The organism is uncultured Dokdonia sp. (assembly GCF_947492535.1).
Taxonomy (GTDB): Bacteria; Bacteroidota; Bacteroidia; order Flavobacteriales; family Flavobacteriaceae; genus Dokdonia.
On record NZ_CANLNH010000012.1, the window covers coordinates 57,672 to 162,617 of the forward strand.

A 104,946-nucleotide genomic window follows, 5' to 3' on the forward strand; every position below is an offset into this window, starting at 1 on the left:
AGGTACACCTAGAAGAATGGTCCTTGGTAAAAAACATAAAATAGTCCAAACTACAATCGCAGGAATCAAAATAGTGTTACACTCAGACTTTAATTCTGGACTTGCCTATACTGCTTTCGACAACCTTAAGCATATTCGTTTAAAATTACTGCTCTTTTATTCAGGAGGATTCATAGTAAATTTTATTATAGCTGGTTGTCTCTATTTCTTATTTGGTTTTCATATTGATCTATCAAACGCTATCTATCCTATATCTGCATTTGGAATTGCTAATCTTTTTGTAGGAGTTATAGCACTTATCCCATACAGATCTACATACAATGGATTAAAAATAACTTCAGATGGTCTTTCAATACTAAAAATTCCATCTTATAAAAAAGAAGACTTACTCAATCTTATTTATATTAATGAACTTTTAGATGCATATGACTGCATGGAAGAAAAAAAATATAAAAAAGCGATCACTCTTTATGAAAATTATAAACATAAAGTAGATGATATAGATCTCATAAATATTAATCTAAGTATCGCATATCTCAAGTTAGGTGATTTTGAAAAGTCAACATCTATTATGGAAACATTTCTTCCTATAGATGAGAATGCATCTAGTCATTATAAAAGCTATATTTATAATGGTCTTGCTTGGAATTACCTGCTTCTTAATAAAATAGAAGAAGCTGACACATATTCAGATATCGCACATAAATCTAATTACCAAGAAAAAAATATAAAAGCAACTAGAGGATCTGTACTTATAGAAAAAGGTAATTTTAAAAAAGGAAAAGAGTTTCTTATAGAAGAAGTAGATTTTAAATACCCTAATAATCATACACTTTCTGCAGCCATGTATTTAGAAGTTGCATTTTTAAAACTAGGGGAATATAAGAAATCAAAAAAATACAGTGCGTTTGTAAAAAAGAATATACACCTATTAGATATTGATGAAAAAATGCTTTATGATCGATTACAAGAAAAGATTACATCTTAAGTATTTTCTTGTGCGTTGTTACTTCTCCAGAACGCATTTGCAGCATATACATTCCTTTAGTAAGTGAAGTAATATCTAACGTCATACTTACATCAATAATTTGGATTGTTTGTATCACTCTACCTGACATATCTATAATCTCTAAAGCGCCACTTACATAATTATTCATCCCTGAAATCTGTAGTGTTTCCGTACTTGGGTTAGGATATACAGAGATTTTTTCTTGGTGTATCTCTTCAAGTCCAAGTTGAGGGTCTCCTTCTATGACAGTAAGCGTGGCATTAATTTGCGGATTTGTAACTACATCTTCAATCCCACTAGGCCAATATATCGTTATAAAATCTATTTGGGTATCTTCCCCTATTCCAAAAAATTCATATGATGAGTTTTGTCCTAAGTACCCTTCGCCACAAAGCGTATAATTATATTGTTTTTCATCATTATAAGACAATTCAATAAGCGCTCCTATCCCCTGTCTATTACTTTCGGTGCCTTCCAATTTAACCTTGATCCAATTATTATTATTTTCAGATTCATTTTTCCATAAAAAAACATCTTCAGGCAAGCAATTCAATACAGCAATGTCATACTTTCCGTCATTATCTACATCACCAATAGCATTTCCATAACTGATAGAAATATCATCTTCAAAACCTGCAGATTGTGGTATAGTATATAATCCATTGCCATTATTTTGATAATATGCGGCACTAAGTTGTCCTGATTCAACATTTGTCACACTCGCACTCACATATAAATCCAAATCTTTATCATGATCGGCATCTAAAAAAACAGAACTCCATGCTACAGATTCAAATAAAGTCCCATTATTGGGAGCAACATCCGTAAAAGTGCCATCCCCATTATTCTTCAGAAATGCATTTCCTAATTGTGTATTGGCTATATAAATATCAAGCCACCCATCATTATTATAATCTCCTACGGTTGTAGACATAGCATCTATAGCGACATCGGCGCCAGCAGCTTCTGCTACATTGGTAAACGTACCATCCTGATTATTATGATAGAGTATGTTTTTATTCTGGATTTTGTCATTTGAGATATAAATATCTTGCCAACCGTCCTTGTCATAATCAATCCATGCACTACAAAATGACAAACTGTTTTCTTGGATAAGATTGGCTTCTATAGACACATCTGTAAAGGTATTGTCGCCATTATTTTTATACAGCGTATTAAACGCTGTATCACTATCAAAAAATCGCGAAACCAGAAACAAATCTAAAAAACCATCTTTGTTATAATCACCCCATGAAGCTCCAAAAGATTGATGCCCTGGATTTGATAAACCCGCAGTATTAGTAATATTTACAAACGTAAGATCGCCCTGATTTTCATAAAGTCTATTATCCCCATCCGTTTGATTACTACTCGAAAAAAAGTCATAATCCCCATCATTATCAATATCTACCCATAGTACCGATTTGGTTTGAAAAAGATCATCATTGATCCCTGGCATATTTAAAAGTTCAAAAGTGCCCTCATTATTTTTATAAAAACGTATGGGTAATCCCTCATTAGAAGATACCGTCAAGTCATCCCAACCATCATTATCAAAATCGAAGAAAGAAATCCCTCCTCCAAAATTTTCATTTCCATCTTCTCCCCAAGAACTTCCTGTAAGTCCTAGCTCTTGACTCTGTTCACTAAAAAAAACTTGTGCATTAGAAACAGAAAATACGAATAGAAAGAGTAGACAAAAAGTACAAGGTACATGTTTCACGAGATAAACAATTGATTACTCTATAAATATAGTAATTGTAGGCTTAACTAAAACAATAAGGGTTGACTATACGCTTTCGCGAAAGCGTATACACTATCATTCCATTTCTTCTATAGGCACACTCGCTTCTGAATCAGAAATCAGAATGGCATAATCTAAAAAAGCCGTTGTTGATTTTCCTGCGACTAATTTTCCATTAGACGGTTCTGATTTCATAATGACTTCAATTAAATCAGGTTCGTTATTACTGTACGGAGTATTGGCTCCATTCAGTTGAAACAAGGTCATATCAGAAATTTTTGTGTCCTTCAAATGTTGAATTCCTCTAAAATACTCATCTTCATAATCCCCTATTCCAAACCCTGCTTCTTTGGTGTATCCTGTATAATTTCCTTCCTCATCATACACCTGATCCCATAATACTTCGCTTTGGGTTAGATACCCTATCACCGAAATCACTTCTTCTCTTTTATAGACACCTTTCTCTATCAATTGTGTGAAAAACGAAGCACTCTTACCTTCTCTTTCTTTTTCTAAATGTGCAAAACCAATACGCATAAACTGAGGGTTTTCTTCAAAGTCATACACCTCATTTAATGCTAAATAATTATTAAAAATAGTCGCTTCTCTTTTCCCAGAAAATACCCCTAATGTGGTTCGTATATTTTTAAGAATATGGTCAAAAATCTTATGATCATTAATAACCTTACGATACGTTTCTGGTCTTGTATCTACATCAGTAACAAATGTTTTTACGGCTAATTTTCCAGAACTATCATAATAAGAAACAAAATCAGTATCAGGGTTTTTGAGTGTTTTTTTTAATTCCTTCACTGCAGGAAATGTATGCCCTTCTTCCTTCAATAAGGATAAGATATGTTGTATAGAATATTTATAGGTCATAATAATATCAACACCTACAACGGTAAGTTGCTTTTCTTTGGGTAAGGCATCATTCAATGCTTTTAATTGCTTCCATTTTTCATAGACTTCTATGGTACGTTCTTGCGGAACGGTTACCCCAGAATGATAAACAAGGTCTTTCAATAAGGCTTCATTACCTGTTTTAAGATAAGTATTGTAATAATGTGCGGTACTATAATCGGTTTCTGGGAAATAGTACTTTATTTTTCCTTCTTTGGTTAGTGCTTTCAGTAAGTTCAAAGAGGCTTCTTCTGTTTTGACACTTCCATGGTAGGCACCAAAGCCTATAATTTTAAAATCGGTTTCTGGGAATGAAAACGAAGCATCTCGCACATCATAACGATGTATTTTTAAATAGTCTGGTTTAGACTGTGCTTGTATCTGAAATGTAATAATTGTAAAAAAGAAAATAAGTAATAGACGCATGGTAATTTGTTTTCACTAAAGAGTCTCTTTGTGGAAAAGTGTTACAGTTTATGAAAACCTACATGTGTTTTATGAACCTCATTCCAGTTTCTTCCAGAGGGAGAAAGGCTATAATTTTAAAAAATAGAGTAACACTCTATTTGAAAATGATAGAGCCGGTCATTTCGATACAATTCGCTTTCGGCGAATCACTCAATGACCTAAGAATAGAAATACTACAGTCAGGTGACTGAGTGATTTCGTAGTATGAGAAATTGTATCGAAGTCACCGAGTTCAAATTACCATCCCCCTTAAAAACCGAGTTACTTTCTCCGCAGGCATTTCGCAAGGTTTTAGAAGTTCAGAAGTGCTAGTGAGATAATAATTCAAACTTATAAAGTCAGTCCCTTGTAATTCTTCGGCATAGATTTTATAGGATTTCCCATTGGTAAATGTAGTTTTAGTGAGGCCGTATTTTTTGTTTTCAAAAAGTACGGTACTATATCCTTCAGGAATTGTCTGTATGATATGGAGTAAAGAATCATTCATTACCCTAGCCTTTTAAAACGGAAATCACATGCTCCTTATACTTCCCTCCTATGGGGATTTCTAGTCGTCCAATTTCAATATCTTGTTGTGTAAACGCTGTGACATGATCTTTATTTACAATATACGATCGGTGTACGCGTAAAAACTGGTCCTCCGGAAGTTGCTCTATAAAATGACTAATTCGTTCTTTAATCACCAGCGTTTCTGTCGTAGTATGAATTTTCAAGTAATCTTTAATACTTTCTATGTATTTGACATATTGTAATATCACTTTTACATGCTTTTTATTCACTTGAACAAAGATATGTGCAGGCGATATATGTGCTACTTGAGGTGTGGTTTCTATTGTGGTTGAAGGTGAGACCTTCAACCGACTTACGGCCGTGAAAAAACGTTCAAATGTGATCGGTTTTAATAAATAATCGTGTGCTTGTAATTCATAACTCTCAACAGCATATTCTCGATACGCAGTCGTAAAAATAACTGTAGGCGGATGAGATACTGATTTTAAAAAATCAATACCTGTCAATTTCGGCATTTGGATATCTAAAAATAAGACATCCACTTGGTTTGTTGCCAAAAATTGAGACGCCAGCAAGGCGTTTTTAAATGACCCTTTATGTTCTAAAAAAGGAACATCAGCAATATGCTGCTCTAATAAAGAGCGCGCTAAAGGTTCGTCATCTACTACTATACACCTAATCATCGTATGTGTTCTGTATTTATTTGTAAAGCTACACAATACCATCCATTTTCATCAGTCACTTCATAGGAATACTCTTCATAGACTAATCCTAATTGCTTCTTGACATTAGAGACACCAATACCTTTTGTATACGCTGTTTCATCCGTTTGTTGCGTGATCTCTTTTGTGTTTTTAACGATGAAGTGTATGTACGGTCCTTTTTGTTTTAAATCAATATGAATTCCTGGAATGCCTGTACTTCCACTCGCTCCATGTTTAAACGCATTTTCTACAATCGATAATAAAATAAGGGGTACTATTTTTACTTCAGGAGCTATAGAATTCACGCCCGCCTGTCCGGCCGGCAAGAAAACAATTTTAATATCATCCCCATACCGCAAGCGTTCTAATGCTATATAATTTTCTAATAAGGTAACTTCCTTCTCAAGAGGCACTAATTTATCATTACATTGATACAACATATAATCGAGCATCGCCGAAAGGGTTGCTACTGTTTCTGGTGCTTTATCCGATTTCTGAAGCGTAAGTGCATATAAATTATTAAGTGTATTGAATAAAAAATGCGGATGAATCTGTGCTTTTAAAGCACCAAGTTCTGCTTTATTCTTATCTCGTTCTAATTGCAGTAATGCTTTTTCATTTTTATTCTTCTGGACAATAATACGATCGATGGTCATGGCAAATGTGGCCATTAATAAAGGAAGTAAATATCCGTCTATTAAAAATTCCCAGTCACTAAAAATCTGTACAATGGATTCTCTTACAAAAGGAGGCTCTCTAAAAAGTGTCTCATATACATAGACGGTAAACACCCGATCTAAAGCACTTGCTATATAAAAAAGCAGCACAGAAAGCACGAAAAAAATTATATATTTCTTATTTTTATAGTAATATTGCAATAATACATAATTAAATATATACGCTGTGAGTAAATAGCCAGGTAAATGCTTTAAGTTTTGAAGGAAAATAATGTGTAACCCTTGCTTATTTCCGTCTTGAAAAAACTGAATAAACGCAAAACTGAAGAGTAATACTCCCCAGAATATAATGTGGTCTATAAATGGTTTTTTAGTTTTCAAAATAAATGTATTCTTTTCGTCATTCTGAATTTATTTCAGAATCACAGCATACTTACGTAGTATATTTTTTATACTGTATCTTAAATCTTTTCTTTTTTTCATTACCAAAAAAAAGAAACAAAAAAGGCTAGGCTTATGAAACCTTATCTAAATGTATCGCTCTATCCCTGAATTTCCGAAACTCGCTACGCTCAGACAGTCTGAAATTCTGCGGGTTATTCACTTCACATTTTACGACAAATTTTCGAGAGCCATAGAATCATCGCACTATAACTATTTTTGTCTTTTTCAGCTTTCTTTTTCTCCAGTATAGTAAAAAGTTCTCGTTAAAAATTTTTGAAGCCTTGGAAAAAATTTAGAGAACTTTTTACGCTTTTCGCTAAAAGCGAAAAATACCTAAGAAAAAGTGTCTTTTCTTTTGGTTCGTTTTCTTTGGACAAGCAAAGAAAATGAACAATCACTATATACTTAATTATTTATACTAAATATTACTCTACTTATTTTTACATCCAATTCAAACTATCAATCCAATACCGTAGGTTGTATACCAGAAACCGTAATTCCATGACGTGTGAGGGTTTCTGTTTTCTTTTGATTTCCTGTAATCATGGTAATGGATTTTACTTCCAAATGTTTTAAAATTTTTGCTGCCGCTGAAAAATCACGATTGTCTTTTTGAAAACCGACTGCCTCATAAGCTTCGGCTTGTGGCATTCCTTCTTTCTTAAACGGTAAGGTATTAAGTAACGCATAATGTCCGTTGCCTTTTCCTTCTTGTTCTAGCCAAATCACAATCCCTTTTCCTGCGCGTTCTATCAGTTGTTGTGAGATTTCCATTTGCTCCCTACAATCACATTCTATACTGTTAAAATGGTGTGCAAAAATGCAAGAAGAATGTACGCGACACAATACCTCTTCTCCATCTTTTACATCTCCCATTACTAATGCATGCGACTCTTTAATACCATCATAAAAAAGGATTTCTCTATACGTTCCATACTTAGTTTTTATGGTTCCTTCGGCTAATTGTACAATCATTGCTTCAAAAGTATTTTTTATTCGGTATAAAATTACAGCTATTCGACCAGATCAGATCTATCGTCGACTAAAAAGCGATTGCCGAAGACTAATTTATTTATCTACGCTTAAAGGGTTTCTATTTCTTCCAACGCCCGATTGGTCTATTTTCTAAAATACGCCTGCTTTCGTAGCGCATCTTTGACCTATCAATTTAAATAACAAACAGCAATGAAAAAATTTAAACTCAATAAACTAGGGCGTCGTTTTTGGAGAACCGTATGCGTTTTATTTGCGTTAGTAGTTTTCTGGAATATCTATTATTTTTCTACGTTTACACGCTTTCGCGAAAGCGCACCCATCACCACCACCATTAATAATCCTCTATACAAACTTCAAATCGAAGAAGCTACGAAGCATCTCGATACCATAGGAAAACGTAAAGAACTCCCTTCTTTTTCTGTCGCCGTAGGTCATAAAGGCGAAGTGGTTTGGTCTGCTGCGGTAGGGTATCAAGATATAGATGCCGGAATTGCCGCCACTCCTAAAACACAATATCGAATTGGTAGTACTTCAAAAGCCGTCACTACCACAGGTGTTGCTCGTGCGGTAGATGCTCATAAAATCCAACTAGATGCCATACTTGGAGATACAATTACAAATTGGACAAAAAAGAAATGGGATTTTAGCATGCAACAACTTCTCAGTCATACCGCTGGCGTTGGACATTATACAGATTTTGGTATTGCTTCTGGCAAATATACCGTCTGTAATTGCCATGAATTTAAAACTGCTTCTGAAGGCCTTAAAGTATTTGACCCATATGATCTCATTTTTGAACCAGGTACTGCCTTTGCGTATTCAACCTTTGATATTAACCTAGCAAGTGTTGTCTTAGAACAAGCGGTGAGCACGCCATTTTTAGACTATATGGATACAAACGTTTTTCAACCTTTAGGAATGAAAGATACCTACGGGGATCATAATAGACCGAAAACCGAGCATTTTGCTACGTTTTATGAAACAGGAGATGGGTACTATCGAGAGTATCGAAATTTTGAGCAGGTATATGATATTAATTTAAGTTATAAATGGGCCGGTGGTGGTTTTATCTCAACGCCTACAGATCTTGTCAAAATGGGGAATGCCTATCTCACCGATGATACATTCTTAAGCCATGAAACAAAGCGTACATTTTGGACGCCTATGAAGTTAGACAACGGTGAGGTTAATGAACAATTATATGCATTAGGATGGCGATCGTATTTAGAGTTTGAAAACCCTGATTTTTTAGACGGCGAAACTCCGGTATGGATGGTACATCACGGTGGCGTGAGCAAAGGGTCTCAGAATTTTTTAGTGCTATTCCCTAATTATGATCTTGTCATTGATGCGTCTATCAATACCAATGTAGATGACTTTTGGACATTCTCTAATGAGGTGTATAAAATTGCAGACGCTTTCTTGAAGACCATTGAGAAAGATGAAAAGTTGCTCTATAGAGAAATAAAAGAACGTATATAACACGCTATACTATGAAAACTCATACTTTCTTACACTTGCTATATATCTCATGTTTCTTATTAATTAATGAAAGACTTTGTAGTCAAACTTCTCATGTACAACAATTACAGACCACTATAGATGCTATAATATCTAAAAAAATGAAGCAATATGACATTCCTGGGCTTGCTATTGGAATTGTTTCTCAAGATACGATCGCGTATACAAAAGGCTATGGTGTACGAAGTATCTATACTAGAAATCCAATTACAGAAAACTCAGTATTCCATACAGCTTCAATCAGTAAGCTATTTACGGCCATGGCTATTATAGATCTTGAACAAAAAGGATGCTTATCTCTAGATGATAGACTTATAAGCATTGTTCCTGAATTGAGATCTCAGAATAAAAATGTGAATACAATTACTATACGACAGTTATTAAATCACACCTCTGGTTTAGGTGATATTTCTAATTACAATTGGGGTAATGATAACCAATCGGATGATAGTCTTAAGAAGTATCTACTATCATTAGATTTAGAGGGTGAACAGAGTCCTTCTACCACATACGCATACAGCAATTTGGGATATAACATTCTAGGGTATGTCATTGAAAAGGTAACAAATCAATCTTTTGAAGACTATATGCAAAACGAGATCTTGAATATGATTGGAATGTCTCATAGTGATTTTAGATATTTTAATATTCCTGATCATGTACGTACTTCTCCTCATTCTAGAAGTTGGTTTAACAAAACATATATTAGAAAAAACTACCCGTATACGAGAGAACATGCACCTAGTAGCACATTAAATTCTTCTGTAACTGATTTAAGTCTATGGATGATTTCTTTTTTGAGAGACTTAAAAGATTCTTCAAATACAAAATATCAAAATATGATCTTACCATCATTTGAACCGTATCCATACATAGGTCTTGGTTTTCAATTATATGATGTTCATTCAAAAAAAGCAATAGGTCACTATGGAGGCGATAAGGGGTTTAGAAGTTTTTTAATGATGATTCCAGAACAAAGGATTGGGATTGTTCTTCTTGCAAATTGCGATTATAATGAAGACTTCAGACAAGAAATTGTATATGAAATCGCATCATTAATGATTCATTAAGTATCAATATATAATGATTAAAATCCCGTAGAAGTACGCTACTTTTTTCACTATCAGAAGTATATTTTTAACCAATTCAAAAATCTACTTTTATGAAAATCACAATTACAAACAAATCTGCAGTTGCAAATCCTGCCGATATCTTCCTTATGCTAACTGGAGATAATTTTACAGGATCTGGAATCACTATTGGAACACCAACACCTTTATCTTCATTAACAAATAATTCTTTTGATGTTACACGTATTGATAGTGGCCGTTTATATATCTCATATTATACTAAATTACCTAAAAACCCAGCGCCTACTTCAAACAATTATTATGGGTATATAGAACTTACTTTAGGAACAAATAATGTACTATGGACAGATTTATCATCTGTAGATGTATTTGGAGTACCTATCGCAATGACAATAGGATCTCATAAATTAGGGTATTCAAAATCACACAATACGATTGTTAAGAATATAGCGACTGCTTTAGGAGGAACAAATGGGGCTGCGGTACAACGTAAAAATGGAAAAGGGAATACAAAAGTAGTAGGCGCTAACGTACTTTTTGCAAATCAACCGCCGTATGATGCCTATTTAAAAACATTGCAAGGAAAACCACTCACTATAAAAAACGTCCCAAGTAGCCCTATAACTTATGATTTTACAGGATCATTCACCAATAAAGGAGGTATATCTTTAACATCTACTTCTCCAAAACTTACTTTTGAAATTCCCGCTACTGATTTGAATAATAAAACCATCTATTTAAGTAATGGAAATTGTGTGTATAATGGGAAACCAAGAAATGCCATGTTTCCTAATGATGTCTGCGCTGCTGTATATAGAGATATTATGGTCGGAATAAATGAAGGATATTTCTCAGCTAAAGGTCCAAATGACAGTTCATTATTTCCTAAGATGACTCCCTTTAAAAACGGACATGGAAATGTATATGCAAAACTCATTCATGAGGGCTCTGACTCGTATGGGTATCCCTTCTCAGATAAGAACTTAAAAACACTTATTCAAGTACCTGTTACTAACACGTCCAATTTGGAACTTACCATTCTGGAAGATGATAAAATAAGTTAACATATTACTCACAACCTTCAGCATCCAGAGGAATAAACTTTGTATTATTCAGGACAGGGTATTCTTTTGGATCTAAGGTGAGTTTATATTCTAGTTCTTTGCCGTTATCAAACTGTAAGGTGAGATAAGAATCATTATGTACAGAATAGATTGTATAACGACCACGACTATCTTCATTACTATTGGCATAGCCAAATCCTTCGGCGACATCAAAAGAAGCATGTGCATTAAAGTAGAACGTAAAGGTACCATTAGTACATAAGTTAATAACACGCTTTACGCTTCCCCCGTCTGGCCCATCACCCGTTTTTTGATACGTAAGTTTTTGCCCTACCAATCGTTGTTCCCATTCTTTAGTAACTTTAGATGCTTTCGGTTTAAAAAAGTTTACAGAAGTGGCTAATTGATTGGCAGCACTCACATGATCTTGAGAAAAAGCGTTGGTCTCCGTAAGAATCAAGATACTCATTCCTTTTCCTTGACCATCTATAAGGCCAATCGCATAGGCTTTTACTTTTGTACTATAATCATAGGTGCCTTTATAATACCCTTCGGCTCTTTTAGTATTTACTTTTTTAAAAGCCCCATCTGCCGTAAGATTAAATCCATCTTCTTGGATTCCTTGTTGTGCATTGGAGACAACAGTTTCAATCGTTCGAATAGGATTATCTGATAAAATCATCATCCCAGGAATGGTGGTATGACCTAATACTACATACTCTCCTTGAATATCTCCCGTCCAACCCGCGGGTACAGTAAATGAGACGCCAAAATCATCTAAAGAAACTTGTTCTTGTGCATTTGCGTGTAATTGAAAAATTAAAATAATGATGAACAATGTACTACGTAAAAACATACCCCTATATTTTGATGGTTAGTTACATAAATGTACTTAAAAAAGAACAAAACTTTCTAATATGCTTTGTATCATAAAATTACCTAGCAAAAAAAGAGGTGTTTCGTATACTTATAGACTTCAAAAAACTACTTATTTAAAAGCATCAAAATTATATTTAAAAATTATTCCTCATATTTGCACCTGAAAATTTAAAATATAAAGTAACCTATGAGTTTATTTCACGTACATATCACGGACGCCATTTTTGGGGTTAGGAAACCAATTTTTAGGTAGAAAACTTTAAGAGATATCACAACAAAGCGTCCATCACAATGGACGCTTTTTTTGGTTTAAATGGTAAATGCATTGTTTTTTAAACAACATTCTAAAAAAATAATAACCTATCTCAAAAAAGTTTCTGCTTCCGCTGTTTTTCTAAGAAGTCATTTGTGCTTTTTTGATTGAAGCGAAAAATCATTGATTTTTATTCATTTTGAAAGCTTTTTTGAACTGCATAGCATCGCCTACGGAGTAATAAAAAGATAAAAAAGGGATGAAAAGAAATATTTTTTTAGCCAATTGAAAAAAGTTCAAATAACTTCTCTAAAGAGTTAAAACAAAGGAAATCAAAAAGTTGTAGTCCTGTATGTATTTTCGCGAAAGCGGACAGGGAATTCTTTGCTTAAAAATTATCATAAGTCATTGATATTCAGAAAAATAAATTGAAATTTTATTTGCACAATTCAAAAAAGCATTTCATCTTTGCATCGCAATTGTAACAAAAACGAATTGTTTAATCAATTACTATTTATGAGTTGAGATTGATGTAAAATTAAAATGATGATTCTTTTCCTTTATGTGAATTAGAAAAATCAAGCATAGCCATAGCTACGGTTTCTTTTTATAATGAAACAGAAAGTAAAGAAGGGCATTTTAATACAACCATTTCAATTTATAAATAGTATCATAATCGAAGTATATATGTTTAAAAACAAAAACACATACGATATCCTAAAAAACGTAGACGCTACAGGATATCCCCTTCGAGACTTCTACACCGTATAGCTTTATCACAAAGCAATACTCTGAGGTCCGAAGTACAAAAAACGTTTCGGGCTTTTTTTATGCCTTTTTAGTGAAACTCAATAGTGAGAAGTCTGTAAGACGAGCAATATTGTAAGTTGAACCTGCCTTTGCCGGCAGGCAGGCTAATCCCGCTGAAGAGCGGGATCTAAATTCAAAGATCACTTTAAGCATAACAGAGTAACATTTCCCAGAAACTATTACTAATTTAAAATTAACTCTTATGAAACTTAAAAACCTTATTCCATAAGATTCTAGGATTGCCAGGCATATTCCGGAATCGAAAATCAAAAAAGTATCAACGAAATACACTGATTTATGAAACCGGCACATATCAAATGCCAGCGATTAAAAGAAGTACGCCGTATTTATAAAAGACAACGAGAGGTTTGGAAAGCACAACAAGCATTAGGATACACAAAATTAGATATTCCTATACGTGATGGCTGGTACAAAGAACTTGTTATTACTAAACGAATAGCACGCTATAAAAATCAAGACGCTATGCTAGAAATCATAGCAAAACTTGACAAGCATGTTTGGGGAAAAACAAAAGAAGAGGCAAATGCAGCATGGTCTAAAAGAGTAACAGACCACCTCATCGTAAAAGAAGTCCCTACCATTAGTAAAAAACAATTCAGAAAACTAAGTGATAAAGCTAAATGTCTTTGTGTTCCTTTTCGGTATTATATCCGAAAACATACACTTAGAACTCGCTTTTATGTTCGGCTTCCAAAAGGAACCTATCGTGTCAAATACACTAGAGCGTACATCACACACAGACGTAACATAGATCCATTATTAGAGCAAGAAGATGCCTTCTTGGATGGACTCCTCATGCGCAATGGATACTATGAGGCTGTCGAAAAATTAAGCAGATGGAGATCAAAATGGGACTGCTATGATAGAAGAGGCAGGAATTATATCAACTCAAAATTAAAAGGGTTGACTCATCGCGAAATCCAAGACATTATTAATGAAGAATTATCATGGGAAAAAAACTAAGTGGAAAAGACCTAATCAAATTAGGCTTTCCAAAAAATAATAGCATCAATATCACTTTAGGTCAGATTAACAGATATCACAAACGGCTTAAAAAAGAACAAGTATTACAACAAGCAGCTTTGGTACTAGCAAATCCAAAGGAATATATAGGTGATGGTGTATGGGGTAAAATAGCAGAGAGTCTTACAGATCCTGTAGTAGTCAAAAAACAAACACTACGATCTACACGAGTTCCTCATATGGTTTATGGAGAAAACGAGATAGATGATCAAGCAAAATACCAATTATACGATGCCTTAAAATTACCTGTAGCCGTCGCTGGCGCTTTAATGCCAGACGCACATAGCGGATATGGTTTGCCTATAGGCGGTGTGCTTGCCACAGATAATGCAGTGATTCCTTATGGAGTAGGTGTAGACATAGGATGTCGTATGAGCTTAACACTCTATCCTATTAAAATATCATATCTCAAAGGGAAGAAACATCAATTGGTCAATATGCTCTCAGAACATACCAAATTTGGCATGTATGAGACTCATAAAAACAAGCATGACCATGAGATATTTAGTCATCATGCATTTAAAGATATTCCTTTAGCAAAAAGGCTTAAAGACAAAGCTTTTAAACAACTAGGAACGTCTGGAGGCGGAAATCACTTTGTAGAATTTGGAAGTGTACAAATTACAGATCCAAATAATGAGTGGGATTTAGCACCAGGTGAGTACTTAAGTTTATTATCACATAGCGGTTCACGAGGGTTAGGAGCTAATATTGCAAAGCATTACACCTACCTCGCCACAAAGCAATGTCCGTTACCAAAACACGTACAACATCTAGCTTGGCTGGATTTAAATACACATGATGGACAAGAATATTGGATCGCAATGAATCTTGCTGGTGATTATGCACAAGCATGTCATGATAATATTCATGCTCGAATAAGCAAACTGTTAGGTGCGCGTCCGTTAGCCAATATTGCCAACCATCACAATTTTGCTTGGAAAGAGCAGATAGATGGAAAGGAATGTATTGTGCATCGTAAAGGAGCCACGCCTGCTGCCAAAGGAGAACTGGGCATCATCCCAGGATCAATGACGGCGCCAGGATACATTGTAAGAGGTCTTGGAAATCCAAACAGTTTACAATCGGCTTCACACGGAGCAGGTCGTTTGCACTCACGTCGTAAATGCAAAGAAAAATTTACCCAAAGTGCTATTAAAAAAGAGCTAGCCGCACATGATGTCACCCTTATAGGCGGAGGTGTAGATGAAGCACCTATGGCGTATAAAGACATCAAAAAAGTGATGGCAAATCAACAAGAACTCGTAGAAGTGGTAGGCACTTTTACACCAAAAATTGTTCGTATGGACAAGTAGATTTTTAGAAAGATATATCAAGAAAAAAGTAGTACTCATTTTCGTTTCCCCATCCCTAAAGGGTGCGAAAATTAGATTAATCAGATGATAAGAAAAAGACCTCCCTCTAGGGATGGGGTAAAAGTCTTTTTCGTAGTCGGTTTTAGTACTATGAATTTTAAACATATATCATTTAGGGCGTTACACTATGTTGCCCAAAAAGCAACATAGTGTCGGGCTTTCTGTTTCAATTCCTCGCCACACATAAAGTGTGTCTGTGGGATTTACACGGCAATCCCTAACGCATTCTTAAGAATCGTTAGAAAAAATTAGAAACAATGGACACACTTATACAAATCACAGCAGGAAGAGGCCCTGCCGAATGTAATTGGGTGGTTGCAAAAGTATTAAAAGCCTTTATCGCAGCACTCAAAGAACATAATGGCAATCATGTTGTATTACAAAAACAACAAGCAGGCATCACCGCTGTACAATCAGTGATACTACGTATCTCAGGAAAGAATTTAGACACCTTTCTTTCCGAATGGATAGGCACGATACAATGGATTGGAAAATCCCCGTATCGAAAAAATCACAAGCGTAAAAATTGGTTTATAAAATTACAAGAAGTACCACAGCTAGAAACCACATCATTTCATGAGAAAGATGTCAAGTATCAAGCGATGCGTAGTACAGGTCCTGGAGGACAAAACGTAAATAAAGTAAACTCGGCAGTGCGTGCTACACATATTCCTACAGGAATACAATGTGTTGCTATGGACAGCAGATCACAACACCAGAACAAAAAACTGGCGTTACAACGTCTTAAAGATCAGTTTCAGATACACCATTTGGAACAATTGAAAGAGCAAGCCGCTACTACTTGGGAACAACACCTCAATATAGAACGAGGAAACCCAATACAAGTCTTTAAAGGAAGTGATTTTAAACACCAAAAAAAGAACAAAAGTTACGCCTCAAAAAGGCAGTCACTTAAAAACGAATTAAAAAAGAAATCATGGGAGTAACAATAGACAAATATATATTTCAAGCTTTGGATGCATACCCATACAACCTTGAAGAAACAATAGAATCTTTAAACTATGCACTGTCATATGATGAGAAGAATGCTGTCGCTTTGTGTCTAATGGGTAGACTATATGCAGAACAATTGGGTAATTATGAAATGGCAAAAACATACTACGAACGTGCTTTAGCCGAAGATATGCATGCAGTAAATATCTATCCAAAATACATTAATGTATTGCTTTGGAATGAAGACTATGCCATTGCAGAAAAAGTAATCGATTTTGCACTTACCGTAAAAGGAACTGATAAAGCCGTATTGTACTTTAAAAAAGCCGTTTTATTTGAGAAAAAGAAAGCATATAAAGATGCATTGTCTTGTCTCAAAACAGCAAAGGTTCATACCTATAACACGCATTTTATGAACGATCTAGATTCCGAAAAGAATCGAATCAAAGAAAAAATGCCAAAAAAGAAGAAATCCAAAAAGAAAAAGAAAGATTCTTCTAAAAAGAAGAAAAAGAAATAATCATATCTGTAATTATTTATACGCATTATCATTTCATATCATTCCGAGTTTATTTCGGAATCTCATCAAGTGAAAACGATTTTTCAGAGTGAGAACCTGAAACGAGTTCAGGTTGACGAAACGAATTACAGTACGTATATAAATAGTTATTTCACTTGAAATACGTGGAATGAAAAACAGATGTAAAAATAAAAGATATGGGAGCACCACATAACAAAAAACGATATGGCGAATTATGGCCTGACTATAAAATAACCTATGCACTTACAGAACTTCACTTTTTAAGAGAGCTTGTGGTTTTGTCTGGAGGATGGGCTTGGCATTTTTTGTCTCCAGAAGGACACAAAGAGTTTAAACATGCACACGATCATAAGGATATAGATTTGTTTATAGCGCCACAAAACATTGCCGAAGTCATGTATATTTTACAAGAACGTGGCTTTAAAAAAGTATGGACACGCTATGATCATTTACCTAGTGACGAACAATTTAGACGGTATGAAAAAACAGAAGAACATGCAGGAAAACTCTTTCGAATTACGATTGACTTTTTTGTCAATAAAAATGTACCTCAACGTACCGTAAAAGGGTGGAACATTGTAGAGCCTTCTTTTTTATTAAGTCTATACAGTAACATACACTCAAGTGATAAATGTTGGGCCGTACAAGCTGCATTACATTTACTCAAATACGATATCGACCCGTTGGATCGTGAAGAGTTAATCCAAATGCCTAGATAATAGTAAATAATACAACAAAATCTATAGGTGATTTCGATACAGTTTTCTCCGAAAATCACTCAATCACCTATAGATTAATTAAAAAAATAGATCCCGCTGAAAAAGCGGGATTAGTTCAACCAACTATTTTGAATTCACCCTTCGGGCTTTTCAAAATAGTGTTTCACTAATAAAACAATGAATACAACAGATAATATATTAGTAATAGACCTAGAGGCTACCTGCTGGAATGGTCCCATACCACAAGGGCAAGTAAATGAGATCATAGAGATCGGTATTTGCGTTTTAAATGCCCAAACGGGTGAAATCTCAGACCCTAGAGGTATTCTCATTAAGCCAGAACGCTCAAAGGTGAGTCCGTTTTGTACCGAGCTTACCACCATCACACAAGACATGTTAGATCAGGAGGGTATCTCTTTTGAAGATGCCTGTGATATCATACGTGATGAATACGAAGGACATTATAATACGTGGGTGAGTTATGGTGATTATGATCGCAACATGATGCAACGACAATGCAAGATTCGAAATATCGATTACCCATTGTCTCATGATCATATCAATGTAAAGCAACTTTTTTATGAGATTAAAGATCTCCGAAAGAAAGTAGGTATGAAAGGCGCTTTAAACATCCTTAATATTCCTTTGGAAGGCACCCATCACAGAGGTGTGGATGATGCCAAGAATATTGCCAAAATCATGGATTGGTGTTTGGGATAGTCCCCTTTCTATTTTCTTAAAGTCACTTAGTACGTCATTCTGAATCTCATCATAAAAATTATTAACCTAATGAGAAACTGAAACGGATTCAGTTTGACGAAACAATTTAGAAACTATTTTTTATAATTAAGAAACCGTCGTTTACAACTTGTAAATGACGGTTTTGTTTTTATGAACTTTCAATAAGTTTATCTACTCTTCTTCTAAAGCTTGATCATATTTTTCAAGTAAATCTTGAAAACGTTTTTCATTTTTATACTTTTCTTTAATATCATCATCTAACCAACTTGCTTTTGCTTTTAAGTGGAAAGATTTTTCTAATAATTCATAAAATTTTTCGGTATTCCCTAGAGATTCATAAATAGTAGATTTTGTACCATACAGAAAGCCATCTGTATCATTTAATTTTAGAGCTATATCTATAACCTTGAATGCCTCATCAATCTTATTTAATCTTCTTAGAGCATTAGCTTTGTTTGAGTATATATCTATTCGTTCATTATCTATGCCTAGTGCTCTATCACAATCTCCTACCACTCCTTCATAATCTTCTAACCCACTCTTAGTCATAGCTCGATTTAGATAATAACTAATATTATTATTATCTAAATCTATAGCTTTATCATTGTCTAAGAGCGCTTCAGAATATTTTTTTGAATCAAATTTAATTTCTGCCCTTCGATCAAAAAACATTGCTTCTTTATCATCTAACTCTATAGCTTTATTATTATCTAAAAGTGCTTCAGAATATTTTTTTAATCTATGTTTTGAAATAGATCTGTTATAATAATACCCTGCAATATCATTTTCTAATTGTATTGCTATATCAAAATCTTTTATAGATTCTACATAATATTTCAAATCACCTTTTACTACTCCTCTTTGGTGAAAATATCTTCCTATTTGGTTGTTCAGTTTTATTGATTTATCTAAATATTTTATAGATGTTTTGTATTTCTTTTTTTTATGGTATAATATTCCTATTTTAAATAAATTATTATGGTCTTCTGGGTTTAAACTTTCTATACTTAAGCGTTTTTTTAAACTTTTATCAATATTCTTATCATTTTTTTCATAACATAAAACCAAATCTAAAAGAGCAGAAATATCATTTTCTTCGATTGTTAGTAATTGTTCATAATGGGTAATTGCCCTGCCCCAAAGTTCTTCCATCATGAATTGTCTTGCCAATGCACGGTGATGTTCTATTGCGTTTAGTAAATAATTTTTTAAATTTTTAACCTCCACTATTGCTCCTTTTTCATTGATTGATTGATTAATGTCAGGATGATTCTCATAAAAATTTAAAAATTCACTAGCATAATTTAAATAAGGTTCAAAAGCGATATGCATGGTAAATACAGATAAAGAGTCTTGAAGTTTCCCTTCATTTATCTGATTATGCGATTTTTTTTCTACTATAATATTTTCCTCATTGCAAACTAAATATTTAAAAGAGTCAGGCAAAGGTATATCATACAAAAATTCAATAAAACCTTCAATATCTTCTATGTTTTCATTATCGTATAGTTTATCTACAGAAGGGTTTTCTTTAAAGAATGGAAGAAAGTAATTAAAAGGATTATCAATAAAATAATCATTTTCAAAAATATATTTTCCTAAAACACTTTTTCTTTGCAATCCTATTTGCATGAAATAGATTATTTTTTTTAATGATTCTTGTATTTCAGGGTTTAATTTTAAACGTTCTATTTTTGATTCTAATTTTTTCTTATGTCGAATCCATCTATTACCTAAAAAATTTAAGACTATAAACAAGTAGGTAATAGCTTTCTGCCATACTTTTGGTTCACTTTCATTTACAAAATCAATTAGCAAATCAATTTTTGTAATATCTATTTTCCTGTGATTTACAAGACTACATGCTAATGCACTTACAATAACACTACGATGATACCATTGGTATGCCTTTTCGTTGACATCTTTTATTTTACTAATTTTCTGTTTAGTTAGATCACTTATTATCTCTGAATTATAAATGGTATCAAACAAATGTTCAAGTTCGTTTTGGTCATGATCTGGTATTTTAAAGTCAAGATTAAACTGCTGGGTGCGCAATTCTATCATTCGATCTTTGATTACACGTAGCTCTTTATCGACTTTCTTTTTAAGATGATCTTCTTCTTCATCAAATTCTTCTTTTTTTTCATCAAACATTTTCTCTAAGAGAACAATGTCTTCTATTTTAGAAATATCTACATCTTCTTTTTCATTTGTAGTTTTTACTAGATTTCCTTTTGAATGTTCTTTTTTGGCTTCTATTAATTCATCTAATAAAGTATCAAAAGATTCTTCCCAATCTTCAACGGGAACATCTTTCACACCATCTAAATTTGTAGTACGATTAGTAACAATATAATGAGTATTATTATGACCTTTATATATTTTATTTAAGAAATCTAATTGATCTTTTATAAAAGGGTCTTCCATACTAAAACCAAGAAAAAGGATCGTTTTAGTTTGTAGAAAACTTCTTAAACTCTGTGTAGCTGCATTTTCTTCAACATATGATTTTCTGTAATCACTTTCGAATAAAATACATTTTGTAGGATCAGAAATGTCACCATGCATTTTATACAAAAATGGATTTCCTTTGATTCCTAGTTTCTGTTGAAATTGATTATCGTGTGTATATGGCTTAATACCTTTAGGAAGTACTGCTTCTAAAGCTGTATCGTAATTTGTAGTTATTATTTTATCACTTATCTGCCATAGCTTCTTATGTCTTTCAAGTTTGTCTTCGGGGTATTCTACTTTATTTATAACTGAATACAATATTTTTTCTGCTTCTGGTCTATGTCCCCTATCTTCAATTTGTTGTAAGACATCAAATACACTTATTGAGTTAGATTCCAATAAATCTATATTGTGTTTAAAATTCACTAAAGACTTGTCCCCATATTCCTTATAAAGCTCCTCTAGTATTTTTATAATTAAGTTATTCCAATTAGGTATCCCTAATGGAATAGACATCCCCGCCCCAACAAAAAGAATTAAACTATCATCTGCAATTGCTTCCTTTATTTTTTCTATCATAAAAACAAATCATTATATATTGGCTTTAGGGGGTTCTTAAAAATAAAGATAAAAATGGACATAACTAACTATCAACGAAATAACTATAATAAATAATTAACACGTGTTTTACTTAAATAACAATTTAATTCTTTTGAGTGATTTATTAAAAAAATGCCTAATTAACTCATAATCATACATTTTGTTCATTTTCTTTGCTTGTCCAAAGAAAACAGAACCAAAAGAAAAGACACTTTTTCTTAGGTATTTTTTCGCTTGAAGCGAAAAACCACAAAGAGTTTCCTAAATTTTTTCCAAGGCTTCAAAAATTTTTAACGGAAACTCCTTGTTATACTGGAGAAAAAGAAGATATAATCTATTAACTTATACCTAAATCAATTTAATTTTTAATAAAAATATAACCTATTTCAAATGACTCATTATAAATTTTCGCGAAAGCATACTATTCCTTATCCTCATATTGAGATAAAGCGATTCTAAGTTTATGATAAATACGCTTTCGAAGATGGTTTGGTTTAAGGACTTCAATACTATCTCCAAATCCTAAAATGAGGCGTTCCAATTCAAAATTGTGTTGTACCTGAATTTCAAAAATAGTCCCGTCTTCAGTTTTTTTGATTTCTCTTTGAGAAGCATGAAAAGGTTTTGTAGAAACATACGGTGCATTTTTACGATCTACTCTAAAGGTTACTTTTTGTGCTCGTACATTTTCAGATACCGTCACCCCAACTACATCTTTATAATAGCTATCGCCTTGCACTTCATTGTCTTCATACGTAATGTCATCTTTGATGGTGATACCTAGCATACGGTCTAAGGCCAGTGTGGTATACTTGCTTTTTGAAAGCGCTAAGACAAACCAGCGATTATTGAATTCTTTCAATAATTGAGGATGCACAATCATGGTACTTTCACTACGTGCTTTAAAGGATTTATATGAGACCTCAATTACTTTTTTATGTTGAATGGCTTCATAAATCACATCAATATATTCCAATCCTTTGAGCTGTTCGTTTTTATCTAAATGAATAATAGATCGCCTATTTTCTTGAGAAGAATAGACAGAGTCTTCCAGTCGCTGTAACACACCATCCATTTCTTTAAAAAGGGAAAAGTCTTTAAACTCACGCAAAATCTGGATCGCTTCATTCATGACTTTGACATCCTTGTCGGTGACGGGAATATTCATGATGCTATAATCTTCTTCGGTATAGCGATAGTATTTACGTTTATAGACTTCGATAGGTGCATTATAACCCAACTTATCACTTCGCATGGTTTGGATATCCAGTTGTACAGTACGTTTACTCACGTACACATCTTTGCCTTCATATTCATATAATGCATCAGAACAGGCATCAATCAAATCATCAAGGGTCCATTGTCTGTATTTATTACGTAAACATTGATCAATGGTTTTATATCTAATAAGAGCATTTTTATTGGCAGCCATGATGTATTTTTTTGAAAAAATAAGAAATAATTTTAACTACGCAAAAAGATTGCGCAATACATTGAAATATTTGCCCTGTAATTAACAACAAAATACAAGAAACAATGAAATTTAATGTATTTACAAAGACAAAGAAACAAGTAAAAAACTACGAAGGAGCAAAAGCATATAGACTTACTCCTAAAATGGAACTGTACACAGCTGTTGTTAATTCTACCTTAGAAAAGACAAGCTATGAAAAAGGACAGGACAGATTACAAAGAATCATTGATTTAGTTCAGAAGAATGATCCTTACTTTGTAGCACAACTGGCTGTTTATGCACGTCAAAAAATGTATTTACGATCTATTCCTATTGTATTAGCAGTAGAATTATCTAAAATACATAGTGGAGATAATCTAGTGAGTAGAACAGTAAATGGAGTGATCCAACGTGCTGACGAAATCACTGAGTTACTAGCCTACTACCAAGTAGCTAATCAAAGAACAGGCACTAAAAAGTTGAATAAACTTTCTAAGCAAGTTCAAAAAGGGATTGTGATGGCATTAAATAAGTTTGATGCCTACCAGTTTGCAAAGTATAATAGACAAACGGAAGTGACATTTAAAGATGCTATCTTCTTAACACACCCAAAGGCAAAAGACGATGCACAACAAGCAATTTTTAATCATGTTATTCAAGGTACACTAGAAGCACCGTATACATGGGAAGTAGAACTATCAAAACTAGGGCAACAATCCTTTAAAAATGCAAAAGAAAAGCAAAAAGCATTTACAACGCAATGGGAAGCTTTAATTGATAGTAAGAAGTTAGGGTATATGGCATTAATGCGTAACCTAAGAAATATTTTACAAGCAGATGTAAGTGCAGTGCATATTAGTAAAATAGCAGATACACTTACAGATCCATATCATGTAAAAAGGTCAAAACAATTTCCTTTTCGTTTTATGGCGGCATATCAAGAATTAATGAGTATTAAATCCTCATATACACCTTACGTATTAGATGCGCTAGAAACAGCCATTAAATTAAGTGTAGAAAATATAAAAGGATTTGAACTAGATACTAAAGTTGTGATTGCTTGTGATGTATCAGGATCGATGATGCAATCTATTTCTAAAAATAGCAAGATTCAAGCCTATGATATTGGTCTTGTATTGGGAATGCTATTACAACACAAAAGTGATAATATCATTACAGGTCTTTTTGGAGATCGATGGAAGCGATACATTTTACCAAAAGGGGATGTATTATCCAATGTGATGAAGCTTAAAAAGATTGAAGGTGAAGTTGGCTACTCTACAAATGGTTATAAAGTAATTCAAGATTTGAATTCAAGAAAACGAATTGTAGATAAGGTGATGATTTTTACCGATTGTCAATTATGGAATAGCGGTCATTACAATTCAGATGCACATATTGCCACTGAATGGAAGCAATACAAACGTATCGCTCCTAATGCCAAACTATACATTTTTGATCTAATGGGATACAAAAACGCACCACTTAACATCACACATGATGATGTACACTTAATTGGTGGTTGGAGTGATAAAACTTTTGAAGTACTAGATGCTATCGAAAATGGAGCTTCAGCAATCCAGCATATACAGGAGCAATCCTTATAATAATGATAAGCTCACATCTAAAATGGGTGTGAGCTTTCACAAAAGTTCTTTGACAAAAATATTAAAAACAAGTGCCGTAAAAAAGGTTACTTCGTAACTATAACGATCCTAAGGTAGAGTAACACAGGTGACTGTGCTAGCGAAGTCGGATTAAAAACCGACAGGGTGAAAAGTATGTTTTATACATACGTAAGTCTCTCTGAGATGTCAAATCACCGGTTCACTGTCCTATGGGATAAGAACGACGCTCATGTATGAGCATCGCCTTTTTTGCTTTTCGCCTTGTTTATTTTAAAATCTATAAAGTAAGTGTCGTAGATAAGTATTACTTCGTTTCATCTAATATCAGGGTCGTAGGTTCGATTCCTACCTTCCTCACTAAAAAACATACTATTTTTGGGGAAGTAGCTCAGTTGGTTAGAGCATGATACCTAACACACTTCTCGCCAGTAACCTTACTTTATTAAAAACATATATTTACTATTAGGAAACTAAAGTGACGTAAATTACGTGATACTTCGCAGGTTCGACTCCTAATCTCTCCACTAGTTTCAACACAACAATACCATGGGGATATTATGCTCAATTTGGTGAGCAAGATTCACTAGTTGCCTTTTTCCTTTAGGTTCTAAATAGTAAAACAAATAATAGTACAAATAAGTGCCGTAAATTAAAGATACTTCGCACTTCTAATACCGTGGTTGTGGGCCTGCCTGCCGGCAAAGGCAGGTTCGAGTCCCATCACTCTCACTATAAAGATTAATATACAAATGAGAGTGTAGCTCAAGATGGATAGAGCACGTAAAACTACTTTGATTGCCTTTTGCCTTGTTTATTACTATAAAATTAAAAAAAGAGTGTCGTAAAAGAATGATACTTCGTATGAATACTGGAAACACAGGTGTGACTCCTGTCCTTAGAAATGAGGTCGTCTAGGATAACATAGGACGCCAGAGAAAAGCCATTCTTTGTATTATTACCTCTTTTAATTCTAAAATAATAAAAAAGTAAGCGCCGTAGATAAAAGTTACTTCGCACTCAGGATGCCGTGGTTGTAGGTTCGAGTCCTACCACTCCTTCTAAAAAACAGATAACAAGAAAAGGAGTGTAGCTCAAAGAGGTAGAGCACGATTATAATTTCTTTTATTGCTCATTGCCTTACTTATATTTAAAATATACTCAAAAAAGAGTGTCGTAGAAAAGTGTTACTTCGTATTCAAAACAAAAATTCACTTTTCAATTTGTTACCTCTTTTCTAAAAGAATGTGTCGTTAGTATAATCATACTTCGTTCATAGGCTGATTTTGTTCGGGTTCGAATCCCGCATAAGGATTATATGATCGTTACCATTCTTAATATTATAAAAAAACAGTAATGCCGTAGTTATAAAATACTTCGTCACCAAAAACGATGGGAGGATTAGTTCTTAGAAACTAAACTGGGTTCGATTCCCAGCAGGACAAGCCCAATTTACTTTTATTACAATTTTTGCTTACTGTTTTTTCTATATATGCTTTAACGCTTCATTCTCCCTACGGTAGTGAACCTGCCTCCCAGCAGTCAGATCTCATAAGTTCGCTTTCGCGAAAGCGTATAAAACCTCATTTAAATTCATTTATTATTACCTTTATTTTAAATTCATGTAATTAAATGGGCATTAACATCACGGCTATTTTTCCTATATCTCAATTTGGCAAACGATTTGATAAAATCATTGATAAAATTGAAAATCAAGAATATCCATCTATACAGGCATATTATCAAACAACACTTGAAGAAGGTTTTCCTGATTTAGGAAATCATAAACCTCAATGGTATCTAAATGACGAAAAAGTAACTCAAAGACCTCAGCTACCTAATCTTCATGCTGAGCTTAGTTTACCAGAAGGGCTTGTAATAAGGTTTAGAGATAATGGCTTTGAAATATGGAGTGTCATCAGAGCATTTATAGCTATAAAACATCATCCGAAAGTGGCACAAAAATTAGTAGCCATTTACAAAGAAATTGGACGTGATGTTCAAATAAATGAATGTTTGGTCATGGGGGATTGGAATCCTATATATCTCTCTTTTAGGAAAGGAAATCCATACAAATTAATAGCGTTAAAAGATCCACGTAAAAATTCTTTAGAAGATATTTATATTGAAGACACTGACTCTTATGATATCATAGGACATTATTTAGTAAAGATATCTGAGATATAACTTATATTTGTTGCTATAATTGTTCTTTGAAAAACCATACTCCATAGTTTTTGAATTATACCTAAATAGGTATTCAAGTTTAATTTAAATACTATAAAAAATGAATTGGAAAATTCAAGAGCTATTGAATGGGGAGACCATTGTCTCCAAAGAACCCGGTAATTCTATGTTACCTATCTTAAAATCAAAACAACCCGTTGTTCTTCAACCCGTCACATGGGAAGATTGCGAACCAGGAGATATTGTGTTTTGTAAAGTAAGAGGCAACTGTTTTACACACCTTGTCAAAGGAAAGAATGTAAAACGAGGATTACAGATCGGTAACAACCGAGGTCATATTAACGGATGGACCAAAAATGTATATGGCAAAGTAATAGAGATATTACCTGTGTCATAAGTGTAGCGCTCAATAGCGCTTTTTTTCTGTCTTTATTTATAGTACGCAAAACCATTGCGTACTACTATTTCATATTTGTACTATAAATAACAAACCCTCTTTAGCATAAAGGGAAGTGCTGTGGTAAAAGATTTTGATTCGTAACCACGGAGTGATTGGATGATGTCGTTAGTGATACGCTCGCTAATGAATAGATTTTGCAGAAGCACCGAAATGAACAGGATTCAAAGTAGGGAAGCGCATTTAGAGCCAATCTGTTCGCAAATCGCGAAAGTCCCAGTTCGAATCTGGGAAGAGGGACTAAAAAGAAATAACAATGAAAACAAGACTTACACATATAGAAAAAGATCGCAATGTCAAGATACTATTCGCATGCGAATCAGGCAGTAGAGCCTGGGGATTTGCTTCTCCAGACAGTGACTATGACGTACGATTCTTATACACAAAACCACTCCCTTGGTATCTCTCTATCTCAGACAAACGAGATACGATAGACATCATGGATGGTGACTTTGATGCCGTAGGATGGGAACTTCGCAAGAGTTTACTCCTACTTAAAAAATCCAATGTTCCTGCAGTAGAACACCTCTTCTCTCCTATTATTTATAAAGGCAATGAAGAACTATTGACAGAACTACGTGGCATCGCAACAGACTGTTTCTCTCCTATTGCTTCCATGTTTCATTACCTCAGTATGAGTAAGAAATATGAAGAAAAAATAACAGCAGACACAGTGAAGTTGAAGAATCTTTTTTATGCCTTGCGCACTGCCATGGCAGGAAAATGGATTTTGGAATACGGGACTATGCCTCCTGTACGCTTTCGCGAAATGCTACCCTTAGTCACTACCAATATCGCAGATGAGATAGAACATCTCATGGACATAAAATCTAAAAATGCCGAAAGTTATGTGCATAAACGACCTGAAATTGTATGCAACTTCGTTTCAGAAGTCATCGCAACCAATGATCGATATGCAAAAACACTTGCTAACGGAAAACCAGATACAGAACGTATCAACCGCTTTCTATACAAGTGCATCACTGAAAGCTAAAATCTTAGACGAGGCTTGTTGGAAGACATAAAGAAATTACCATTGTTTAAATAACAATTTAAGTATGTCATTCTGAATTTATTTCAGAATCTCATTACGCTTATTGCTATTACAGTGAGAAAATTACACCTCCTTCCACAAGCTTAGTCTAAATCACTCTTTTCTTCCCTCCTAATAAGGCTTGTGCTGAGCTTGTCGAAGTAAGGGATTGAGGGAGGTGTAATTACAAGAAAAATGAAAACACAAACAGGGTATAAATATCATATAGAACAAGCCCTTATAAAAAACAATTGGAAAATTATTGAAGCAACTATTTGTAATGCTAATATCTGGGAGTCAGAATACTGGATCGTAACAACAGTTCATAACCCAGAAATCAGTTTATATTTTAGTTTTAATAAAACATGGCAATACCAATTTTCAGAAGTAACGATCTCAGATATGAATGCTTCTGAATATACACGTATTACCTCTTTATATTTATCTAGAGGAAGATTCAGTAAAGGGTTACAGAAATGTATAACCGATCTTACTACCTTTAGAAATACAGTAACACATCAAAAAGTAATAGCATGAAAACAATAGCAGACCTTAAAGCATCCGATTGCATCCTATTTGAATGCATTAGTGGCAGTAAAGCCTACGGACTGGATACAGCTACCTCGGATACCGATATCCGAGGGGTTTTCATACTTCCTAAGGAACTATTTTATAGTATGGAGTATCTGGAGCAAATCAATGATGCAACCAATGATGTGGTATATTATGAATTGCGAAAGTTCATCTCTTTACTCTCAAAAAATAATCCAAATATTTTGGAGTTACTCAACGTGCCTGAAGATTGTGTTTTGCTAAAAGATCCCTTGTTTGATCGTATCAAAATGGACTATTTCTTGTCAAAATTGTGTAAAAACTCTTTTGCAAACTATGCCTATACACAAATCAAAAAAGCACGCGGACTCCATAAAAAAATAGTCAATCCCATGGCTAAAGAGCGTAAAACTGTATTGGATTTTTGTTATGTAAGAGATACCAAAACTTCCATTCCTCTAAATGAATATTTGGAGGAAAATAAATTACTAGAGACGTATTGTGGTTTGGTGAAGATTCCACATATGAAAGATTGTTACAATCTCTTTTATGGAGCAAACAAAGGCTATCAAGGTGTTGCAAGAGCAAATGCCAATGACGTATGTCTGAGTTCTGTAGAAAAAGAAGAAGTCCCTATCGCCTTACTCTATTGTAATATAGATGGATATGCTGCGTATTGTAAGAAGTATAAAGAATACTGGGATTGGGTCGCCAAAAGAAATGAAGCACGTTATGAAAATAATATAGCACATGGAAAGAATTATGATACCAAAAACATGATGCATACCTTTCGGTTATTACATATGGCCAAAGAGATTGCACAAGATGGAATGATCCATGTACGAAGACCCGATCGTGATTTTTTGTTAGGGATTAAACAAGGGGTCTTTGAATATGATGACTTGGTTGCGAAAGCGGAAGTTTTAAAAGTGGAATTAGATATATTATATGATACTTCTGAGCTGATAGAAAAACCAGATATAGCACAAGTGGATGAATTATTGGTGAATATTAGAAGTGAGTTTTATACAAAAAATTTAAATTAATTTAATTACGCAAAATCATTGCGCAATATGATGTAATATTTGCTCCAGTAAACACAAAGCATAAAAAAATGATTACAGGAAAAACATTAATCGACTTAGGATTTAGATCTGGAAAATGGTTTCCAGAAGCGATTACACATATCAATGAAAATGGATTAGAAGGAGAAGCCATGCTTGCGTATTTAGAACAATATAAACTCCCTCCTATCCAAGAATTACATAAAACTGCCATCGATTATAAAGTCAATATCAAAGCAGAAAATGAACTGGAAGAAGATAATGTCGCTTCTGTGATCAATACGATGAATACGCTTATGAAAACCCCAACGGTCGTAGATGGTGCCGTGATGCCAGATGCATGTCCGTCGGGACCTACAGGAACCATTCCGGTAGGTGCTGTGGTGGTGACCAAAAATGCCATCCATCCAGGAATGCATAGTGCAGATATCTGTTGTTCCGTCATGCTTACTGATTTTGGGAAAGCAGATCCGAAAGAAGTATTAGATGCTGCGCATGCGAGTACACATTTTGGTCCAGGAGGAAGAGATCGTAACGATCAATATAGAATTCCTAAGGAGTTACTAGACGCTTTTGAAGGCAACTTTATATTGAATGATAAAAATATCATCAAAGCCGCTCGTGCGCATTTAGGAACACAAGGTGATGGAAATCACTTCTTATTTGTTGGAATTTCTGAACAAACAGGAAACACCATGATGATTACCCATCACGGATCTAGAGCGCCTGGTGCCAAATTGTATAAAAAAGGAATGCAACTTGCAGAGCGTTTCAGAAAGATCATATCACCAGATACCTTACGTCAAAATGCATGGATTCCGTTTGATACCGAAGAAGGTCAAACGTATTGGGAAGCCTTACAAGTAATGCGTGCGTGGACCAAGCAAAACCACGAATGTATTCATGATGCAACCCTAGAAAAATTAGGTTTAAAAGCCGAAAACCGATTTTGGAACGAACATAACTTTGTTTTTAAAGATGGGGATTTGTTTTACCATGCAAAAGGTGCGACACCGCTTGACGCGAAATTTATGCCTGATATTACAGGACCTCGTTTAATTCCGTTAAACATGGCTGAACCTGTATTGATTGTATCTGGGAAAACGACGACAAACAACCTTGGTTTTGCGCCACATGGTGCGGGAAGAAATGTGAGTCGTACCTATCATAAAAAGACAAAAGCCGGTATGACTAATGAAGCGGTTTTTGCCCAAGAAACAGCAGGTCTAGATGTACGTTTCTTCTCTAAAGAGATTGACGTTTCAGAACTACCAAGTGCCTATAAAAACGCCAAAGCTGTGAGAGCACAAATGGATGAATTTGGTCTAGGTACTGTCATTGACGAAGTGATGCCATACGGATGTATCATGGCTGGTGATCATGATAAAAATGCGCCTTGGAAAGTAAAAAGAAGAATGAAACAAGAAGCAATGAATAATTCTAATATTGTTAAATAGCAATATATCAATGAATATAATTAAAATCATACAAAAAAGCATTCCGTTCCTTTCTGAAACATGGAAGGAACAGTATGCTCCTTTTTTGGAGGAGGATGCTTTATACGCTTTCGCGAAAGCGTTACAAACCTATTCACAACAGGGAATTTCACAAGATTATGGATTGCCGTATTTTAAAGAGGAAGTAACACCAACTCCTGAAAAGGTGCTAGCACATTTTATGCCTCTTTTTAAAGCGTCAGATACAACCCCTGAAGAATGGGCAAAAGCTATCGAAGCTACACCTTTTGAGTATTTGTTAGTGATCCTGGGACAACGATGGACCTCAGCAAGTATCAAAGACATACGCGCCCTTCCTCCTACAGAACAGACGTTATTAGAAAGTTGTTTTGCACCGTATAATGATCAGATTACTACGGTGACTAGAGCTTGGGAAAAACATATGGGACGCTCTTCAGATGCGTTTTGGGGAATTGCAAAGGGAAATCCTACCCAAAAAGAAGAAACGATAAAAAAACAAATTACCAAAATGATCCAAACCCAAACCTGGTGGAATATCTTTTATCATTACAAACATGAGCTTGTCTACGAAATCAGAGTGCCCAGTGGTCACGGCATCCGATGGACTAAAGATGGCACACAACTCATTGGGTTTTTAGAACCTTTTTTGTGAATCAAAAACGAAATCAATATTGATAAAGCAAGAAAGAGATCAATTATTATGATACATTAAGACTGAGCATGAAAAATTATTCAGATCAAATAGAAAAGATAAAATCCAAACTTTTATTAGCAAAAAAAGTAGATAAAAGTCTTAAGGTTTTTGGGGCTAGTAGCCATCAATATAGTATTAATAAACCTGCAACTATTGATGATGTATTAGTTATTGAAAAGAAATATGCAATACACCTTCCTGATTGTTATAAAGCATTTGTTTTACAATTCGGAAACGGAGGAACAGCATATGCTAATTCTGGAGCTGGACCTTTTTATGGAATTTATCCTCTAGGTGAATATGTAGATGAATTAATTGATGAAAACACTGAAAAATACCTGAAGAACAATTGTATCCTTTATCCAAAAATGACAGACCAAGATTGGAAAAATATTACACTGAAAATAGAAGATGATGCTATTTCAGATGATGATTACACAAAAGAACTTGGAAGAATTTATGGAGGTATTTTACCTATTGGTTCTCAAGGCTGTACCTACTTACATGGATTGGTATTAAATGGAGAACATAAAGGTAAGGTTGTAAACTTAAGTTTAGATCATTATAAACCAATTTTCACATTTGAAAATAATTTTCTTGATTGGTATGAAAGATGGCTAGATGAAGTTATTTCTGGAGATTTATTAATTGATTCGCCTACTTGGTTTGGATATTCAATGGGAGGAACGGAAAAGCAATTATTAGAATCTTTTCATTCTAATTCAAATAATACGACAGGGAAAGATGCACTCATCGGTTTATTAAAAAAAAGGAAAATAACACCCATAACTCTACATTTAATTAATCAAGCATATACTGATTCTAATAATGGGAATTCTCAATTATTACTTCAAATATTAGCAAAGCATCAACATGATACGTGGAAAGAATATGTTATCGAATTAGGAAAGAATGATCTTCTAACGGTATTTAAATACATCTTTTGGTATGATAAGCCGAATTACTCTGACTGGAAGGAATTTATTAACGCGAATATATCTCATATAACTGATTATGAAATCTTTAGATTCTGTACTTATATACTACAAGAATGTCAGTTTGATTATGGTTCTCTTATTAAAAACTTTATTAAACATCAAAATGAGGAAATTAGATCAACAACAATATATTCTTTAGGAAAATTAAGTAATAAAGAAGATTACCTAGATATATTCATCATTGGATTAAATGATACTTCACAAAAAGTGATTCATTCATCATTACAGGCATTATCTGGTATCAAAAATAAAAGTCTTTTAGTTCATTATAAAAATATAGCTGATCTTTTCCCTGTAGAAAAAAACTATATTCTGTCAAATTTAAAAAACAGACTTAAAGAATTTAATATTAGTTTAAAATGGCTTAGAGAAAATGATCTAAGTATTTTTTCAAAAAAATAATTAGACATAAGTCAAAGAAGTCACTTGAGTATTTTAGTGGTTTATGAGCACCAGCAACTAAATAAAAATGTTACTTGATACGCTTTCGCGAAAGCGTATATAAAACAACAATCACGTATTAAAAATGAACCAAATTGGAACGTATCATAATAGAACCGTCTTTTGGGCAAGTTATGATGACATACTATGTAATAAAATGCCAAAAAATGATTGGATCTGTTTCATAACCTGTTCCAAAAAGAAACCTAGTCTTGATGCATTTGAGACTTTCACTAGAAATGCTATTCAGAATGGCATTCTCGAATTTAAAGGACATGGAGTTTATGGAGAACTTTTACATGATTGGTTTGATGAAACTATCAACATTATGGAAGTCATGGAAAATAATTCTGAAGTAGATGTAATGACTACCTGGCATGATAATGAGTCGTACGCTAGTGCATTTTGGCAATGCTTTTTTGCTACTTGTTTGCCCGATGCTACAGATTATACTCATCTAAAAATAGTATGTCTGGATCTAGATGGAATGAACAGAACACACGAATTAAAAAAATATATTCATCGTTTTGAAAATGAATGGATTCCAGAAAATTAATAAAAACAAGCATCCTTTATGACAAAAGAAAGAACAACTTAAAAACATAGGTGTCAAAATAGTTTAAAATTTAATTAACATCAGAAAACCTGTTCTAACATAAAAAATGACCACTAGAAACCGAGGAAAAGAAGGACGTGATGATCTCTTATTTGGAGATCCCAAAATGCAGCACAAAATAAAAGAAGCTGTGACTGATATTTCTTATTTACTATCAAGAGGGTTTTCTGAAAAATCATCAGTACAACTGGTAGGGCATCGATATAGACTTAATACGCGTCAACAAAAAGCAGTACAAGGGATGAGTGCGACAGCTGAGCAAGTAGCACATCGTAAAACCACCAAAGTTTCCATAAATCAATTGAAAGATCAAACCCTCATCATAGATGCATTTAATATCCTAATTATTCTTGAGAGTTTCTTTTCTGGTGCCTATATTTTTAAAGGGCTAGATGATTGTTACCGTGATGTCTCTAGTGTACACGGCACCTATAAACGGGTACAGCAAACACAAAATGTCCTGATTGCAATAGGCGATTTTTTAAAGGAGGCACAGGTCAAAGAAGTGATTTGGGTGTTTGATCAGCCTGTGAGTAATAGCGGCCGAATGAAAATGTTGCTGGGGGAGCTTTCGCGAAAGCGTACGTATAAATGGCAATGTATTCTTGATTACAATCCTGATAAAGTCTTAGCGCAAAGTGATTATATCGTAGCCAGTTCTGATGCTTGGATTCTAGATCGAGCACAACGGTGGTTTAATCTTTCTGGAGCGATTATAGAAAATTTCAAAACACAAGAAACCAACACAATTCTCTTCGCTCGTTAGTCTTCTTGAAAATCGACTGAAACTACTGAACACCAAGTCTTTTGTCTTCTTTATTAGTGATAAAATAACCTAGATTTGACACATAAATAGTATAAAAACCTACGTTATGAAAACACCTAAAATATTGGTGATGATAGGAATCATCGCCCTTGTTGTAAGTAGTTGTGCAAGTCTCTATGATCACTACACTTACACCGAAACAATTGCTACAAAAGTACAAGCAATAAGCCTGATAGAACAAAGTGACGAATCGTATGCGTTACATGCATCAGAAGTGACTGCACTCAAAAATCAGTTGCAAATAATGCTTGCCTATGAAGAAGGTAAAGCCAAAAATGATATTACGGTTCGTATGTGGAGGGTTCTTAATAATGATGAGAAACTTATAAAAAGTTATTTGTCCTTATGGGAAGAAAAAGGAACACTAAGTCCTGTATTTATAGGGGAAGCAAAGCCTCAAATAGAAGAAGCTTTTGATATTCTGATTGCTTATGAAGAGAAAAAGGATAAAAAAACAAAAGAAACAATCACTGATTTTATTGACACCTTAAAAGAGTAATACCATGGATTTTGATTTATTATTTAAAGAGCTAAAAGAAGAAATTACCGAGCTTGCTAAAGACAAGTTTAATGAACAAGGCATTGCTATTGCTCAAGATATGCAGGAATACTTAGCACATTCTAAAGAGAAATTACAGCGATGGGCAACGTTGTTTAAAGCACAAAGTATCGATAAAGACGAACTCGTATGGTTACTTAAAAGTCAGAAAGAATTGCTTTTATTAAAGTCTTTACAGAATATAGGCGTGAGTAGTATCAGTATTGGTCATTTTAAAAATAAGATTGTCGATACCGTACTTTCAAAAATTGTAGCACAGGTATAAAAAAGAATATATACTCGTTTATAAAAGGGAGCAAATCTATAGTAGATTTGCTCCCTTTTTTTATGTGTAATTAACAACCTGTATCTTGATAATCTGTTGCTCCATTTTGCGGACAAGGATCATCACATGATTGTGTAATAAGGACCATATAAGGACTCCCAGCTGGAAAGAAGGTACATACACAGCAACCTCCACCAGGGAAAGGCGGAAAATTAAATCCTCCTTTAATCGTTTTTTGTTCTTTGTTACTTAACGTTTCAGCTCCGTTAATGTTTGAAATCTTTTTTAACATAATACATTGGTTTTTAAAATTAGATACTCATAGTTATAAAGTATATTTTCTAACCGCAACATATAGAACACTATTTTAAAGAATCTAGGGGTATGCTTTTTAACATTTTCAAATGTTATCGTTCTTAAACGTGTGCTGTTATATTTTTTAATAAATACGCTTTCGCGAAAGCGAATAAAGAAAAATTAATATCTTCACAGTAAGCATCTTATACAAACCACTAATCATAAAAAGTATATAATGACAAAAGATCTAGTATCAAGTATTAGAGTATTGCGAAGATCTATGAAAGATTTTACAAAATCTTCATTTCTGAGCATTCTTGTTTTAGGACTAATTTTATTGATCTTATTCAAAATGGATCAAGCCTATACAATGATGGTATTTATGCTTGAAGAAGATAAATTCTCTTTATTCTTGTGCTTCTTTTTTGTAAATGCATTAGCGCTTACCTTATCACACTATCCTATCTACACCTATTACTCACAAGGATTTAACAAAAGTAAAAATGCTATTACCTGGGAAGATAAAAAAATAGAATTTACACTCTTTAAAAAATTCAAATTTTCATATCCTTACTTTATCTATCGTCTAGATGCCAAGAACTATGAAATGAGTGTCACAGCAAATGTCTTACGTTATTGTATAGGTATTGTGATTTATGCTGTTTGGGTGATTTTTATTTATAAAAGTGTACGCCCTAATTTACTTTTTAATGATCAGCTTGGTTTACCACTACAAGCAATTGCATGGATCATTGGTATTTTCTTTACATTTCCCATTATCACATATGCTATTATCAAATTTAGAATAGTAAAAAATAAGATCGTTAATAAAACAGCATTATATACTAGAATAACACGGTATTATTTTTTAGCATCATTACTTTCTGCATTACTTCTCATATATATTTTAGTAAGTGATACAATATTTAGTAGATACGGTTTTATCTTGGTAATGCTGTGTACTTATTGCATGATGTTTTGTTATGTGTTTTTTAGGTTAGTAAGATCTAAAACATCTGATGTATATAATAGTTTACATCCTAAAAATAAACTTCGCATTTTTATTAAAGCTCTTATTTTATTTGAAAATCCATTGCGATATTTACAAACATTTGTCACCTTATTTATAATCGCTGTCCTATTAATAAGTTATTGGAGTATTAGAGCTTTAATGGGAGATGGACTAGGAAATAATGTGATTCCTATCTTACTCGTGTATTTATTTGCCTATTATTGGATTATAGCTAATGTGGGGAAATATCTATTTGTAGCAAATAGTCCTTTGACCAAGACATCCCGTAGTGGTAAACAAATAAAATACTGTGATACAAAAACCTATAAATTAACCTTTTTAGGTATTACTATTCTTACTGTACTTGCTGTTATATCATTCATGTTTGCTGAGCAAAAAACGCATGAAATAGAAACCGTTGCTAATGTAACTGATCCTTCAAAAGTAATTGATGAAGCTACATTTATAAAGGCTGTGAAAAACATAAAAGAAGATCGGGTGTTTTTTATTTCTTCTTATGGAGGAGGCCTTAAAGCAAATGCATGGACGATCAATGTTCTTCAAAAAATTCAAGAAGAAACAGATCATAACTTTTTAAATCAAACCATATCATTATCTGGGGCTTCAGGAGGGTCACTAGGACTTGCCGTTTATACAGGATTATATGCACAATACGGCACCAATGATGTGCGATTAAGACAAAAAATAGATACGATTTCCAGAGAAGATTATGCTTCTGCAGATCTTACATTTACCTTAGGTCTTGATTTATATAGAAAACTTTGGCCACTCACCAATGGCTTGGGATTACAAGATAGATCGTATTATTCTATGATTAAATATCAAAATTTTATAGAAGACACACCAGATAAAAATATATTAAGTGAGGTTGCGTATAGACAATATTGGGCTAATGCTTTTAAAAACAAAAATGATGGCGCCAAAGGATACTTCCCTTCTTTGATTATGAACACAGCTGGTGCAAGAGCAAACAGAGGAATTTTATGGTCTGTCAAAGATAATGAGTCATTCAATAGAATATTCTCAAATGCAGATAATTTAGCCGACTTGTATTTAGAGAAAAACAAAACCCTTCCGTATTACCAAGCTGTATCTATGACCAATAGATTTCCCGGTTTAAGTCCTGCAGCAAAGATCAAAGGATATGGACATTATATGGATGCTGGTGTAATAGACAATAGTGGCTTATTAGGCAATCTTGATGTTTTCAATTACCTAAGAAATCAAACGAAAGACTCTTTATTCAGTAACAAAAAAGTAGTTTTTGTAGATATTATAAATAGTAAAACATTGTATTTAGATCATTTGATGGAAGAATTCATAGAAGATGGATTTGATGTGCGATCTATAGATGAGTCAGAAAAAGATAATATCGTTGTAAATCTATCGACAGCTTTAAACTATAATAAAATTCCTAAATACTTAAGTGACTTCTTTACAAATTGGGGAAACTCTCCAAATACAACATCAAATGCTTTACAAGGTAAAGTAACCTACTATCCTATTTATTTACCTCATAAAATTACGGTAAAGGATATTGAAAAGCATATGTCTGGTAAATACGATAAAAGTAAAAAACAACAATTAAAGAATCTCTTATTAAATCACAATGAGAAAATTCTTACTATGACAGGCACTGATACAATAGGCTTCTTTGATAAATGGGAGTATTACGAACCTACTTTATCTAGACATATGGGAGAAAGTAGTTATAAATATATGAAGCGTATGCTTGATAGCAATGAGTATATCAATAGAGTAATTAATGAAGTAAATAACTCTAAATCCAATACATTAAACTAAATGTATTACTAACATTAGTAACTATCAATGTAATGAACTATGATAGAAGTAAACTACCTCTAGGTATTAAACCCTTTGGAGGTACTAATAAATAACATGACTAACACAACATCTGTAGCACTTATATTTAACTTTCTTAAAGCCTAATTTCCTATAGTCTCTCTCTTGAATTAATTGTCAGAAAACTTCTCATTTTTATATTAAATCTATACAATAACATCTATACTTGGTGAGTATATAAAACAAGGAAAAACAGTAAGTATTTAAAAGTTTTGACAGTCTTTTCAATAAAAAACTAGGTCTATATTTTTCAAAAACCAAAAAATTATAACATATTTGCCCCGTAAATGATACAAAGAATACAACATACAGCACCGAAATCACTGTTAAGCCAGTGGTGCGATTACCGTGGGATAAATGAATTTATTGTTATGGATAAGGACGCTTGTATGTATTCTAAAGATTTTACACAATGATAGTATAACTAAGAAAAATCAAACATATATAAAGCAAGCGTCCAAGGAATTGGGCGCTTTTTTTATGTCCAAAATGTTTAAAAACCTTATGAACAAAACAAAAACAGAAAAAAATTAAAAAAATAGTTCATCTATTGAAAAGAGTATAATCACATAATAAAAAATCCATTTGGAAGCTAAGCAACAGAGAGACAGTCTACTGCATAAAAATCCAATATCTGTCATAAGACGGACAAGGATATCTATGTCTAAAAACAAACATAACTAATTGATTATCAGTAAAATAAATTTAATTTTTATTTGGAAAATTAAAAATTAATTCGATCTTTGCATCGCAATCAGAAACAATCTAATGTTGTTTCTACATAGAAATAAAAACGTAATACATGAAAGCAAATACTATGATACCGAGTTTTAGTCTACATCGAGGATGTAGCGTCGAGCAAAGAGTGCTCGGCTTATATATAGACTCGGACACATACGTCTTTTTTATAGAACAAAAACGGAAACGCATATAGGCATATATCGATTTCTTACACTATAAAAAAGACGCCCAGACAAGGCGTCTTTTTTTATGCACTACGATCATTGACATATTGAACCCGAATTATGCATTAGAAAATCTATTGCGTATTTAAATCTCTGCAAAATCAAACACTTCGTTGCACTTTTTAATGTAACCATAGCTATGCTATGCTAAAATTAAGAAAGCACTTGATTTTATTGAGCTTTCAGCCCTCATGACAAATCTCTAATGCATAATTCGGATTGAAAAACTAACATATATAAGTTACTTAGTAAAGTGCTACTACATGATTATAGAACGTTGATCTTAAAAAATTACGCTTTCGCGAAATCGAACGCAGAAGAATCTCTATAAATCATATATCTAGAATACACTTTTATGAACTAACAAATATATACATTGACATGTAACTCAACTGGCAGAGTACCCAGCTTTTAACTGGGAGGTTATGAGCCTGCCTGCCGGCATAGGCAGGTTCAAATCTCATCGTGTCAACTTTATCTCAAATTTTGTAGTAGAAAATTTTAGTATATGGAAGGGCAAGCCAATGGGCGGTGGTCGCTGTTTTGAAAACAGTTAGGAGCTAACGACTCGTGTGGGTTCGACTCCCACTCCTTCCGCTTTGGAGAATAGGCAAATATTGGCTTTGTTGCACTTGTCTGCTAAACAAGTTCACGTTAGCGTGATGAAGGTTCGATCCCTTTGTTCTCCGCATTTTGATACTGTAGCTTAACTGGTAGAGCCGGGAGCTGTTAACTCTCAAAGTATAGGTTCAAATCCTATCAGTATCGCAAAAGACAAGGTGGCTGAATGGTTTAGGCAACGGATTGCAAACCCGTTTCATATGAGTTCGAATCTCATCCTTGTCTCAATGATTGAAACAGCATCAAACTTGTTTGAATACTGTGGAAATCCATTTTGTGACTTTATGAGAAAGCGTAACAATCTCATCCTTGTCTCAAACACCTGGAAGTATTGAGCAATTGGTTGGCTCGCCTGACTGTAAATCAGGTCTCGCGAGAGCATGTAGGTTCGAGTCCTACTACTTCCACAATAAGCAGTTATGGTGTTAATGGTAGCATAATAGACTTCCACTCTTTAGGTCTGAGCCTGCCTGCCGGCATAGGCAGGTTCGAATCTCAGTAACTGCTCTTAAAAAAATAATAATATAGTATCGTAGCACAACGGCTAGTGCACCCGACTGTCTCTCGGAAGGTTGTGGGTTCAAATCCCATCGGTACTGCATCATATAAAGTCTAGAAAGGACTTCTATCTGGGGTTTGTAATCGCAATATACAAGCTCTAGATACCAAACACAGTATTTATACAAGTACTGTATTTCTGGGAGGATAACGACGGTTAGTTTACCCGCCTTGGACGCGGGAGGTTGCAGGTTCGAATCCTGCCTCTCAGACGAAAGAATCATATCAAGTTTACTTGAATATGATTTCCAATGAGACGTGGCAGGAAAGACAAGGTCAACCCTGCCTCTCAGACGAAAGAATCAAATAAAGTATTCTTGAATGATTTTCAATGAGGTATGGCGCACGGTTAGCGCACCGTGCTGATGCCAAGGTGGTTTTGGAGCCAGTGCTGAACTTTTTTCAGTATTCGAGTCCCAATACCTCAACAATTATATAACAACAAGAGCACACTTACGTCTGAGCGCTACCCCTATATGGTAGAAGGTTCAGACGAGTGCTTTATGTTACATATTATAATAATGCATTTACTATAAAATTGGGGTATGACGCAATTGGCTAGTGTGCTGGTCTCATTAACCAGAGGTTTTAGAGCCTGTGCTGAACGTGTTTCAGTATTCGAGTCCTGATGCTCCAACAAATAGTTCCGTTGGTCAAATGGTGAAGACGCCACACGTTAACTCATTGATCGCAGATTTGATATATCGGATTCGTTGAATTCGTAAACTCATTTCTATGTGGAATTAGAGGTTCGATTCCCCTACGGAATACAACAAATTGCAGGAATGGCGGAACCGGCATACGCACTTGATTTAGAATCAAGCTTTTGAGAGTTCGAATCTCTCTTCCTGTACTACTTATATCTGTTTTTAATAGCAATGCTATAATAAATTAAACAGAGAGATGAGAAGTTTATCCTGAGCGAAGTCGAAGGGAATCTCTCTTCCTGTACTATTTTACATAGTTATATTCATAATAATCGTGTATAACTATAATGCTCCGCTGGCCAAATGGAAAAGGCATCAGGTTTAAGCCCTGCGATTTCTTGGTTCGAATCCAAGGTGGAGTACAAAATCCTAATCACTTTGTGAAAAGGTGGGCTGCTTATAGTCCTTAGATAAACTTGGTAACAAGTATAAATCTGTATGCTGACACAGTATATAGAGGCTTTTTTCTGAAAAGAAAGGAGTACACGTAAGCAAGCAACTAACATATTTTCACGAGAATTCAGGGGCGACCGCTGAGAAGACTTAGGGAAATATAGCCGACTTCAAAATAGGTTTGAGATGGAGACGTCAATAAAAACAAAGTTCGTTTTTTTGAATTTTACTGTTTAAGAATAAATTACTTATAGTTTTAAGAATTTCAAATTTTCATTATAAGTTTTACTTACAGGAATAGTTGTATTAAATACAGTAACTTCTTTCTGGCCATTCTTTTGATTTACCTTATCTATACGAACATAATAAGAACGATGTACTTTTATATATTCTATGGTATCAGGTAATTCATCATAAAAATCGTCTATTTTTTTTCGAATGAGATATTTTTTTGACTTGGTATAGACTTCTATGTAATTTCTAGAAGATTTAAAATAGCCTATATCAGAAGATTTTACTTTGATAGATTTCCCATCATGTTTAATCGTTACGACAGTAGTCTTATTATCTTTTTTCTTAATACTATAAAGTGCTATTTTAATTACCTTTTTTAAATACTTTGCGTCAAAAATTAAAACACGGTAAAAAAATGCTAAGTATACTAAAATGAATAAAAAAATTATGCTACTTATTAAAAACCATATAGATTTCCAAAAAGGAGGGGTTATAGTAAAAATAGTTTGTATAGTATCTCCCCATGTACCATCGTCATTTTTGACTTGAATTGAAATATCATATTTCCCAGTAGCTATATTTAAGATGTCTAATGCTTGTCTTTTGCTATACTTCCATACCGTATCTGACTTTTTTATTTTATATCTATAAAATGTTTCTTTCCCTTCTTTAAAAGAAATCGATTTATATTCTAGTCTTATCGATTTTGTAGTGTATGGAAAAGTCAATTTTTCTGAAATATCTACTGCTTTTTCGTCTACAATGATATTATTTAATTGAAACCATTTCTTATAATTAACTGTAAGTTGATTAACTACTTTTTTAGGAATACTAAACAATCCTTCTTTAGAAGAAATCCAAATGGTATCCTTTATAACTTCTATATCATTAATTTCAGATGAAATGAGCCCTTCATTAGTAGCTAATGTTTCAACTTCATAGGAATCATTAGCAAATAATGTAATCCGATTAAGTCCTTGGTTAGTTCCTGCCCAAATGGTGTATTTGTCTTCTACAAATAACTCAGTACATAAATCACTTGATAATCCATTTTTTTTAGAAATAGAGATAATGGTATCTTTTTTATTAATGAGTATACCAGCACCCATTGTAGAAATATATAAATTTTGATCTTTATAATCTACGTCAGAAATACGATAACTGAAATTGGGGTGTTGATTTTGTAAAGAATAAATACTACCATTTTCAAATTTAAATAACCCATCTAAAGTGCCAATAATAATAGTAGAATCTTTTTGTGTAACATCAAAAATACGACGAGCCATATTTACTCTTCTATATGACTCATTTTTAAAGATAAATAAATTAGATCTTTCATAGGGTATCGTAAAAAATTTGTCATCATTAATCCCTAAAACTGTTAAAATTCCTTTTTCATTTAAATATTTACTATCTATTATTTTATCCTTTTGTTTATCATACTTGACATAAGCTGGGTAACTATTTATAAGCGTTGAAAATGTTGAAAAGATATCTTTTTCTTTTCTTAAAATTTTTCCATCATGTAATGAAATATATAATTGATCATTATCATCTTTAGCTAAATCAATAGGATAACTATCAAATTTGTAATAACTTATATCAGGTTGTTTTGAATAAAAAACCCCCGCATTTAAAGTGGAAATCCATAATCCATTTTCATGATCTCTAAAAATTTTAGTTACTGATTTATTTTTTAAGAAATGATGTTGAACAACGCCTTCTAAATTGATAATTTTAACACCTCCATACTGATATCCTACCCAAAAATGATTGTTATCATATTTACCTGCCATAATAGGAGTGTCATTATTATTTTCTATAATCTCTATTTCATTAATCTGATCAAGAATGCTATCAATAATAAAAGAATTTCTTCCAAAGAAACAAACTCTTTTATTATGATTAGGAAACTCAATAACTCTAGAAAAAACAGATTTTCCAGATTGTCTTTCTATAGTTTTACTCCAATATAACTCTTTAGATATATCTTTTTTAGTTTTAGTAACAAAACTAAAACTAGGATGTTCTTTACTAATATTAAGTTGAAGATTCTCTTTCTGGGGCTTAATCCTAAGATGACTTAATTCATTAGTAATTATTTTTGAAGGGTTTAATTTTATATATCCATTTACCTGCAAAAAATCAACTAATAATTCGTTATTTTTTAGGGTAATATTGTTTATGATAAGATTTTCTTCCCAAGAATTTTCAATAATATCTTTGTGAGAATATAAATGAAAACCATCTGTAGCATTTTTGAAATAAAAAATGCTATTACTTAATGTTGAACACCATATGGCACCATCTTCTTGTTCAAAGAAATTATATATAACATTATCTGGAAGTCCTTCAGAAGTTGTAAAACGTTCAAAAGTAATTCCATCATACCTAGTCAATCCTCTGTCGGTAGCAAACCAAATATATCCTTTAGTATCCTGAGTAATATCATATATCTCATTACTAGAAATTCCATCTATAGCCGTAAAATTTTCAAAGTATGGATGATCTTGAGCTAAACTAGTATAGCTACAAAAAAATACAATAAATAATACGTAATAATTGAATTTTTCAAAAAGCATCAAGGGGTCTTTTTCTTTTTATAGCATGCTAAATATAGAAATAACTATAAACAGTTTAATGAAATAGCATGAAATAAATTTCATTTACAAAATTTAGATCCAACATTTTAGCAGGCATATTATCATTTATTCTGTACTAATAATTTATTGCCAGATTCATTTGTCCCAAGAATGATATGATTCGTCCCAAAAACTCGTTACCAATTGTATGGATTAACAAGCCTGTACTTCTCTTATATCAATTTATGACATTATTCTGGGATTAATCAAAATAGTCGATACTCAAAGATAATTTTGAATAAATAATTATTAAAATTCAAAACAAGAATGAACAAAATACTACTTATCCTTTTATTCCTATTTATTAATTACACATGTATACATTCTCAGAGTATTATATTAAGTCATAGTGTTGATAATGATACAGGCACCGTTTTAGCTACAGCTTGTTTTCAAGATTTAGATGGAGATAATGAAAATGACACAATTCTTGAAAACTCTTGGTGGAGGTCTTACACACCATCTGCTCCTGAGTTTGGAATTTCAGGACAATTTATGATTACCGGCGTTCAATTTGTTAGTATATCTTCATCAACTAGTGAAGTAAATAGTACAGCCACTATAAGGCTTCATATTAGTGATGGCCCATTTCCAAATGGTAGTCTTACTGAAATTGCCTCTGAAAGTATAGTCTTAGATCCATCTAATGTTTTTGACCTTATAAATGTAAATTTAGCTACTACTACTCCAATTATAGTTTCTGCAGATCAGGAAATAGTCATACAATTTGAAATAGCATCGCAAGATCTTGTAGATTTTGCAGAAAACGGAATTGGAGCAAATAGTTTTGGACAAACAGCTCCTTCATATCTTACTACAGCAGCAGAGCCATGCGGAATTACAGACCTTGCAGATTTAGGATTTCCAGATGTGCATTATGTATTAAACTTAGTTGGTGAGGAAGTATTAAGTATAGATGAGAATACGATTGAAGGTACTATTTCCATATATCCAAATCCAGTACAAGATATATTAACTATTACTGCGCAAAGAGGTATTCAAAATATATCATTAATAAACTTAGAAGGTCAAGTTGTATTAAGGAAAGAGATAAATAATGAGAAAAACTCACAAATAGATTTTTCTGAAATATCCAGAGGGGTACATATAATAGAAATTGTTTCTAATGGGCAAAAAGGAATTTATAAAATTATTAAAGAATAAATAACAATGAAAAAAATAATATTAATTCTTGCATTTTTTAATTTTATAAATTTTAATGCCCAAACATTAGTATTAAGTCATAGCATAGATGATACAACCCTTACTGATTTTGCAGTTGTGTGTAGAACTGATGAAGACGGAGATGGTACTTTAGACACCGTAGCAGAAAACTCATGGTGGAGGTCATATACTCCCTCAGCTCCAGAATTTGGAATATCAAATCAATTTTTGATATCAGGTATTCAATTTATTAGTCTTAGTGCTACGAATACTACAGAGAATACCGATGCTACAGTTAGATTACATACAACTGATAATCCATTCCCTACCGGTAATTTAACAGAGATTGCATCAGAATCTATAACATTAACCCCAGATACTTCTACATTTTTATTACAAGTTAATTTTTCTACACCAATTTTAGTAGATGCAGATCAAGAAATAGCTATACAATTTGAAATCACTAATACTGATGTTGTAGATTTTGTACAGAATGGAATAGGGGCTAATAATCTAGGACAAACAGCACCTTCCTACCTTTCTAGTGCACCATGTGGTATTTTTGATATTACAGACTTTAATGATATTGGAGATGGTTTTCCAGATAATAATATTGTATTAAACTTAGTTGGTGAGGAAGTATTAAGTGTAGATGAGAATACGATTGAAGATATTATTTCTCTATATCCAAATCCAGTACAAGATATATTAACTATTGAAACACAAGTAGAAATTCAAAAAATATCTTTATTTAACTTGAATGGACAAGTTGTTTATAATCAAAAGGAAGGAAATATAAATCGACAAATTGATATTTCTGAATTGTCAAAAGGTGTTTATTTATTACAAATCATTTCTAATCGACAAAAAAGAATTTACAAGGTTATTAAAAAGTAAATTAGAATTATAAAGTTACAAGGTGAATATGCCAAAAATGATAGTTAAAACTTTAAAAAAAACAGGTAAAACCCTTGATTGCCTGACTTAAATGTTCAAGGGGTTATTCATATTAAACTATAAAATATTATGTTAAAAAAAATTTTAAATGTAAAAGGGGTTGAAAGATTAAGTACTAAAGAGCAACAGCTCATAAGTGGTGGTGGATTTCTAACATTTTGTTCGTCAGATGATGATTGTAGAGTACCAGGTTTTCCAAACTGCCGCTCGGCTTGTCTTACTAATATTAACGGACAAAACCTATGTGTTTTTGAAGTGAGTACTTGCTCTGATAATGGAGGAGGTGTTGGTATAGGGTAGTCTATTTATATAGATTATTCTTTATTCTATTAATAAGTTATTAAAAGAAAATTTATTTTAAACGGAATTGACTTTACAGTTACTTCCGTTTTTTGTCATAATACTAAATCTATATCTTCTTTAAAAAAGTTCGATATATCTCACTTTATATATATTATTTTACATCTATATTTCTATGGTAAACATTCTCGCAGGCCGCTCGTAAAGGAGACGCCTGTTAATGGTGGGGGAGCCAACCCCTGTAGTTGCAAAGTGCGGATATTACAAAGCCGCTATGCAAGCCTAGTCTAAGTTGCCGAACAGTTACAATGTAATCAGGCATCGGGTATGTACGTGCTTCCTCAATGCGAAGAGGAAAAACGTGGAAAACAAGAGAAAGCATTGCTATAATCCTTGGAAAGCATATTCAAAACGACAGTATTCTCAAATCGTTTTTATTAGTAAAACACTATTTTGAAAAATTGCAAAGCAAGGTATTCAAGATAGATAGTTGAACTAATCCCGCTTTTTCAGCGGGATCTTTAGTTTAATAAGCGTAATACCACATACGTTCGTTAGCCTAACAAAACTTTAGTTGGGGCGTACGCTACGAATCTCGCATAGAATATTTGGGTATAGGTTCCCTTTTAATTTCTTGATCTCTATGTAACGTGGCGTACCATTTAGATCTATGGTGTAATGGATAGCACACAAGGCTACGAACCTTGAGGTAAGGGTTCAACTCCTTTTAGATCTGCAAAATCATACCTTCTTAGGTATTGTATTAACCTGTGATGTAACGGCAGCATACTAGACTTTGACTCTGGCAGTATAGGTTCGAATCCTATCAGGTTATCTAAAAAGCTTATTTATATGAGCAAAAATGGTGTTTTTAACTTATGTGGTAAAGTGCTAGACTGTGAATCTAGATAACAGGGTTCGAATCCCGAAAACACCCCTAAAGATATCTTTTGAGTAATTAAACAATACAAAGATCATCACTGACGTGCAGTCATTAATTGCATTATTTCTATTGTTTAACATTTAAAAAAATACTCATGTTCAAAAAATACAACGCTATAGAAAATACATATCGAGAGAAGGTAATAGAACAAATACACCTTCACGGATATGGAAACGACACCTTTGTAGTACAAGAAAAAGTACATGGTGCAAACTTCTCATTTATTTGTGATGGAAAAAACATACAAGTGGCCAAGAGAACAACGCTTATTGAAGAAGGCGAACAATTTAACAACTATCAATTTGTTCTAGATACATATCGAAATTGTATTGTTGAGTTATTCTCTCTCATTACAAAAGACATTCCAGACGTAACTACTATTCATGTATATGGAGAGCTGTTTGGAGGTTCTTATGGACATCCCGATGTAGAAAAGATTCCTACTATGGTCAAAGTACAAAAAGGAATTAGTTACTCTCCAAAAAATGATTTTTATGCTTTTGATATCTGTATAAATCAAGAATACTATCTTGATGTACATCAAACAAATTCTTATTTTAAAAAAACAGGTTTCTTTTATGCAAAAACACTTTTTGAAGGAGATTTACAAAGTTGTTTAGAATATCCTAATCTATTTAGCACTTATATTCCACTATGGTTAGGTTTTCCTGAAATGGAATCTAATTTTTGTGAAGGAGTGGTAATACGTCCTTCTAAAAACAGTATTTTTCGTAATGGATCTCGTGTTATTTTAAAAAATAAAAATGAGAAATGGTCTGAAAAATCTAAAGTCAAAAAAGTAGTAAAACCTATTGAATTTACAGAGGAAGAAACTACACTATGGGATATTCTACATAGTTATCTTACAGAAAACAGACTCATAAATGTACAAAGTAAACTAGGTGAATTTCAAGTGAAAACTATTGGAAAAACCATTGGATTCTTTGCTAAAGATGCCCTAGAGGATTTTATAAAAGAACATCCTACACTGTGGGATACTATAGAAAAAGAGAGACGTAAAGTAATTACAAAGCGTCTAAATATAGCATCAGCTACATTAGTGAAAACTATGTATCTATAGCTCAAATGAAAAAGGCTTCCAAATATGGAAGCCTTTTTTGTTATGCTAATTTAAATAGATTTACTTCTTAATAAATCGTCTTGTGATGGTAGTATCACCCGACGTAATTCTAATAAAGTATGTACCTGATTTATAATCAGACACATTAATACTTCGAATATCTCCATCATTCATTTCACTTACGAGCATTCCTAGCATGGAGAATACCTTGATATTGTCTATAGTTCTGTCCTGCACATCAATATTCAATACTCTTTCTGCTGGGTTAGGATAGATTCTAAATAGCGTATTATCCTCTCTAGCAAGTAACTGTGTACTCAAGGATTGCGACCTCGTAGCATCTACACAAAAATCTGTCACATCAGAAGCTCCAAAATCTCCTCCAGAAGCGATCACTCCTTCAGAACTTTCTAAGGTATATGATCCATTACCAAAGCCGCAACAAATACCATCTCCGAAAGCATCTGTAATTGTAAATGTATAATCTCCTGAACTTAATCCATTAATATTTTCAACCACTGTAGATCCATCAGGATTTGCGGTAGAATAACTATTGCTTGCTACGGTTGTTCCTCCAGATGTTAATGTCCAAGCGGTTTCTTCAGGATAATCATCAAAATTAATGGTAAGTGTTAAATCTCCCGCAGCACAATTATTACCTGTTCCTCCATCTGTAGTAAGCGAAATATCATCTATGGCAACATCTGCTTGCCAAGTACCGCCTGTTACTCTATTAAAACGTAATTGAAGTCCTCCTCCTACATAAGCCGCAAGATCAAGTGTTACCGTATTCCATTGATTTCCTTGATTTCCGGTTTGATTCCAGATTGATGCCCATGTATTTCCATCATCATTACTTGCTTCCAAATCAATACTTCCTGCATCTGTAGATCCAAACATGTGGTATTGGAATGAGAAGGTTGCTTGAGAAGCACTATTTAAATCAAAACAAGGAGAATTTAAAATCGCTTGTTTATTTGGGAAGCCTGTCCCGTTTCCAGAAGCTTCTACATACACATAGAATGCACCATCTGCTCCAGTAGAAGGTCCTGTGTTATTAGAAGGCGTTCCTCCTGAGTCACGCGTCCAATTTAAGTCGTCTCCTGTAGCTTGTCCCCAAGCACCAAAAGAACTTTCAAAACTCTCTGAGTATGGGAATGCAGTGATACCTCCAGAACATCCTGATCCTGGTTCTCCCCCTGAAGTAGTAAGAGCAATAGCATCTATCGCTACATCTGCTTGCCAAGTACCGCCTGTAATTCTATTGAAACGTAGCTGAACACCACTTCCAATATAAGCCGCTAGGTTTAGGTTTATCGTATTCCATTGATTTCCTTGATTTCCAGTTTGACTCCAGATAGAAGTCCATGAAAGTCCATTATCATTACTAGCTTCTAGTGCTATACTACCTGCATCATTAGATCCAAACATATGATATTGGAATGAGAAGGTTGCTTCTGTCTCATTGCTCAAATCATAACATGGGGAATTTAAAATCGCTTGCTTATTTGGGAATCCTGTTCCATTTCCAGAAGCTTCTACATAGATATAAAATGCGCCATCTGCTCCTGTAGAAGGTCCTGTATTATTAGAAGGTGTTCCTCCAGAATCGCGCGTCCAGTTTAAATCATCTCCTGTTGCTTGTGTCCAATCTCCAAAAGAGCTTTCGAAACTCTCTGAGTATGGGAAAGAAGAAATTCCACCTGTACAGGCAGTAATAGCTCCTGTGGTTACACTTACTGAATTACTCTGTCCCGATTGATTCCCTGCAGCATCTTTAGCGATCACAAAGAAACTATAGGTCGTTGTTGAGCTTAATCCTGTTACTGTAAAACTAGTTCCAGATGCGGTTCCTACAACAACACCGTCTTGATACACATCGTATCCAGTAACTCCAATATTATCTGTAGAAGCATTCCAAGATAAATCTGTACTTGTTGCTGTTGTATTTGTAGCCGCTAAACTTGTAGGTGTAGAAGGAGGGTCTGAATCTGGTATTGCATTTCCAATTTGGAAAGCAGCCACATGACTCTTTCTAACAGTTGCTGCACTTCCATTCATATATTCTCCAATATGCCAGAACGTCAAATCATCTGTTGGATCTATCGTAAGCTGTGAATAATCTCCATAACGACCATCTGGTCTGTTTGTTTGTGCATTTCCGTCTACAATAGTTTGCTCTGCAACAGTCATAGTTCCCAACGGATCTGATGCCAATCGCCCTGTGTATCGTAATGAAGTAAATATAGAGTTACTTACAATGGTATACCCTAACCCTATATTGCCTTGGAAGTCCATTCCTATACTTCCACAAAACACACTATAATTAGGTTGTGAATACGTACCTTCTTGATAAATAGTCCAAGGTTGATTATCACCTGTTTGACGTAATTCATACCAACGTATTCCTGCTCTAGTATCATTTCCACTTACATCAACTACAAAGTTCATCACTGCAGAGTTATGCGTTCCAAAACGTCTATAATTGGTCATATACATCATGGTTGCTTGAATCGCATCAATATTAGGACCATTGCCTGGTTCGTCAAGATTATTAAATGAACCTCCATTAAATACTGCATCAAAAGAGGCTGTATTAATTTGTTGTGGACTTGAGATAGAAGAACTTGCAGGGTTATTCCAATTAACACTAATATCCCAAATATTTAATCGGTCTTGTGATACACCACTCCAACTATCATCTTGCATATACACAATAGGATGTGGTACTCCTACAGGTGGCAATGAAGGTCCAGTAGCATTAAACCCACCTGGGCTATAGAATCCATTATTTGAAGCCCCTGGTAATGGAAAACCTATTAATTGAGCATTTGGATTTCCTACTAGCATTTCATCACGCTCTACAGCAAATACAACCTCGCTTGTTGTAATAGAACCTTGATCTTTATTTGCTGTAATATAATAGCCATCACTCCAAATAGATAATTTTTCATAATCTGGAAATGACCCTGTATTAAAACGATAGGTAAACCAACCATCATTTACTGGATCTGGTCCTTGTCCTACTGCAATTAAAAAACCATTTGGGGTGTTACTAAATTGCATAATAATAAAACGATCTGCATAACGATCATATACCACAACAGGATCTCCTAGGGTTTCTCCCGGAAATATAGTTCCTAAAGATGCTTCAGGAAGTAATACATTTCCTGAGCGATCTAAGATTCCAAAACCTGAGTTAAAGGCATATACATAATGATTTGGGCCTATAGCTCCTGTTGGATCATTTAATACCGTTCCTTGATGAGCACCAAAAGAAGCCACAGGAGCTCTTCCTTGAATAGGTTGTACTTGAGTTTGTTTTTGAAGTAAAGGATCGGGTCCTGCAGGAAGTCCTTTTCCTGGAATAAATGTATTTGATCCTCTTCGTTTAGGAGGAGCTACATGTTCAAATCCAGCAGCAGCTATAATATTATCCATAGAAGATAGTGCTGGTATCTCTCTCATATATTCTGCTTGACCATATGAGGTAGGTGACATTGATCCGTCTTGGGCGTATCCTATAAAGGCGCTCAAAAGACATAAAATAAAAAGTGTAATTTTCTTCATTTTTGATGAGTATAAGGTGTTAAAAATAAGTTAGTTATCAGTTAAGTTATAAAAAAACTAAGGAATTATTGACAAGTATTCTCTTAAAAAACACAATACCCCTTATTTCTATGGAAAAGCCGTAATACGGCTCTGGAAAAGGGATACAAAACAGACACCCTTAAAACATAAAACCACTCATTTATAATAAAAAAATAAGTTTTTAATCACTACGCAAAAAGACTGCGTAGTAGTATTTCACATTTGCACTGTAAATACTGATTGAGTGACTTCATCTTTTGGAATCAGTGAGGCATTCAAAATGGATATCCCGTCATAACACGGCGTATGGCGGGATTTAAAAATTAACTTATATGAATTCATGTTCATATTCAAAAAAAGAGTGCAGTCTGATTGTGGTGGTCAGTTTAGTAGTACACATTTATAGCTACTAAAAATGTTGTTTATACATAAACTTCATTACTGTGCTCTGCATAAACAATGTACTCGTTATATCGAGTTATAAAGTGTCTGTAGTGTAATGGCTAGCACGGTGGGTAGATCCTACAAGTCTGAAGTTCGATTCTCGGAAGGCACGTACATCAATACTCTTGATGTACACTTGAAACAGTAGCTTATGTGGTATAAGCGTCAGGTTGAAGCCCTGAAGATATACGTTCGACTCGTATCTGTTTCACTATATATTGAGAATACATATCTCAAATATGACACACGCTTATGGTGTAACGGTAGCATCTAAGTCTCCAAAACTTAGGGTTGAGGTTCAAATCCTTGTGAGCGTGCAATACTGAAACAGTAGCTTATGTGGTATAAGCGACCCGCTGAAGACGGGTAGATATACGTTCGACTCGTATCTGTTTCACACTATGCAAGTCTTGTTGGGTGTTTCTGTATAGCACTATTGTATGTGGTATTACAGTTTTTGTATGACGACCGCATATCCAATTTGACATAGAGGTTTGATTATTCTCCAAAAATAATCATACACTGTAGGTTGTGGGTTCGAGTCCCACTCTCATTTATGAGATAGTTCAACGGATAGAATAACAGTAGTAGATGTTGCGGGTTCGAGTCCCGTCAATTCTTAATGAGAATTGTAACTCAATGGGCAGAGTACTACAATGGACTGAAAATCCATTTCTAGTGAAGTTAAGGGAAGAGCTTCTAAAAAACTTCCCACCACCAAGATGATCAACTTATAAAAAATGATCAACAGACTGTTAATCTGTATAAATTTAAACAATACAAGAGCTATCGGTTGTTTATCTCTTTAGGGAGGTCACAATAAATCTTGAATGTACTTTGAATCATTGATTTTAGATACTACAAAGTTGTTGCTTTTTTATAGCACCTGTTTTCGACAAAGAGCTGTTTCTAAACGTTTCTTTCTTGTTTACAATCTCTAAAAAACCAATAATAGGTTAGTCTATAAAATCTCTTATTCCGTTCATAAAGGATGATAGCTATTGTATTGTTTTTTAAAAGAATTATGCTTTCGCGAAAGCTATGCCAGAAACAATAGCACTAGCGAAATGAAAAATAATATATGAAGAAGCTATTAAAAAGTAACTTAATACGTCATTCTGAACTTGTTTCAGAATCTTATCAAATTCGTTACTCGTGTAATGAGAAACTGAAACAAGTTCAGTTTGACGAAAATTACACCTTTTAGGTAGCATCTAGATCAATTCACTATTCTGAATTCGTCCTTCAGACTTTTCATAATAGCGTTTTACTAATAAAACATAACTTCTTTGTATACCGGTCATAGAAGTTATCCTGAGTACTATACTCAAAAACTGAAGTTTAACTATTTCCCAGATAGATGGGATTAAAAACAAAAGATACCCGCCTTCACGGGCATGAGAATTATGAAAAAAATACGTATCAACGCCGGTAAAGTCGGCTTAGTTTTTAAGAATGGAGATTACAAACGCGTCCTTATAGAGGGTGTACACTGGGTACGCTTTCGCGAAAGCGTAAACGTATACAATACCGCACTTTCTTTTACATCAAATACTCTCGATTTAGAAGTGTTCTTACGAGATGAAGAACTCGTTAAATTATGGCATATTATTGATGTATTAGACCATGAGATTGTGATTGTATACAAAAACGGAAAATATAGTCAAACCCTTACCGCTGGGCGTTATGTTTTTTGGAAAGGTCTTGTAACATACGAATTTACACGCGCCGATCTTAGCAAGATTGACATCACAGAAGAGATTGACAGGGCTGTATTTTCTAAGTATGATCTATATAACCATATCCGTGTGTTTGAAGTAGCAGCGCATGAAAAAGCTGTCATGCTAGTGAATGATGAATATGTAAAGACATTATCTGGAGGTACATACCGTTTCTGGAAGAATGACACTACCATTAAAATTGCAAAAGTAGATTTACGTCAATTACAACTAGAAATAGCGGGTCAAGAGTTACTCACTAAAGATAAAGCGACGATTCGTTTAAACTTTTACGCACACTATAAAGTGACTCAGGTAGAGAAGGCTTTACTAGAAGCAAAAGATTTCGAAAAGCAATTATATGTATCATTACAACTAGCGCTTCGTGCTTTTGTAGGGAGTTACACATTAGATGAACTATTAGAAAGTAAAGAAGCATTAGCGCAATCTGTTTTTGAAGATAGTAAAGACATTGCAAAAAAGCTTGGTGTTACGGTACTGAATTGTGGCGTACGTGATATTATCCTTACCGGAGAAATGAAAGACATTATGAATCGTGTGTTAATTGCACAAAAAACAGCACAAGCAAATGTCATTACACGTAGAGAAGAAACCGCAAGCACTCGTAGTTTGCTGAATACAGCAAAACTTATGGAAGAAAACGAAATGCTTTACAAGCTGAAAGAAATGGAGTATGTTGAAAAAATTGCCGACAAAATCGGGGAGATTACGCTATCTGGAAATAGTGGCATGGTCACTCAATTAAAGGAATTATTTACAACAAAGTAATCCATATACTAGAATAAACGCCAAGATTTTCCTCTTGGCGTTTTGTGTTAAAAAGCATTAAAAATGTATATTTTTATCCTCATTTTAAGATACATAGACCAATAAATAGTCTTTTTAACAAGCATTATAAATGATAGATTCCTAAGAATTCCTATTTTTACGATAATCACATAAATGTAGTATTGACTACAGACTCACTATAACCAATCTATAAACTTTGAAATTATGATGCGAACATTACTCTGTGTACTTTTTATTTGTTTAAGTACTATTACTGTACATTCACAGGAATCTATTGCGAGAGAATGGAATGAAGAACTTCTAGAAGCCATCCGTAATGATTTTGCTCGTCCCACGGTACATGCCCGAAATCTTTTTCACACCTCTGTATTAATGTATGATGCTTGGGCAATTTTTGACGAGACGTCTGTTCCTTTGTTTTTAGGAAAATCTTTTGGCGGTTTTCAAGTACCTTTTGAAGAAATTACACTTCCTGACAATGAATCCGATACAGAAGCGGCGCGAGATGAGGTTATAAGCTATGCTGTTTTTAGGTTATTAATGCATCGATTTGCAAGCTCTCCGGGAGAAGAAGAGACATTACCAGCTCTAGAAGCTAAATTTTCTGAATTATCGTATGATGCTTCTTTTACAGATACTGATTATTCAGGCGGATCATTTGCGGCATTAGGAAATTATATGGCAGAGCAGATGATTGCCTTTGGTTTACAAGATGGTTCTAATGAAGATTTTGATTATGGAAACACTTCATACCTTCCTGTAAACGAACCCTTATTACTCGACATGTATGAGGAGACAAATGAAATAGATCCAAATAGATGGCAACCTCTTGCTTTTGAAACATTTATAGATCAATCTGGAAATCAGATTCCTACACAAGTTCCTGATTTTTTAAGTCCAGAATGGGGAATTGTAACGCCTTTTGCGCTAAGTGAAGAGGATTTAGAAATCTTCCCTATAAATGGATTTGACTATTATGTATATAATGACCCTGGAAGTCCTTCTCTTATTCAAGATTCTGATGGAAATGCACTAGAAGATCCTTATAAATGGGGATTTGGTTTAGTCGCTTCTTGGTCGAAACAGTTAGATCCAGCTGATGGAGTCATGATTGATATTTCACCTGCAAGTATTGGAAATATACAAAGTTACCCTACTACGTTTGAAGAGTATCAAGACTTTTATGATTTTGAAAATGGGGGTGATGCAAGTATTGGCCATGCTGTAAATCCAGCAACAGGACAACCGTATGAAACACAAATGGTACCTAGAGCAGATTATGCTAGAGTACTTGCTGAGTTCTGGGCAGATGGGCCTGATTCTGAAACCCCTCCAGGACACTGGTTCACCATTTTGAATTATGTAAATGACAACCCACTTTTAGAAAAGAAAATAGGCGGTGAAGGAGAAATATTAAGTGATCTTGAATGGGATATCAAAACCTATTTCTTATTAGGTGCAGCGATGCATGACAGTGCTGTAAACACATGGGGATTAAAAGGATATTATGATTATGTACGTCCTATTTCTGCTATACGCTATATGGCTGGAAGAGGGCAGAGTGATGATAGCTCTTTAGCAAATTATGACCCACATGGACTTCCACTTATTGATGGCCTTATTGAAGTAATTGAAGAAGGAGACCCACTAGCAGGTGATAACAATGAGTTTGTTGGACAACTCAAAATGAATGTTTGGAGAGGGCCTGATTTTATAGCAGATCCAGATACCGATATTGCTGGTGTTGATTGGATTTATGCCAATAGATGGTGGCCGTACCAACGACCTACTTTTGTAACTCCGCCTTTTGCAGGTTACATTTCTGGTCATTCTACATTTTCCAGCGCTGCTGCTCAAATTCTTACGCTAGTAACGGGTGATCCATTTTTTCCAGGTGGGATGGGGACCTTTGAAATTCCTCAAAATGAGTTTTTAGTTTTTGAAGAAGGACCTTCTGTAAATATGATCTTACAATGGGCTACTTATAAAGATGCATCAGACCAAACGAGTTTATCCAGAATCTGGGGAGGTATTCATCCACCTATAGATGATATTCCTGGGCGTTTTTTAGGAGAACAAATAGGAAATGATGTATATGATAGAGGGCTTGATTATTTTTCTGGTGTTGCATTAAGTACAGAAGATGCTGTGATTACTCCTGTAACGGTATTTCCAAACCCTGTAAACAATTTACTCCAAATCTCTGGAGCATCCCAAAGCGATGTTACGCTTACAGTATATAGCATCAATGGAAAAAAAGTGCTTTCAGAAACAAAACAAATGACCGCAAATAGTACAACACTAGATGTAGAAAAATTAACGACTGGGATCTACTTTTTAGCAATTATAGATAATCTACAAAACACATCACAAACGGTAAAAATTATAAAGCAGTAATTTAAATTTAAAAACACAAAAGGTGACTTCGATACAATTTACCTTCGGCAAATCACTCAGTCACCTTTTGTGTTTTTATTAGCTATTCTTTTTTTCATCACCAAAAAAAAGAATCAAAAAAGTCTAGACTTACAAAACCTTGTCTAAATTTATTGCTCGATTCCTGAATTTCCTAAACTCGCTTTGCTCAAACAGTATGAAATTCTACGGAATATTCACTTCAAATTTCACGACAACTTTTTGATAGGTCATTATTCACAAATTCATTTTACACCTCCTTTTTCTTCTTTTTTGAGGGCTTGTCCCTGAGTTGTTCTATGCTATCTTTAAAAGCGGTATTTCTTAAAAGATTAGTAAACGCTTTAAGAGGGTTTACACCATAAATTTTACTAAAGTTCTCTAGAATAGATTTGATCTCTGCAATAGCAATAAACCCTGCAATAATTTTTAATAATGGGATTTCTTGCAAAATGTGCATTTCCATAAAGTAAGCTGCTAAAATCACTAGGTTATAGATAAAAAACTTTGATATAGTATGCATAATACGGTAACAACATATCGCCACGCCATTTTTAAAAGAAGCATAAGAGCCTGTTATAAAATCTACGATAATCAGGAAGATCATAGTAACGATCATCCCTTGTACAGGTGCTAGTATTGCACATAGCCAAAATAGGATTTTTGTTATTTTTTCTGTTTCCATAGCAATTGTTTTTAAAAGTTTAATTATCATGTTTGGGGGAGTTGTTATACAGAACTACTAGTTAGTAGTACGTTTCACTGTGTTCTCGATTGTTTATTGGTAAGATTAGAAACATCAAGAATTGTTCATTATACCTGTTTTGATTTCTTAGTCGTAAGATTAATCAAAAACATACACATATTACAAATAAATATATTTATTTATGTAATTTGTTATATTTTAATATGTATTATGTTTAATTATGCTTTCGCGAAAGCGTATACAAGAAACCATCAGAATAATGCACAAAAAAACTGTCTGAAAAGTAATTTTATCATCAACCTTAATTTGTTTCAGTTCCTCAAAACCTTTACAAACAAAAATTAAAATTACTTATCAGACAGTTAGTCTCTATGTGTTGGCATCGCCAAAGAGTTTAATAGCTTTTATTACCCTCCATTCGCTGCATTTTGAGCATCGCGTTTCATCTTTTCATTTGGAATTAAAACAATATTTACACGACGGTTATGTGCGCGTCCTTCTGGAGTATCGTTAGATGAAATAGGGCTTGTTTCTCCAAACCAATTTGTTGTAAAACGTCCTGGGCTTATGCTCTGTCCATTAGTAAAATATCCTGTAACTGCTTCTGCACGTTTTTTTGACAATGTCATATTATACTCTGCAGGACCTGTACTATCTGTATGGCCTATCACTAAGACATTAGTGTCTGGAAATTCACGTAGTAAGCCTGCCATTTTATCTAAGGTTACTTTAGAACGCTCTGTAACATTGTGTTTATTGGTATCAAAATTAATTCCGCTGTTTTCGTCAAAAGTAACAATGATATCATCATCTACACGCTCTACTTCTACCCCAGGAATTTCTTCTTCAATACGCTGTGCATTTTTATCCATTTTATTTCCGATAATTACACCCGCAGCGCCTCCTACAACACCTCCTATAACAGCACCAATCTCTCCATTCCCCCCTTTTCCTATATTATTTCCTAGTATGGCACCTAATACAGCACCTCCTGCTGCACCGATTACAGCTCCTTTTTGTTTATTATTAGCATTTTGAACAGCTCCACAATTGATTAGCGAAACACTAATCATTAATGCCAATGCTACGCCTCCTATTTTTTTTGTACTTATTTTCATCTTCAACGATTTTGTTTACTACTATATTTTTATTCTACTTTATTGAAATTTAATGATATGGTTACGGGAGTCCCTTCTACATTAACTGTTTGTTGCCATTGCATAACTCCTACATCTAAGTGCGTAAGTGAAAATCGGTATCCCCTCGTTTGATCCTTATCTGCTTTTCCCAATTTTGATGTAGGCTTGAGTAAAAAGTCATAGAGCCCCGATTCTTTATTTATTTCTTGAATGGTAAAGATAAAATTGCGATCTCCGGTGACACAACTATTATCGTTTATCGTATACAATCCTGAATTGTTATTAGGAATAAATCGCCAAGTACTTCCTTCAAAACATGCCTCACTGGCATCTTGAAGTAATTTGATAGTATATGTACCTGCTTGGTCATGAGTGACGGAATTTAATTCCCAATTTCCTTTCATGACTTTTTTCGATTGAATGACGGTTTTAGAAGTGCCACAAGACACAAAAACCAGCATAAAAACCAAAGAAAATTTAATTAGTGTATTCATTATGTTAGTGTTTTCTATTTATACGATCTATTTTAATGTATGGACTTTATTCATTAATTTTTAAGTTACAAATTCTTTTGACACAAAAGAATCAGCAAATTTAATTCTCAATTAAAATCGACGTACTGTTGCTCTTAATCGACAAGTAACGTCTTTGTTATTAAAATTGAGACATTTTTCTACTATTAGTGTATATGTAGAAATGTTTTTTCGCTTTCGCGAAAAGGTGAAAATTTACGCTCTAAATTATTTTAAATAAAAGGCATTAAAACCCAAGGCAAGCAACTAAGATTTATAGCGGTTGTATACTTATAAGAATCTATATTTTTTATTGAGATAGCTCACATTTAGCATTTGATTAAGATGATATTATATGTATATGTAGTAATTTAATAGAAAAACAAAAAACAATGAAAAACTTAAAAAAACACATGATTCGTAATCCTCATACACTTATGGGAGGAGAGATCACTATCTCAAATGCAACAACAGATTTACCTAGAGATCGAAATAATGTTCAGAATCCTTTTAGAGCGCTTTATGACTATAAGCCGTACGCTACGCCTTTTTGAGTAAGGTTGCTTTTTATACTGTATGACTCTTAGGGATTTACCTAAAATACAAAAAGCCATGAATATACGTCATAGCTTTTTGTATTTTAGATTACTCTTATCGTCACCATGCTAAAGCGTGGCGGAAGCGAAGGAAATATTTTTACAGTATAAAACTTATCTCCTATTGTCTTTTAGAAATTGCTGAAATTCTTTTAAAAAGAAAACAAACTTTTCTGTAGTCCAAATAAACTCTTCTTCCTCTTTTCTATTTGTTAGGTTAAAAAAATACACTTCATCTGTATAAATAGAAATACCTAAATTCCCATCTTCAACTTGATAATCATAATTTTCTTCTCCTTTCAGCGCTTGAATTTCACCTAATATATCTTGAATTTTATTTGAATTCCAAGCATGTGAATTTATTTCAAATAAAGCTTGTTCTTCTCCAGACAAAGAATCAAACTCTATACCATATATCTCTTCTTGACCAAAGACTTTCGTTGTAAACTTATATTCCATTGTAACTATATTTTAATTAATTTTCGGGTATGCACTTGTTAAATTTCCAAGATTATCAAATTCAATTAGAATTCTAAAACCATCATCACTACTTAATTCACCGCTAGCACCCGTCTGTGACGGATGCTTTAATAAATAAGGAAACTTAACTAATAGAACTTCTTATAAATATTATTTAGACAACTAAGCCCTACTTATCTTCCTAAAACACAAAAGCTATGACGTATGATCATAGCTTTTACAAATTATTGTTGTTTTAATGACCTCCTATCTCTATTAGTTACAAACTGGAGGTAGCAGGTAAAAAGGATATAGATCTAATTAGGAAGCCCTGGACCTACTTGTGAAAAATCTCCAGAAAGCATGTCTTGGCAATATTTTTCAAAAAAAGTTCTAAATAAAAATACTGTAGCCTTTATATCATCAGTAAATGTTTCTACTTCTGAAATTTCAATATCCGTTAATCCCTCATTAAAATTATCAAAACCTTTTAATGAAGGAAGATCATAATAAAATTCATTTATCTTTTTGTTTCTCAAAATAATACCTATATCTTCTTCTCTTCTTTCAGTAAAAAATTTTATCAATACCTTTTCATTACTTAACGTAATAAGATATTGATTACTATCAGTATCCCAATCCATTTTATATTCTTCTTTTATACTTTGAAATTGTGACCTAATAAAAGGTATATATTCTGTTATTAACATAATCTTTCGTATTATAATTTATTTTCGTTAATGCGCGTAGATTTTTTTATTTTGCTAGTTCTGGCGGAATCATCATTTTTGTTTTAGGATCACCCCCGCTAGCGCTAGTCTGTGATGAGTGTCTCCAGAATTTAAGAACACAAAAACCTCTTTCCTATTTACTTCAAAATACAAAAAGCTATAACACATGGTCATAGCTTTTGCAAATTATTACTTTCTATGCACTCTTGACGGCACCTGTCATAGACGAGCGCTAGCGAGGCAAGCAAGAGTTGAATATAAATCTAACTAGGTAATCCTGGACCAACTTGTAAAAAATCTCCAGAAAGGACATCTTGACAGAATCTTTCTAGAAAGATAGCACTTACGTAAGTAATTCCTTTAATTTGATCTTTATATCCTTTACTTATGTTTAGTTCTTGTTCTGTTAAATAATTATTATCTGGATTTTTAATTTTAATTAATCCAAAAATCGTATAATATTCATTTGCTTTTAAATTTTTTATCACAATTCTCATTCCTTCTTCCCTACGTTCAGTCATAAAACTAAGTGATACACTATCACTGCTTAAATCGTATATATAATCATTATTCTCACCACCCCAATTCATTCTATATTGTTGTTTAATATTTTGGAACTGATCCTGTATAAATGGAATATATTCTGTTATAGTCATAATATTCTTATTTTATAATTTATTTTCTTTAAACTCCGTGATACTAGGAAGACCTTTTGCTTTTTCAGGAGGAACCATCATTTTTGTTTTAGGGTCAAAACGATACCCATGCTTCCATTCAAATCTATGAATTTCTTTTCCAAAACCAGAAAGTTTTTCTCCTACTATTATTCCATCTCTAAAAATTGGATTTCTTAGAGCTTTAAAATCAGACATTATAACAACATCTACTTTTTTTGCTACTGCAGAGTCTACCCATTTTGCATTTACTTGTTTAAAAAAACCTCCAGTTTCAACAAAAAACTCATAAAGATCATCAGAAACATTTAATAAATTAAACCTCTGTCCATCTAACAAAGGAAATAGATCATCTATTTTATTTATTTCAGGATAATCCAATTGTTTTAATATAAATTGCAAATCCGAAGCAAAACTACCAACAAGATATGAACCTTTCTTTGTTTGTGAGTTAATAATCACTCCTGAAGTAGGAATATGATGAAATCCAACGTTTCTAACTCGTTCTGCTATATTATCTAAAATTTTTAATATCTCTGCATCTTTTGCTCCATGAGTAAAAATCTTAGTTTTAAGGAAATTATCAATTTCTTTAGTTGCTCCAGAGAGTATTACTTCTCCTTGATGCATCAAACCATAAATTGCTTTTCCATCTACTTGACCTTCTAATACTGAAACTCCTAATCTCCATAAACGATCTATATTAGATTGTACTATTTTAGTTTTTAATACTGAGCGAACTTGGTTTATAGGTACTATTTTAAACGCTACATTCCCAAAATTAGAAATTTCAACATTTATGATTGCTTGAAAGAGTAATCTTTGTATACGTTCTCTAATTACAATAGCGCTGGCATCTTTTACTTTGCTAAGCTTTCCTACAATACCAGGACCATTTTTAATAAGACCTTGTCTTACAGCAGATGATACACTAACAATCGCAAAAGAGCCACTTATCGCTTCCCAATTTCTATCAAGCCATGCTCCTTCTTGAGTTCCTTTTAATTCTGGTCTTCTTAGAATTACAGCGATATCAATGGTGCTTATCACAATATCTGCTGCTGCAATAACTGCTGTAAATCCTGTAGCTCCTGCAGATAAGGCTCCTGCAGATACTAGTATACCTACAATATTCACAATAATCAAAGTTGTATTGATTACAGTTTCCCACTCAGCTTCATCAGAAAGATACTTTACTTCTAATGCACAAACTGGCACTTCACCATTCCCATTTGCATCTTTTAAAATTACAAGATCTAACGGGTGAAAAATAGTAGGTCCATCTAATAGAGCATTAATAGGTACTTTTAATGGAATATCAACAGTTTCTCCTTCTGTATTATTAAGTTGTATATCAAATTCAAATTCTCTTGGTCCAAATCGCTCAAGTTTAATATTCTTTTGATCATCTTTTATAAGAATATCACTATTCAATCTATACCCTTTACCTATATTGAAAGTCACATCTCGTCTTGAGGCTTCTTGTATCGTTTCATCATTTTTAACCTCTCGAGTATATAACTGAGCTAACGTGGTTAATAATGTTGTAAACTGTACTTCTGCTGTTCCTTGAAGTGCGTCATATATTCGTATAGCTTCTTCTGGTTTTGTATTAAAATAATCATACAAAACTTTTGGATCTGTAAACCCAAAAAGTAATTTCATAATAGCAGTACCACTATCCTTAAACCAACTTAAAGCACCCTCTAGATCATACGTAAGCAGTGTTTTTAAATCTTTAATAAGAGTTTCATTGCCTCGTTGTTTTAATACAAACAGAGGTGCTTTTTCATACAACCATTTTAAAGTCGCGTCATCAGAAACATTTCTAAAAGCATCATTAAACTCTCTAATAATTAATGCATCTACTTCTTTGTTCCTTCTAGTCTTAACGATCTCTGATAATGAAATATAGTCTTCATAAATAGGAGTTTCTATTCGTATTGCAATTTCATTGCTTGTTTCATATTTAATCTTTTTTATGTAACTAATTATTCTCTTACTTGCATCTAGTTTAAAACTAAATAAAGCACTTCCTTCATTTCTATTTACTTTTCCTTTTTTCTTATTTAGCACGCCCGATAACTGTAAAGTTCTTTCTCCCTTTTCTGGGTCATTTACAATTAAAGGAATGTGAATTTCATAAGATTGAGGTTCTGTTCCATCTAATGCATTGATTGTAAGTGTAGTTGTTTTATTTGAAATATACTCACTATAATCAAACTCAAAACTTCTATACTTCCCAATAGTTTTAGCCAGTTTATCAAAATCAATTACATCATTATAAACCCCTTCCTCAGAAACAGCATTATCTTCAAACACAATAGGAGGATTAAACCCCAATTGGTCTGCAAATTCAAATATGCTCATTGTTTTTATTTTATTTAATTAGACATCGTATCTATATGTGCAGACATAGATACTTATACTCCCTTATCGCAGCCCATATCCATCGTGAATATGGGCTGTATTAACTTTCGCGAACCTGACTTTGCTGGCAGGCAGGAGCGTAACCACTACTAACTCTCGCAAAAGGGATAAGGTTTTTTAAAAACTACTTCTTAAAAAGTGATCTGATCTCCTCCCTCTCTTTCAGGGAAAGGAATTGGATTTAATATTATATCAGATTGTGATACTGGTTCAATCTCTGTAAGTGTTGTAGGTTCTGGTGTATTCTGAGTTCCGGTAAGAATTGCTGTACCGCGCTCTATAGTACTATCTCTTTCTTCATTTTCACAATAGCATGGCAATCCTTCTTCCTGAAGTACCGCAGCGTCTGCTTGAACAATCGTTAATGATGTAGGCACACGAGTTTCCCATTCTTTTTCTACTTCGCCCTCTATAATTTGCATCTCTTCTGAAATAGAAAGATATAGGTCGTTATCTTCAGCAATCACAAGACCTTGTCCTTCCCATAATTCTCCTGTTTCCATATACCAGTTTACGGCTTCTTCAAATCCTGGACGTACGGGTACTACTGCACGTGCCATTCCTGACTGTAAAAAAGCTTGAAAGATAGGATCTGCTGCGTCGTTTTCTTGAAATAAAGATTTCCAGTTTTCTTCTTCTCCATAAAAATATGGGTAGAATAAATAGGCCATAATATCCCAATCAAAGGCTTGCTCAAAGAATTTTACCGTGCTTGCATGTGTATCAAAGGCGTTATTTTTAACTACTTTAGAAATACCTGTTAGACCATCTACATCTTCATAATTCTCCTTGGCTATTGTTTGACCTAGTTGATCTGCCAATAACTCTATAGCAATACGTTTGATTTCTTTTTTCTCAACACTACGATTAAATAATGGATTAAAAGAAACGTTTCCTGGATCTTCTTCTACTGGTGTCACTACAGCTGCTAATGCATCATTATATGCCTGAAGTTGGTTTTCGTACACATCCATAATTGCATTAAATGTTTCTAGTTGCCATTGCTCAAAGATCTCTGAAGTTCTTCGACAATTAGCGACCACTCCTATAGAAGCTCCCCCTACATCTGCTCCATGAAAAGCTACTCCTAATTCTTTTTGAATTGGATTGGAAGAAAAACTATAATTTCTCACAATTTTATCATTAGAAGCATTAGGTAAGCTTGTATAATGGTGGCCAACTGTCATAGCTCCATATGTACTTTCTTTACCATGTGGAACAAAAGTAAATCCTAATGTTGCTTGTGCACTAATTACTTCATATCCATCTGGGATTTCCATTTTAAAATTACTCGCGCCAGGATAGTAATGTTCTGCCAGATATTCAGTTCCTTTTACACTAAATGAGTCTGACACACTCATAAATTGTTGTGGCATAGCATTAACCTCAGCATTATATGCGCCAGCAAATGCTTTATAATTTCCAGCTAAAACCACTGTAGGTGCAATCATTCCAATCTCACTTGGATGTTGTGGCTCTTCTGGTAATACGGTTGTATTTGGATTTACCGTTCCAGATGTTGCTTGTAATGCAATAGCTTCTTTAAAGAATCTTGAAGGTTCTGGAATTGCAAATTCATACATGAGTCGTTTTCCATAATTCACAAGTTTATTGGTATAAATTTTATCTACCCAACGGTACACACCTGTCACGTGTTCAGTCCCTTGTGTATTATCAAACCCGTGTTTGTTATTTTCTTCAAACTCTTTAAGAATACGGGATGTACGTTTACGGGTCACTTTTTCAACAACACGCTCTAAGGCTCTTTCTGTTACTTCTTCTGCATAGGTTTGTGCTTCAGAATTTGAATTTGACGTTGAGCTTGATGAAGAGGTATTGAAAAACGCATTGGCATTAAATCTAGTTCCTCCAAACATACCGCTTACTCCTGCATTTGCTCCAGCATCTTGTGCACTATCTTCATTTACAATAGAAGAGGCTTCACTTTGAATTTCAAAACGTTCTGTTGTAGAGGTATCTCTTAAGTTTTCTACTTCACGCTCGGTGGTTTCTTCTGTTGTTGTTTCTACACTCGTTAAATTTCGTGTAGAACGTTCTTTATATTCTCTTGCTAGAATGTTTTCTATGTGAGATACTTCACCTGGCACATAACAACAAACTTCTTGTTCTACGCGTCTAAAATCGGCAATACCAAGATTTGTTACACCATATACTTTTCTATCTGAAACAGGTACAGTTCCAGTATTTGTCGTCTCATGAAAATCACCTAGGTTTAAACTTGTACTAAACACTTGTTGATTAAAAGTTAAGGATCGACCATCGCTTAATACGATTTCTCCTTCAAGCATAAATGATGTGGTATTTGGAGGAAAAGCAACTAAACTTGGGAAAAATTTAAGTAATTTTCCCGAAGGTGTATCTGAAACTGTAAACTCAGTTCCTGAAAGTGTCGTAATATTATTGATCAGGACTTCATACTCCACATATATAATCTGAACTCCATCTAGCTGACGATAAATATGCATATTGATATCTCGCTCACCTGATGAGTTTGTTTGATGTAATGGCGGCATACTATAATCTGCATCAGGCACATTTATTTTATTTGATACTGTGACTACAGACCCTCCTATTTTTACTTGTTTCGCTTTTTTAGGAGTTTGCATTATTACAAATTCATTTTCTCTAGCAATTGTATCTACTAATACTTCTTTTACTTTCGCAATTGTCCCATGTTCTAATAAACCATCAGATTTTAATACATCAAAAGAAGTACCTGATATTTTACTTGAAATAACAGATTCTTCTGTCTCAGGTTTTCTATCAAATTCAAATTCTGGAATTACTAAATCTGGATATGTTGTTTTAGTTTCTGTTCTTCCAGTTACGGTGTTCACTTCTTCTTTAACTACTGCTGTTGCATTTTTAATAAGCGTATCAACTCCCTTATTGTATGTACTTAAAGCCGCATCATACGCTTCTTGATTCTCTTTCTTGATAACAAGTTCTGCGGCATCAAGTTCTTTTATTACTTTTTCGTAAGAAGCAATGCGCTCTTTTGCCAATACAGTTTTTACTTCATTTTCTGTAGCTTCTTGAACACGTTTTGAAACTCGTTTCTTTTTACTTGTTTCTTTAACATCTACATTATACATGCTTTTAGAAATCACAACACTAGCGTGTGCTCTGCGCGTAAATTCTTTTTCTTGATCTTCTGTAAAGACAATATCTCCTACAAGATCTTTAGAAAATTCTAAAAAAGCTTTTACAAACTTATTAGCAATAAGCATTTGAATGGTTGCCTCTCTCACATACGTTGATGTACGCTCAATGGTTTGGTATACCAAATTATCCCAAATTTTTATCTCTTTTTCATCCGTTAAAGGAGCTACCCCAGCAATAGCTGTTTTAATCTCAACATACGTAAGTTGATTTTTATTACGCATTAACCAAGATGAAAAGCGGTATAAGTTTTCATTTTGATCACGCACTTCTTTTTTTGTTGATAAGGGTGGCGCTTCAGCCACAGATAAATCCATTACCACTTTTTGTGTTGCTTGATCTTTACCATCAAGAGCAGTCATAAACTGACTGTATAAAGTATCTGGGAAAAATACAAAGCCTTGATCTTTCTTTTCTTCAGCAATTAATTGTGGATTTCTAAGTGTTACAAATCTGAATAGATTTGATTTTGAAGGTTTCTTCTTCATGTTTTAAAATTTAATTTGTGTTACATTTAGGGCATACATATCCCTGTGAGGTCTATACCTCATTTTTAAAAAGTGGTGCGTACATTGTAATCACGATTCTTAAGCCTAAGAATCGTGTAAAGGTCAAGTAGCTTTCAAAAAGAAAAGCGATTTAGAAATGACTAGTAAATTCTAATATATCAGCATAATAGATTTACAAAATGTATGATTTTACATTTATAAGTGAGCATAGGATTCCCTTACCGACTTATACAAAATGTCAGTTAAAGATGTCAAAAACTATTACATCATTTTAGTAAATTACTAGTATTTGAACACTTCAGAAACTAAGTTGAAAATATATTTCTGAAATGAAAACAATCCTTAATTTAGGGTTAGATTGTTCAGTTATGCATTCATAATATGCCTCGCATATTATCCCCTAATACAGATTAAAAAAATACAATTGGTTTTTTCAAAACTTTAAAATTAAAAAATTCATATTCATCCTTGTAAAAAGGACACGTACTACTCTTTTCTTAAAGTGGTGCTTGAAAAGATGGTATAAAAATTCCCAAAAATGTTAGAATACGTCTACGTATTTAGGAAAGGCAGTATTCTAGAATACTCGTAAAAAAGTTAAATTTCTGCACAAATGTTTAATTATTTAGCTTTTTTTTGTAAGTTAGCGCTTAACCACAGTACAAATATAAAACATTTTGCAATTTAAAACAAACAATTGTGTTATTTTTTTCACAAAAAGCAAAATAAAATTACACCCCTTATGGAGACTATAAATGATAAGATAAAAAACATTATCAGGCATTTTGGATTCAATAATTTTTCGTTTTCAAAACAGATAGGTGTCACCGGCACAACCATAGACAGCATTATAAACGGTAGGCCTCAGAAAGACGGGACTCGGAAGAAAACTAAACCTGGATATGATGTCTTATTATCTATCATAGAAACCTTTAAAATTAACCCTGATTATCTCTTTGGGCAAAGTGATATCATGCTAAAAGAAAACACGTCACAAATTCAAACATATTCAGGAATACCACAAGTGGTTGCTGTTAATAAAACAGGAGAAGAAAATGTGATTTATGTGCCTATCAAAGCAAGAGCAGGATACTTGGATGGTTATGGAGATACTGATTATATAGAAACCTTACCTACGTTTCACATGCCTCATCTTACGAATGGCACCTATCGTTGCTTTGAAGTACATGGCAATTCTATGGTGCGTACTTTTTTTGACGGAGACCTTGTCTTTGGAAAATACGTAGAAGACCTTAGCGACATTAAAGACGGTCGCGTATATGTGATTGTAAGTAAAAATGATGGTATCGTCTTAAAACGTACTATAAACAGAATAGCAGAGCGTGGGAAACTTATTCTAAAAAGTGATAATACCGATGGTAATTACCCAACCTATACAATGAATGCCGAAGATATCATGGAAGTATGGTACGTTACTATGTATGCATCAAAACAGATGCCAGAACCCGTAGATATTTACCATCGTTTGCATGAATTAGAAAGCAAAGTAGTTGATCTTGAAGAAAATTTACAACAGCGACTCCTTAATTAATCGTATGTGTAATTACTATTAAATTTTCAGACACTTTCCTGCCTACCGACAGGCAGGCGCGAAATGACATGCTGAGGTATTATCTAGGAGTATATATACATTGGAAACATCACATCAAGCCATGTAATTTGTGTGTATCTGCAATGGCTTGTTCGTTTTTTTGATCTATCCAAGCTTGCCCTTTACGACGACGCATAAAATTATCATAAAAACGCATAATAAAGACATTATAAAGTGCATATCGAAAGTGTTTTGCTTTTCGCGGAAGCGCACGTAAACTCATACTAAATCCAGGCGTTTCATACTTCATAAAGTGCCAATATCCTTCTGGCATATATAGTGTTTCTCCATGATTGAGATGACAGATATATCCTTTTGCTTTTTTAAGTATTGGAAATTTTTCGTAGTCAGGATTATCAAAATCTATATCTTCCCTTGTAATCAGACTATAGGGTACTTTATAAAGATTTTTGGTTTCACTAGGTGGAAATAAAATGCATTGTTTCTTCCCTTCAAAGTGAAAATGTAAGATGTTTGCCCAATCTATGTCATGATGCATAAATACTTTACTATTTTCTCCTCCAAAAAAGAGCATTGGGATTTGTTTTAATAATTGCAATCCAATCTTAGGGAATTTAAAGTCATGTTTTAAAGAAGGCACCTCTTTCATAAGATTATATAAGAAAATACGATAATTGGTAGGTTCCTTTTTAAGAAGTTTGATATAATCTCCCATCTTCATTGTAGCATGCGCTTCATTAAAGCCTTCATCATGTTTAACAGGACGATCATCATACAAAGGGACTTCTTTTTCTCCAGCAATATCTTGCACATACGATAACGACCATTTTTTATATGCCGGCCAATCATCTATAAGATGTTCAATAACTACAGGCCTTTGTAATTTTACATAATTTTTTAAAAACACTGTTTTTGTAATAGTATGTACTCTCTCTATAGGTTGTAACTGCATATTTGACTTTATGAAGTTATTATTATAACATTAAAGATAAGAAAAGCCCATTTTTGTTACAAAATGGGCTTTCAAAATACGGTATAGAATGTAATTATTTGTCTTTAGCAACTAATTTTGCTGCTTCATTACGCTCTATTTTATGTTCTGGACGTGTCCATTTTGGTTTTTCACCTAGTGATTCATATTGAGAATCTGCTGCTTCTACCGTTTCTGGCTGTACTTTTTTAACAAATGGTTTCTGAGGATTTAATCCAAGTAATTCAAACATTTTCATGTCTTCTCCTACATCTGGATTAGGTGTAGTCAATAATTTATCGCCTGCAAATATTGAGTTTGCTCCCGCAAAGAAACACATTGCTTGTCCTTCTCTACTCATCTCTGTACGACCTGCCGAAAGTCTTACTTGTGTTTGCGGCATTACAATACGCGTAGTAGCAACCATACGAATCATTTCCCAAATAGAAATAGGCTCTATATCTTCCATAGGAGTCCCTGGTACGGCAACTAATGCATTAATAGGTACTGATTCTGGCTGTGGATCTAATGTTGCCAATGCAACTAACATTCCTGCGCGATCTTCTACCGCTTCTCCCATTCCAATAATCCCTCCACTACATACCGTTACATTGGTCTTACGTACATTTGAAATCGTATCTAGACGATCTTCAAAAGCACGCGTAGAGATCACATCTTTATAATAATCTTCAGAAGTATCAAGGTTATGATTGTATGCATACAATCCTGCTTCTGCAAGACGTTGCGCTTGATTTTCAGTAACCATTCCTAACGTACAGCAAACTTCCATATCGAGCTTGTTGATGGTACGCACCATTTCTAACACATTATCAAACTCAGGTCCATCTTTTACATTACGCCATGCTGCTCCCATACACACTCTAGAGCTTCCAGAAGCTTTTGCACGTAATGCTTGTGCTTTTACTTGTTGTACAGACATCAAATCATTTCCTTCTATATCTGTATGGTATCTTGCTGCTTGTGGACAATAGCCACAATCTTCAGGACAACCTCCAGTTTTTATAGAAAGTAATGTAGATACTTGTACCGTATTAGGATCGTGATGTATTCTATGCACCGTCGCTGCTTCATAAAGCAACTCCATCATAGGTTTATTATAAATAGAAAGTATTTCTTCTTTGGTCCAGTTATGTCTGATCTCACTCATATGTCAAAAATAAGAAAAAGGGCGGTTATGACTCCGCTAGTTTTCATAAATATGCTGTAAAAATTATGTTGTATGCTTACTTTTTAATTCCAAAAAAATCATCAAAAATACTATAGAATTTTTCTGGTTCTTCAAGATAAGGATTATGCGCACTGTTTTCAAACATTTCAAAACGTGCTTGCGGCATAAATAGTTTATACTGCACGGCAAATTCTGGGGTAGAAACTCCATCATATCTTCCTGCTATAATCAATGTTCTTGCAGGGATATCTTTTAACTTTCTTCTATAATCCTGACGAATCATACTCCCACTTACATCAAAATCTCCATCTGGACCTATAATTTGCGCATATACATCACCTGCCCATCCCCTATGTTTTGTAGAAGGTACGTTCTGCTTTAAACTCGTATTGTGATAATAAATATATTTTGTAGGGAAAGCACCATATACATCTTGTAAAGGTTTATCTGTAGAGAGGTATCCTAATTGTCTTAATGAATCTACTTTTACCCAACGCTCAGGAAAATGTGTTTTTGCATAATGGTTATAGCTGTCACAGTTTGCTTGCCACATGGCGCCACTATGAAATCCATTAATGAGCACCATATGCTTTACACGATCTGGATAGGCGATTGCATATCCTTGGGCAGGAACGGTTCCATAAGAATGACCAACTACCGATATTTTTTCCAAGCCTAAATGTTTGCGTATTTTTTCGATCATCTCCACATCTGCTTCTACAGAATATTCAGAGACATCTTTTGCATCGTCAGATTTTCCTCTTCCTAACCAGTCAAAGAAGACGACTTTATGGGTTTTATAATACTGTCCAAAATTCCCTTGCATATAGTCATGCGAGTTTCCGGGTCCGCCTGGTAAGAAAAAAATAGCATCTCCTTTCCCTTTTACTTCCAGATGAATATTATATCCATCTATGGTGATCGTTTGCTCTGTAAATTTTTCATAAATATTCGGATCTACTTGTGCTTGTGTTGTTATAAACGCATATATAGTAACGAGGAATACTAATCTATTTTTCATAATGGAGTTGGGTTGGATACGCTTTCGCGAAAGCGTATAAAGAATCTTATCCGTTTACTTCAAAAATAAAAAAACCCGCCTAGATAAGCGGATTTTTATACTTTTTAAAAAAGAGTTCATTATTCAGTCTCTTCATCTGCTATCTCAGCATCTTCGATAGCCGTTTCAGGTTTTGAAATATCTTTCCCTTTTAAATACTCAGGCAATTCCATTCCTGCCATATTAAACATTTCTTGTAATGGCGGCACAGCACCATACATTCCAGAAATAAAGTTTGAAGTAGACGTTTTTCCGTCTTTTCCACCACCATTTTCCCAAACGGTTACTTTATCTATCTTGATATTCTTAATAGCCTCTGCTTGTGTGGCTACTAACTCAGGAAGTTTATCGGCAATTAATAACAGTACCGCATCTTTAGAATTATTACCCGCTGCTTTTACAATCTGATCAAGACCCGCTGCTTGCTTAGTTAATACTTCATATAGTCCTTGTGCTTCAGCTTGCGCTTTGAATAAGATCGCATCTGCCTCTCCTTTTGCACGACGTCTTATTTTTTCTGCTTCAGCCTCTGCATCAATTTCTACTTTACGCTTATCGATTTCTGCAGGAACAATAACATCTGCTTCTTGAGAAGAACGTTCTCTATCTGCACGAGCAAGTTCAGCATCTTTTTCTGCTGCATATGACTCTTCTAATGCTTTTGCGCTTTGTACTTTTTCTGCAGCAATTGCCACACGCTCTGCTTCTGCTTCTCGCTGACGACGTAACGAATCTGAATTTGCTACGGCAATTTTCGCTTGGTTTTCTCCTTCTACTGCTTGTGCATTTGCAGCAGCTACTTGTGTACGTTCATCTTGCACCGCATTTGCTTCTCCAATAGATCCATCACGTGTTTTTTCTGCCACCGACTTACGTGCTGCATTAATAGCATGTGCTGCTGCTTCTTTTCCTAATGCTTCTATATATCCAGATTCATCTACAATATCTGTAATATTTACGTTGATTAATTTCAGACCTACTTTCTTTAATTCTCCTTCAACACTTTGTGAGATATTTGTCAAGAATTTATCTCTATCTGAGTTAATTTCCTCAATATCCATAGAAGCTACTACAAGACGTAATTGCCCGAAAATAATTTCCATTGCAAGTTCTTTTACATCTTCCATACGAAGTCCTAATAAACGCTCAGCTGCATTTTGCATCACACCTGGCTCTGTAGAAATACCAATCGTAAATCGAGATGGTACATTCACACGTATGTTTTGCTTACTTAAGGCGTTGATAAGATTTACCTCAATAGACATCGGTGTTAAATCAAGAAACTCATAATCTTGAAATACAGGAATGATGAAGGCGGCTCCACCATGAATACATTTGGCTGATTGCCCTCCTCCTACTTTACCATATACGACAAGGATACGATCTGAAGGACATCGCTTATAACGACGTATAATAAAAATAATAATAATAAAGATGAATACGATAGCTGCGCCAATGGCTGCAACCCCTGCTATCCCATCTGTTTGTAATAACAATAGTTTTGACATAGATTTAAATTATTTGGTTGGTGATACGATTAGAATTCCGTTTGCCGTCACTTCTTTTACTTGTACGACAGTGTTTGTTGTAATTGCCTCATTTTCATCGGTAAGCGCTTCGAGTTCCCGTAACGCTCCTTGTACCGTAATTTGTACTTTTCCTATACGAGAGCGATTTGCTCCTATCGTAAGGTATACAGATCCTATTTGACCTATAGCATTTTTCATTTGTAATGTACCGCTACTGGCCATTTTACGCATTTGATAGAGTAAGAAAGCCATCACAAACATCATAGCCAGTCCACAGACTGCAGCGAGAAGCACTACAATTCCTTTTGACATTCCTGCCTCTAAAAAAGAGATGCCACTCCATCCAAAAATGGTGAAAAAGGCAACAATATTTTTAAAGCTAAAAAACTGAAACCCGATACCTGTATCTCCTTCTATTTCTGCATCTACATCTCCTTCTATTTCTGCATCACCTCCCAGAAGGGTGGTAACCAGAACAAAAACAAAAAACACAGAAGCGATTAAAGCAATACCCCAAAAGACCTGTTCAAAACTAGAGAGCGCACTATACCATTCTTGCATAAGAAAACATTTAAAAGATTACTAAAAAATACTTTGAAAAGATAGCGACTTTATCTGCAGCAGCAAAGTACTATACTAAGGACATATAGTTTTGAGTTTATTTTGAGATTAATATGCTTACTGCATTACCTCCAAAACCAACTGCGTTTACGAGAATATTATTGAGCTTTTGGGATCTTGTTTTCTCTTCCAAGTAAGGAATGCCTACATAGATTTGATGTTGTAACATCTGTACGGCAAGTTTGAGACTTAACAGCCCACTAGCACCAAAAGTGTGACCTATCTTCCACTTATTGGTAGTCAATAAAGGTATTTTGTTACAAAAAATCTTATGAATTGCCTCAATTTCTGATTGATCTCCTTTTACAGTACCCGGTGCATGCATCACAATAGCATCGATTTCGGAAAGATTTTTACATCCTATTGCCATACGCATTGCGTCTTGAAAACAGGAACCATTTGCAGAGAGTGATACGGCATGCGTAAGTGATTCTGTAGCATACCCAATTCCTGTGATATACGCCAATGCATTTTCTTTCCTTCCTCTTTCTAAACATGCAATACCAGCTCCTTCTCCTAACACCATCCCGTTTGAAGTCTTATTCAAATCTAAAGCTTTACAGTAGTATGGTGATTTGTTATTTAAGTTATTGGAAGCTCCAGTATTGTTGGGAGAGGTCCCCTTCTTCAAGGGGATGAGCTTCATAGCGCGCATTTGCGCGATTGTAAAGGGTGTAAGTGCGGCTTCACTACCCCCTACTAAAAATTTAGAAGCCATGCCTGATTCTAGCCATGCTACTCCATTCAATACTGCATGCAATGCTGTACTACATGTGATAGAATGTGATATATCAGGACCTTTACTTTGCAAATCTTGTGCGACCCAAGAGGCTATATTCCCTAAAGTTGTTGAAGGAGAGGCGTGAGTTGATGTTGTTTTGTGCTCCTGCCTGTCGGCAGGCAGGTTTACGAAAGCGTCATAATACGATTCAAATAATTGCGTAGCACCTCTTGACGAGCCAATATTAATTCCAAAATCACCTTGCTTCCATCCAGATTGCGTTATTGCTTTACGAGCTACTGCAATAGCATATAAAACAGAGTTATCTAACCTTTTATAGTGTGTATTTTCTTCTCGTAAAGCATCAATAGTTGCGTAAGCTTCCTCTGTTAATCTAGATACAGGCGCCTGTAATGTATCATCCCAAGAAATAGCAGTCTTTGAAGTCAGATATGCATCCCATTCTTGAGTATCTGTCACTCCAAGTGGAGAAAGTGATGCGAGTCCTGTAATAGCAATAGGTGTTTTCAAGAAGAAATATTTTATGCAAAAATACGAGTTCAAAAATGCAGGAAAAACTAAAATACAAAGTTTGTTTATTGTATTTCGTAACATAACTAGATTTTGATCTACTTATTAGCAAATCACATACTTTTATGGAAGAAGAAATACGACAAAGTTGGTGGAAACGCAATTGGAAATGGGCACTCCCATCTGGCGGATGTTTAACTATTTTAATTATTATAGCTATTATAATAGGCGTTACGTTTAATTCTCTTGCTAAAAGCACCTCTATTGTTGCGTATATTAATGTGGTCACAGAGCTTCAAGGAAATACAGAGGTAGCGCAAGCACTTGGAAAACCTATAGAAATTCTAGAAGAAGGATATGATCCAGAAGTATCTAAAGATCATTTAGATGTTCAAATGCAACTGGATGGACAAAAGGCAGATGGCACTCTTATTGTGAAAGCGGATAAAATAGATGGAAAATGGGTATATTCGATGTGCACAATTACTGTAGAAGGCACAAATCAAGTAATCGATATTAAAGATGCATTAAACGACTAAAACTATAATATAAATGACTGATCAAAACGAACTTATTCAAGAAAAATCATGGTGGAAACGTAATTGGAAATGGGCCCTTCCTGTAGGCGGATGTGGTGGATGTTTGATTATTGTTATTCTATTTATAGGAGGCGTTTTTGCGGGTGTAACAACAATGTTTACGAGTTCAACTCCTTACCAAGAAGGTTTAGAAAAAGTAAATAGTAATGAGCAAGTAGTAGAACTCCTAGGAACACCTATTGAAAAAGATGGGATAATGCAAGGCAGTATTAATTTTAATAATGGTGATGGAGAGGCTGATTTTAACATACCAATCAAAGGCCCTAAAGGAGAAGGAAGGCTATACATTGTGGGGGAAAAGCGAAACGATGAATGGACTTATAGCGAAATGGAGGTACGTATTGACCAAAATAATGAAGTCATTAATCTATTAAATGAAGGGCTAGATAAACCTGAGGAAGAGGAAGATTTTTAAATTCCTGAACATATTTTAATTTAAAAACGCTGTGTAAATTACATAGCGTTTTCTTTTTAAAAAGTCTCCAACGCTTCTTTAATCGCTTTATATATTTGATCTAATTGTACATCCGTAATTACAAAAGGGGGTAATATATAAATAGTATTCCCAAGAGGCCTTAGACATATACCACGGTCCATAAAGTGTTTAAAAAGCGCATTACGCAAACTTCCATAGCGTTCCATTTCGGTATGCAATTCTAAGGCAAAAATGACACCTTTTACACGTATATTAATAGCTTTTGGGTGGGTTTTTATTGCTTTCGCGAAAGCGGAATGACGTTTATGGATATGCTGTATTTGGCTCTGAATATCTTCACTCGTTAATAAATCAATACCTGCAATAGCTGCGGCACAGGCTATAGGGTTTGCACTATAGGTATGTGCATGAAAAAAGCCTTTTGCTACTGTGTCATCAAGGAAAGCATCGTAAATTTCTTGTGTACACGTGGTCAAACTCATAGGAACTAAGCCTGCTGTAAGTGCCTTACTTAAACATATAATATCTGGGTAGGTTTCTAAATATAGAGACGCAAAATGTTTTCCTGTTTTTCCAAAACCAGTCATTACCTCATCAGCAACTGTGACAATATCATTTGCTTTACAAAGTTTTAAAATAGATTCAAGTCCTGAAGCATCATACATGTGCATACCGGCAGCTCCTTGCACCAAAGGTTCATACACAAAACCAGCACATGCATGCTTTTCTATAATGCTTTGAAGTAATTGCATTACTCCAGCAAGATTCTCTTCTGTGGGTGCCGGAATACGTTTAACGTTTAAAAAATAGTCTTCAAAAGGACCATTATACACTGAAAGATCGCTTACAGACATAGCGCCAAATGTATCTCCATGAAATCCATTTTCAAAAGCAATAAGTGTATTTCGTTTACTTCCTTTGTTATGATGGTATTGCAATGCCATTTTAATCCCTGCTTCTACTGCCGTGGATCCATTATCATTAAAAAATATCTTTTGCTGATTCTCTGGAAGGATATCAAGTACTTTTTGAGCAAGTGTGGTAGCGGGTTGATGTGTAAATCCTGTAAATACAATTTGATCTAGCGTTTTCATTTGAGCAGTTACTTGCTCAATGATATACGGATTGCAATGTCCATACATTGCCGTATACCAAGAAGCAATCCCATCTATATATGTAGTACCATCTTCAGCATAAAGCATAGCGCCTTCTGCTTTCACGATAGGCATGGGAGCACTACTGGTTTTGTGCTGTGTTAATGGATGCCAAATATGTGCTTGATCTATTTCTGAAATACTCATAAACTACCTTTAATTACCAGCGATACAAATGTAACGAATCGCTATATACATTATATCTATCTAAAGATTTATAATGCCTTAAGTTTTTCTTTAAATAAAGAAGCATATTCACTTACAACACGTTCATCAAAGTAAGGTTCTTCTTCTATACGACCTATGATAGGAACTTTAGTCATTTTTGTAATGATTGCTTCTGTAGTAGGGTGTTCTTCTCCAGAAAAAATAATACCTGCTATGGTAAGATTTCTACTCTTTAAGGCTTCAATAGTCAATAACGTATGATTAATACTTCCTAAATAATGCCTTGAAACTACAATAACCTTATCTGTAGGCTGTATTAAATCAATGATCGTATCTATATCATTAAGGGGTACTAACAACCCTCCTGCACCTTCTATAACAAGGTTATTTGATGTTTTAGGTCGTTTAATTTTTGGCATTGTGATCTTCACTCCATCTATTTCGGCTGCCGCATGAGGACTCATGGGTGTATGTAAAGCAAATGAATTATCGTGATATTGCGATATACCATTAGATACTAAATATTTAATTTTATGCGTATCACTATAATCGAGTTCTCCAGCCTGAACAGGTTTCCAATAATCGGCTTCAAGTGCTTCTGTTACGATAGCCGATGCTATTGTTTTTCCTACTTCGGTAGAAATTCCTGTTATAAAATAGGTGCTCATAGTATTTAAAAGGTGTATTTACAATTTTCGCAGCGATGTTCATATTTGGTATATAGTGGCAATACACCCGCTATAATGCTCACTATAAAAGACATGAGTGATTTGATATCTGTCACATTTGTCATATAATGTATTTTAGTACTTTGGCAATTGGGACAGACTAAAGGAATGCCTTCATCATCTAGAGAATATTCTTTTATACTATTGAGAATTTCTTTGGCTTTGACTTCATCTTGCGCATGCACTTTAAGTTTTACTCCTCCTATAGCGTTACTCACTAAAGGATCTGTATCTACGGTATGATTATCTGCAATAAAAACTTCTATTCCATCTGCTTCTAATCGTCCTTTGATAATTTGAGCTTCACTAGAGTATTGATACCTCGCAACTGTAATAAATGTATTAGACATCTTACAAAAATACCAAATGCCCCTATCTTACAGAGGCATTTGGTATTAAAAATGTCTTAAACGTTGATTAAAAAATTAAAGAAGTTCTAAGACTGTATCTAATGCTTCTTCAGACGTTGTCTTCATTGTTGGTGCTACTCCTACTTTATCTAATCTACTACCATCTGCAGTAATATAATCTTGCACAGGCATAAAGAGGTTTAGTCTTTTAGTCAGTTTAAAGTTTACCCCACTCAACATTGCTCCAGCAGTGTGTTCTCCTACTATTTCTGCAATACCTTGTTCTTTTATAAGGTATACAAAAGGCTCACAAGTACTGGCGGTATACTTATCCGTAAGCACATACACTTTTCCTTTAAATGTAGGATTATTATGCGGAGGCACTACCATTCTAAAAGCTGGTTTTTTAGCTGCTTCTCTAAATCCAGCATAGGTCATATCTTGAAGAAATGGAAAGCTAGTAATTTCCTCTTGTGTAGGATAGTGATCATTTTGCTCAAACCAAGAGCGACTTAAATACGAACCCGCGTCTATCATATTAGGAGTTATAAACTGCCCTAATATAACTGCTGCGTCTAATGTTCCTCCTCTATTCCCTCGTACATCTACAATGAGGTTTTTATAGTTCTTTTCTGACACTTCAGTTACTAATGATTTCATAAGAGGTGCATTGGATATAAACTGTCGTATCGTAAGCACAACCGTTTCTGAATCTATTTCTGATAATTCAAATGCTTTTTCTGTCACTGTTGTCTTCTTTCTTTCATTAGCTTTACCATGTTTTTCTTCAGCAGAATACGTTAAGTAAAAATGAGAGAATGTTAGTTTTTGACTGGCGTTATTAAATGCTTTTCTAAATTCAGCTTCCTCTAGAGAAAGTACCTCTTCACTTTGGATATACTCTACAAATACATCCCATTCCTTGGTTTTTAGAAAAGCAGGGTTGCATATATGAGTATCTGCTAGATTTATAATTTTACCAACTAATTCTCTTCGTTCTTGTAATGGATCAAATTGCGCATATGATTGTATAGATATGCATAAGAAACTAATGGCTATAAGTATTGTTTTCATGTTTGTTTGTTTTAAATTCTCTACAAATAGAAGAAGTTAAAACACCCTAAAAAAATGATAGTGATGAGTATGCCTTTTTTGTGCTGAGTTTGCTATTTCAGGGCTCTAATTGTTATTTCTGGGACGAATTTGAACTTCGTTTTTGTAGTGCTTCGTAGTATTTTTGGGATACGGGAATCGCTTCTGAAGTTTCTGTTAAGAATAATTCTCGCTTTCTACTATTTCCAGAAATTGTTTTTACATATGATAAATTCACTAAATAAGATCGATGTACTTGCCAGGCATCAGGCAGTTGTTTTTGAACATTAGAAAGTGTACTTCGAATCATCTTTTTTTGTAATTCTTCTTGTTCTATATAGTAGATCGCTACATAATTTTGTTGTGCTTGTGCATACACAAAATCTGACACAACAATCATCAAACTTTCTTTTTTATTTTCTCCTGTAATGGTCGTCTGTATATCTTTTTGTGTCGTAGATTCAGGTAAGGTAATTTTTCCAAATCGGTTTCTAAAATATAACCATAGAGGTCCCAAAAAAGGCATAAAAGGTAAACCATAATAAATCATAAAATAGTACCATCCTTTTAACGAGGTATTTACACTATCATTTACAATATATGTGTTATAAAAATAACACACTGTATATACTAGCAGTAAGCATACAATGATATATCCTAATTCATTTAAAACATACCAGCGATACTGCTGTTTTTTAAAAAGTGCATTTTCAATAGGATGCATCATCAAAATAGGAATCAAAAAACATAAGCCATACCCAGCAAGTTTTACTACTTTATAACTAAACTGAACCTCATCGGTATCAAAAGGCTGTAAAAAAATTAAAAGCATACTTAATCCTGCACCAACAATACTACCAATAGCTATTGTTTTTTTCCAACTTTGCGTATAGGGTATCGGACGATTAAGTGATAGACTCATGTGTAAAATTTTTCAGTAAAGATAATACGCTTTTTATTTCCTGCTGAGTATTATAACTATGCAAACATATGCGTAAGCGTTCTTGTCCTTCTGGAACAGTGGGAGATAAAATAGGTTTTACATCATAGCCTTCTTTTTTTAATTTTTGAGAAATTGTCTTTACCCTCTCATTTCCTGGTAATACTGCACAGTGTATTGCAGAGGTACTTGGAATAAAAATAGATTGCAGATCATGTATAACTATTTGTTCGTTAAAAAAATCAATATGAGACTTTAGGGTTTCTATTTCAAAAAAAGGCTTCTCTATGGAGCTTGGAGCACTCAGATATTCATAGCTTGCTAATATTGTAGCTATTGAATGTGGCGGAAGTCCCGTAGTATAGATAAATGATCTTGCAAAATTAACCAAGTACTGCTTTAATAAATCCGAACCCAGCACCGCAGCACCATGCGCTCCTAATGCTTTCCCAAATGTTATAATAGATGCAAATACTTCATTCTGCAACTCCATTTTTTGTACTAGTCCTTGTCCGAGAGTGCCTACAACACCAGTTGCGTGTGCTTCATCTACTACAAGATAGCTCTTATACGCTTTACACATTTGTGCCATAGTGACTAGATCTGGATGATCACCATCCATAGAAAATACAGATTCTGTAATCACATAGGTGTTGGTTTCTAATGACAATTCGCGTATACGTTCAAGGTTATCAATCAAATCTTTTATGTCATTATGCTTAAACTTATAGGCCTTTGCATGACTCATTACGATTCCATCACGTATACTAGCATGTATATATTCATCATATAAAATGATATCTCCTCGCTGAGGAACTGCCTGAAAAAAACCAATATTTGCATCATAACCACTATTAAATATGAGTGCGGTTTCGCTTTCATGAAAACTAGCAATAATTTCTTCTGTGAGTGGGTATAGTTTATGATTTCCTGATAGGAGACGACTTCCTGTAGCTCCATTTGTCAATATATCATGTTCTTCTAAAATTTCTATGGCTCTTCTAGAAATAGATTGTTTTCGAGATAACCCCAAATAATCATTCGATGAAAAGTCAACCAGGTCCTCTGGTTCTTTTAATACTCGTAGTGTTCCAGCAGCTTCACGCGTATTTAATTTTTTTTGAAGTTTGTTAGGAAGTTTCATTAAGTTCTTTTCTCCATTTATCCTTATCTATCCATTTATAATCATTAGGTGTTGTTGCATCTAGCAAATCAATATCTAATTCTTCTGAAAGATCAAAACCTATTATAAAGGATTCCCTATAGTCAGTATTTGTATATAATTCCCAATGCTTGTTGGTATCGTACCATAGATTGACTTCAAAAATACTATTTCCTTGTTTTACCGCTTGTTGAAATACGGATACATATTCTGGGTTTGGTATCTTTTTCCATTCTCCCAATACTAAAGGTCCAATTTCAAAAGTAGCTTTAAATTCTTTTGACAATGGTTTTATTTGTATCCCTCTTTTATAACAAAGTCCAATTCCTGTAATCAAAAAAAAGACACCCATTTCCATATAATCTCTATGTGTTTCGATATCGGTAACTTCTGGGGATTGAGAAAAATACAACCAAAATACACATGTACACGCTGTAAAACATACAGCAGCCAAAATAGTCTGCCACAAGGGTCTTATCGTATCTGCTATTATTATTTTTTCAGTTCCCATTATTCAAATATACTCGAAAATATGATTGAAAGAAATTACATTAATTATCAAAAAAGAACAATTTATTATTGTTTTTCAATAATTTTTATATATTTGTTATCGTAAAACGATAATATAACCTATGCCAATAATCATCAACTTAGATATCATGCTTGCTAAGCGCAAGATGAAAAGCAAAGACCTTGCTGAGATTGTTGGTATAACCACAGCAAACTTATCCATTCTCAAATCTGGAAAGGCAAAAGCGGTACGGTTTACCACACTAGAAGCAATCTGTAAAGCATTGGACTGCCAACCAGGCGATATTTTAGAATACATAGAAGAAGAATAGCATCATTACAATCAATCATTACATCTACATCGTATGAAAACACAACAACTCATAAGTATCCTGAAATTTATATTTTGGATCGTCTTTATTACTCTTTTAATTACAATAGGGGTATTAGTATTCAATTTTGGCTTGGGTTCTATATATCCTGAAAATGCTAGAATCATATACCTAGATCTTGATCTTTTTAAACTTCGTACAACAGACATAAGAGCATTTTGGGGGGTAGGTTCTCTATCAATCACTATATTGAGCTTACATGCTTACATCGCATACCTTGCTATAAAAATAGCAACTACAGGAAATTTAAAACATCCTTTCACAGAAGCTACAGCGGTTCTTATCTCAAAAATTAGTCAATTAGCGTTAGGCTGTGGGGTCATTTCAATTATTGCAGACCGATACTGCAAACGTTTGATAAAAAAAGGATTTGAGGCCGATTTAACTTTAGGCGGTCAACGCATCGTAGAAACATTTGAGATTGATTTTACTTTGAGTGGTAAAGAATTTTTATTTCTTGCAGCTATTCTTTTTATTATTGCAAAAGTATTCCAGAGAGGCATTGAGTTACAAATAGAAAATGATTTAACGGTTTAAAAACACCATGATTACTTACAAGAGAGCAACTTCAGATCAAGAATTACAAGAAATATTAGCGATTCAAAAGCGTAACTTAAAAGCCGTTATTTCACTTCAAGAACGAGAAGAACAAGGATACATTACAATTCCTCATACGTTTGAGATTCTTAAGAAAATGAATGATGCTTGCCCTCATATTCTCGCTATGGATGGCGATCGTGTTGCAGGATATGCCTTAGTCATGCTACGGAGTTTTAAATACGAAATGCCTATTCTAATTCCTATGTTTGAGACTGCAGATAGATTACTTAAAGGAAAAAATTATGTTGCAATGGGCCAAGTATGCATTGACAAACCCTATCGAGGTCAAGATGTTTTTAAGGGCATGTATACTTTTTACAAAGTAGCGTTAAGTGATTCTTTTGACTGCCTTTTTACGGAAGTAGCTACTTCAAATATTCGTTCTTTAGAAGCTCATAAGCGTGTTGGATTCAAAATTCTAGAAACCCAAATCACCGATGGTACCTCTTGGGAAATTGTAAATTGGGATTGGAATGAATAAATTACTTATTTAATGCCACCCAAATAGAGTTTCTAGGATCTGTCGCTGCATCTAGGAGGTCTATATCTAACTTTTCGGCTATTGATTTTCCTTCTTCTAAAGCTATTTGCAAATCATTCAAGGTTGTTATTGTATAAAAATCATTTCCTTTAATCCATAAATTAATTTGATATAGCCTTCCTTTAAAATTAAAAACAGAAATATATTCTAATTCTGGTAAAGGTTTCCAAAATCCGTACGTAAAAGGCCCAATACGATACTTCTTTTTAAACCGTTTGTTTTTTATATCAAAGTGAAAGTTTTTTGTCCTAGAAAACGATACTCCTAACATAAATGTAAAAAAACTTGCAAAAAGCCATATAATTGATAAGTCTTCATCCATAAAACCCTTAATAAATGTATACATAAAAACACCACTCATAGTAAAGTAAACAGCTGCAATTACTAATAATGTAAAAGGTCTCGAACCAGATGATATATATACTTCCTTTTCTTCCATAAAATACATAGATAGTTATACGGGATTAGTATCACACACAGATAACTCATGATATATACGCTTTCGCGAAAGCGTACTTAACCCTAATACTATATAACTATGGTATAAGTAGGGAAAGGTTTCCTGTTGTTACATATTGCTTTATATTTGGAATATGAATAAAACACACCTCGGATATCAGAAAACTATTGATTTTTATGGTTGTGATCCTGAAAAAATAAATACCAGAGACTTTATTGAACATACATTACTTAAGGCTGCAGCAATGATGGAGCTTACCGTAATTAACACAACGATTCATGAATTTTCTCCTATTGGGATAAGTGGTGTGATTGTGATACAAGAAAGTCATATTGCGATTCATACATGGCCAGAACATAAGTACGTTGCTTTGGACATTTTTACCTGTAACGACTCATATGCTCTTGAGTCTGGGATTTTATGGCTTAAACAAGCTTTTGAAGCTACCCATTATGAAGAAGAAGATATCAAAAGAGGAGGGTTAAAAAGAATAGAAGCGCTTAATGCCATGAAAAATGAAAATTAGACAGCAGATATATAACTTAATTGACGAGGATAAAAGCACCAGTAAAGCAGATGCCTTTGTTCATTATTTTATTTCTGCTCTCATTATCATTAATGTCATTGCATTGTTTTTAGAGTCCTATGAAAACATTAATGCAGCTTATAAAACACTCTTCTGGTACATTGAGATTTTTTCTATTATTATATTTTCTATTGAATACCTCATACGCATTTGGACAGCCGATCTAGAATACAAAGATGTAACTCCCTTTAAAGCAGGATTAAAATATATCTTTTCATTTATGGGGATTATTGATCTTCTTTCTGTGGTTCCCTTTTACTTACCGTATTTTATAAAGATAGATCTACGTGTTATACGAGTTCTTAGATTATTCCGTCTATTACGACTTTTAAAGTTAAATAGACACTCTAATTCTTTGCGACTTATCATAAATGTTTTTAGGCGAACAAAGAGTGATATTTTAATTACTGTTTTTATAGTTTCGTTATTACTTATTCTGTCTGCTACGTTAATGTATAATATAGAAAATGCTGCACAGCCAGAAGCATTTGCAAATATTGGCGAGGCCTTATGGTGGGCAGTAGCAACATTAACAACCGTAGGATATGGTGATATTTATCCCGTTACGGGAATAGGTAAAATTTTAAGTGGTGTTATTGCTTTATTAGGTATTGGTATCGTGGCTTTACCTACAGGAATTATAAGCTCTGCCTATATTGAAGAAATACAATACAACAGAGAAAAAAGTAAAAATAATCCATTAGAACAATGTCCGCATTGTGGAAAGGATCTAAAAAAATAGCATATGTTTGGTAACAATAATGATGTACAACTTACTAACCTTAGAGTTGGTACAACATTTAAATATAAAAACACTTCTTGGGAAGTTGTAGAAATATCTGATTACGACTGGGGTGTAGATGGTAAGAGCATAGAATATAAAATACGTTCAAAAAATACTACGGAAGCATTTTTAGAAGTAGAGCGTCATCAAGGAGGTTATGAAATATATTATAGCGAAAGTGTTATAATTCCCGAAGAGACATTAAAAGATGGTATTGCCACTAAATTTATTATCTATGATGGGCAAGAATATGAGCAGGAAGAGCATTATCGAGGTAGCTATAAAAATCAAACCTTAGGAGGAAGTTGGGAAAAAACAGAAGTTTTCATGTTTTATGCAAGTGATGACAGTATCATCACTATAGAAAAATCAAAAGATGAAAAACTTGCTGTTTATTATGGCGTTGAGGTAAAGGAGAAAGCATTAAAAAGCATAAAATCAAAATAGTAAAAATGCTACGTTACTATCGATTCTTTTAGGGAACCCAAAAAATAGTACATTAGCAATTCATATAACTCAATAATACACACACTCATGAAGTCTACATTTTATTACACCTTTATCGTGTTATTTTCGACCTTGATTATTTCTTGTGGACAGACGTCTACTTTAGAAAGCATTAAAGTCCCTGTAGAACCTTCAGAAGAAATTATACAGCAATTACAAGGAAAGGACTTCTCTATTGTATTAAATGATATGAACATTTCAGAAAAGGACAACAAACGTCTTTTTGAGCATAAATACCACATTCTTAAAGTAATAAAAGACTCTCTTGTTGTAGATTCTTTGTCTTGGAAAACTGTAAATCAATCTTTCTTTGAAAAGCACCAAGGGGATTTAGGAATGGAAATTGTTTCAAATCACAACGGAAAACTTTCAAAAACAGCACAACCTGTAGGATTTGGATGGGCTATTGGGAATCCAAAGTATGGCGAGTGGGAAGAAGTTTCTAAAACACAAGACAGTACGAGTACAGCAAGTACGACTACAAATACTAATACAAGATCTGAAAGAAGATGGCGCTCTCATGGACCAAGTTTATTATTTTGGTACTGGATGTTACGCAGGCCCACGTACCAGAGAGATTATGCTGGGTATAGAACCGCAAGCGCTGCAGGAAGATCTTACTACGGATCGCAGTCTAATGGAACATCAAAATACGGGACTAATAGTACGTATCAAAAAGCAAAACGTCCTTCATTTTTTAATAGAAGAAGGTCTAGTAATTCTTGGAAATCATACACTTCTTCGTCAAAGAAAACAAGTCGTAGCAGCTCTCGTTATAAAAGCTCTTCTTCTACACGTTCTCGTTCTGGAGGGTTTGGGAAATAAAATATAGAAGACGGCAGTCAGGTTTTAAAATTGATAAAAGAAATCGAATCCAAATATTAAATTTCAACATCAAAGTCCCGCTATTAAGCGGGATTAGTTCAGCTTCCTATTTTGAGTACGTTTTACAAACTTCTCAAAATCGAGTTTCACTAATAAAGATATTCTATATTGAGTATATCAAATAAAAAGAAATCTCTCGTATTAAAAATAGCCCTGTTTGCAACAGGCTTTAGCGGCATTGTTGCAGAATATGTGCTATCTACATTAGCAAGTTATTTCATAGGGAATGCTATTCTACAATTTACCTTAATAGTATCTATTATGCTATTTTCAATGGGGTTGGGAAGTAGAATCAGTAAAACCTTTAACTCCAATATTGTTTTCTATTTTGTTATCGCAGAATTACTCTTATCCTTATTAGTATCTTTTTCTGCCATTGCTTCTTATATGGTGTATGGCTATTCTAATAATTCGTGGATCATTATTTATCTATTATCCATTGCCATAGGACTCCTTATAGGATTGGAAATTCCGTTTGCTACTCGTATTAATGATTCGTATGAAGAACTACGTCTTAATATCTCTAATATTTTAGAAAAAGACTATTATGGCAGTCTTTTAGGAGGGTTATTTTTTGCCTTTGTAGGACTCCCCTATTTGGGATTAACATATACCCCATTTGTACTAGGACTTGTTAATCTCATTGTCTCTTTTTGGCTATTTTATGTACTGAAATCACATATCTCAAAACGACTACAGAAAATACTTTGGATTTGTTATACTTCCGTTTTTACAATTATTCTCGTCGGTTTTTTCTTTGCAAAACCACTCGTTTTATTTGGAGAGCAGGCAAAGTATAAGGATAAAATTGTCTACAGTGAACAAACTAAATATCAAAAAATAGTCATTACAAAATGGAGTGACTGGCATTCTTTATATATCAACGGAAACCAACAGCTTTCTACATTTGATGAATATCTGTATCACGAGCCTATGGTACATACTGCACTTGGGCTCACCGATACCAAAAAAGACATTCTCGTATTAGGCGGAGGAGACGGGTGTATCGCTAGAGAATTATTACAGTATGATGATATAAATACCATTACACTTGTAGATTTAGACCCTAAAATGATTGCTATTGGAAAAACGCATCCCATTTTTGCGGCGATCAATAAGAATTCGCTTAACAACACTAAAGTGACTACTATCACCGCAGATGCTTTTACTTTTTTAGAACAATCTAACAAGACATATGATGTTATTCTTGTTGATTTACCAGACCCAAATAATGTAGATCTTAATAAACTATACACGAAAGAGTTTTACACTATATGCTATAATCATCTAACAGAAGAAGGCACGTTTATTACACAATCAGGAAGTCCCTATTATGCCACCAAGGCATTTTATTGTATTGACAAAACCCTTAAAAAAGCTAACTTTCATACATTACCTATTCATAATCAAATCCTAACATTAGGAGAATGGGGTTGGATTCTAGCAAAAAAAGAACCTATACATAAAAAAGATTTAGAAGCTATTGATTTAGAAAACCTTCAGCTCAAATGGCTCAATAAAGATGTATTACCTGCCATTACTTCTTTTGGAAAACCACTCATAGATACTTCAGGAATAAAAATCAATACTATTTTTGAACCTACATTGTATTTATATTATAAACAAGGTAATTGGGATTTATACTAAATACGCTTTCGCGAAAGCAAAAAAAGAATACACCCCATTGTACATTATATTAAAATCACATATCATGAAATATCTCTTTATACTTCTCACTGCTTTTGTCACAGTAGCAACACACGCTCAAAAAGACAAAACCGCTACCTCATATACTATTTCATTTGAAAACGCTGTGCATCATGAAGCTCAAGTAACAGCTTTATTTTCAGGGATAAAAGGTAAAGAAGTTACTTTCAGAATGAGCAGAACATCTCCTGGAAGATATGCCATACATGAGTTTGCAAAAAATGTATACAATGTGAATGTAACCGATGGGAAAGGAAATACACTCAATGCGACACGTCCAGATCCATATTCTTGGAACGTAAAAGGTCATGATGGTACTATTCAGGTATCCTACACATTATTTGCCAATCGCGGAGATGGAACGTATGCTCAAATAGATGAAACGCATGCACATCTTAATATGCCTGCCACTTTTATGTATATGCCTAGCCTTGCTAACAAACCCATTCAGGTGACTTTTAAACCTCGAAAGGATTTTAATTGGAAAGTAGCCACTCAACTTAAGCGTATAGATAACAATACGTTTTATGCGAAAGATTTACAGTATTTTATGGATAGTCCCACAGAGATTAGTAACCATAGTATACGTTCTTTTACTGTAGATAAGCAAACTGTCAATTTTGTACTACATCACAACGGCACAGAAGCTGAGCTTGACACCTATTTTGAAGATGTAAAAAAGGTCGTGTTGCAACAAAAAGAAGTCTTCGGAAAACTCCCTTCGTATGATTATGACAACTATTACTTCTTAGCCTGTTACATTCCAAATGCTTCTGGTGATGGGATGGAACATAGAAACTCTACCATTCTTACAAGTACACGAAGCCTCGCTGACGGAGGCTTAACTAGAAACATGGGCACTGTATCTCATGAATTTTTTCATGGCTGGAATGTAGAGCGTATCAGGCCGCAGAGTTTAGAACCATTTGATTTTGAAGCCGCCAATATGAGTGGAGAACTCTGGTTTGCCGAAGGCTTTACAAGCTACTACACTAGTTTGATGATGTGTAGAGCTGGATTACGTTCTAAGGAAGAATATATTAAAGGATTAACAGGCACATTTAACTACGTATGGAATTCTCCAGCTCGTGCATTTTTTAATCCTATAGAGATGAGCTACCAAGCTCCTTTTGTAGATGCTGCTACTGCTGTAGATCCTGTAAATAGAAACAATACCTTTATATCCTATTATTCGTATGGAAGTGCATTAGGTCTTGCTTTAGATTTATCACTTAGAGAAAAAGGACTCAACCTAGATGATTATATGAAGCTTGTTTGGCAAAAGCACGGTAAAAAAGAAAAACCATATACAGTAGAAGACTTACACACATTATTAAAGAAATATGCCGGAGATTCATTTGGAGATTTCTTTTTCCAAAACTATATCTACAAAAGCAATATGCCTGATATGAAACGCCTTTTTGAAAGTGTAGGTGTGTCTTTGTCACAAGACGAAAGCAAAGCTTCATTTGGTGTTCCTATTGTAAATGGAGCCATTACTCGAAATACAACTATTGGAACCGCTGCCTATAAAGCAGGATTAGAAAAAGGAGATACGATTATCAAAGTAAATAATGAGGTTGTAACAAAGGATACCACACTCGGTGATATCATAGCGTCACTTTCTCCTAATAACGTCTTGAACATTACCTATGAGCGTCATGGGGTTGCTAGAGAAACATCTGTAACCCTTCAACAAGATCCTTCCTATACTATTGAGTTAGACACAACGGTATCTGATAAGAAAATATTGAAGAGACGTGATATGTGGTTGAATGCTAAGTAAGTTAAAACAAAAAATGCGAAGCTTAAAAGCTTCGCATTTTTTTATATCTAATTAAAGGAATATACTTAATCTGCTAGTACAATCACTTTATTATTATTCATTTCAATAGTTCCACTTGTAATCGCTAGAGACCATCTTCCGTCACTTTCTTTTACAAATTTATCTTCAAAACCTTCTGCTATCTCAGGGCTTCCAGCAAATTTCACTTTTCCTTCTGCAAGTAATGATACGACAGCGGCGTGATTATTTAGCATTTGGAATTCTCCATTTACGCCAGGTACTGTAACAGATGTTACTTCTCCTTTTACTAGTGATGCTTCTGGTGTTACAATTTCTAAGTGCATACTTTTTAGTTTTTCAGCAAAACAGTGTTATATTGTTTCTTTACTGTATACTTAAATTATACTTCTGCAAGCATTTTTTCTCCAGCTTCGATAGCTTCTTCAATCGTTCCTTTAAGGTTAAATGCTGCTTCTGGAAGGTGATCTAACTCTCCATCCATAATCATATTAAATCCTTTGATTGTTTCTTTAATATCTACTAATACTCCTGGGATACCTGTAAACTGCTCTGCTACGTGGAATGGCTGAGAAAGGAAACGCTGTACACGACGTGCACGTCCTACGGCCATTTTATCTTCTTCAGAAAGTTCTTCCATACCAAGGATGGCGATAATATCTTGAAGTTCTTTATAACGCTGTAAAAGCTCTTTTACATTTTGTGCACAATCGTAGTGCTCATTTCCTAAGATATCAGCTGTAAGAATACGAGATGTAGAATCTAATGGATCTACCGCTGGGTAAATACCAAGCTCTGCAATCTTACGAGAAAGTACTGTGGTTGCATCAAGGTGAGCAAACGTTGTTGCTGGTGCTGGATCGGTAAGGTCATCTGCAGGTACGTAAACCGCTTGTACAGATGTAATAGATCCTCTTTTTGTTGATGTAATACGCTCTTGCATCGCTCCCATCTCTGTTGCTAATGTAGGTTGGTATCCTACGGCAGATGGCATACGTCCAAGAAGTGCAGATACCTCAGAACCTGCTTGTGTAAAACGGAAAATGTTATCTACGAAGAAAAGTACATCTTTTCCTTGTCCTTCTCCTGCTCCATCACGGAAATACTCAGCAATAGTAAGTCCTGAAAGTGCTACACGAGCACGTGCTCCAGGAGGCTCATTCATCTGTCCGAATACGAAGGTTGCTTTAGATTCTTTCATCGCTGTTTTATCAACTTTAGAAAGGTCCCATCCTCCTTCTTCCATAGAGTGCATAAAATCATCTCCGTATTTGATAATACCAGATTCAAGCATCTCTCTCAAAAGGTCATTTCCTTCACGTGTACGTTCTCCTACTCCTGCAAATACAGAAAGTCCACCGTGACCTTTTGCAATATTGTTAATCAACTCCTGAATAAGTACTGTCTTTCCTACTCCAGCTCCTCCAAATAATCCAATCTTACCTCCTTTTGCATAAGGCTCGATAAGGTCGATTACTTTAATACCTGTAAAAAGTACCTCTGTAGAAGTTGATAAATCTTCAAATTTTGGTGCTTGACGGTGAATTGGTAATCCGTCTTCGCCTGCTTTTGGTAAGTTACCGATACCATCAATGGCATCTCCAATTACGTTGAATAGACGTCCGTATACATCATCTCCAATAGGCATCTGGATTGGTGCTCCAGTAGCTACTGCATCTACACCACGGCTTAATCCGTCTGTAGAATCCATTGATATTGTACGTACTGTGTTCTCACCGATATGTGATTGTACTTCTAGAACTAATAGTGTTCCATCTGAGTTTGTCACTTCTAGTGAATCGTAAATTTTCGGTAATTCAGCGCCGCTTTCGAATGCTACATCTACTACTGGGCCAATGATTTGTGCAACTTTACCTGTAACTTTTGACATTATTAACTATTTAATGTTTAGCAAAATATATGATGAAAAAATACTTCGTTTTTCACCGCGCAAAGATACTGTTTTCTTCTTTATAAAAAAGCCTATTGTATTTAATTTTTATGGGGAAGTTTTTGCTTTCGCGAAAGCGTATTAAAACCCTCCAAAAACAATCTGATTTTTTAGACACAAAATCTACTGCCTATCATCACAGTATGTTCATAAAACATAGAAAAATTGATAATAATTTTAGCTGGTCTAAAGAAATAAATTTACATTAGCTTCACATTAATATTACAATTGTTTTATGGATAAATTTTTAGAACAAATTTCTTTAGTTGTTGAAGATTCGTTTTCCCCTAAAGCCTATATCGCATATATTTTACTATGTGCAACACTTCTCTATTTGCTAGCAGTAGTGTATAATAAATATGGTCAATCTATTTCAAATAGAGCTCAGTTATCTAAAGTACTTATGATAGTAGGTCTTACTACTTTTATTATTATCTCTATCGTAAAATCATCTTTAGCACTTTCATTAGGTCTTGTGGGTGCATTATCTATTGTACGTTTTAGAACCGCTATTAAAGAACCCGAAGAGCTAGGGTATTTCTTTATGGCTATTGCCATAGGTTTAGGCATGGGAGCAAATCAATTACTGCCTACATTAATAGGATTTGTGGTTTTACTCCTTATTATTATACTTCAACACAAAGGGCAATCTTCTTCTATTACTCAAAATTTATTGGTTAGCCTTGAATGTGATACTGACAAAAAAACAGCTATTATTAAAGATATAAGTGATACTGTAAGCGCAAATACATCGCAAATTGAGGTAAAGCGAATAAAACACGAAGCGCGATCTGTTGCTATTAATTTTTTAGTGAAAGTAAAGTCACTAGAAGATCTAAATAACATCAATGAAAAACTAATTGCTATAGATCCTAATGTACAAGTGACCTTTATAGATAATACGCTTTAAATAGTACCAATGAAAATCAAAAAAAATACTTCTGCAAAAGTAAAACCCTTTACGGTCGTTGCCATTATAGGGGTATTCCTTTTGAGTTTTTTTGCGCTTACTACAACCAATAACGATACTAAAGAAAAAAATACGACAACCTCTGATTTATTAGGAAAACGTACTTCTATTTATGGATTGAAGTTAAATTATGAAAATTTACTTAAGGAAGATAAAGGAAAGATTTTCGAGAATAGAGATCTTAAGATTTATGCGGTAAATAAATCCGGAATAGCAAAAGTTATTTATGCGTATAAGCATAAGCCTGAAGGTCGAGAAATTACAGATAATTTTTTCTTACATCTATATCTTAAAGATTCTACCAAACTTATGGGGAATGCTCGATTTGTAAACGTTGATTTTTTTAAGATGCCTAAAATGGTAATGAGTAATAATAAAGAATATTACGTGTATCATAAAGATTTGATTAGCTCAAATTATTTAGGAAAGGAAGTGCCTTTAATTGAAATAGACCATATACGTACAGGACGAAATAAGCCTAAATTTGATAGGTCTTTAGATCTTGGACAAATACCTATAAAAGATATCCCTGCGATAGAACTTGAAAGTGATTTAATGAAAATACAGATCACCACTAAGAAAAAAGATTTTAATAAGATCCTTGCAAAAAGAGACGAAGCACTTGCTATTGGAGTACTATCAACTCAAGATGATGATCTTATTAAAGGAAAAATAGCTTCTAATGATGGTGTTCAAAAAGATATAGAGTTACGATTAAAAGGAGATTGGCCTGACCATTTAAGACACAAGAAAAAATGGTCTTACCGTATCATTCTAAAAAATGGCGAAACCTATAATGGAATGCGCAAATTTTCTGTACAACATCCTAATGTTCGTAATTATCTATGGGAATGGCTAATAAACAAAGTTATAAGAGATGAAGGTATCATAGGCTTACGTTATGACTTTGCAGAAGTAACTATGAATGTAAAAGACGATCAAAAAACAGACACCATAGATATGGGTGTTATGGCAGTAGAAGAATCTTTTGATAAAATACTTATAGAAAATAACAAGAAAAGGGAAGGAATCATCGTTGCTTTTGATGAATCTGTTTATTGGTCTGATGTTAAGAAAGAAAGAGAACTCAATTTAGATCGCGATTCTTACTCTAAAAAAATTCGAAATATTAAAAGTGCTCCTATTAGAGTCTTTAATGAAAATAAAGTGCTTGCTGATCCGAAGCTTTTAAAACAATTTGAAACTGCAAAAGACCTATTAGATGGTTTAAGGCTAGGAAAATATAAAGCTTCTGAGGTTTTTGACTTAGACAAGCTAACTACTTTTGTTGCTATCAATAACCTTTTTAATGGATACCACGCTTTAATATGGCATAATTTACGCATCTACTACAATCCCATTACAGGAAAGCTAGAACCGATCTCTTTTGACTCTACAAGTGGGAAAAAAATGAAAGAGATTACACATTATCCTTTTACAGAGGGAGATTCTGTGTATCATGAAATGGTAAGAGAGAAACTCTTACTAGTTAGTAGCACTGAGTATATAAACAATTTCCTGGCTAGACATAAAACAGAACTTACCAAACTAAACACTTCATTATTTACCGAATATGATCAATTTATTGAGGAAGAGACCCTAGAATATAATAGCAACTTTATCAAAAAAAAAATTGATCCGTCGTTATTAATCACCTCTAGTCTTATTGATTATAGTGAAAACACTATGGATATCTTAGTTCATAATCTGAGTGAATATCCTGTAGTCGTTTCTGAACTTCAGCATAAAGATGGTCAAAAACTTAGTACGAATCAAACTATTAAACCACTACTAACTGATTCAACACAATTAATTCGTTTTGAATTAGATGAAAATTTTGTCAATGCTTTTGTTTCAAAAAAAAATAAAAAAGGAAGCTTTCAATTCCCAAAAGATGTCAAGAAACTAAAAGTTATACATCATACACCTGGCATTAATACAAATAGACATTCTGAAGTGCAGCCTTATGGAATTAATCAAGAATTAGATAAAAGTGTAGCCTATTATAAGAAACAGAAAACAGAAAACTTCCAAGAGTTTTCTTTTATAGAAGAATTAGAAGAGAATATTCTTGTATTTAAAGAAGGATCGCACGAGATCACAAAAGACCTTATCATTCCTGCAGGATATACAATACAAGTATCTCCTGGATGCATGTTAGATTTTAAGAATGAGGCTTCTTTACTTTCATATGCAACATTCATAAGTAATGGAACTAAAGAAAAGCCTATCAAGTTTTATTCATCAGATGGTACTGGCAGAGGAATTTTTATTTCGAATGCCGCACAGCAATCTCAAGTACATTATAGCACGTTTGACAATCTTTCAAATCCAAAATCAGATATCTGGGAAGTGTCTGGCGCAGTCAATTTTCACGAAAGTGAAGTTATCATTACAAACGCTGTATTTAGCAATAATAGATGCGAAGACGGACTGAATATTATACGTTCTTCATTTACGATGACAGATACCAGGTTTGAAGGCACCCAGTCTGATGCATTTGATGGTGATTTTGTAACAGGTACATTAGAACGATGTACTTTTATAAATGCAGGAAATGACGGTATTGATGTATCTGGATCTGAACTTTATATAAAAGATATTACGGTAAAAAATCCATCAGACAAAGCCATAAGTGCTGGTGAAAACAGTACCATTACTGGACAAGACATTAAGGTCTCTGGCGGAGAAATAGGTGTGGTAAGCAAAGATCTCTCTAAGGTGGCACTTACTAATGTAAGTATCATAGACACGCGATTGGGTATTTCTGCTTTCCAAAAAAAATCAGAATATGGCGTTGCATCTATCGCGATTAACAATCTTACGTTAAAAGGCTATAAGCGTAATTATTTGATTGAAAATAAATCAATCCTCATGATAGATAATGTTGCTGTCGAAACAGTAGACAATAACGTAATTGATCAAATGTACGGAAAGGAATATGGGAAAAGTAGTCGTTAAATCTACACAAGCAATTGCTTCAGAAAATCTTCGATACGAACGTAAGTTTGTATATGACACAGGATCTCCTGAAGATATTATAGATGCATTTGTGCTTTCTAATTCTTTTTGCTTTCGCGAAATTTTTCACCGTCGTACAGTCAATAATATCTACTATGATGATCAAGCCATGAGCTTTTATCATCAAAATGTTTCTGGAGATGAACTTCGCGATAAATACCGACTCCGATGGTATGGGGATGCCTTTGAATCTATTGAGAACCCTGTTCTTGAAATTAAAAAGAAATATGGTAGTGTTGGAGATAAGTTTTCTTTCGCTTTAAGCGAAAAAACCTTTAACCTAAAAACGCTTTCAACTAAAGAGATTCAAGAAAACATAGTTCAAGCTATTGAAGAAAAGCATACCCCAGAACTAGCATTAAAACTAGCTAATTTAGCTCCTTCTTTATATAACTCATATGAACGAAGGTATTTCTTATCAGATTGTGATACGTTTAGAATCACCATTGATTATAATATGACTTTTTATAATCCTCATTTTGCTAATTACGAAGTATCTAAAGCACAATTACCTGATGTTGTTTTAGAATTAAAATATAAAGTTCCTCACGATAAAGAGAGCCGAAAACTTACGCAACAATTTACAGCACGATTATCTAAAAATTCAAAATATGTAAGAGGTATACATCTTATACATCACCAGCAAAATAACTAATTAGAAAATTGTTTGACATTAGTTGCCTTGTGTTTGTCGAAATTTATTGTTGATCAGGCTAAGAATGATGAGTTTGGTCAAAACTTTTAAAATTCATACACTATGAAGTCTAAGGCACTTATTTTATTAGCATCCGTTTTACTTTTAAATTCTTGTATTGTAAAATCACTTCAACCTTTTTATACAAAAGGAGACATCTCATATATTGAATCACTTATAGGAAAATGGACAGATCAAAAGAACAATACATGGGTTGTAACTTCTTTAAGAGAAGAATTCACTAAAGACCAGAAAGAAGGGGTGAAATTATCTGAAGAGGATAGAAAAGCTTTTGAAACCTATAAAGATGGATACCTGATCACTTACACAAGAAAAAATAAAAAAGCCGTTTTTATTGCCATGCCATTTAAAATAGAAGGGCAGTATTTCTTAGATTTCATTCTTTTTGACTTTGACACTGAAAGCATTAACAATTTAGCGGCAAGCCATCTTATAAAAACGCATTCAGTTGCAAAAATAGAACTTGACAACAACAAAAATGCTTCATTTTTATGGCTTACTGAAGAACATCTAAAAAATTTATTTAAGACGGATAAGCTACGTTTAAAACATGAAATCATAGGACCCGACGAAGCACTTCTTTTAACTGCATCATCACAAGAGTTGTCTGCATTTTTAAAAAAATACAATACCTCTTCTATTAAAGACAAATGGAAATCTTCAGATACAATGACATTAACTAAAAACACGCTTTAAGCCAATACTCTATTCTGAATGCAACCATTTAATTTTAAAACATTCATTAAGAAAAATAATTACCACAGACCACTTCTTTTTAATGGTGTACTGTGGTTACTTGCTTTTGTTATTTTACTATTTATTTTTTCCAAAGGGAAAACTCCAATAAAAGTAGATTATCTCTATACTTTTGTGTTTCTACTTTTTATGGTAATTCCAGTTACTATCAATTTTTACATCCTAATTCCTCGATTTTTGCAACTTGAAAAATACAGCACGTATTTCATTGTGTTTATTTGTAATCTACTTTTTTTCTCTACAATCTGCATCTTCTTTTTTCAATCGTTATTAGATTATCTATTTTCTGATTTCTTCTTTGTCTCTTACGTATCTATAACAAATGGCTATACGATATTCAGTATTTTTCTAATCACAACCACGCTTTTAAAATTGGCAGAAGATTGGTTTTATTTTAATACAAATGAAAACAGAATTTTAAAGCTTGAAAATCAACATATACAGACACAATTATCTTCATTACGATCACAAATAAATCCGCATTTTTTATTCAATTCTTTAAATGTGATCTATGCCATGGCTCTTGAAAAAGAAGAAAATATCACAAAAGCCATTGTAGAACTTTCTGACGTATTACGTTATGTAATTTATGATGCTAATACAGAGCGTGTGACTTTAAAAGAGGAAATACATCTCTTACAAAATTACATTGCTTTTCAAGAGTATCGCACTCACACTGCCCATATCGTTAATTTAAAAGTAGATGTTCAAGATGAATCCTTTAAGATATACCCCATGCTATTATTGCCATTATTAGAGAATAGTTATAAATACGGAATTCTTGACACCAATACGAGCGGATCAATACAAATAGTATTATTTCAATCTGGTAATCAGTTTAAATTTATAATACAGAATACAATAAACACTTCTATAAAAAACAACTTAGATGATGCCTATTCAGGTGTAGGCATAGAAAATCTTAAGAATAACTTACTTTTGGTATACCCAGAACAACATCAATTTATTGTAGAAAATACCCTTGATACATTTAAGGTAACTATTGAAATTACTGATGAAGATTTATAAAGACAAAAATATACGTTGCCTTATTATTGATGATGAGATCTCTTCTCAACGTGTATTGCAACACTTTATTAAAGACACTGAAGTTTTAGAATTAAAGCAAACATTTACTAATACCTCAGAAGCATTTAAATATTTGCAATTACACGGCGATATAGATCTTTTATTTTTAGATATTAATATGCCGCAACAATCAGGCTTAGATTTCTACAAAGGATTACAGCATCCTCCTGCTGTTATTTTCACTACTGCTTATCCGCAATATGCAGTAGAAGGTTTTGAAGTAAACGCTATTGACTATCTATTGAAACCCATTGCTTATGATCGTTTTCTAAAAGCAATAAACAAAATTCTAAATAGCACATCTCGCTCAGAAAATAGTAATGATTTTATTGTACTAAAAGAGAACAAAGCATTGCACAAAGTTTTCTTTAAGGATATTCAATATATAGAAGCTTATGGAGATTATGTGAAAGTGATTTTAGAAGAAAAAGTTATTGTCACTCATAGTACATTCTCTAGATTTATAGAAAGTCTACCTGACTATTTTATCCGTACACATAAATCATTTAGCATAAACTTAAAAAGGTTAAATCACCTTTCGGGAAATCAAATACTATTAGATTCCCATACAATACCCATTGGTCAAACCTATAAGGCGAATGTCTTAAAAGCTCTTAATTTTCAATCATGATTCTACGCATATTTTGCATCTTATTTGTAGCAATACTTTTTACACACTGTACTTCTGAAAAAGACATTTATACCACGCCTGCATTTTCCAAGAATGGAACGCTACACTGTGTTATAGAAATCCCTGGAGGGACTAATAAAAAAATAGAATTTAACTCTAAAACTAACTCTTTTGAAATAGATCAGAGAAATGGAGTTGATCGTGTTATTTTATTCTTACCATACCCAGCCAATTATGGATTTATCCCTTCTACAGTTTCAGATAAGTCCCAAGGAGGCGATGGAGATGCACTAGACATTCTTCTCATTTCAGAATCAATGCCTACCGGTTCAATTGTGGAAGTCATTCCTATAGCAATGCTCAAATTGTTTGACAATGGAGAATATGATTACAAAATTATTTGTATTCCAAGCGATCCTAAAAAACGTATTATAGACGCAACACATTTTGATGTTTTTTCAGAAAAATATACGCATGCAAAAGACATTATAGAATCTTGGTTTTTACATTATGACATCGGAGGTGACACATTAATTAGTAAGGGCTGGGGTGATGAAAAAGAAGCACTAGAAGAAATTACTAAAAGCTTAAAACGTTAGCTTTTGTATGAATAAGCTTATGACACAGTAAATTAATAAGGTAAATTTAGAAAATAGACTTAGGGATTTTAGCTTTAGTGTTGTTCTATATACAGAAACCAACCAAAATGACCACAAAAAAACCTCTGTTAATTTCATACATATACTCTATTCCTATGTGTGTGATTATTTTACTCACCTATTCTTGTAAGACAAAAAGCAAAGAATTAGTTCCTCCTCAAAATAACACTGTCATTGTTGACTTAAAAAAAACTGCTACTCCGAATCAGATCATATCTGAATTCAATACTATCTCTTTAAGCGAAATAAAAAAACTAAGTAACGCACTTAATATATACCTTTTTTCTTTTGACGCTAATCAAATTGATATCGATTCTTTAATCGTAAAATTAAAGAAATCTGATCATGTTGAAAATGCACAATCAAACAAAAAAACAAACACAAGAAATTAACCACTGAAAATTAATCCTATGAAAAACACAATTACTTTACTTTTATTATTTATTGGAATACACATAACAGCACAAGAAACCAATTTTGTACAAGGAGATATTCTTATCCAACTCAGAAAGGATTACACAGTAGCTGATTTAACTAATGATAATAGCAATATTACTATTATCTCTTCAAAACTAATTTCTAAACCTTTAAATATCTACAAACTTCATGTTGATACTGCTATAAAAAATGAACAAGAACACATTTCAGATTTTAATCGAAGTCTTGATGTCTTAACTGTTCAACTTAATCATTATACGTCTTCTAGAGCAACAACACCAAATGATGCTCTTTTTGGGCAGCAATGGCAATATTTTCAAGAGAACGATAGAGATATTGATGCTGATGAAGCATGGGATGTAACAACAGGAGGTAGTACTATGAATGGTGATGTTATTGTAGCTGGTGTAATAGACGGAGGTTTTAATATAAATCATCCAGATTTGATTGAAAATTTATATACAAATACTGCAGAAATACCTGACAATGATATAGACGACGACGAAAACGGATATGTAGATGATGTTAATGGTTGGAATGCCTTTAATAGTTCTGGAGTACTATTTGGTGCAAACTTTGATGATGGTCATGGAACTGCTGTACAGGGTATTGTTGGAGCTAAAGGTAATAACGACATAGGAGTCGCTGGTGTAAACTGGGATGTTAAAGTGATGACTATAAGTGGCTCAAGTGGAAATGAATCAATTGTTTTAGAAGCCTATTCTTACATTTTAGAAAGTAGGATGTTATACAATGAAACTAATGGAGAAAGTGGTGCTTTTGTCGTTACGACGAATGCTTCTTTTGGCATTGATTTTGGACAACCAGAAAATTCTCCTTTATGGTGTGCAATGTATGATACGCTAGGTCAAAATGGTATTTTAAGTTGTGGAGCAACTATTAATGGTAATCAAAATGTAGATGTAGTGGGTGATGTCCCTACTGCATGTCCAAGTGAGTATTTAATTGCTGTTACAAACACAAATATCAATGATGTAAAAATTAATAATGCAGGTTTTGGACTTGAAACCATAGATTTAGGAGCTCCAGGACAAGGAACCTTTACGACTAGTTCAAATAGCTATGGTGGTTTTGGAGGAACTTCTGCAGCAACACCACATGTAACAGGTACTATTGCCCTACTTTACAGTGCTCCATGTCAAACACTTGCAGATTTAGCATTGAGCGATCCTCAGCTAGCTACAGAAATAGTAAGAGATTTAATTCTTAATAACGTAGACCCAAATACTTCACTTGAAGGAATTACTGTAACTGGAGGGAGGCTTAATGTCAATAATAGTATGATAGATCTTATTAATAATTGCGACACGCTGCTTGCTATTAAAGATAATCTTCTAGAAGATAGACTTACGCTTTACCCTAATCCAGCCAAAGACATTCTTAATATAGAACTACCACAAAGTATTACTATAGAAGCCGCTTCTTTATATAATCTACAAGGTCAAAAATTAGCAAATACAGCAGTACTTAATAATAGTATTAATATTGCTAACTTAAGTAAAGGTGTATATATACTTACATTAAAAACTACCACAGGAACTAGTTTCCACAGAACATTTATTAAGGAGTAATTACATTAATTAAATATCTTTGTCTAGTCCTAACTAATCGATACAGATTATTAACGGATTAAATTTATTAATTAAAGCTGAACAATGATATCATTGT

Annotated in this window: 89 protein-coding genes and 17 tRNA genes (1 of these 106 cut by a window edge); 70 read left to right on the top strand and 36 right to left on the bottom strand. The window is 33.8% G+C overall.

The annotated features are described in order from the left end of the window. Window positions 1-988: the 3' portion of a hypothetical protein gene (locus Q1A60_RS15435; RefSeq protein ID WP_299766790.1), read on the top strand. 200 nt of this gene lie to the left of the window's left edge; 988 of the gene's 1,188 nt are visible here — the last part of the coding sequence; its start codon lies off the left edge, out of view; the stop codon is at window positions 986-988. On the opposite strand, the gene Q1A60_RS15440 is transcribed toward Q1A60_RS15435, so the two are convergent. From Q1A60_RS15440 to Q1A60_RS15465, 6 genes are all read right to left on the bottom strand, one after another. Then, window positions 978-2,732, bottom strand: coding sequence for an FG-GAP-like repeat-containing protein (locus Q1A60_RS15440; protein ID WP_299766792.1), 1,755 nt, complete (start codon window positions 2,730-2,732; stop codon window positions 978-980). The genes Q1A60_RS15435 and Q1A60_RS15440 overlap by 11 nt on opposite strands. A 96-nt stretch (window positions 2,733-2,828) precedes the next feature. Further along, on the bottom strand, window positions 2,829-4,082 hold the full coding sequence (locus tag Q1A60_RS15445; protein WP_299766794.1) for a hypothetical protein: 1,254 nt from the start codon (window positions 4,080-4,082) through the stop codon (window positions 2,829-2,831). 274 nt (window positions 4,083-4,356) lie between these two features. After that, window positions 4,357-4,611: a peptide methionine sulfoxide reductase gene (locus Q1A60_RS15450; protein WP_299766796.1), complete on the bottom strand. Its 255-nt coding sequence runs from the start codon at window positions 4,609-4,611 to the stop codon at window positions 4,357-4,359. Between the two features lie 4 nt (window positions 4,612-4,615). Then, window positions 4,616-5,317 (bottom strand): LytTR family DNA-binding domain-containing protein, encoded by a 702-nt coding sequence (locus Q1A60_RS15455; RefSeq protein WP_299766798.1) that lies wholly within the window; start codon window positions 5,315-5,317, stop codon window positions 4,616-4,618. Beyond that, window positions 5,314-6,396: a sensor histidine kinase gene (locus Q1A60_RS15460; protein ID WP_299766800.1), complete on the bottom strand. Its 1,083-nt coding sequence runs from the start codon at window positions 6,394-6,396 to the stop codon at window positions 5,314-5,316. Before Q1A60_RS15460 ends, Q1A60_RS15455 begins: the two co-directional genes overlap by 4 nt. A 522-nt stretch (window positions 6,397-6,918) precedes the next feature. Next, complete coding sequence (locus Q1A60_RS15465) at window positions 6,919-7,434, bottom strand: GTP cyclohydrolase (protein WP_299766802.1); 516 nt, start codon at window positions 7,432-7,434, stop codon at window positions 6,919-6,921. Window positions 7,435-7,644: 210 nt separating this feature from the next. On the opposite strand from Q1A60_RS15465, the gene Q1A60_RS15470 reads away from it, so the two are divergent. The 3 genes from Q1A60_RS15470 (at window position 7,645) to Q1A60_RS15480 (ending at window position 11,131) form a co-directional block, all read left to right on the top strand. Then, window positions 7,645-8,937 (top strand): serine hydrolase, encoded by a 1,293-nt coding sequence (locus Q1A60_RS15470; RefSeq protein WP_299766804.1) that lies wholly within the window; start codon window positions 7,645-7,647, stop codon window positions 8,935-8,937. Between the two features lie 11 nt (window positions 8,938-8,948). Beyond that, window positions 8,949-10,046, top strand: a complete 1,098-nt coding sequence (locus tag Q1A60_RS15475) for a serine hydrolase domain-containing protein (protein WP_299766806.1) — start codon at window positions 8,949-8,951, stop codon at window positions 10,044-10,046. A 92-nt stretch (window positions 10,047-10,138) separates the two neighbouring features. Then, a complete protein-coding gene (locus tag Q1A60_RS15480; RefSeq protein ID WP_299766808.1) occupies window positions 10,139-11,131 on the top strand; it encodes a beta-1,3-glucanase family protein in 993 nt (330 codons plus the stop codon). 4 nt (window positions 11,132-11,135) lie between these two features. On the opposite strand, the gene Q1A60_RS15485 is transcribed toward Q1A60_RS15480, so the two are convergent. Then, window positions 11,136-11,987 carry a hypothetical protein gene (locus Q1A60_RS15485; protein WP_299766811.1) on the bottom strand — a complete coding sequence of 284 codons (852 nt, stop codon included), beginning with the start codon at window positions 11,985-11,987 and terminating at the stop codon, window positions 11,136-11,138. Window positions 11,988-13,370: 1,383 nt separating this feature from the next. On the opposite strand from Q1A60_RS15485, the gene Q1A60_RS15490 reads away from it, so the two are divergent. From Q1A60_RS15490 to Q1A60_RS15515, 6 genes are all read left to right on the top strand, one after another. Beyond that, entirely contained in the window at window positions 13,371-14,057 is a 687-nt protein-coding gene (locus Q1A60_RS15490) for a hypothetical protein (RefSeq protein WP_299766813.1), read from the top strand. Then, on the top strand, window positions 14,042-15,433 hold the full coding sequence (locus tag Q1A60_RS15495; protein WP_299766815.1) for an RtcB family protein: 1,392 nt from the start codon (window positions 14,042-14,044) through the stop codon (window positions 15,431-15,433). Before Q1A60_RS15490 ends, Q1A60_RS15495 begins: the two co-directional genes overlap by 16 nt. 317 nt (window positions 15,434-15,750) lie before the next feature. Further along, window positions 15,751-16,440 (top strand): peptide chain release factor H, encoded by a 690-nt coding sequence (prfH, locus tag Q1A60_RS15500; RefSeq protein WP_299766817.1) that lies wholly within the window; start codon window positions 15,751-15,753, stop codon window positions 16,438-16,440. Further along, on the top strand, window positions 16,431-16,967 hold the full coding sequence (locus Q1A60_RS15505; RefSeq protein ID WP_299766819.1) for a hypothetical protein: 537 nt from the start codon (window positions 16,431-16,433) through the stop codon (window positions 16,965-16,967). Before prfH ends, Q1A60_RS15505 begins: the two co-directional genes overlap by 10 nt. A 197-nt stretch (window positions 16,968-17,164) precedes the next feature. Then, window positions 17,165-17,707: a hypothetical protein gene (locus tag Q1A60_RS15510; protein ID WP_299766821.1), complete on the top strand. Its 543-nt coding sequence runs from the start codon at window positions 17,165-17,167 to the stop codon at window positions 17,705-17,707. Window positions 17,708-17,884: 177 nt separating this feature from the next. Next, window positions 17,885-18,427: a 3'-5' exonuclease gene (locus tag Q1A60_RS15515; RefSeq protein ID WP_299766823.1), complete on the top strand. Its 543-nt coding sequence runs from the start codon at window positions 17,885-17,887 to the stop codon at window positions 18,425-18,427. A 192-nt stretch (window positions 18,428-18,619) separates the two neighbouring features. On the opposite strand, the gene Q1A60_RS15520 is transcribed toward Q1A60_RS15515, so the two are convergent. Both Q1A60_RS15520 and Q1A60_RS15525 read right to left on the bottom strand, forming a co-directional pair. Further along, window positions 18,620-21,484: an SIR2 family protein gene (locus Q1A60_RS15520; RefSeq protein ID WP_299766825.1), complete on the bottom strand. Its 2,865-nt coding sequence runs from the start codon at window positions 21,482-21,484 to the stop codon at window positions 18,620-18,622. A 442-nt stretch (window positions 21,485-21,926) separates the two neighbouring features. Next, the gene (locus tag Q1A60_RS15525; RefSeq protein ID WP_299766828.1) at window positions 21,927-22,937 is read right to left on the bottom strand and encodes a WYL domain-containing protein; all 1,011 of its coding nucleotides are present in this window, start codon (window positions 22,935-22,937) and stop codon (window positions 21,927-21,929) included. A gap of 104 nt (window positions 22,938-23,041) precedes the next feature. Between Q1A60_RS15525 and Q1A60_RS15530 the strand changes: the two genes are divergently transcribed. The 13 genes from Q1A60_RS15530 to Q1A60_RS15590 all read left to right on the top strand — a co-directional run bounded on the left by Q1A60_RS15530 (window position 23,042) and on the right by Q1A60_RS15590 (window position 35,753). Next, window positions 23,042-24,565 carry a TROVE domain-containing protein gene (locus Q1A60_RS15530; protein WP_299766830.1) on the top strand — a complete coding sequence of 508 codons (1,524 nt, stop codon included), beginning with the start codon at window positions 23,042-23,044 and terminating at the stop codon, window positions 24,563-24,565. Window positions 24,566-26,215: 1,650 nt separating this feature from the next. Continuing rightward, entirely contained in the window at window positions 26,216-26,770 is a 555-nt protein-coding gene (locus tag Q1A60_RS15535; RefSeq protein WP_299766832.1) for a hypothetical protein, read from the top strand. 100 nt (window positions 26,771-26,870) lie between these two features. Further along, window positions 26,871-27,167: a S24/S26 family peptidase gene (locus Q1A60_RS15540; RefSeq protein ID WP_299766834.1), complete on the top strand. Its 297-nt coding sequence runs from the start codon at window positions 26,871-26,873 to the stop codon at window positions 27,165-27,167. A 316-nt stretch (window positions 27,168-27,483) separates the two neighbouring features. Next, window positions 27,484-28,221 (top strand): nucleotidyltransferase domain-containing protein, encoded by a 738-nt coding sequence (locus Q1A60_RS15545; RefSeq protein ID WP_299766836.1) that lies wholly within the window; start codon window positions 27,484-27,486, stop codon window positions 28,219-28,221. A 234-nt stretch (window positions 28,222-28,455) separates the two neighbouring features. After that, window positions 28,456-28,797, top strand: coding sequence for a hypothetical protein (locus tag Q1A60_RS15550; protein WP_299766838.1), 342 nt, complete (start codon window positions 28,456-28,458; stop codon window positions 28,795-28,797). Beyond that, window positions 28,794-29,858, top strand: a complete 1,065-nt coding sequence (locus Q1A60_RS15555) for a nucleotidyltransferase domain-containing protein (RefSeq protein ID WP_299766840.1) — start codon at window positions 28,794-28,796, stop codon at window positions 29,856-29,858. Before Q1A60_RS15550 ends, Q1A60_RS15555 begins: the two co-directional genes overlap by 4 nt. Window positions 29,859-29,926: 68 nt before the next feature. After that, the gene (locus tag Q1A60_RS15560; RefSeq protein ID WP_299766842.1) at window positions 29,927-31,333 is read left to right on the top strand and encodes an RtcB family protein; all 1,407 of its coding nucleotides are present in this window, start codon (window positions 29,927-29,929) and stop codon (window positions 31,331-31,333) included. A gap of 10 nt (window positions 31,334-31,343) precedes the next feature. Continuing rightward, the gene (locus tag Q1A60_RS15565; RefSeq protein ID WP_299766844.1) at window positions 31,344-32,006 is read left to right on the top strand and encodes a hypothetical protein; all 663 of its coding nucleotides are present in this window, start codon (window positions 31,344-31,346) and stop codon (window positions 32,004-32,006) included. 68 nt (window positions 32,007-32,074) lie between these two features. Continuing rightward, entirely contained in the window at window positions 32,075-33,448 is a 1,374-nt protein-coding gene (locus Q1A60_RS15570) for an SMI1/KNR4 family protein (protein WP_299766846.1), read from the top strand. Window positions 33,449-33,572: 124 nt separating this feature from the next. Further along, window positions 33,573-34,043: a hypothetical protein gene (locus Q1A60_RS15575; RefSeq protein WP_299766848.1), complete on the top strand. Its 471-nt coding sequence runs from the start codon at window positions 33,573-33,575 to the stop codon at window positions 34,041-34,043. Between the two features lie 106 nt (window positions 34,044-34,149). Beyond that, window positions 34,150-34,869 carry a DUF434 domain-containing protein gene (locus Q1A60_RS15580; protein WP_299766850.1) on the top strand — a complete coding sequence of 240 codons (720 nt, stop codon included), beginning with the start codon at window positions 34,150-34,152 and terminating at the stop codon, window positions 34,867-34,869. A gap of 106 nt (window positions 34,870-34,975) precedes the next feature. Beyond that, the gene (locus Q1A60_RS15585; protein ID WP_299766852.1) at window positions 34,976-35,428 is read left to right on the top strand and encodes a hypothetical protein; all 453 of its coding nucleotides are present in this window, start codon (window positions 34,976-34,978) and stop codon (window positions 35,426-35,428) included. A gap of 4 nt (window positions 35,429-35,432) precedes the next feature. Then, window positions 35,433-35,753, top strand: coding sequence for a hypothetical protein (locus Q1A60_RS15590; protein ID WP_299766854.1), 321 nt, complete (start codon window positions 35,433-35,435; stop codon window positions 35,751-35,753). 70 nt (window positions 35,754-35,823) lie between these two features. Here Q1A60_RS15590 and Q1A60_RS15595 read toward each other — a convergent pair whose 3' ends face one another. Next, window positions 35,824-36,045 (bottom strand): hypothetical protein, encoded by a 222-nt coding sequence (locus tag Q1A60_RS15595; RefSeq protein ID WP_299766856.1) that lies wholly within the window; start codon window positions 36,043-36,045, stop codon window positions 35,824-35,826. A gap of 240 nt (window positions 36,046-36,285) precedes the next feature. Here Q1A60_RS15595 and Q1A60_RS15600 point away from each other — a divergent pair, with 240 nt between their 5' ends. The 12 genes from Q1A60_RS15600 (at window position 36,286) to Q1A60_RS15655 (ending at window position 42,159) form a co-directional block, all read left to right on the top strand. Further along, the gene (locus tag Q1A60_RS15600) at window positions 36,286-38,886 is read left to right on the top strand and encodes a hypothetical protein (RefSeq protein ID WP_299766858.1); all 2,601 of its coding nucleotides are present in this window, start codon (window positions 36,286-36,288) and stop codon (window positions 38,884-38,886) included. Between the two features lie 1,402 nt (window positions 38,887-40,288). Continuing rightward, window positions 40,289-40,383, top strand: a tRNA-Lys gene (locus Q1A60_RS15605). Window positions 40,384-40,421: 38 nt separating this feature from the next. Then, window positions 40,422-40,508: transfer RNA gene (locus tag Q1A60_RS15610), tRNA-Ser, on the top strand. Between the two features lie 4 nt (window positions 40,509-40,512). Continuing rightward, window positions 40,513-40,600, top strand: a tRNA-Ser gene (locus Q1A60_RS15615). Window positions 40,601-40,606: 6 nt separating this feature from the next. Then, a tRNA-Asn gene (locus tag Q1A60_RS15620) sits at window positions 40,607-40,679 on the top strand. Between the two features lie 5 nt (window positions 40,680-40,684). Beyond that, window positions 40,685-40,757 (top strand) — tRNA-Cys (locus Q1A60_RS15625). Between the two features lie 99 nt (window positions 40,758-40,856). Further along, window positions 40,857-40,939: transfer RNA gene (locus tag Q1A60_RS15630), tRNA-Tyr, on the top strand. A gap of 6 nt (window positions 40,940-40,945) precedes the next feature. Continuing rightward, window positions 40,946-41,039 (top strand) — tRNA-Gly (locus tag Q1A60_RS15635). A gap of 19 nt (window positions 41,040-41,058) precedes the next feature. Then, window positions 41,059-41,131: transfer RNA gene (locus Q1A60_RS15640), tRNA-Asp, on the top strand. Between the two features lie 98 nt (window positions 41,132-41,229). Next, a tRNA-Pro gene (locus tag Q1A60_RS15645) sits at window positions 41,230-41,302 on the top strand. 567 nt (window positions 41,303-41,869) lie between these two features. Then, window positions 41,870-41,943, top strand: a tRNA-Leu gene (locus tag Q1A60_RS15650). 143 nt (window positions 41,944-42,086) lie between these two features. Then, window positions 42,087-42,159: transfer RNA gene (locus Q1A60_RS15655), tRNA-Leu, on the top strand. Between the two features lie 279 nt (window positions 42,160-42,438). Here the strand turns inward: Q1A60_RS15655 and Q1A60_RS15660 are convergent. Then, window positions 42,439-45,006 (bottom strand): two-component regulator propeller domain-containing protein, encoded by a 2,568-nt coding sequence (locus Q1A60_RS15660; RefSeq protein ID WP_299766860.1) that lies wholly within the window; start codon window positions 45,004-45,006, stop codon window positions 42,439-42,441. A gap of 327 nt (window positions 45,007-45,333) precedes the next feature. Here Q1A60_RS15660 and Q1A60_RS15665 point away from each other — a divergent pair, with 327 nt between their 5' ends. The 7 genes from Q1A60_RS15665 to Q1A60_RS15695 all read left to right on the top strand — a co-directional run bounded on the left by Q1A60_RS15665 (window position 45,334) and on the right by Q1A60_RS15695 (window position 49,511). Then, the gene (locus tag Q1A60_RS15665; protein WP_299766862.1) at window positions 45,334-46,230 is read left to right on the top strand and encodes a T9SS type A sorting domain-containing protein; all 897 of its coding nucleotides are present in this window, start codon (window positions 45,334-45,336) and stop codon (window positions 46,228-46,230) included. 6 nt (window positions 46,231-46,236) lie between these two features. Continuing rightward, the gene (locus Q1A60_RS15670) at window positions 46,237-47,127 is read left to right on the top strand and encodes a T9SS type A sorting domain-containing protein (protein WP_299766864.1); all 891 of its coding nucleotides are present in this window, start codon (window positions 46,237-46,239) and stop codon (window positions 47,125-47,127) included. A 129-nt stretch (window positions 47,128-47,256) separates the two neighbouring features. After that, complete coding sequence (locus Q1A60_RS15675; RefSeq protein ID WP_299766866.1) at window positions 47,257-47,487, top strand: hypothetical protein; 231 nt, start codon at window positions 47,257-47,259, stop codon at window positions 47,485-47,487. Between the two features lie 664 nt (window positions 47,488-48,151). Beyond that, window positions 48,152-48,223, top strand: a tRNA-Arg gene (locus tag Q1A60_RS15680). 28 nt (window positions 48,224-48,251) lie between these two features. Further along, window positions 48,252-48,322, top strand: a tRNA-Gln gene (locus Q1A60_RS15685). Between the two features lie 30 nt (window positions 48,323-48,352). Then, window positions 48,353-48,423 (top strand) — tRNA-His (locus tag Q1A60_RS15690). A 101-nt stretch (window positions 48,424-48,524) separates the two neighbouring features. Beyond that, the gene (locus Q1A60_RS15695) at window positions 48,525-49,511 is read left to right on the top strand and encodes an RNA ligase, Rnl2 family (RefSeq protein WP_299766868.1); all 987 of its coding nucleotides are present in this window, start codon (window positions 48,525-48,527) and stop codon (window positions 49,509-49,511) included. A gap of 60 nt (window positions 49,512-49,571) precedes the next feature. On the opposite strand, the gene Q1A60_RS15700 is transcribed toward Q1A60_RS15695, so the two are convergent. Next, a complete protein-coding gene (locus tag Q1A60_RS15700; RefSeq protein ID WP_299766870.1) occupies window positions 49,572-53,081 on the bottom strand; it encodes a T9SS type A sorting domain-containing protein in 3,510 nt (1,169 codons plus the stop codon). Window positions 53,082-53,684: 603 nt separating this feature from the next. Between Q1A60_RS15700 and Q1A60_RS15705 the strand changes: the two genes are divergently transcribed. From Q1A60_RS15705 to Q1A60_RS15725, 5 genes are all read left to right on the top strand, one after another. After that, window positions 53,685-53,757 (top strand) — tRNA-Phe (locus tag Q1A60_RS15705). Window positions 53,758-53,792: 35 nt separating this feature from the next. Further along, a tRNA-Trp gene (locus Q1A60_RS15710) sits at window positions 53,793-53,863 on the top strand. Window positions 53,864-53,870: 7 nt separating this feature from the next. Then, a tRNA-Phe gene (locus Q1A60_RS15715) sits at window positions 53,871-53,943 on the top strand. Window positions 53,944-54,952: 1,009 nt separating this feature from the next. Further along, complete coding sequence (locus tag Q1A60_RS15720) at window positions 54,953-56,053, top strand: slipin family protein (protein WP_299766872.1); 1,101 nt, start codon at window positions 54,953-54,955, stop codon at window positions 56,051-56,053. Window positions 56,054-56,278: 225 nt separating this feature from the next. Further along, complete coding sequence (locus Q1A60_RS15725) at window positions 56,279-58,471, top strand: T9SS type A sorting domain-containing protein (RefSeq protein ID WP_299766874.1); 2,193 nt, start codon at window positions 56,279-56,281, stop codon at window positions 58,469-58,471. A gap of 268 nt (window positions 58,472-58,739) precedes the next feature. Here Q1A60_RS15725 and Q1A60_RS15730 read toward each other — a convergent pair whose 3' ends face one another. From Q1A60_RS15730 to Q1A60_RS15740, 3 genes are all read right to left on the bottom strand, one after another. Continuing rightward, on the bottom strand, window positions 58,740-59,174 hold the full coding sequence (locus Q1A60_RS15730) for a phage holin family protein (protein WP_299766876.1): 435 nt from the start codon (window positions 59,172-59,174) through the stop codon (window positions 58,740-58,742). A gap of 428 nt (window positions 59,175-59,602) precedes the next feature. After that, window positions 59,603-60,313, bottom strand: a complete 711-nt coding sequence (locus tag Q1A60_RS15735; RefSeq protein ID WP_299766878.1) for an OmpA family protein — start codon at window positions 60,311-60,313, stop codon at window positions 59,603-59,605. Between the two features lie 29 nt (window positions 60,314-60,342). Then, window positions 60,343-60,828 carry a lipocalin family protein gene (locus Q1A60_RS15740; RefSeq protein ID WP_299766880.1) on the bottom strand — a complete coding sequence of 162 codons (486 nt, stop codon included), beginning with the start codon at window positions 60,826-60,828 and terminating at the stop codon, window positions 60,343-60,345. A gap of 410 nt (window positions 60,829-61,238) precedes the next feature. Here Q1A60_RS15740 and Q1A60_RS15745 point away from each other — a divergent pair, with 410 nt between their 5' ends. Next, window positions 61,239-61,400: a hypothetical protein gene (locus tag Q1A60_RS15745; protein ID WP_299766883.1), complete on the top strand. Its 162-nt coding sequence runs from the start codon at window positions 61,239-61,241 to the stop codon at window positions 61,398-61,400. Window positions 61,401-61,556: 156 nt separating this feature from the next. Here the strand turns inward: Q1A60_RS15745 and Q1A60_RS15750 are convergent, their stop codons facing one another. From Q1A60_RS15750 to Q1A60_RS15770, 5 genes are all read right to left on the bottom strand, one after another. Then, complete coding sequence (locus Q1A60_RS15750) at window positions 61,557-61,901, bottom strand: hypothetical protein (protein WP_299766886.1); 345 nt, start codon at window positions 61,899-61,901, stop codon at window positions 61,557-61,559. Between the two features lie 317 nt (window positions 61,902-62,218). After that, entirely contained in the window at window positions 62,219-62,611 is a 393-nt protein-coding gene (locus Q1A60_RS15755; protein ID WP_299766888.1) for a hypothetical protein, read from the bottom strand. Window positions 62,612-62,895: 284 nt separating this feature from the next. Continuing rightward, entirely contained in the window at window positions 62,896-63,288 is a 393-nt protein-coding gene (locus Q1A60_RS15760) for a hypothetical protein (RefSeq protein WP_299766890.1), read from the bottom strand. 12 nt (window positions 63,289-63,300) lie between these two features. Continuing rightward, window positions 63,301-65,676 (bottom strand): hypothetical protein, encoded by a 2,376-nt coding sequence (locus tag Q1A60_RS15765; RefSeq protein WP_299766892.1) that lies wholly within the window; start codon window positions 65,674-65,676, stop codon window positions 63,301-63,303. A gap of 191 nt (window positions 65,677-65,867) precedes the next feature. After that, the gene (locus Q1A60_RS15770; RefSeq protein WP_299766894.1) at window positions 65,868-69,407 is read right to left on the bottom strand and encodes a hypothetical protein; all 3,540 of its coding nucleotides are present in this window, start codon (window positions 69,405-69,407) and stop codon (window positions 65,868-65,870) included. Window positions 69,408-70,170: 763 nt separating this feature from the next. Here Q1A60_RS15770 and Q1A60_RS15775 point away from each other — a divergent pair. Further along, window positions 70,171-70,980, top strand: a complete 810-nt coding sequence (locus tag Q1A60_RS15775; protein ID WP_299766896.1) for a S24 family peptidase — start codon at window positions 70,171-70,173, stop codon at window positions 70,978-70,980. A gap of 109 nt (window positions 70,981-71,089) precedes the next feature. On the opposite strand, the gene Q1A60_RS15780 is transcribed toward Q1A60_RS15775, so the two are convergent. The 6 genes from Q1A60_RS15780 to Q1A60_RS15805 all read right to left on the bottom strand — a co-directional run bounded on the left by Q1A60_RS15780 (window position 71,090) and on the right by Q1A60_RS15805 (window position 77,622). Next, window positions 71,090-71,953 carry a cupin-like domain-containing protein gene (locus Q1A60_RS15780; protein WP_299766898.1) on the bottom strand — a complete coding sequence of 288 codons (864 nt, stop codon included), beginning with the start codon at window positions 71,951-71,953 and terminating at the stop codon, window positions 71,090-71,092. 94 nt (window positions 71,954-72,047) lie between these two features. Further along, window positions 72,048-73,139 (bottom strand): biotin synthase BioB, encoded by a 1,092-nt coding sequence (gene bioB / locus Q1A60_RS15785; RefSeq protein ID WP_299766900.1) that lies wholly within the window; start codon window positions 73,137-73,139, stop codon window positions 72,048-72,050. A gap of 76 nt (window positions 73,140-73,215) precedes the next feature. Next, on the bottom strand, window positions 73,216-74,181 hold the full coding sequence (locus Q1A60_RS15790) for an alpha/beta hydrolase (protein ID WP_299766902.1): 966 nt from the start codon (window positions 74,179-74,181) through the stop codon (window positions 73,216-73,218). 119 nt (window positions 74,182-74,300) lie between these two features. Beyond that, window positions 74,301-75,728 (bottom strand): flotillin family protein, encoded by a 1,428-nt coding sequence (locus Q1A60_RS15795; protein WP_299766904.1) that lies wholly within the window; start codon window positions 75,726-75,728, stop codon window positions 74,301-74,303. A 9-nt stretch (window positions 75,729-75,737) separates the two neighbouring features. Beyond that, window positions 75,738-76,310: a hypothetical protein gene (locus tag Q1A60_RS15800; RefSeq protein WP_299766906.1), complete on the bottom strand. Its 573-nt coding sequence runs from the start codon at window positions 76,308-76,310 to the stop codon at window positions 75,738-75,740. Between the two features lie 97 nt (window positions 76,311-76,407). Then, a complete protein-coding gene (locus Q1A60_RS15805; RefSeq protein WP_299766908.1) occupies window positions 76,408-77,622 on the bottom strand; it encodes a beta-ketoacyl synthase N-terminal-like domain-containing protein in 1,215 nt (404 codons plus the stop codon). A gap of 125 nt (window positions 77,623-77,747) precedes the next feature. On the opposite strand from Q1A60_RS15805, the gene Q1A60_RS15810 reads away from it, so the two are divergent. Continuing rightward, window positions 77,748-78,161, top strand: coding sequence for a cytochrome c oxidase assembly factor Coa1 family protein (locus Q1A60_RS15810; RefSeq protein ID WP_299766910.1), 414 nt, complete (start codon window positions 77,748-77,750; stop codon window positions 78,159-78,161). A 13-nt stretch (window positions 78,162-78,174) separates the two neighbouring features. Further along, a complete protein-coding gene (locus Q1A60_RS15815; protein WP_299766912.1) occupies window positions 78,175-78,636 on the top strand; it encodes a cytochrome c oxidase assembly factor 1 family protein in 462 nt (153 codons plus the stop codon). A gap of 56 nt (window positions 78,637-78,692) precedes the next feature. Here Q1A60_RS15815 and bioA read toward each other — a convergent pair whose 3' ends face one another. From bioA to Q1A60_RS15850, 7 genes are all read right to left on the bottom strand, one after another. Beyond that, a complete protein-coding gene (bioA, locus tag Q1A60_RS15820; RefSeq protein WP_299766915.1) occupies window positions 78,693-79,958 on the bottom strand; it encodes an adenosylmethionine--8-amino-7-oxononanoate transaminase in 1,266 nt (421 codons plus the stop codon). Window positions 79,959-80,026: 68 nt separating this feature from the next. Continuing rightward, window positions 80,027-80,647, bottom strand: a complete 621-nt coding sequence (bioD, locus tag Q1A60_RS15825; RefSeq protein ID WP_299766917.1) for a dethiobiotin synthase — start codon at window positions 80,645-80,647, stop codon at window positions 80,027-80,029. A 5-nt stretch (window positions 80,648-80,652) separates the two neighbouring features. Further along, window positions 80,653-81,057 (bottom strand): DUF2007 domain-containing protein, encoded by a 405-nt coding sequence (locus tag Q1A60_RS15830; RefSeq protein WP_299766919.1) that lies wholly within the window; start codon window positions 81,055-81,057, stop codon window positions 80,653-80,655. A gap of 75 nt (window positions 81,058-81,132) precedes the next feature. Next, a complete protein-coding gene (locus Q1A60_RS15835; RefSeq protein ID WP_299766921.1) occupies window positions 81,133-82,131 on the bottom strand; it encodes a S41 family peptidase in 999 nt (332 codons plus the stop codon). A 112-nt stretch (window positions 82,132-82,243) separates the two neighbouring features. Continuing rightward, window positions 82,244-83,071 (bottom strand): LytTR family DNA-binding domain-containing protein, encoded by an 828-nt coding sequence (locus Q1A60_RS15840; RefSeq protein WP_299766925.1) that lies wholly within the window; start codon window positions 83,069-83,071, stop codon window positions 82,244-82,246. After that, window positions 83,055-84,233, bottom strand: coding sequence for an 8-amino-7-oxononanoate synthase (locus Q1A60_RS15845; protein WP_299766927.1), 1,179 nt, complete (start codon window positions 84,231-84,233; stop codon window positions 83,055-83,057). The genes Q1A60_RS15840 and Q1A60_RS15845 overlap by 17 nt, the downstream gene beginning before the upstream one ends. After that, window positions 84,220-84,762 carry a hypothetical protein gene (locus Q1A60_RS15850; protein ID WP_299766929.1) on the bottom strand — a complete coding sequence of 181 codons (543 nt, stop codon included), beginning with the start codon at window positions 84,760-84,762 and terminating at the stop codon, window positions 84,220-84,222. The genes Q1A60_RS15845 and Q1A60_RS15850 overlap by 14 nt, the downstream gene beginning before the upstream one ends. 121 nt (window positions 84,763-84,883) lie before the next feature. Here Q1A60_RS15850 and Q1A60_RS15855 point away from each other — a divergent pair, with 121 nt between their 5' ends. From Q1A60_RS15855 to Q1A60_RS15865, 3 genes are read left to right on the top strand one after another with little or no spacing between them, the layout of a single operon-like run. Continuing rightward, entirely contained in the window at window positions 84,884-85,093 is a 210-nt protein-coding gene (locus tag Q1A60_RS15855) for a helix-turn-helix transcriptional regulator (RefSeq protein WP_299766932.1), read from the top strand. 33 nt (window positions 85,094-85,126) lie between these two features. Then, complete coding sequence (locus Q1A60_RS15860) at window positions 85,127-85,690, top strand: DUF2975 domain-containing protein (RefSeq protein ID WP_299766934.1); 564 nt, start codon at window positions 85,127-85,129, stop codon at window positions 85,688-85,690. A gap of 7 nt (window positions 85,691-85,697) precedes the next feature. Continuing rightward, window positions 85,698-86,234 carry a GNAT family N-acetyltransferase gene (locus Q1A60_RS15865; RefSeq protein WP_299766936.1) on the top strand — a complete coding sequence of 179 codons (537 nt, stop codon included), beginning with the start codon at window positions 85,698-85,700 and terminating at the stop codon, window positions 86,232-86,234. A gap of 1 nt (window position 86,235) precedes the next feature. On the opposite strand, the gene Q1A60_RS15870 is transcribed toward Q1A60_RS15865, so the two are convergent. Further along, the gene (locus Q1A60_RS15870; protein WP_299766938.1) at window positions 86,236-86,733 is read right to left on the bottom strand and encodes a hypothetical protein; all 498 of its coding nucleotides are present in this window, start codon (window positions 86,731-86,733) and stop codon (window positions 86,236-86,238) included. 154 nt (window positions 86,734-86,887) lie between these two features. On the opposite strand from Q1A60_RS15870, the gene speD reads away from it, so the two are divergent. The 6 genes from speD to Q1A60_RS15900 all read left to right on the top strand — a co-directional run bounded on the left by speD (window position 86,888) and on the right by Q1A60_RS15900 (window position 93,009). Next, window positions 86,888-87,280 carry an adenosylmethionine decarboxylase gene (speD, locus tag Q1A60_RS15875; protein WP_299766940.1) on the top strand — a complete coding sequence of 131 codons (393 nt, stop codon included), beginning with the start codon at window positions 86,888-86,890 and terminating at the stop codon, window positions 87,278-87,280. Then, window positions 87,270-88,082, top strand: a complete 813-nt coding sequence (locus tag Q1A60_RS15880) for an ion transporter (protein WP_299766942.1) — start codon at window positions 87,270-87,272, stop codon at window positions 88,080-88,082. Before speD ends, Q1A60_RS15880 begins: the two co-directional genes overlap by 11 nt. Before the next feature lie 3 nt (window positions 88,083-88,085). Beyond that, window positions 88,086-88,571 carry a DUF4178 domain-containing protein gene (locus tag Q1A60_RS15885; RefSeq protein ID WP_299766944.1) on the top strand — a complete coding sequence of 162 codons (486 nt, stop codon included), beginning with the start codon at window positions 88,086-88,088 and terminating at the stop codon, window positions 88,569-88,571. A gap of 87 nt (window positions 88,572-88,658) precedes the next feature. Further along, window positions 88,659-89,456, top strand: coding sequence for a hypothetical protein (locus Q1A60_RS15890; RefSeq protein ID WP_299766946.1), 798 nt, complete (start codon window positions 88,659-88,661; stop codon window positions 89,454-89,456). 168 nt (window positions 89,457-89,624) lie between these two features. Beyond that, a complete protein-coding gene (locus Q1A60_RS15895; protein ID WP_299766949.1) occupies window positions 89,625-91,163 on the top strand; it encodes a polyamine aminopropyltransferase in 1,539 nt (512 codons plus the stop codon). Between the two features lie 64 nt (window positions 91,164-91,227). After that, on the top strand, window positions 91,228-93,009 hold the full coding sequence (locus tag Q1A60_RS15900; RefSeq protein WP_299766951.1) for a PDZ domain-containing protein: 1,782 nt from the start codon (window positions 91,228-91,230) through the stop codon (window positions 93,007-93,009). A 65-nt stretch (window positions 93,010-93,074) separates the two neighbouring features. Here Q1A60_RS15900 and Q1A60_RS15905 read toward each other — a convergent pair whose 3' ends face one another. Both Q1A60_RS15905 and atpD read right to left on the bottom strand, forming a co-directional pair. Beyond that, window positions 93,075-93,353 (bottom strand): F0F1 ATP synthase subunit epsilon, encoded by a 279-nt coding sequence (locus Q1A60_RS15905; protein ID WP_089370574.1) that lies wholly within the window; start codon window positions 93,351-93,353, stop codon window positions 93,075-93,077. Window positions 93,354-93,409: 56 nt separating this feature from the next. Next, the gene (gene atpD / locus Q1A60_RS15910; protein ID WP_299766956.1) at window positions 93,410-94,918 is read right to left on the bottom strand and encodes a F0F1 ATP synthase subunit beta; all 1,509 of its coding nucleotides are present in this window, start codon (window positions 94,916-94,918) and stop codon (window positions 93,410-93,412) included. Between the two features lie 13 nt (window positions 94,919-94,931). Between atpD and Q1A60_RS15915 the strand changes: the two genes are divergently transcribed. The 10 genes from Q1A60_RS15915 (at window position 94,932) to Q1A60_RS15960 (ending at window position 104,849) form a co-directional block, all read left to right on the top strand. Then, window positions 94,932-95,063: a hypothetical protein gene (locus Q1A60_RS15915; RefSeq protein WP_299766958.1), complete on the top strand. Its 132-nt coding sequence runs from the start codon at window positions 94,932-94,934 to the stop codon at window positions 95,061-95,063. Window positions 95,064-95,213: 150 nt separating this feature from the next. Continuing rightward, on the top strand, window positions 95,214-95,888 hold the full coding sequence (locus Q1A60_RS15920; RefSeq protein ID WP_299766960.1) for a DUF4956 domain-containing protein: 675 nt from the start codon (window positions 95,214-95,216) through the stop codon (window positions 95,886-95,888). 9 nt (window positions 95,889-95,897) lie between these two features. Beyond that, window positions 95,898-98,909, top strand: coding sequence for a hypothetical protein (locus Q1A60_RS15925; RefSeq protein ID WP_299766962.1), 3,012 nt, complete (start codon window positions 95,898-95,900; stop codon window positions 98,907-98,909). Then, the gene (locus Q1A60_RS15930) at window positions 98,890-99,624 is read left to right on the top strand and encodes a polyphosphate polymerase domain-containing protein (protein WP_299766964.1); all 735 of its coding nucleotides are present in this window, start codon (window positions 98,890-98,892) and stop codon (window positions 99,622-99,624) included. Before Q1A60_RS15925 ends, Q1A60_RS15930 begins: the two co-directional genes overlap by 20 nt. Before the next feature lie 102 nt (window positions 99,625-99,726). Next, window positions 99,727-100,380, top strand: a complete 654-nt coding sequence (locus Q1A60_RS15935) for a hypothetical protein (RefSeq protein WP_299766965.1) — start codon at window positions 99,727-99,729, stop codon at window positions 100,378-100,380. Window positions 100,381-100,398: 18 nt separating this feature from the next. Next, window positions 100,399-101,469, top strand: a complete 1,071-nt coding sequence (locus Q1A60_RS15940; protein WP_299766966.1) for a sensor histidine kinase — start codon at window positions 100,399-100,401, stop codon at window positions 101,467-101,469. Then, on the top strand, window positions 101,456-102,160 hold the full coding sequence (locus Q1A60_RS15945; protein ID WP_299766967.1) for a LytTR family DNA-binding domain-containing protein: 705 nt from the start codon (window positions 101,456-101,458) through the stop codon (window positions 102,158-102,160). The genes Q1A60_RS15940 and Q1A60_RS15945 overlap by 14 nt, the downstream gene beginning before the upstream one ends. Next, entirely contained in the window at window positions 102,157-102,759 is a 603-nt protein-coding gene (locus Q1A60_RS15950; RefSeq protein WP_299766968.1) for an inorganic diphosphatase, read from the top strand. Before Q1A60_RS15945 ends, Q1A60_RS15950 begins: the two co-directional genes overlap by 4 nt. 107 nt (window positions 102,760-102,866) lie before the next feature. Beyond that, window positions 102,867-103,211 carry a hypothetical protein gene (locus tag Q1A60_RS15955; protein ID WP_299766969.1) on the top strand — a complete coding sequence of 115 codons (345 nt, stop codon included), beginning with the start codon at window positions 102,867-102,869 and terminating at the stop codon, window positions 103,209-103,211. An 18-nt stretch (window positions 103,212-103,229) separates the two neighbouring features. Beyond that, window positions 103,230-104,849: a S8/S53 family peptidase gene (locus tag Q1A60_RS15960; RefSeq protein WP_299766970.1), complete on the top strand. Its 1,620-nt coding sequence runs from the start codon at window positions 103,230-103,232 to the stop codon at window positions 104,847-104,849. Window positions 104,850-104,946 lie beyond the last annotated feature (97 nt).

What these genes read in the sequence shown, in the direction of transcription:
- Q1A60_RS15695 (WP_299766868.1), top strand. Translation starts at nt 48,525, where the DNA reads ATGTTCAAAAAATACAACGCTATAGAAAATACATATCGAGAGAAGGTA.
- Q1A60_RS15940 (WP_299766966.1), top strand. Translation starts at nt 100,399, where the DNA reads ATGCAACCATTTAATTTTAAAACATTCATTAAGAAAAATAATTACCAC.
- Q1A60_RS15450 (WP_299766796.1), bottom strand. Translation starts at nt 4,611, where the DNA reads ATGAATGATTCTTTACTCCATATCATACAGACAATTCCTGAAGGATAT.
- Q1A60_RS15830 (WP_299766919.1), bottom strand. Translation starts at nt 81,057, where the DNA reads ATGTCTAATACATTTATTACAGTTGCGAGGTATCAATACTCTAGTGAA.
- Q1A60_RS15915 (WP_299766958.1), top strand. Translation starts at nt 94,932, where the DNA reads ATGTTTAGCAAAATATATGATGAAAAAATACTTCGTTTTTCACCGCGC.
- Q1A60_RS15490 (WP_299766813.1), top strand. Translation starts at nt 13,371, where the DNA reads ATGAAACCGGCACATATCAAATGCCAGCGATTAAAAGAAGTACGCCGT.
- Q1A60_RS15890 (WP_299766946.1), top strand. Translation starts at nt 88,659, where the DNA reads ATGAAGTCTACATTTTATTACACCTTTATCGTGTTATTTTCGACCTTG.
- Q1A60_RS15590 (WP_299766854.1), top strand. Translation starts at nt 35,433, where the DNA reads ATGGATTTTGATTTATTATTTAAAGAGCTAAAAGAAGAAATTACCGAG.
- Q1A60_RS15845 (WP_299766927.1), bottom strand. Translation starts at nt 84,233, where the DNA reads ATGAAACTTCCTAACAAACTTCAAAAAAAATTAAATACGCGTGAAGCT.
- Q1A60_RS15835 (WP_299766921.1), bottom strand. Translation starts at nt 82,131, where the DNA reads ATGAAAACAATACTTATAGCCATTAGTTTCTTATGCATATCTATACAA.
- Q1A60_RS15485 (WP_299766811.1), bottom strand. Translation starts at nt 11,987, where the DNA reads ATGTTTTTACGTAGTACATTGTTCATCATTATTTTAATTTTTCAATTA.
- Q1A60_RS15790 (WP_299766902.1), bottom strand. Translation starts at nt 74,181, where the DNA reads ATGAAAAATAGATTAGTATTCCTCGTTACTATATATGCGTTTATAACA.
- bioD (WP_299766917.1), bottom strand. Translation starts at nt 80,647, where the DNA reads ATGAGCACCTATTTTATAACAGGAATTTCTACCGAAGTAGGAAAAACA.
- Q1A60_RS15855 (WP_299766932.1), top strand. Translation starts at nt 84,884, where the DNA reads ATGCCAATAATCATCAACTTAGATATCATGCTTGCTAAGCGCAAGATG.
- Q1A60_RS15595 (WP_299766856.1), bottom strand. Translation starts at nt 36,045, where the DNA reads ATGTTAAAAAAGATTTCAAACATTAACGGAGCTGAAACGTTAAGTAAC.
- Q1A60_RS15800 (WP_299766906.1), bottom strand. Translation starts at nt 76,310, where the DNA reads ATGCAAGAATGGTATAGTGCGCTCTCTAGTTTTGAACAGGTCTTTTGG.
- Q1A60_RS15765 (WP_299766892.1), bottom strand. Translation starts at nt 65,676, where the DNA reads ATGAGCATATTTGAATTTGCAGACCAATTGGGGTTTAATCCTCCTATT.
- Q1A60_RS15675 (WP_299766866.1), top strand. Translation starts at nt 47,257, where the DNA reads ATGTTAAAAAAAATTTTAAATGTAAAAGGGGTTGAAAGATTAAGTACT.
- Q1A60_RS15725 (WP_299766874.1), top strand. Translation starts at nt 56,279, where the DNA reads ATGATGCGAACATTACTCTGTGTACTTTTTATTTGTTTAAGTACTATT.
- Q1A60_RS15745 (WP_299766883.1), top strand. Translation starts at nt 61,239, where the DNA reads ATGAAAAACTTAAAAAAACACATGATTCGTAATCCTCATACACTTATG.
- Q1A60_RS15580 (WP_299766850.1), top strand. Translation starts at nt 34,150, where the DNA reads ATGACCACTAGAAACCGAGGAAAAGAAGGACGTGATGATCTCTTATTT.
- Q1A60_RS15670 (WP_299766864.1), top strand. Translation starts at nt 46,237, where the DNA reads ATGAAAAAAATAATATTAATTCTTGCATTTTTTAATTTTATAAATTTT.
- Q1A60_RS15505 (WP_299766819.1), top strand. Translation starts at nt 16,431, where the DNA reads ATGGGAGTAACAATAGACAAATATATATTTCAAGCTTTGGATGCATAC.
- bioB (WP_299766900.1), bottom strand. Translation starts at nt 73,139, where the DNA reads ATGAGTGAGATCAGACATAACTGGACCAAAGAAGAAATACTTTCTATT.
- Q1A60_RS15885 (WP_299766944.1), top strand. Translation starts at nt 88,086, where the DNA reads ATGTTTGGTAACAATAATGATGTACAACTTACTAACCTTAGAGTTGGT.
- Q1A60_RS15575 (WP_299766848.1), top strand. Translation starts at nt 33,573, where the DNA reads ATGAACCAAATTGGAACGTATCATAATAGAACCGTCTTTTGGGCAAGT.
- Q1A60_RS15700 (WP_299766870.1), bottom strand. Translation starts at nt 53,081, where the DNA reads ATGAAGAAAATTACACTTTTTATTTTATGTCTTTTGAGCGCCTTTATA.
- Q1A60_RS15585 (WP_299766852.1), top strand. Translation starts at nt 34,976, where the DNA reads ATGAAAACACCTAAAATATTGGTGATGATAGGAATCATCGCCCTTGTT.
- Q1A60_RS15780 (WP_299766898.1), bottom strand. Translation starts at nt 71,953, where the DNA reads ATGCAGTTACAACCTATAGAGAGAGTACATACTATTACAAAAACAGTG.
- Q1A60_RS15930 (WP_299766964.1), top strand. Translation starts at nt 98,890, where the DNA reads ATGGGAAAAGTAGTCGTTAAATCTACACAAGCAATTGCTTCAGAAAAT.
- Q1A60_RS15755 (WP_299766888.1), bottom strand. Translation starts at nt 62,611, where the DNA reads ATGTTAATAACAGAATATATACCTTTTATTAGGTCACAATTTCAAAGT.
- Q1A60_RS15760 (WP_299766890.1), bottom strand. Translation starts at nt 63,288, where the DNA reads ATGACTATAACAGAATATATTCCATTTATACAGGATCAGTTCCAAAAT.
- Q1A60_RS15495 (WP_299766815.1), top strand. Translation starts at nt 14,042, where the DNA reads ATGGGAAAAAAACTAAGTGGAAAAGACCTAATCAAATTAGGCTTTCCA.
- Q1A60_RS15570 (WP_299766846.1), top strand. Translation starts at nt 32,075, where the DNA reads ATGAAAAATTATTCAGATCAAATAGAAAAGATAAAATCCAAACTTTTA.
- Q1A60_RS15530 (WP_299766830.1), top strand. Translation starts at nt 23,042, where the DNA reads ATGAAATTTAATGTATTTACAAAGACAAAGAAACAAGTAAAAAACTAC.
- Q1A60_RS15880 (WP_299766942.1), top strand. Translation starts at nt 87,270, where the DNA reads ATGAAAATTAGACAGCAGATATATAACTTAATTGACGAGGATAAAAGC.
- atpD (WP_299766956.1), bottom strand. Translation starts at nt 94,918, where the DNA reads ATGTCAAAAGTTACAGGTAAAGTTGCACAAATCATTGGCCCAGTAGTA.
- Q1A60_RS15860 (WP_299766934.1), top strand. Translation starts at nt 85,127, where the DNA reads ATGAAAACACAACAACTCATAAGTATCCTGAAATTTATATTTTGGATC.
- Q1A60_RS15960 (WP_299766970.1), top strand. Translation starts at nt 103,230, where the DNA reads ATGAAAAACACAATTACTTTACTTTTATTATTTATTGGAATACACATA.
- Q1A60_RS15900 (WP_299766951.1), top strand. Translation starts at nt 91,228, where the DNA reads ATGAAATATCTCTTTATACTTCTCACTGCTTTTGTCACAGTAGCAACA.
- Q1A60_RS15520 (WP_299766825.1), bottom strand. Translation starts at nt 21,484, where the DNA reads ATGATAGAAAAAATAAAGGAAGCAATTGCAGATGATAGTTTAATTCTT.
- Q1A60_RS15920 (WP_299766960.1), top strand. Translation starts at nt 95,214, where the DNA reads ATGGATAAATTTTTAGAACAAATTTCTTTAGTTGTTGAAGATTCGTTT.
- Q1A60_RS15665 (WP_299766862.1), top strand. Translation starts at nt 45,334, where the DNA reads ATGAACAAAATACTACTTATCCTTTTATTCCTATTTATTAATTACACA.
- Q1A60_RS15720 (WP_299766872.1), top strand. Translation starts at nt 54,953, where the DNA reads ATGAAAAAAATACGTATCAACGCCGGTAAAGTCGGCTTAGTTTTTAAG.
- Q1A60_RS15810 (WP_299766910.1), top strand. Translation starts at nt 77,748, where the DNA reads ATGGAAGAAGAAATACGACAAAGTTGGTGGAAACGCAATTGGAAATGG.
- Q1A60_RS15815 (WP_299766912.1), top strand. Translation starts at nt 78,175, where the DNA reads ATGACTGATCAAAACGAACTTATTCAAGAAAAATCATGGTGGAAACGT.
- Q1A60_RS15955 (WP_299766969.1), top strand. Translation starts at nt 102,867, where the DNA reads ATGACCACAAAAAAACCTCTGTTAATTTCATACATATACTCTATTCCT.
- Q1A60_RS15950 (WP_299766968.1), top strand. Translation starts at nt 102,157, where the DNA reads ATGATTCTACGCATATTTTGCATCTTATTTGTAGCAATACTTTTTACA.
- Q1A60_RS15735 (WP_299766878.1), bottom strand. Translation starts at nt 60,313, where the DNA reads ATGAAAATAAGTACAAAAAAAATAGGAGGCGTAGCATTGGCATTAATG.
- Q1A60_RS15775 (WP_299766896.1), top strand. Translation starts at nt 70,171, where the DNA reads ATGGAGACTATAAATGATAAGATAAAAAACATTATCAGGCATTTTGGA.
- Q1A60_RS15850 (WP_299766929.1), bottom strand. Translation starts at nt 84,762, where the DNA reads ATGGGAACTGAAAAAATAATAATAGCAGATACGATAAGACCCTTGTGG.
- speD (WP_299766940.1), top strand. Translation starts at nt 86,888, where the DNA reads ATGAATAAAACACACCTCGGATATCAGAAAACTATTGATTTTTATGGT.
- Q1A60_RS15660 (WP_299766860.1), bottom strand. Translation starts at nt 45,006, where the DNA reads ATGCTTTTTGAAAAATTCAATTATTACGTATTATTTATTGTATTTTTT.
- Q1A60_RS15945 (WP_299766967.1), top strand. Translation starts at nt 101,456, where the DNA reads ATGAAGATTTATAAAGACAAAAATATACGTTGCCTTATTATTGATGAT.
- Q1A60_RS15480 (WP_299766808.1), top strand. Translation starts at nt 10,139, where the DNA reads ATGAAAATCACAATTACAAACAAATCTGCAGTTGCAAATCCTGCCGAT.
- Q1A60_RS15935 (WP_299766965.1), top strand. Translation starts at nt 99,727, where the DNA reads ATGAAGTCTAAGGCACTTATTTTATTAGCATCCGTTTTACTTTTAAAT.
- Q1A60_RS15865 (WP_299766936.1), top strand. Translation starts at nt 85,698, where the DNA reads ATGATTACTTACAAGAGAGCAACTTCAGATCAAGAATTACAAGAAATA.
- Q1A60_RS15560 (WP_299766842.1), top strand. Translation starts at nt 29,927, where the DNA reads ATGATTACAGGAAAAACATTAATCGACTTAGGATTTAGATCTGGAAAA.
- Q1A60_RS15510 (WP_299766821.1), top strand. Translation starts at nt 17,165, where the DNA reads ATGGGAGCACCACATAACAAAAAACGATATGGCGAATTATGGCCTGAC.
- Q1A60_RS15475 (WP_299766806.1), top strand. Translation starts at nt 8,949, where the DNA reads ATGAAAACTCATACTTTCTTACACTTGCTATATATCTCATGTTTCTTA.
- Q1A60_RS15545 (WP_299766836.1), top strand. Translation starts at nt 27,484, where the DNA reads ATGAAAACAAGACTTACACATATAGAAAAAGATCGCAATGTCAAGATA.
- Q1A60_RS15455 (WP_299766798.1), bottom strand. Translation starts at nt 5,317, where the DNA reads ATGATTAGGTGTATAGTAGTAGATGACGAACCTTTAGCGCGCTCTTTA.
- Q1A60_RS15470 (WP_299766804.1), top strand. Translation starts at nt 7,645, where the DNA reads ATGAAAAAATTTAAACTCAATAAACTAGGGCGTCGTTTTTGGAGAACC.
- Q1A60_RS15870 (WP_299766938.1), bottom strand. Translation starts at nt 86,733, where the DNA reads ATGGAAGAAAAGGAAGTATATATATCATCTGGTTCGAGACCTTTTACA.
- bioA (WP_299766915.1), bottom strand. Translation starts at nt 79,958, where the DNA reads ATGAGTATTTCAGAAATAGATCAAGCACATATTTGGCATCCATTAACA.
- prfH (WP_299766817.1), top strand. Translation starts at nt 15,751, where the DNA reads ATGGACACACTTATACAAATCACAGCAGGAAGAGGCCCTGCCGAATGT.
- Q1A60_RS15730 (WP_299766876.1), bottom strand. Translation starts at nt 59,174, where the DNA reads ATGGAAACAGAAAAAATAACAAAAATCCTATTTTGGCTATGTGCAATA.
- Q1A60_RS15925 (WP_299766962.1), top strand. Translation starts at nt 95,898, where the DNA reads ATGAAAATCAAAAAAAATACTTCTGCAAAAGTAAAACCCTTTACGGTC.
- Q1A60_RS15840 (WP_299766925.1), bottom strand. Translation starts at nt 83,071, where the DNA reads ATGAGTCTATCACTTAATCGTCCGATACCCTATACGCAAAGTTGGAAA.
- Q1A60_RS15750 (WP_299766886.1), bottom strand. Translation starts at nt 61,901, where the DNA reads ATGGAATATAAGTTTACAACGAAAGTCTTTGGTCAAGAAGAGATATAT.
- Q1A60_RS15795 (WP_299766904.1), bottom strand. Translation starts at nt 75,728, where the DNA reads ATGTCAAAACTATTGTTATTACAAACAGATGGGATAGCAGGGGTTGCA.
- Q1A60_RS15905 (WP_089370574.1), bottom strand. Translation starts at nt 93,353, where the DNA reads ATGCACTTAGAAATTGTAACACCAGAAGCATCACTAGTAAAAGGAGAA.
- Q1A60_RS15445 (WP_299766794.1), bottom strand. Translation starts at nt 4,082, where the DNA reads ATGCGTCTATTACTTATTTTCTTTTTTACAATTATTACATTTCAGATA.
- Q1A60_RS15465 (WP_299766802.1), bottom strand. Translation starts at nt 7,434, where the DNA reads ATGATTGTACAATTAGCCGAAGGAACCATAAAAACTAAGTATGGAACG.
- Q1A60_RS15770 (WP_299766894.1), bottom strand. Translation starts at nt 69,407, where the DNA reads ATGAAGAAGAAACCTTCAAAATCAAATCTATTCAGATTTGTAACACTT.
- Q1A60_RS15555 (WP_299766840.1), top strand. Translation starts at nt 28,794, where the DNA reads ATGAAAACAATAGCAGACCTTAAAGCATCCGATTGCATCCTATTTGAA.
- Q1A60_RS15550 (WP_299766838.1), top strand. Translation starts at nt 28,456, where the DNA reads ATGAAAACACAAACAGGGTATAAATATCATATAGAACAAGCCCTTATA.
- Q1A60_RS15515 (WP_299766823.1), top strand. Translation starts at nt 17,885, where the DNA reads ATGAATACAACAGATAATATATTAGTAATAGACCTAGAGGCTACCTGC.
- Q1A60_RS15565 (WP_299766844.1), top strand. Translation starts at nt 31,344, where the DNA reads ATGAATATAATTAAAATCATACAAAAAAGCATTCCGTTCCTTTCTGAA.
- Q1A60_RS15740 (WP_299766880.1), bottom strand. Translation starts at nt 60,828, where the DNA reads ATGAATACACTAATTAAATTTTCTTTGGTTTTTATGCTGGTTTTTGTG.
- Q1A60_RS15600 (WP_299766858.1), top strand. Translation starts at nt 36,286, where the DNA reads ATGACAAAAGATCTAGTATCAAGTATTAGAGTATTGCGAAGATCTATG.
- Q1A60_RS15525 (WP_299766828.1), bottom strand. Translation starts at nt 22,937, where the DNA reads ATGGCTGCCAATAAAAATGCTCTTATTAGATATAAAACCATTGATCAA.
- Q1A60_RS15540 (WP_299766834.1), top strand. Translation starts at nt 26,871, where the DNA reads ATGAATTGGAAAATTCAAGAGCTATTGAATGGGGAGACCATTGTCTCC.
- Q1A60_RS15535 (WP_299766832.1), top strand. Translation starts at nt 26,216, where the DNA reads ATGGGCATTAACATCACGGCTATTTTTCCTATATCTCAATTTGGCAAA.